We start from the raw sequence: 115,343 nt of genomic DNA, 5'->3' as shown, positions 1-115,343 counted from the left end.
AAAATCATCCATTAAGCGTTCCTTTTGAGCATCTAAGGATACAAAGCTAAAAACAGTAATACTTGGCTCTACTTTATTTTTATCTATAATAGCAACGTACTTAGAAATAAAACCATTCTGCTCTAATCTTCTTATACGATCATACACAGGGGTTTTGGTCATTTGCAACCGTTCTGCTATTTCTTTAGCATTAGTTTTTGCATCTTTCTCTAATATCTGCAATATTTTTCTATCTATACTATCTATTTTTTGTTCCATAAATTTTCCTGTTTCAACACCATAAAATTCAACTCAAAAGTACATATTACCATATTATTTAAAAATAAAGGAATTTTTACTAATAATCACACATTGCACACTACTAAATAATCAAATATGTACCTTTAATAGTAATTACACATCTTTATATTTATGTATAATATGCAAAACAACTACCAAAGCAATCCAATTTTAGATAAATTACCCGAACACCTAAGGCAATTTATAAAACCACAAAACTATGAGGATTACTCTGCTATAGATCAAGCGGTTTGGAGATACGTTATGCGTAAAAATGTAGATTATTTAGGAAAAGTTGCACACGCATCTTACTTAGATGGCCTACAAAAAACAGGAATATCCATAAATAACATTCCAAACATGTACGGCATGAACCGTATTTTAGAAGAAATTGGGTGGGCAGCAGTTGCAGTAGATGGTTTTATACCTCCTTCCGCTTTTATGGAGTTCCAAGCATACAATGTTCTTGTAATAGCATCCGACATAAGGCAATTAGAAAATATAGAGTACACTCCTGCTCCAGATATTATTCACGAAGGTGCTGGGCATGCCCCCATTATTGCCAATCCTGAATACGCAGAATATTTAAGACGTTTTGGAGAAATAGGATGCAAAGCTATTTCTAGTAAAAAAGATTATGAATTATATGAAGCCGTTAGGCATTTATCTATTATAAAAGAAGCCCCAAACACGCCAGAAGACGAAATTAAAAAAGCCGAAAACCTAATAGAAAATCTTCAGAAAAATATGGGAGAGCCTAGCGAAATGGCTCTTATTAGAAACCTGCATTGGTGGACTGTAGAATACGGTTTAATTGGTACGGTTGAAAATCCTAAAATATATGGTGCTGGCCTTTTATCTTCTATTGGCGAAAGTGCTTGGTGTATGACCAATGAAGTAAAAAAAATACCATACTCTAAGATTGCCGCACATACTTCTTTTGATATTACCAAACCCCAACCGCAATTGTTTGTAACTCCCGATTTTTCTTTTCTAAGTCAGGTCTTAGAAGAATTTGCAAATACTATGGCCTTAAGAACTGGAGGACTAATTGGCGTTCAAAAATTAATAGATGCTGCAGAAATAGGCACTATAGAACTAAGTACAGGTTTACAAATTTCTGGTAATTATATTTCGGTTCTTGAAAATAATGGTACTCCAATATTTTTTCAGACTGCAGGACCTACTGCGCTTTCTTACCGTAATCAGGAACTAATTGGACAAGGAATTAACCAACATCTGCATGGTTTTGGTTCTCCGATTGGAAAATTAAAAGGCATTAATATTGCTATTGAAGACATGAGCCCCAGAGACCTTAAGGCTTATAATATTTTTGAAGGCGAAATAATTTCTCTTGAATTTGAAGGAGACATTACTGTAAAAGGAAAAATTATTACTGGAACACGAAACCTACAAGGCGAAATTATTTTAATTACCCTAAAAAATTGCATTGTGACGCATTTAGGAAAGGTATTATTTAATTCGGAAGAGGAACTTTATAATATGGCAATAGGAGAAAAAATTGTTTCTGCTTTTAATGGCCCTGCAGATTTATCTAGTTTTGATAGAATAACACATGAAGTAAAAACAACAACCCATAAAATTAAAAAAACTGCTAAACAATTAAAACTAGAAGATTTATACCAACAAATTAGAGACTTTAGAGAAGGAAAAAATAAAACCGTTTCTAGAAATAAAGTATTTAAAGAAATACAAGAAAACTACCCTAAAGATTGGCTTCTTCCTCTAGAAATTTATGAACTGGCAATTAAAAGTAATACTATAGAATTTGCAGCATCTATTGCTGCTCACTTAGAAAATATAAAACTAGATAATCCTAGAATTGGACATCTTATAGACAATGGTATAACCCTAGTACAAGACCAAACAAAAAGCAAAAAAGCTTAATCCTTAATAAATTGCTCTAAACTATTTTCTTGAATAAGTTGTTCGTTATACTCTAACGTCCATCCCATACTTTTGGTAAGTACATAAAATTTAGAAAGCTCGCTTAATAATCTATTTTTGGCATTACTTTTTAAAGTAGAAGCTTCTACTTTTTTTAATAAGGAAGCGTGTATGTTTTTCTTTATAGTGTTATAATCTTCTGCTTTAAAAGGGTTTAAATAATCTGCAGTAACATCATAATACTCAAAATCTGGGTTTATTTTAATTTCGGGTTCTGGAATCTCTTTTATATATAAGACTTTTGCTTTATCATCTACTTTAAAAGTTAATTTGCTTAAATCATAACCAACAGTAACTTCGGCATTAACTACCACTAAAGCTTTTTTATCTGCTGTAATTAACGGACCAAAAAGTTCTTGAGAATCCTTATAATTATATACCTCTGCAAAATGACCTTCCGTTACTACTAATTTGGAAACATTTTTAATTTGTTCCTGAATAAGCATTGAGTTTTCCTCGAGAATTGCTTTTTCTTTATTGCTATTCATACAAGAACGAAAAACAAAAACCATGGACAATGTAACCAACGCACCTATTAAAACTTTTTTCATAACGTAAATTTCATAAAAGAATACGCTTCTTGAAGATACGTTTTTTTCTTTTCAAGCGCTTTTAAAAACTCTTTATGCTTTAGAGATTTTTCATTAAAAGGCCTATGTGCCAGTCCTTTTTGAACCACAGAAACCTTATCCATTACTTTTTGCGCCTCCTCATTAATCCAACTTAAAGTAAACTTTTCCCATATATAATTTACAGCAGTTGCATTAGGGTGCACCATATCTTCTTTATAAAAACGATAATCGCGCAATTCATCCATCATGATTTCATAAGACGGAAAATAAGTGACATTACTTTTTTTAATTACCTCATGTATGGCAGTAATAAGATGTGCTTTACTTTGTTGATTTTCTACAAATCCGTCTTTTATATGACGTACAGGAGAAACTGTAAATATTAGAGTTGCTTCTTTATTTATTTTTTTAATTTGATATTTTATATGCTCTAAACTATCTTGAATTTCATTTACCGACAATATTTTTTTAGAAAATTGCTTTTGCGGAACTTTATGACAATTGGCTACTACTTTTTTTTCCTCTATAAAAGAATATACCCAAGCTGTTCCTAAGGTAATTACAATGTGTGATGCTTCTTTTATTTGCTCTTTAGTAGTCCGTAATCCACTATTTAGCTTCTCTAACAGTTCCTCAGGAGTATTAGAACTTAACTCGGAATGCGCATCATAACAATGCCAACGTTCTTCATTTAAAAAAATAGATTCTTTTGTGTATTCTTTTAATGCTATAGCTCTGGACACCAAGTTTTCAATAGCCAAAGGGTGAAATAAAATTCCAAACGGATTTTGAACCGTTTGGAATTTATAATATTTTAATTTTTCCCCAATATTCTCTACAAAACAAGAACCCAACAACAGCAATTTGCTGCTATAATTTATCTGGTTCTTTTCCTTTTGTAAAGGAATTTTGGTTTGTAGTTTCATTATTAGTATTATGAAATATACTCTTTTGCTTTACTTAAAGCTTCTTCTATACCTGCTGGGTTTTTACCTCCTGCTGTAGCAAAAAATGGTTGACCACCGCCGCCACCTTGTATAAACTTACCAAGCTCCCGCACAATGGTTCCTGCATTTAAGTTTTTAGACGCAGCTAATTCTTTAGATATATAACAAGAAAGTAATGCTTTTCCTTTTTGCTCTGTTCCAAAAAGTAAGAACAAATTATCTTTATTTTGTCCCATTTCAAAAGAAAGGTCTTTTATCCCTGCAGCATCTAAATCTACCTTTTTAGCTAAAAACTGAACTCCGTTAATTTCTTCTAAACTCCCTAATAAATCTCCTTTAAGGTTTTTCGCTTTATCTTTTAAAAGTTCTGCTATTTGCTTTTTGTAACTACTATTTTCTTCTTGTAAAGCAACTACGGCTTTTACAGGGTCTTTTGCATTATTTAATACATCTTTAATTTCAAACAACGTTCTGTTGTTTTCAAAATAAAACTCTTTAACGCCATCAAAAGTTATGGCTTCTATTCTACGAATTCCAGAAGCAACAGCACCTTCGCTCTTAATTTTAAAATGCCAAATATCGGCTGTGTTTTTTACATGTGTTCCTCCACACAACTCTATAGACTTTCCAAAACGAATAGTACGCACTGCATCGCCATATTTTTCTCCAAATAATGCCATAGCGCCCTCTTCTATTGCCTGTTTCATTGGAACCGACTTATTTTCCTGTAATTCCAACTTACCCTCAATCCTAGCATTTACAAAATCTTCTACTTCCCGTAATTCTTCTGTTGTGACTTTAGCAAAATGAGAAAAGTCAAAACGTAAATATTTAGAGTGTACGGCAGATCCTTTTTGCTCTACATGAGTTCCTAAAACCTCTCTTAAAGCTTGGTGTAATAAGTGCGTAGCAGTATGGTTTGCTTCTGTTCTTTGTCTTTGTTTTTTATCTACTACCGCTTTTAATACCTCCTCTAACTTTTTAGGCAAGTTCTTTGAAAAATGTACTATCTCATTATTCTCTCTTTTAGTATCAATAATATATATAACATCTCCGTTAGATGCTTCTAAATATCCTTTATCACCAACCTGGCCACCACCTTCTGCATAAAACGGAGTTAAATTAAATACTAATTGATATTGTTGCCCGTCTTTTTTAGAAGTGATTTTTCTAAATTTCACCAGTTTTACGTCCGCCTCTAATCTATCATAACCAATAAACTCTTGCTCTTGGTCATTTACCAAAATAGTCCAATCTTCCTTAGAAGTTTCAGACGCAGATTTAGAACGGTTTTTTTGTTCTTGCATGGCTTTTTCAAAACCTGCTTCATCTAAACTAAACCCTTTTTCACTTAAAATTAAAGCCGTAAGATCTATAGGGAAACCATAGGTGTCATAAAGCTCAAAAGCTTTTGCCCCGTTAACTTCTTTTCCTTTTGTATTACTAATTATAGTATCTAACAAAACTAACCCCTGATCTAATGTCTTTAAAAAAGAATGCTCTTCTTCTTTAATTACATTTTCTATTAACTGGTATTGTTCTTTTAGTTCTGGATAGGCATCTCCCATTATATTATTTAGCACTCCTACCAAACGATACATAAAAGGTTCTTTAGTTTCTAAAAAAGTAAAACCATAACGTACTGCCCTTCTTAAAATTCTTCTTATAACATAACCAGCACCAGTATTACTAGGTAATTGCCCATCTGCAATAGAGAAAGACACCGCTCTAATATGATCTGCAATTACACGTATAGCAATATCTGTTTCTTCGTTCTTTCCGTATTTAGAATTGGTTATGGTTTCTATTTCTCTAATAATTGGTGTAAAAACATCGGTATCATAATTAGATTTTACATTTTGCAAAACCATACACAAACGTTCAAACCCCATTCCCGTATCTACATGTTTTGCTGGCAAAGGCTCTAATTGTCCACTTGCTTTACGGTTATACTGCATAAATACAAGATTCCATATTTCTACAACCTGCGGGTGATCTTCATTTACCAAACTTGCCCCAGAAACTTTAGCTTTTTCTTCTGCAGAACGTATATCTACATGTATTTCTGAACATGGTCCGCAAGGTCCTTGCTCTCCCATTTCCCAAAAGTTATCTTTTTTATTTCCTTTTATAATTCGGTCTTCTGGTACAATAGCCTTCCATAAATTGTAAGCTTCCATATCCATCTCTAAATTATCTGCATCTGAGCTTCCTTCAAAAACAGAAACGTAAAGACTATCCTTATCTACTTTTAAAACATCGGTAAGTAATTCCCAAGCCCATTCTATAGCTTCTTTTTTAAAGTAGTCTCCAAAACTCCAATTTCCAAGCATTTCGAACATAGTATGGTGGTACGTATCTTTACCAACCTCTTCTAAATCATTATGCTTACCGCTTACCCTTAAACATTTTTGCGTATCCGAAACTCTAGAACTTTTAGGAACACTATTCCCTAAAAAATACTCCTTAAACTGGTTCATACCAGCATTTGTAAATAATAAAGTAGGGTCATCTTTAATAACCATTGGGGCAGATGCGACTATCTTGTGGTTTTTCTCTTTAAAAAAATTTAAAAACTGACTTCTAATTTCCTTGGAATTCATCTAAAATGGTAAGGTTTCTTAAAAAATAATGGTTTCTGCAAAACAATTTTTATATTTGTTTATTGCGCTATATTTAAAGCACAAAAATAGGATAAAATCTATTCATGTCTAAAGTAAAATATTATTACGATCCAGATACGTTATCTTACCGTAAGATTGAACCAAAAAAATCTAAACGGTATAGAAACATAAGTTTCTTTTTTTTAGGGTCATTTCTATTTGGTTTACTAGGATTAATTTTCCTTTTAAACACTAATTTAATTAACACTCCCAAAGAACTATCCTTACAAAGAGAAGTAAAAAACTATGAGCTTCAGTTTGAGTTATTAGACAAAAAAATGGAGCAAATTGAAGACGTTCTTGCTAATATTGAGGATAGAGATAATAATATTTACAGACTATATTTTGAAGCAAACCCTATTCCTGAAGAGCAAAGAAGAGCTGGCTTTGGTGGTATAAATAGATACAAATCTCTAGAAGGCTTTAATAATTCTGATATGGTAATTGCTACTACCAAACGTTTAGATGTTATTAAAAAACAAATGGCTATACAATCTAAGTCTTTAGATGAAATTACCATCCTTGCCGAAGAAAAAGAAAAATTACTTGCTGCAATACCAGCCATACAACCAATAAATAATGAAGATTTAACTAGAATGGCTTCTGGCTACGGCTGGCGCTCTGACCCTTTTACAAAGGCTAGAAAAATGCATTATGGAATGGATTTTACAGCTCCTAAAGGAACCCCTATTTACGCTTCTGGAGACGGTAAAATAGTTAGAGCAGATAATAATTCTTCTGGTTATGGCAAACATATACGAATAGACCATGGATATGGCTACCTTAGTTTATATGCGCACTTAAGTCAATACAATGTAAAAAAAGGACAAAAAGTTAAACGTGGAGACCTTATTGGTTTTGTTGGCAGTACAGGACGTTCCGAAGCTCCGCATTTGCATTATGAAGTTTGGAAAGAAAAGGATCGTATAAACCCAATTAATTTTTATTATGGTAGTTTATCTCCTATAGAATTTGAAAATATGCTAAAGTTTGCTAATCAGGAAAATCAATCACTAGATTAATGCATATAGAACTACCAGAAAAAAGATATTACGGCATTGGCGAAGTTGCCAAAGCTTTTAATGTAAACACTTCTCTAATTCGTTTTTGGGAAAAAGAATTTGATGTTCTAAAACCAAAAAAAAACGCTAAAGGCAATCGTAAATTTACCCCACAAGACATTACCAATTTAAAGTTAATATACCACCTTGTTAAAGAAAGAGGGTTTACTTTAGAAGGAGCAAAAACTCATTTAAAAGAAGAGCGACACAAAACTTTATCTAATTTTGATATTATACAAAAATTAGAAAAAGTAAAAATGGAACTTATAAAAATAAAGAACAACCTATAAACACTAAATAAATACTATTATGAAAAAAGGATTAATTGCTTTACTAGTACTTGGGGTATTAGCATTTGGAATTTACCAATGGGCAGTAGGCTTTAACAATACAGCCGTACAACTAAAAGAAACCTCTACCAAAACATGGGCAAATGTAGAAAGTGCTTACCAAAGAAGGAATGACCTTATTGGTAATTTAGTAAAAACAGTACAAGGCGCTGCAGATTTTGAACGTGGCACGCTAAAAGATGTTATAGAAGCTAGAGCAAAAGCCACATCTGTATCTATAGACCCAACTAATATAACACCAGAACAACTTGCCCAATTTAATAAAGTTCAAGGCGGACTAAGTGGTGCTCTAAAGAGCCTTTTAGTTACGGTAGAACGTTACCCCGACTTAAAGGCAAATCAAAACTTTTTAGAATTACAATCGCAATTAGAAGGTACAGAAAATAGAATTAATGTAGCAAGAGACCGTTTTAATGCCACTGTAGAACCATACAATGTCTTAATTAAAAAATTTCCTGGCTCTATTTTAGCAGGTATATTTAATTTTGATGAGTTAGCCTATTTTAAAGCCGAAGCTGGTTCTGAAGATGCTCCAGATGTTAATTTTGATTTTAAATAATAATCAATGTCTAGAGTAGAGGATTTTTTAACAACAGAGGAAGAGCAAGAAATTGTTGATGCTATAGTTACAGCAGAAAAAAACACTTCTGGTGAAATTCGTGTGCATATTGAAGCACATACTCGATTAGATTTATTAGACAGAGCTAAAGAAGTTTTTCATTTTCTTAAAATGGATAATACAAAAGAAGAAAATGGAGTACTTCTTTATATTGCTGTTAATGACCAAAAATTTGCAATTTACGGAGATAAAGGTATAGATAAAGTTGTACCCGCTAATTTTTGGGACACCACTAAAGAAGGTATTCAAAAAGACTTTGTTGCTGGCAATTTTAAAGAAGGAATTATTAATGGTGTTCTAAAAGCAGGTAAAGAGCTAGAAGAACATTTTCCGTGGATGCATGGAGATACAAACGAACTTAGCAATGAAATATCTAAAGGATAGCCTTCTTTTACTTTTTTTATGCTTTTGGACCGTTTCTCAAGCGCAATTTAATATCCCAGAAAAACCTGGAAAGCAAAACCAAACTAGTGTTTATGATTATATTGGTTTACTATCTAAATCTCAAAACCAAACACTTACCAGAAAACTTACCCAATATGCAGATAGCACCTCCACACAAATAGTAGTTGCTATAATTAGTTCTACCAAAGGTGAAAACATAACCTACCTAGGAGCAAATTGGGGACAAAAATGGGGTATAGGTCAAAAAGGTAAAGATAATGGTGTATTAGTACTACTTGCTAAAGACGACCGTAAAATTGCGATAAATACAGGATATGGTGTAGAAGGCTCTTTAACCGATGCTATGTCTCGTAGAATTATAGAAACTGTTATTATCCCTAGTTTTAAACAAAACGATTACTATGGTGGACTAAATAAAGGAACTAATGCTATTATTAAGGTTTTAAACGGTGAATTTACCGAAGACCGTTCTTTTAATGAAGGGATACCTTTTGAAGCTTTTTTACCTTTCATTATCTTCTTTATTATTCTTATAATTTTATGGAATAGAAAAGGAAATAACCGTAATAATAGAGGCGGAAAACGAGGTTCTGGATTAGACTTTAGAGATATTATTATTCTAAGTAATATGGGACGTGGCAGCTCTTCTAGTGGCGGTTTTGGAAGCGGTGGCTTCGGAGGCGGTGGCGGTTTTAGTGGTGGCTTCGGAGGCGGTGGCTTTGGCGGCGGCGGTGCTTCTGGCGGATGGTAATTTTTTTATTAAGGCAACGCTATCTCAATATCTTTTATAGACACTCCTAAAACACTTATCGAGATTTTATTTAGCTCCTTTTTAGAACCTTTAAAATGATACACTTCTTGAAAATGACTTACACTCTCTCCTACTTTTAATTCTTTTGCAGGAGAAGATGTCTCTAATTCATAAAAAGGACCAAAAGGACCAACTTCTCCCCATTTGCCATCATTAAAAACATTAATTACATCTCCCCTATATTGATTTTCTACATTCACTGGATGTGCATTTACATACTCTTTATCTAAAGAATTAAAACTAAATTTTACAATGGTTAAAGAATTTAATTCCGGACTGTAACTACCAAAATAAGGTAATGTATACTCTGGTAGCGTTCCAATTTTATTTAAATAATTCGCATCTGCCTTATAATAGAGAACTTTATCTTTTACAACAATACGTGTACTATCTATCTCTGTAAAATAAACGGTTGCATTATCTACATTTTCTTTTAAGGGTATTATTACTGTTGTTTTTGGTGTTGGATGGTAACACCCTAAATCCCATAAAGATAGAAGACCCGTTTCCTTAGACCAATCTTGCTCACCAACATTTGTCATTTTTGTGTTGGTTTTATAAGCTACATAAGACAAATTATTAGAGAAAGAATTACTTAAAAAATTAGAAACATAATCTTCTTTAAGTAGTTCTATTTTTCTTTCTACTTCTATATTGAAATGAAATCCTTTTAAATTTTCAATATGTAGTTTATTTCCTAATTTTACCGATCCAGAAGACTGTGCTAGAATATTAAATGAAAGGGTATTTAAATCTTTTGGAGCAGCATGTAACTTCTCTCCTGTTTTTTCATCAATCTTAAAAAAAATAGTATTTGGCCCTTGGTCTGGACCAAACCAAATACGACCTTCTCCTCCTATTTTACTTCTATTTACAAGAACACTATCACTAAGTAAAATATTTTTATTGAACCATCCGTAACTCGTTCCTCCTAAACCCTGTGATGTACTCGTAAATATTCTTCCCTGAAACTCACTTGAAACAACTATTTGCCTTTCTCTATCTTTTAAGATAACAGGAGAAATAACCGAGTTTATAACTTCTAAATCTTCACCAAAAGTAGATATTGGATAAACATCAGAATTATTACATGCGCTAATAGTAATAAAAAGAATTACACATAAAAGACGCTTTAGAAGTCTGCACATATCTAGAAATTAATTGAATCCGTAATTAACACTTAAATGTAAAACAATTACGGGTTATTCGTTAACTTCTGTATTAAATAATTTTTATTTATCCCTCAAGGCCTACTAAGCCTCAAGGGGATGTTTTTCCAAAATTGTTAGTCCGCAAAAAATACTAAGTATACTCCCCATAAAATACAAAAAGCACAATACGAATACACTAGGTAATCATTAAAAGTAGATTTATCTTCCATAATACTTGGGTTTATTAGTAAAACGAGAAGCATGGAATATTTGGAATTAAGATTCGAGCAACGTATAAAATATTCGATGGATTATAAAATATCCGCTAAGCTGTATTTTTTCTTCCACGTACAGAAACATCTAAGTTTTCATATATCCCTACAAAACAACACTTTACCGATAATCAAATAAAAAAAATACCACAAAAGTGACTTAAAAAATCATGCTTATTTATTTCTTACGCATAAATACGCTAATAGGAACTCCAGAAAAATTAAAATTTTCTCTTAATTTATTCTCTAAATAACGCTTATATGGCTCACGTACATATTGCGGTAAATTACAGAAGAATGCAAATTGCGGATATGGTGTTGGTAGTTGCATACAGAATTTAATCTTCACAAACTTACCTTTATATGCTGGCGGCGGGTAGTTTTCTATAATAGGTAACATAGTGTCATTAAACTTACGTGTAGGAATTTTAATATTTCTATTATTATACACCTCAACAGCAGTTTCTATAGCTTTAAAAATACGCTGTTTAGTTAATACCGATATAAATAGAATAGGAACATCCGTAAATGGCTCTATTGCTTTTTTAATTTTATCGGTGTAGTGTTTTATAGTATTTGTCTCCTTGTCTTCTACTAAATCCCATTTATTTACCAAGATTACAATACCCTTATTATTTCTTTGCGCTAGCCAGAAAATATTTTCTACTTGTCCATCAAAACCACGAGTGGCATCTAACAACAACAAACAAACATCACTATGTTCTATAGCTCTTACAGAACGCATAACCGAATAAAATTCTAAATCTTCTTTAACTTTTGCTTTGCGGCGAATACCTGCTGTATCAACCAAGTTAAACTCAAACCCAAAGCGATTATATTTTGTATCTATACTATCTCTAGTTGTACCTGCAATATCAGTCACTATATAACGGTCTTCTCCGATTAATGCATTAATAAAAGAAGATTTTCCTGCATTTGGTCTACCAACAACTGCAAATCTAGGAAGGTTACTTTCCTCCTCTTCTACTTCTGGTAAGACTTTTACAATGGCATCTAATAATTCTCCAGAACCACTACCATTTATACTAGAAAGTGTATAAAAGTCTCCTAAACCAAGGTTATAAAATTCCACAGCGTCTTCTGCACGCATAGCATTATCTACCTTATTGACTGCTAAAAAAACTGGCTTATTTACTCTTCTAAGTAGTTTAGAAACATCCTCATCCATACCTGTTACACCAGACTCCACATCTACCATAAAAATTATAGCGTCGGCTTCTTCTATGGCAAGTTCTACTTGTTTATCTATTTCTTGTTCAAAAATATCATCACTACCAACAACATAACCACCAGTATCTATTAAAGAAAATTCTTTTCCATTCCAGTCGCTCTTTCCATAATGACGGTCTCTTGTAACACCACTAACAGCATCTACAATAGCCTCTCTTCTTTGAATTAAACGATTAAAAAATGTAGATTTTCCAACATTTGGCCTCCCTACAATAGCAACAATAGCACTCATAATATAAAATTAAGCCACAAAGGTAGTGCTAATACTTAAATAATAAAGTGATTTAAACTTTCTCTTTATGAAAACTCTTCTTGATAACGATATTGTATTAATGCCTCGTTTTCAATTATATATAAATGAATCTAAAAAATAACTAATTTTAGCTTTTATCACGAAGTTTACAACTTCATTTTTAAGAAACTAACTAGAAGTTAATATCTTTATTAAATTTAATAAAGAAGAAATGCATGTACTATGTTCAATTTACACATTAAACTTTATAAAAAAAATCTTCTAGCCTACTTTTAACAGTAAACTAGAAGATTTAAAAAAATATTAATCTATTTATTTAATTTCGTAGATAGTAATTGTATTAGAAACTTCATTAGTTACTACTAATAAATTTTCTTTAGTTGGACTATCCTTACTCGGAATTACTATTAATCCTTCTGGAGCAATATCTTCTGCGTTATATAACCAGTTTACAAAAACTGGCGCAGTTGGCGTTGTTATATCGTAAACCATAACACCTCCTGTTCTTTCTAATCCTACAAAAAGTAACGTGCTATTTCCAATTTTTAAAGTAGTAACAGATTCTGGCTCCGCTCCTTTATCATCACTACGATCATCTACTTCCCCTTCATCATTATTAAAAAGTTCTGGATTTAATTCAAATGTTTTCTTTCCTATATGGTCTCCACTATCATATATTTTTGACCCTGCAGTATCCCATATTGTAAAAGAACGGGCACCGTAACCATAAATTTGGTCAAAATCTCCATCACCATCCGTATCTCCATTGGCAGTTGTAATTTTTAAACGACCCAAATTTTCGTCTAATTGTAATTCTTCAGCATTAGGGTAAGCAGTTTCATCTAAAGTTAAATCTTTAACTCTTTCTTCCTCAGAATACCCATCATAATCTCTAGCATCTCCTTCATTTGCTGTAATTAAATACTCGGACCCACCAATTTTAGAAAAAGTCATAGCGTCTGGCATGTAATAACTTAATACAGGCCAGTTTTTAAAATTACCAACAATATCATCTTTATTACTAGCATCCATTGTATTTTCTGGTAAAGAAAAATCTTTAGTACCTAAACCATAAACATTTGTAATTGTCATGCTGCCTAAATCTACTACTGCAATACCGTTATTCTCTTGTAAAGTAACGTATGCATACTTACTATCTTCTGATACAGCAACGTATTCTGGCTCTACATCTTCGCTTAAAGAAGCTCCAGGGCCAAAAACACGAAAATCATTACCAATAGTTTGCCCATTATAAGCACCAAAGAACAATGTGTTTATTTCATTCTCCTTAATATTAACTACAGAAATAGAACCTTCTGGATCTACCGTATAATCATCATTTGGTTCTCCCTCATTTGCAGATATAATATATTTTCCATCTGGACTAAAGGTTACCATATCTGGTAAAGCTCCTGCATTATAAGTATTTACTTGAACTTGTGTTTCTGTATTAAAAGTAACTATTTGTCCATCTAATTGTTTTGGATCACTTTCTACAGCTACTGCTAATAAGCCATCTTGTGCAGCAACACTGTTTGGTGTTCCTGGTAATGCGATAGATGTTAATTTTATTGTTGCTGATGGATTAGATATATCCCATACAGATATTTCCTGCTCATTTGGATTTACTACAAATAGTTTTCCAGTTTTTGCATCAAAAGCACTGATTTCTGCAAATCCTTCATCTCCAGAACCATTAACAGAAGTGCTTAATTTTGTGAAAGTTAATGCAGATACATCTATATCTTTATCGCCATCAAAGTCTGTATTATCATCATTAATACAGGAACTAAAAATTAGGGCCATTGAAGCCGCTAGAATAAGTGATTTTTTCATTTTGGTGTTTCGTTGATTATTATAAGTCAACAAAAATGAACATCTTACTTAATTCTAAAGTAAAGAAAAGTATATCCTAAGGTTACTAATTACTTCTTATTGTAACCAAAACGTTTCAGCTGGCGAGAATCGCTACGCCAATTCTTATTTACTTTTACATATAACTCTAAATGCACTTGCTTACCAAAGAATTTTTCTAAGTCTTTTCTAGACTCTACTCCTACACGTTTTAACGCACTCCCTTTATGACCAATAATGATTCCTTTTTGAGAATCTCTCTCTACCATAATTACAGCACGCATGCGAATAATATCTTCATCCTCAAAAAATTCCTCAGTTTCTATTTCTACAGAATACGGAATCTCTTTTTTGTAGTGTATTAATATTTTTTCGCGAATAGTTTCATTTACAAAAAAGCGTTCTGGCTTATCTGTTAACTGATCTTTAGGATAATACGCTGGTGAAGCTGGCAATAATTCTATTATACGTTCAAAAACACCTGTAACATTAAAATTCTGAAGTGCCGATATTAAATGTATTTCTACAGTTGGTAATTGAGCTTGCCAATACTGCACCTGTTCTTCTATTATTTCTTGTTCTGTAACATCAATCTTATTTAACAACAACAAAACAGGAATTTTAGAACTTTTTATTTTATCAAAAAACTTTTCATCTTTAAGTGCCTTTTCTCCAATTTCTACCATGTAGAGTAAGACATCGGCATCCTCAAAAGCAGATTTTACAAAGTCCATCATAGAAGTTTGTAACTCGTAGGCTGGTTTAATTATCCCTGGAGTATCTGATAAAATCATCTGAAAATCATCTCCATTTACTATTCCCAAGATACGGTGTCTTGTAGTTTGGGCTTTAGAAGTAATAATAGATAACTTTTCCCCTACAAAAGCATTCATTAATGTAGACTTCCCTACATTAGGATTACCAATAATATTTACAAATCCGGCTTTATGCTCTGTCATTCTTTAACTTTTTAAAATATGCTTTTGCAGCTTCATTTACTTTTGGTGCTAATAATAATACTGCTATCATATTAGGTATTACCATTAAAGCGTAAGAAAGGTCTATTAAATTTTTGACTAAATCTAAAGAAGCTACTGCGGCAAAAATAATCATTATAACAAAGTAGACATTATATAATTTACCTATTCGTGCGTTTGTTAAGAAAGAAAGTGATTTTACACCATAATAAGAATAGGTAAAAAGGGTAGAAAGAGCAAAAGCAGATACGATAATCATTAACAGATCATCTCCATATCCAAAAAGAGTACGCCTAAATGCCTCTAAGGTCATAACAATTCCGCTCATATCTTCTAAATAAGCACCACTTAGTATAATCACAATAGCTGTAAATGTACATACCAAAATAGTATCTATAAATGGCCCTAACATAGCTACTAATCCTTCTTTAATAGGACTATCTGTTTTAGATTGCCCATGATACATTGGTGCACTACCTAAACCAGCTTCATTAGAAAACATTGCTCTACGAACTCCAATTATTACCAAACCCCAAAAGCCTCCTGTAACGACTGTTTTAAAGTTCCAAGCCTCTGTAAAAATCAATTTTAAAGATGGTATTATTTGGCTAGAATTTAGTGTCATAACTACAATTACAGCAACCAGATAAACAAATACCATAAATGGAACAATAGCAGACGCCACCTTTGCAATTTTTGTAAGTCCGCCAAAAATTACAAAAGAAGTAATTACTGCTAAAAAGATACCTATGGTCCATTTCCAACTCTCATCTCCCATGGCATACAAGGTTTCAGATGGCTCAATTACACTCATAAATGTCTCTGTAAATTGATTAGCTGTAAACACCCCCAAGAAACCAAACAATCCACAAACAGCAAAAAAGATTGCCAACGGTTTTGCTTTTTTTCCAAGGCCTTGCGTTATATAATACATAGGGCCGCCTTGCATTTTACCTTCGGAATCTTTACCTCTAAACATTATAGATAAACTACAGGAATAAAACTTTATTCCCATACCCAGAATTGCAGTAATCCATATCCAGAAAACTACCCCAGGGCCCCCATCATGAATAGCAATTGCAACTCCCGATATATTTCCTAAACCAACCGTAGCAGCTACCGCAGCAGACAATGCTTGAAAACTACTTACATCTCCTTTTGCATTTTTATCATCATATTTCCCTGCAGTTATTGCAATAGCATGCCCAAAAAAACGAAAAGGAACAAACTTAGAATAAAAAAATAAAAATAGACCTCCGCCTATTAAAAGAATAAACATGGGCCATTCTGTATATGGTAAGACGGAAGACAATAAATTGTTTAAATAATCCATAAATAACTATAATCTTAAAGATTGGGTAATTTAGGAATTTTAAAACGGATAGGCTTAAAATAAATATGTGTTTTTATTTTGATTGTATAGAAAAAGCATTGTATATTTGCAGTCCAAAATAAATCAGTCAGCATTATGAACTGAGTGCTTTTAAGCAAAGTTGATAGTTTTGGAAACCCATATCGCGGGATAGAGCAGTAGGTAGCTCGTCGGGCTCATAACCCGAAGGTCACAGGTTCGAGTCCTGTTCCCGCTACTACCAAAAAGCCCTTCAGTTTCCTGAAGGGCTTTTTTAATTTATTATCTTACCTACCTATCTTAAAGTAGTTACTTAATATATTAATCTATAGCATTATTCCTTAATTTTAAGTTTATTTAAATAACTTTTAAAAACTATAATTAAATTTCTAAAAAATATTACTGCCTACCTATTTTTGACGACACCTTAGAAATTACAAAAAAATACACGTAAACTTCTGAAAACAAAGTGATTACATTGTTTCTAAAAAAAAATCAACATTTTAACACGACATTATATTAGGAAAGAGCAAAAAATTACAACAAGTATTATTCTATTCTTATAATTAAGCTTTTTTATTATTGAATAAACACAAACATTTATCTGTTTGTTTTATAACTTCATAAGCATCAAAGAACAATGATTATGGAAAAGAATTTACCTATATTTTCTTCGTATACTTTTGATGATAAATTATTAGATGAAGTTTTTGATAAAAATAAAAATGTTAAAGAAATATATCAAACATTATTTGACATATACAACAAACATTCTATTTCTGATTTTGAAGCATTAAACGAATATGCCAAAACATCTTTTTTTAATCAAGGCATAACTTTTCAGGTATACGGAAATAATGAAACTAAAGAGAAAATTTTTCCTTTTGATTTGTTTCCACGAATAATAGACAAAAAAGAATGGGATCATATTGAAAGTGGGGTTTTACAAAGAAGTAAAGCTTTAAATTTATTTTTAAGAGACCTATATCATGACCAAAATATAATAAAGGATGGCATTATTCCTAAAGAGCTAATAGAGTCCTCTGAAAATTATTTAAAACAAATGAAGGGGTTTGATCCTCCAGGTGGAGTTTACAATCATATATCAGGAACAGATTTAATAAAACATTCTGATGGAAAATACTATGTATTAGAAGATAATATTAGAACTCCTTCCGGGGTTAGCTACGTTATATGCAATAGAACTGCACTTAAAAGAGCTTTATTTGGTGTCTTTGATAAGTATAAAATACATACGGTAACAGATTATTCTCAAAACCTTCTTGAGATAATGGAAACCGTAAAACCTAACGGAGTAGACAAACCAACATGTGTAGTACTTACTCCAGGTATTTTTAATTCTGCATATTATGAGCATTCTTATTTAGCTAAAGGCATGGGTGTAGAGTTAGTAGAAGGAAGAGACCTTTTTGTGAAAAATTCATTCGTTTATATGAAAACTATTAACGGGCCAAAAAAGGTTGATGTAATTTACAAGAGAATAGATGATGCTTTTATTGACCCTGAAACTTTTAATCCAGAATCTGTTTTAGGAGTTCCAGGACTATTCTCTGCATATAAAGAAGGTAATGTGTGCCTAGTTAATGCCCCAGGAACAGGTGTTGCTGATGATAAAGCTATTTATGCCTATATGCCAAAAATTATTAAATATTATTTAGATGAAAAACCAATTCTAAATAATGTACATACCTACCATTGTAGTATACCTGAAGATTTAAAATATGTTTTAAAAAACATTCCAAAACTAGTTGTAAAACCTGTTGATGAAGCGGGAGGATATGGAATTTCTATTGGTAGTAAGTTATCTAAAAAAGAAATAGAGGAAGTTAAAGAAACAATACGTAAAAGCCCTAGAAAATATATAGCGCAACCTATAATGTCACTATCGGTTCACTCAACCTACATAGAGGATAAAAAATCTTTTGAGCCTAGACATGTAGATTTACGAACATTTACATTATTAGGTAAGGATAAAAATTATGTACTTAAAAGTGGTTTAACAAGAGTGGCGCTAAAAAAAGGAAATTTAATTGTTAACTCCTCTCAAGGTGGTGGATCAAAAGATACTTGGGTATTAAAAAACTAAAAAAATATGTTAGCAAGAGTAGCAAATAATTTATTTTGGATGGGAAGGTATATTGAACGCTCTGAGCATGTAGCTAGGTATTTATGCGTTAATTACTTTTCATCTTTAGATGCTCCAAACGAGTTGTCTCAATCTCGTCAATTTGTATTAAAATCAATGCTTTTTATGGTTGGCGATCCACATAATGATGAATCTGACCTAAAAGAGTCAGATGTATTATTTAATATAGGTTTAAATGCAGATAAACCATACTCAATTATTAACTGTGTAAAATTAGCTCGTGAAAATGCTAATAGTGCTAGAGATTTAATTTCTACCGAATTATACGAAGCCATTAACAAATTTTATCATTATGTACTAAATTACTCTGCAGATTTTTTTGTAGCAAAAGGCCTTTATGAATTTACAACACATGTAATGGAATTTACCGCCGTTTTAAAAGCTAAAATTACAAGTACTTTACTCTATGATGATGCTTATTCTATTATCCGTCTGGGAATTAGTATGGATAGAGCTACGCAAGTTATTAGAATAATAAACTCAAAATACAACGACATTCAACTTATAGAAGCTAAAAAAGAAAAAAGCACTTTACCTTCTTCTAGCTTGGAATGGTGTACGCTATTAAGGTGTATAGAATCTTATGATATGATGAAGCGCTATGATAAAGATGCGCCAAAAAGTATAAATACATTAGATTTTTTAATTCTAAATCCTAAATGCCCAAAGTCCGTAATTAATAGTTTGGCAAAAATAGTGGATCATATTCAGGTATTATCAAATGATAGAAAGCCAGCTAAAGACTCAACAATTTTTTTAGTAAATAAAATATATAACGATTATAAATACAAATACATTGAAGAAATTGAAATAGATTTTAAAATTTTTATTGAAAAAATACTTACAGATTTAGTTACGATTAGTAAAAAAATGGAAAAAGAATTTTTCTACATTTAATTACTTTAAGTGCTAAAACATACTTAAAAAAATATGCAAGAAGCTATACAGCAAATACAAAAAGTTACGGATGAAGAACAAAATTTAATTAACCAGCAACAACAACAATTGCAACAATAATAACAACTTAATTAAATTATGTTCTATTGTGATTGGGATTGATTCATTGCTATAGTAGGTTCATGATACTGCCTAATATCAACAGAAACTTTAAGCTTACTACTTCCAGAACTATAAATTACCCCTTTTAAAGGAGGAACATCATAATAATCGCGCCCCCAGCCAACAACTATATGTTGGTTTTCTGGGATTTTATTATTGGTAGGGTCAAAATCTACCCAACCAAAACCTGGGATAAATACTGCAAACCAAGCGTGCGAAGCATCAACACCAACTAATTTAGGTTTTCCTGGGGGTGGTAAAGTTTCAATATACCCGCTAATATACCTTGCCGGCAACCCCACACTACGTATACAGGCTATAGCAATTTGCGCAAAATCTTGACACACTCCCTTTTTTTCATCCATTACCACATCTAGAGGAGTAGATACATTGGTAAATCCAGAAACAAAATCAAAATCGGTAAAAATACGTTGCATTAACTCATTAGTAGCTTCAAAAACAGAACGATTTGGTTTAAAAGAAACCAACGCATATTCTTTAATGTTTGCTTTGCTATTACGTATTAAAATAGAATCTAAAATAAACTGTTTTGCCTCAAAATTATTAGGATTGTTAGTTTTTAAACTCAATAAAGCATCTTCTAAAGTAACTTTTACGCAATCATCAGAATTGAAACTTTCTTTAATAGATGTATAATCTCTAGCTATTTTACATTTGGAAGTTACGGAAAGTTTTTTATGTTCTTCTTGGATAGAAAAACGAGTTATATTATTTCCGAAAAAATCTATTCTTTCAGAAAATTCGCTAGGGTTAGGACTAATATCTATATTGTAATCCAAAAGTTTTTGACCAACAGAAACTCTGGGTTTTATCGTTGCTATATTATGACAAAAAACTACCTCTTCATTATAGCTATACTCTGTAATATGTGTTATTAAAAAATTCATTTGTACTAGCTAAAGTTTTGTGAAGTAAGTTGGCTTTGATTTTTAATGTGATTAAAATAGGTGTCACTGATACCTTTAGAAGTATCATAAAACAACTCACTTAATTCAGATAACAATTGTTTTAAATTTTCTCTAACAAAATTATTCTCATACGAAACTAATGCTAAATTACTTGCTGTAGAAGAATTTAATTTAGTGTAGGCTTCAAATATAGATTTTTCATATCCTTGTAATACTTGTTCTATATTAGAATTTGGCAAACGTTGCACATCTTTTTTAGTCCTGCCCACTAGATAAGTTATTGATCTTGCATATTTTGAATCTAATAAGATTAAAGATAATACGCTTTCTATAGTAATATGTGAGCGATAGCTGTAACGATAAATATTTAAACTTTCATGGCTCTGCAATATGGCTTCTAAAATTTCATATTGAATATAATCATCAGAAGTTACGGTTAACATACTTTGACAATTAGTAACATGTAACATGGCTCCTTCTAAATTTAACCCAATAAAATAAAGCAATAGCCCCTGATCCACCAATATACTTTCTTCTATTAACCCCATAAAAGCAATTAAACGAGTTATTAGTTGATCTAATGTTTTAATAAGCCTTTTGTATGTAATTATTTCAAAATCTTCATTTTGAATAGTACTCCAAAGCTTATGAATACTATCAAAAACGCGCCACATATCTGTAGACCATAAGTTTCTAATAGTATAATAAGAATTATTAAACATAGAAAGCGTATATGCCAAACTTCCACTTTTTTCTTTATCAAGTACTACAGCTATGAGTTCTTTTCTTACATCCTTCACTGGCCCTTCTGAACTATTACCAACAAAACCAGGAAATGTATTTGTTAATTGTGTAACTGACTGCAATAAAACACTAATCTTAGGATTATCATAAGGGTTTATATTGTCATCCATATTCATCATTTGCTTTAATACCATTCGCAAATGCCTACTAGTAACTAAAGCCCTATTTATGTAACGCCCTGCCCAATATAAGTTTTCTGCAGTAAGACTTGGTAAATCATTTAAACCTGTTAAAACAGGAGTGTTTTTAACATTGTAAAATGCATTTTTTACTTTCTTCGCATTTTCATCGATAATACAAAAGTCCTTACTAGTACCTCCTCTTTGATTACTTACGCGTAAATTTTCTGTTGTTGAAGAAACTCTTACTAGCCCTCCCGTCATTACCTTGTAAGTATCGTTTTTTGCTATTGTAAATGCTCTGCACACCATATTTCTAGGCTCTAATTTTCCTTTTGAAAAATTAGGTACTGTAGAAAATTTTATTTTTTCTTGAGCAACATAAAGGTGTGGCTGACTTTTTATTTTATTTTTTAATACTTCCAGCTCTTTGTTGTCTAAAAATTCTGCAAAAACAATACTTTCTCTATTAGAACGGTCAATACGTTTAATTACTAGATTAGAAATATTAGATAACACTACATCTAGCTCCTTTTCCTGACCACACCACCACGTTGCTATCTGAGGTAAAACTAATTTTTCATCTAAAAAATACTTTGCAATTGCAGGCATAAAAGGGATTAAGCCTGAGTTTTCAATAATACCAACACCTATAGGATTAATAACACTTACATTTTTATTTCTAATGACATTTAATAAACCTGCTACCCCTAAATAAGAATCTTCACGTAGCTCTAGTGGGTCTACAAAAATATCATCTACCCTTCTATATATAACATCTATTTGTTTTAACTCTTTCAAGGATTTCATCCAAAGTTTTCCTTCACGTACAACTAAATCACTTCCACGTACTAAAGGATATCCATAATACGAGGCTAAATAGGCATGTTCAAAATAAGTTTCATTATGTGGCCCTGGAGTAAGTACTACAATAGTTGGGTTTTGCTTTTTCTCAGGAGCTGCATTAACTAATAATTGGTCAAAATCATCAAAAAACCAATCCTCTACTCCAACATGAATATTTTTATACAAATCTGGAATTACCCGTTTTGCAATGGTTCTATTTTCTAAAGCATATCCCATTCCAGAAGGCGCTTGCGTACGATCATTAACCACCCACATTCTTCCATCGGGGCCTCTAGATAAATCTGCTCCATAAAGAGATAAATATTTTTCTGTATTTAGCTCTATTCCATCACATTGCCTAAGAAAACCTCTATGTCCAAAAATTACTTCATGCGGTATAATTCCTTTTTTAAGCAATTCTCTTTTTCCGTAAATATCTTTTACTACAAGGTCTAATAAATGGGCTCGTTGTTTTAATCCTCTTTCAACTTCTTGCCATTCATTTTTATGCATGATAAATGGTACAATATTTAAATTCCAAGGACGATTTAGTCCATTAGGGTCATTATAAATATTATAGGTAATTCCGTTTTCAGATAAATTCCAATCAATTTCTTTTTGGCGAGATATTAATTCCTCACGCCCTAATGATTTTAGATTATCATATATTTTTATCCAAGTTTCCTTAATTTCAGTTTCAGATTGAAACATTTCATCATACGAGACATTATCAAAATAATTTTCAATTAATGATTGGGACACTATTTTCATTAGATTTTTATTTCTTACGCAAATCTAAGGTATTTGGAAATTCTGCATCTACAGGAATGGTTTTATATCTAAACTTTCTTTGACTTCCTTGCTCCTGAACAGTTCTTGAAGGGGCTGCAATATCACTTGCGGTTATTTCTTCAATTATATCTACTTCAGTCTGGGTTTCTCCAATATCCCAAAAACGGTTTATTCTTCTAGATTCTGCTTCAAAACTATTAACAGGGAATGTATCATAAGACCTTCCACCAGGGTGGGAAACAAAATATTTGCATCCTCCTATAGATTTTCTATTCCAAGTATCTACAATATCAAACGCCAATGGTGTATCTACACCAATAGTGGGGTGCAACGCAGAATAAGGATCCCAGGCTTTGTATTTAACACCTGCCACATATTCACCTTTTACAGAAGTTGGTTGTAATTGTACCTTTACCCCATTGCAAGTTAAAACATAACGCTCACTTGTAAAATTAGAAACCTTTACCTGTAGCCTTTCTAAAGAAGAATCTACATACCGAGCTGTTCCGCCCACACTCATCTCTTCTCCTAATACATTCCAAGGTTCTATTGCTGCTCTTAATTCTAAATGTATATTATTTATTTCTACAGTTCCATGTAGTGGAAACCTAAACTCAAAGAAAGGATCAAACCAATCTTCTTGAAACTTATAGCCTGCTCTATTTAATTGTTTTACAATATCCTTAATATCTTCACGCACATAATGCTCTATTAAAAACTTATCATGTAACTCTGTTCCCCACCTTACCAATTCATGCTCATATGGTTTTTTCCAAAACCAAGCTACTAATGCTCGTACTAGTAGCATTTGTACTAAACTCATTTTTGGATGCGGAGGCATATCAAAACCCCTTAGCTCTAAAATACCCAATCTTCCTGAAGAAGAATCTGGAGAATATAATTTATCTATACAAAACTCAGCACGGTGAGTATTTCCAGTTAAGTCTGTTAAAAGATGCCTAAACAACCTATCTGTTAACCAAAAAGGAACCTCGCCATCTTTTGGTATTTGACTAAAAGCAATTTCTAATTCGTATAAATTCTCCATTCGGGCTTCATCTATACGAGGAGCTTGACTAGTTGCGCCTACGAAAGCACCAGAAAATAAATACGAAAGACCTGGATGGTGTTGCCAAAAAGTTAATAAGCTTCTTAATAAACTAGGTTTACGCAAAAGAGGACTGTCTGCAGGAGTAATTCCTCCTAGGGTTACATGGTTACCTCCACCAGTACCAGTGTGCTTACCATCTAGCATAAATTTTTCTGTCCCTAAACGTGATTTTTTTGCTTCATCATAAATAGTAAGTGTATTTTCTACTAATGCATCCCAATTATCTATTGGGTGTACATTTACTTCAATCACCCCAGGATCTGGAGTAATTTTCATGGATTCTACTCTATTATCATGTGGCGGGTTGTACCCTTCTAAAATCACAGGGATATTTAGCTCCTTGGCAGTAGCCTCAATGGAAGCAATTAAATCTAAAAAGGCATCTATAGAATCTAAAGGTGGCAAAAACAAATACAATTTACCTTCTCTAATTTCTACACTTATAGCTGTTCTGACAAAATACTTTGGTTTATTAGTATCTAATCCATTACTTAAAAAATCTTTATGGCGAATATTAACTAACCTTTTAAAACTTGGAAGAGGTTTTCTTTTTTTGAATAAATCTGGTTCATATACTGGAAAAACACCGTATTCTGGTTTTGTTTCTAAAGAACTTAATGGAAGCCTTAACCCTAAAGGTGATGTGCCAGGTGTTAAATACAAATGATTTCTTCTAAATAACCAAGCGCTAGTAAACCATTGCTCACCAGATTTATTTAATGGTAATACATAACCAGCGGCTTTGTTAGTTCCTCTTTCTAGAATTTCTGCTAACCGTTTTCTAATTAAATCTTCGCTATCCTCTTTGGTAATATCTATATCTGTAGGCAAATTACCTTGTTCCCACAACATATAAAAAGCATCTTCATAGGCAGGTATTATATGCTCATCTGAAACATTTAAATAAGTACTTAAGGTTTTTAAAAACAGACTATCACTTCCTTCTGGCACTATTGGGTTTGGAGAAAAACAGGATAATAAATGCTGATTGTGCCAAATTACTTTACCATCTTTTCTCCAATACATCTGAATTTCCCATCGTGGCAAAGGCTCTCCAGGATACCATTTTCCCTGAGCATGGTGTAGCATTCCTCCTTTTCCTATTTTTTCTAATAACCTTTTCGTTAAATCATTTGCTAATCTTTGCTTATTAGGTCCATCAGCATCTGTATTCCATTCTGCAGATTCCATATCGTCTATAGAGACAAAAGTGGGTTCTCCTCCCATAGTTAATCTAACATCGCCCTTTTGCAAATCTCTCTCTACCTTTTTTCCTACCCTTTCAATAGCTTTCCATTGTTCTTCAGTATAAGGTTTTGTTACTCTAGGAGATTCTAATATTCTAGTTACAGAGTTACTAAATTCAAATTCTGTTTCACATGGGTCTGACATTCCTGTAACAGCTGCCGCACTTTCGTAATGAGGAGTGCAAGACAAAGGAATATGCCCCTCACTAGCTAACAATCCAGAAGTAGAATCAAAGCCAATCCAACCTGCACCTGGTAAATAAATTTCTGTCCAAGCATGTAAATCTGTAAAATCTTCTGCTGGACCAGAAGGCCCATCTAAGGAAGGCTCATCAGATTTTAATTGAACAATATACCCGGAAACAAAACGAGCTCCAAAGCCTAAGTGCCTCATTACTTGTACAAATAACCAAGCATAATCTCTACAAGATCCTGTTTTACTCTTTATGGTTTCTTCTGACGTTTGTACTCCAGGCTGCAGTCTTATATTGTATTTTAAATATTCATATATTTTTCTATTTAGATCTATTAAAAAATAAATAGTTTTTCTCGGTGTATAATCAATAGTTTTGATGAATTCATCTAATAATGCTCCCCTATCTACTATCTCTAAATATGGAGCTAATTCTTTTTTAACTCCTTCTGCATATTTAAAAGGATATTCCTCTGCACTTTCTTCTACAAAAAAATCAAATGGATTAATGGTTTTTAAATCCGCAATTATCTCAACATCTATAGATAATTCTTTTGTTTTTTCAGGAAAAATCACTCTTGCTTGGTAGTTACCAAAAGGATCTTGCTGCCAATTAAAAAAGTGGTCTTCGGGCTTTATTTTTAAAGAATACGCCTCTATTGGAGTTCTACTGTGTGGAGCAGGCCTTAACCTAAAAATATGGGGAGATAAATTTACATTCCGGTCATATTTATAAACAGTCTTATGAGAAATTACTACTTTTAATGCCATACTACAATTGAAGTTTAAGAGAACTTAAAGTTATTTTTTAATTTCTTAGCAAACGATTTTTAGGGAGGAATTATATCATAAAATTATCCTGTTTTTTTTTAATAATTCTTATAAATGGGTTCTTATTTTACGCATTTTTTAAAAAAAATTATGATTAAATCACATATTAATTATTTAAAACTAGCTTTAATTTATCGGGTTCTTAATATACTCTTTTACAAATAACAATTATTATATCCTTATTCCCTTATATAAAACAATAGTTTGTTTTCACATTTATATCGTATTTTAGATTTTTATATTACTAATTATGCATTTTAAGACCCTATTCTATAGCCTTTTTTTTAGCCTAATCTTTTTTTCTTGCCAAGAAAAGAAAAAAGAAACCGCAGAACATAAATTCACGAACTCTTTAATAGAAGAAACAAGCCCATATTTATTACAACATGCACATAACCCTGTTAACTGGAGGGCTTGGAGTAATACTGCTCTTGAAAATGCTAAAAAAGAAGACAAACTAGTTCTTGTTAGTATTGGCTACTCTTCTTGTCATTGGTGCCATGTCATGGAAAAAGAGTCTTTTGAAGACGAGGAAGTTGCTAAAATAATGAATGATAACTTTATTAATATTAAAGTTGACAGAGAAGAAAGACCAGATGTAGACCAGGTTTACATGACCGCTTTACAACTAATAAAAGGTAGCGGAGGCTGGCCTTTAAACGTTATTACCTTACCTAACGGAAAACCTATTTATGGCGGTACATACCATACCAAAGAAGAATGGTCTCAGGTTTTGGAAAAAGTAAGCTCTTTATATAAAAACGACCCTAAAAAAGCAAATGAATATGCCGATATGGTTGCGCAAGGCATTCAAGAAGCAAACCTAATAACACCCACTAACAATTACGAAAAACTTACTAAAGCAGTTGTTACAGAAAGTGTGCAAAGTTGGAAAAACTCATGGGATATAGAAAAAGGAGGAGACCAATTACAACAAAAATTTATGCTACCAAGTAATCTTAACTTTTTATTAGATTACGCAATTTTAACTGGTGACAAAGAAGCTAAAAATCATATAAAAAACACTTTAAATAAGATTGCTTTTGGTGGTATTTACGATTTTGTAGGGGGCGGATTTTATAGGTATAGTACCGACCCAGATTGGAAAGTTCCTCATTTTGAAAAAATGCTTTATGACAATGCGCAATTAATAAGTGTTTTTTCTAAGGCTTATAGTATTTTTAAAGAGCCTATTTACAAAGAGGTTGTATATAATACTATAGCTTTTCTAGAGCGAGATATGAAAAACCCTAATGGAGGTTATTATGCTGCTATAGATGCCGATAGTGAAGGGGAAGAAGGCAAATATTATGTGTGGACAGAAGAGGAATTAAAGCAAGTTTTAGGTAATAATTTTGAATTATTTAAAAATTACTTTTCTATAGAACCCAAAAATATTTGGGAACACAAAAATTATGTTTTACATAGAAATAGTACAGATGCTGAATTTTGTTCCAAAAACAAACTAGTAAATAGCTCATTACAAGAATCTAAAGAACAATGGAAAACACTTCTTTTAAAAGAAAGAACAAAAAGAATAGCTCCAAGGTTAGATGATAAAATTATTACCTCATGGAATGCCTTACTAATTTCAGGTTTTGTTGATGCTTATAAAGCGTTTGGTGATACTTCTTTTTTAGATCAAGCCAAAAAAACTTTAATATCTGTCAAAAAATTTAGCCTTACAACTAATGAATTAAGACATTCTTATAAAGAAAACTCAAAACAATCTAAAGGGTTCTTAGAAGATTATTCTTTTACGGTAGATGCTTTAATAAATTTATACAGCGCTTCTTTAGATACTAAACATCTAGACCTAGCAAATAGTCTTAATACAAAGGCAATGACAAGTTTTAATGATACTGCTTCTGGAATGTATCGCTATAATGAAAACAAAGATTTAATTGCGCAAATCATTAAAACTAATGATGGAGTAATACCATCTCCAAATGCTATAATGGCTCAAAATCTTTTAAGATTAGGACATATAAATTATGATAAAACTTTTATAGAAAAATCTAAATCTATGGTAGCGGCAATGATACCAATGATTACTCCCAATGCCTCTAGTTATGCTAGGTGGAATTCTGTTTTATTAAATACTACTTATACTTATTATGAGATAGCTGTAGTAGGGACAAATGCAAAAACTTTATCTAAAAAAATACACAGCAAATATATTCCTAACACTCTTCTTGTAGGAAGTACTGAGGACAGCAAACTCCCTTTATTTGAAGGACGTTATACCACAGATGGCACTTATATTTATGTATGTAGAGATAATTCCTGTAAACTCCCTGTTGCAACAGCAGACGAAGCTATAAAACAACTAAATGGTTTTTAAAAAAGCTCTACTATTCCTAAAACTCCATTATAAGAAACAACACAAGCAAAAATAAGTGCAAGCCATAAGCCTACTTTTATCCAAATACTAGTCTTATGTCCTTTCATAATTGTCCTATTGTTTAGGATTAACAATATTCCTATAATTACCATTGGTAACACAAACACATTAAACACTTGAGATAATATTTGCATTTGTATTGGATTAGCTCCAAAAACAGGCACTATTAAAGCAAATAAACATGCTACAGCGGTAATAATTTTAAATTGCTTAGACTTGGTATCTAATTCTCCAGATTGATAGTCTGCCAATAGTATTGGCGCTATTAAAAGACATGGAAAAATAGAAGAAAGCCCCGCACTTAAAGTTCCAAAAAAGAAAAGAGTAAGTGCAAATTTACCTGCAACTGGCTCCAGAGTATTTACCATATCTAAAACCTCAACTACTGGTTTACCTTCATGAAACAAAGCTCCGCTAGCTACTGCCATTACAGCTCCACTAATAAGAAACACTAATATTGCAGCGGTTATTGCATCTTTCGTTTGCTGCCCTCTATTTTTAATTGTCCATCCTTTTCCTTTTATAAATAATGGCCTTGATAAAAACGTTGCTGCAGCCATAGTGGTACCTACAAACGCTGCAACCATCATTTTACCTCCCTCAACCCGTGGTATAGAAGGAACAAGTCCCTGAACAACCTCTATTGGTAATGGATAAACCATAAATAAAGAAACTAAAAAAGAAAGCCCCATTATGGTAACAAAAATTACAAGAATTTTCTCAAAAAAAGTGTACTTACCTACTAACAAAAGAGCATACATAATACCAATTACAACTACTGCTATAGCCAATACGCTTTCATATTTATACCCTTCTATTTGTGGAAAATAAATATAAAATATTTCATAAATAATATTTGCAGATATACCTAGAATACCCATTAAAGAGTTCCATTGACCAAAGCTTATTCCAAGAATAATAAATATGGCAATAAACTTACCTCCTTTAATATGTTTTTTAAAACTGTATAAGGCAGTTTCTCCTGAGATTAAGGCATAATTGCCATAAGCATACATTAACAAACCAGAAAAAACACAACTAAGTAAAAGCACCCATAAAAGCTGCATACCATAGGTACTTCCTGCAACAATCATAGAAGTTACACTACCTGTGCCTATAGTATAACCAATAGCAAATATTCCAGGTCCAAAAGCTAAAATAAATCCTAGTATTTTCTTTAAAAGCGAATTTTTAGTTGCAGAGTTATCCATAATTTGTTTTTAAATTATTATAAAAAATTTAGCCTATAGTCACTATTTTATTAAAATCATACGCAGAAGGATTTTTTACATATTTTAATGCTGATGTATAATCTTCTTCTGTTATATAATCTAAATTTTGAAAGCAAAGATTTGCAAATTCAGATTTTACATCAACCAATCTTGGTTCAATTTTCCCTTCACCGTTTTGTATATCTGTAAGGTAAAGAGGCGCTATTTCTCCTCTAGAGTTTGCCGTTACCATGCAACCGCTTATCCCTTCATCAAACAACTTTTTAACCCCTAAACCTAAGAGCGTACAAAGGGTTAAATCAAAACCAATAGGCCTACAGCAGCGAAGCTCATAACCCAATTCTACAGGTCTTGTTTTTACTTCTAATTGAAGTTCTTCTAATTTTTTTTGAAGCAACATATTAAAGATATGTGACTTACTAACATTACCTAATTCTGGATGCCCGTGATCATCATATGTAAACGCAATCCCTATTTTATCTAATTCTGTTTTTGGCATGTTATGAAAAACTCCTTCACTAATCATTGCCACTCCGTAATTTATATTTTTAGATTTCCGTTTTACAATCGTTGATACTAATAGGTTAACTACTTTTTCTAAAGTAATTTGCCCTTCTTTAAACATTTCTGGTATTATTAACATTGGAAAATGGCAACTTGTAGCTATCCCAAAAGCCAAATGACCGGCAGACCTTCCCATAGCACACATTACAAACCAGTTTTGACTTGTTCTTGCATCTTCATATGTTGTATTACCTATACGAACACCTTCATCTTTAGCAGAGTGAAACCCAAAAGTTGGATTCCTATCTGGTAAAGGCAAATCATTATCAATTGTTTTAGGTACATGTATGTTAGAAATAGAAATATTTTCTTTTTCTAAAAAAGATACTATTCTATTTGCTGTAGAAGCTGTATCATCGCCTCCTATACTAACCAACAATTTTACATTATTCTGTAAAAATAATTGTGTATTTAGTTTTTCATTCTTAGGCTTAAACCTACTCATAATTAAGGTTGACCCTCCTCTGCTAAAAATTCTATCGGCATGATCAAAATCAAACTCTTTAATTTTTGGATTTTCACTAAAAAGCCCTTTAAAACCTTCATGTAATCCTAAAACTCTATACCCATCTTTTAAGAATGCTTTAGCAACTGTACTAATTACAGAATTAATTCCTGGTGCGGGACCACCTCCGCAAATAATAATGATGGATTTTTTATTGTTTGCCATTTTGACTATTAATTATCCTATTTAAAAGAATTGGCAATACGAAATGTCGCATTGCCAATTACGTAACAATTAAAATTTTAAAACCAATTATTAACTAAAGACTAAGCTTCTATTACTATTTACATTATTTCCTGCCATAAATAAAAACTTATCACTAGCTAAGTATGTACCTAAATTGACAACTACTACTACAGAACCTTAACAGTATAATAATTAAGCGTTTTCTGTAGCTATACATAAACGCTTAACTATAGGTATAATCGGGGGAATTATTTACTATTATATTCCTAAAGCCTGACCTCCACCAATTTGGATAGTCTCTGCGGTTATAAAAGATGCATCTTTACTTGCTAAGAAAGAAATAACACCAGCTACATCTTCTGGTTGCCCTAATCTTCCTAGCATAATGTTATTTGCCCAAGAAGCAAAAACCTCTGGTTTTGTAGCTTTAATTTGTGCATGGAAAGGAGTATCTATTGTACCCGGAGATACTGCATTTACTCTTATACCATATTCTGCTAAATCTTTAGCTAATGCTCTAGTTATTGCATGTACGCCAGCTTTAGATGTTCCATAAATTCCTGCTCCTGGGCCACCTGCTGTCCATCCTGCATTAGAGGTATAGTTAATTATAGATGGGTGCTCTCCTTTTTTAAGAAAAGGGATTGCTGCTCTAGATGCAAAGAACACAGAATCTAAGTTTAATGCCATTACAAATCTGTAAAAATCTGTTGTCATTTCTTCAAATCTAGATCTACCTCCTAGTCCTCCTGCATTATTAACAAGAACATCTATTCTTCCATATTTTTCACCTATTGCGGTAATGTTTTTAGTTACAGCTTCATCACTGGTAACATCAAATCCAAAATACTCTGCAGTAATACCTTCTGCTGTAAGTTGCTCTACTCTTTTTGCTCCTTCTTCATCTTGTATACCATTTAGAACAACTATATATCCGTCTTTTCCTAACCTTTTAGCCACTTCAAATCCAATACCTCCTGTAGCACCTGTAACCACTGCAACTTTTCCTTTTGTACTCATCTTTATTCTTTTTTAATCTGTTTATTCTAATTTTTAACTTCTTCTACTTTCCTAACTGGCCCAATATTCTTTATTAATATGAAAATGGATAAAACTCCTAATATAACCGCTACACATATTGCTATAAATGCTGGTGTATAGGAGCTTGCCGTTATTTGTCCAATAAACCAATTCATAATCATTGGCGACACTGCTGCAACTGTTCCTGCAAGACCTGCCAATGTTCCTACAGAAGGTCCTCTAAATAAATCGCTTGAAATTGTTTGTATATTTCCAATAGCAAATTGAAATCCAAATAATGCTAGGCCTGCAAAGTAGATAAACTTCATAAAGTCATCTTGCCTTACTAATGTAATTATACATACAAAGCCTATTACTATTAAAAGCCCTCCTAATGCTATGGTTAATTTTCTTGAAAAATCTACAGAACTACTCTTCATTATTTCTTTTGTAAATATGCCTCCTACAATACTACCTGCTGCAGCCATTAAGTAAGAAATCCACATTGTAGCAGCAATTTCTTCAATACTTAAACCAAACTTATCATTTAAATAAATTGGCATCCAAGCTGCAAAAAACCACCAAATTGGCTCTATAAAAAATCTGCATAATAATACTCCCCAAGACTGTTTATAACTTAATATTGCACCTACACTTAAACTTTTTGCTTTAGTTAAACTATCTTCCTCTGGTTGTTTATCTATTCTACTATTAAGAATTAAGTTTCTTTCTTCTTGTGTAACCCAAGGATGTTTTTCTGGTGTAGATTTATTTAAAAACAACCATGGAATAACCCATAACATACCTACAAAACCTAGAATGATATACGTTGTTTTCCACCCAAACTGGGTGTATAAAAATATAATTACAAATGGTGCTATTACATTTCCTATAGAGGCTCCTGCATTAAATATACCTTGTGCAATGGCTCTTTCTTTAACCGGAAACCATTCTCCATTACTTTTTACAGCCCCTGGCCAATTACCTGCTTCTCCTAAACCTAATAAACCTCTAAAAATAGATAAGGAAACTAGTCCGCCTGCAAAGGCATGTAAAACAGAAGCAACAGACCAAACAATAATGGACACTGTAAAACCTAAACGTGTTCCTATTTCATCGTATAATTTACCTGATGCGAATTTACCTATAGCATAGGCTGCTAAAAATATATTGAACATAAAAGCATAGTCTGACTTATCCATGCCTAAATCTTCGCCCATTTCTGGCCACAATAATGCAAAGGCTGTTCTATCTATGTAATTTATAACTGTGGCAAGAAATATTAGTACTATTATCCACCATCTTAACCCTTTTATTTTCATGCTTTTTTATTTAATTCTTAGCAATATAAAACCACAACCAAACCACCCAATAAAGGGTCTTGATTAAATTAATTTCTTAAGATAAATGATACTATAAGCTATAAACTATGAAAAGTGTTCTATGTAAAAAAGCATAGAAAATTTAATAGTATAAGTCTTAAGTAACTATCCCTCCTTTGTAATTATATAAGAATATAAAAGCGTGCAATTTTATACTCCTAGTTTTTAAATTTACTCGATAATCGAGATTTAAATGCTCCGAGACTTATCCCGAATTTTATATGTTATTTACTATAACAGTATTGGTATAATGTTTTAAAATGTATTTTCATTTTTTCTTTTGCTAATTGAGGATTCTGGTCTCTAATAGCATCATAAATATCTTGGTGTTCTTGAATACCCATAAAAGATTGGTTTTCATTACATACATGATACTTTTCAAAATTTGTAATTATCTCTGGTGTTATTATTAACATTAAAGTATTCATGGTACCATTTCCGCTTGCTTTGGCAATAGCTAAATGAAAAAGTAAATCTTCTTGAACAGCATCTTCTCCATTTAATGTTTTATCACTATATGCTTCTAAAGCTGCTTTTAATCGTATTAAATCTTCTTCTGTTCTTCTACTAGCCGCTAACCTTACCGTTTTTAATTCTAATAAAATTCTTGTTTCTACTAAAGATTTAAAATCTGGCTCTTCTAATTCTAAAATATCTTCTAGCATTCCATTCATAGCAACAACACCTATGTCTGCTACAAAAGTTCCACTTTGAGGCTTAGAATGTAATATGCCATAGAATTCTAATTTTTGAATTGCTTCTCTTATATTACTCCTACTTACACCAAACTTCTCAGACAGCATTCTTTCTGAAGGCAACTTATCTCCAGGTTCCAAGTTTTTATAGTTAATTAACTCTCGGATACTCGAAATAATTTTACTTTGAATTTCTTTATTATCGCTTTTAGTATGTAGTTCTAATTTCATATATAAATAAGTAATCTAAAATTGGTTAACCAGATTGGTTTGTTAAATTTATGAAAATATTTATAGTTACAAAAGTATTCTATACAATTAATATTTTTTTTATAGCATATTAAATTTACACGATACTTTTTTAAGATGTACCAACCTAAAAATTAGGTTGATACACTTTAAAAAACTAACTCAACAATATATTACTTATTCTAATATTAATACCCAGGGTTTTGAGTAATTACCCCATTAGTTGCTAAAACTTCTGATACTGGAATTGGGAATAAATAATAATTAGTATTAACTGCTTCTCCCATTTCTACATCAACAGCACCTGCTCTAATTAAATCAAACCATCTATGTCCTTCCAAAGCTAACTCTAGTCTTCTTTCGTCTAAAATTACTTGTCTAACCTCAGCTTGTGTTGTTGCAGTTCCTGTTAAGCTTGCTAAACCTGCTCTAGTTCTAATATCATCTAATAAAGGTAAAACTGTGGAAGCAGGAGAACCTGTTTCATTTAAAGCTTCTGCGTATAATAATATAACATCTGCTAACCTTAATTCTATCCAGTCATGATCATCTGCTCCATCAATAGGGAATTTTATTGCCCTAGTACCCACAGCGTCTAGAGTTACTGCTTTTCTAGTAACATCTCCAGCAGCATCAAACGCAGCAATTAAGTCTGCATCTATTGGAAAGTCAGATTTTGAATCGTTTCCTGAAAACCATCCTGAAAAATCTGTAGCAAAATTATATTCATCTGCTATAGAAGCAGACTTTTGTGTTGCAAAAATAATTTCGGTATTACCTACTTCATTTGCCACACCAAAAATTTCGCTAAAGTTTGGTTCTAAAACAATTCCTGCACCTGCTGCACCATTAACAACATCGGCTAAATGTGGAACAGCATTAGAATACTCCCCCATAGTGGCATATACTTTACCCAATATTCCTTGTGCAGCATATTTAGATGCTCTACCATCTACAATTTCTGTACTTAAAACAGCCATTGCATCTGTTAAATCTGGAATAATAACATTAGAGTATATACTTGCCTTAGGTTGTCTTGCTAACGACTCCGTATCTGTTAAACTAGGCGAAGCACTCAAATTTACAGGAACATCACCAAAAGCTGTAACGAGTTTAAAATAAGATAAACCTCTCAAGAATTTTGCTTCCGCTACATCTGTCTCATTAGTAGAATTTTCAATTACAATATTAGCACTTAGTATAGACTTATATAAAGCAGTATAAAAAGGTCCAAAAAATTGATCTTCTTGCGATGGTAAAGCATTATTAAAAACATCAATATCTGCATTAGGCGATTCTAGCATTAATGCATTATCTGCTCTAAAGTCTCCCATTAAAGCCATTGGCGCAGAGGTAGACAATTGATAGTAATAGGCTGCATTTAAAACCCCTGTAAAATCTGTTAAAGAGTCTGCGCTGGCAATATTAGATGGGGATTGGTCCAAATCTGTTGAACATGCTGTCATAAAAAACAGCGATCCCAATAGTATATATATTTTTTTCATTTTTTTTTATTAAAAGTTAACATTTAAACCTAAAGTAAAGCTTTTTACAACTGGACTAGCACCTACTTGCGCACCATATGTTGTTGGCCCTAAATAATCACTACCTGAAGTTTTTACACCTTCTGGGTTGTAAGAGGTATAATTGCTTGCCATAAAGTATAATAAATTAGATGCAGCTCCATATATTCTTACAGAATTTAAACCAATTTTATCTGTTAAATCAGATTGAAAAGTATACCCAAGAGTTAAGTTTCTTAAGGCAATAAAAGAAGCATCTTGTATCATAGCGTCTGTTCTATTTCTAGTTAATGTATAATGCTCTCCATTATGATCCGCAATACCATCACTATTAGCATCAAAAACACTATAAGGCAACCTTCTTCCCCACTGCGAATTGTAATAAAGTGGGTCTATATTATAAAGTTCTGCTCCATGAGATCCTTGAAATTGGAACGAAAGATCAAAATCTTTGTAGTTAAAGTTTTGCGTCATACCCCAGTAAAAATCTGGTGTAGCTTGTCCTATTTTAACTAAATCTCCTCCATCTTCAACAGTTCTTGTAAAATCAATTTCGCCAAATCCATCTTCTCCTGGTGATTGTTGATCTACAACATATTGCTCTCCACTATTAATTCCTATGTTTAAAGTAGGATCTGCAACGTGTATCATTTCCACTTCTCCAATAGTTTCTAACCCCCACATTTCACCAATTTCACCACCAACATAGTTTCTAAATACTGGCCCTCTTCCACTTTGTCCATAAACTGCTTGAGGCAATTCATCTAAACCACCTAAGTCTGTAATTTCAGTCTCTACAGTAGATAAGTTAGCTCCCATACTCCATCTAAAGTTTTCGCTATTAACGATACTTGCATTTAGCTCAATCTCTAAACCAGAGCTTCTTACATCTCCTGAGTTAAGTACTATAGAAGGTGTACCTAACACTTCTGAAACACTTTGATTAATTAAAATATCTTCAATATCTGATGTATAGTAATCTACACCTATTCTTAAACGATTATTAAAAAATCCTAAATCTACACCGTAGTTAGTCTCTGTGTTCGTTTGCCATGTTAAATCATCATTTTGTACGTTATCAGGTATTAAAAAACCTGTACCAAATGCTGTTGGTGCAGCTTGTAAAAGACTTTGAGAATCATACGATCCTAAAAAAGAAGCTGTCCCTAAAGAACCTGTACTAAATCTTAATTTTAATTGGCTTAACGTTTCATTGTCTTCTAAAAACGATTCATTATGTACATTCCAACCTAAAGAAATGGCAGGGAATGTTTCATATCTTTTATTAGCTCCAAAACGAGAATCACCATCTCTTCTTAATGATGCAGATATTAAATAACGATCATCATAAGCATAATTAACTCTTCCGAAGATACTTTCTCTTGCTCTAGTCTCATCTCTCTCTGTAACAACAATATCTGCAGGTGCTAAAAGATTAAAATTTTGAATAGCCGTATCTGGCACATTTGATCCTGCCAAAGCTGTTCCTCTTATTGAAGTAGATTGGTATTCTATACCAGCAACTGCAGATATATCATGATTACCTATCACTTTAGCATAACTTAATGTAGTTTCACTTAATACTGTAGATACTTTAAGGTCTGTTTGATTCATATATGTTTGAGAATCTCTAGCTCTAGAATCAAACCCAAGTAATCTATGAGAATATGCTTGTGTATCTCTTAAATCTCCTCCTAAAACAGTTTTTAAATTTAAACCATCTATAATGCTGTATTGTAAATACCCGCTAACATTACCAAAAAATGTTTTTTCCCAAGCATCTGTATTATCTAGCTTAGCTGCAGGACCTGCATCACCAGAACCACCAATACCATTAGCATCCCTTCTACCTAAACCATCATTACCTCCATTTTGCGCTCTACCATAATGCCAATCTTGTGCTGCCATACCTGGCTCTAATTCATAAATACTACTAGCCTCATAACCAGAACCTCTATAACCTGCATCCATTCCTGCAAGTCCAAGCGCTTGTGCATCACGGTCTAATTGTTGTACAAAGGCAATAGACTCTGCTGTATGATAAACAGGGTGAACACCATAAGCTCTTAGTAAATCTCTCATGTCATGACCCAAGATGTCTCTCTTAGAAGTAAACCCATTAAAACTTACTCCACTTTTAAACTTCTCCCCTAATTTAGCGTCTACATTTAAACGAGCATTTAATCTCTCATACCCTTGCGTTCTTACAACACCTTCTGCATTTTGGTATCCCATTGAGGCAAAATAATTAACATCGTCATTACCTCCACTCATACTAAAATCATGACTTGTAGAACTACCATTTTGAAAAAGCCACTCTTCTGGGCTTATAGCTCCAGGTGAATTTTTAAGAGCATTTAATCTATAATCATACATACCTGGGTATGTATTATCTACATTAGATATGTCAAAAGTACCGTTAGCTACGTTTGTTTCTATAGTATTAGCCCACTCACTAGCATTCATAAGTATATTATCTGCATACTTACTTGATGTACTTGTGTAAGCATTATAGCTAAATTTAGCTTTACCAGATTTCCCTTTTTTAGTAGTAACTAAAACAACACCATTTGCACCTCTAGAACCATAAATAGCAGCAGAAGCAGCATCTTTTAAAACTTCTAAACTTTGAATATCATTTGGGTTAACGGTGTCTAAACCTCCAGAAATTGGATATCCATCTACAACTATTAAAGGATTAGATGCACTTGAAATAGAGGAAGCTGCTCTAATTTGAATTTTTGGAGCTGCACCTGGAGAACCGTCTTGATTTTGAATTAAAACCCCGGGCAATTTACCTGCCAATGCATCATCTACACGAGCAGTCTGCACTGCAGCAACATCATCACCACCTATTTTTGCTACCGCTCCTGTTAAATGTGATTTTTTACGAGTACCATAACCAACAACAACAACCTCCTCTAACTGGGCAGCATCCTCTGCCAAAATCATATTTAAACTTTCTTGGCCGGTTACTGAAACGCTTTTTGTTACATACCCAATATAAGAGAACTGAAGTTCATCCCCACTTTTTACTGTAATTTGAAAATTACCATCAAAGTCTGTTGCCGTACCTGTTGTAGTACCCAAAATAATAACGTTTGCACCTGGAATTGGCACATTGTCCGCATCTGAAACCGTACCAGATAGTACGTAGCCGTCTTGTGCAAATAATGTTATGTTAAATAACAAGATTGCAATTAAACTTAGTTTAGTTTTTAAATTCATTTTTGATTTTATTATATTAATAATGTTAAACTAAAATGCTAATGAGAGCATTTATTTATGAGAACAGAAGTCTCATTACCCACTATTTATGATAGAACAATGCTTTTCAACTTAATCAAATGAATTTTTATTAATTTAGCAGAAATTCATGTTTACCTAATAGTTTACATGTTTTAAGTATTACTTCCCTCCGACAAGAGGTAATGTTCTAAAAGGATAGGCGTGCACCTATCCTTTTTTTTATTTTAAAAAGAGAATAGCTTTCATAGTTTTTTGAGTTTTTGTTAGATTTAATAAGTTAGTATTTTTTGGTAAACCAAATTGGTTTCCCAAATTGGTTTACCAAATATATGTTATTTTTTTGTTAACAAAAAATATATTCCAAATATTTACATTGTATTTTTATAAAAACCGCAATATTATAAGTGAATTATGTTAATTGTATAATTCAAAAAGATGTTTTTTACCAAATCTAATACAAAAACACTAAATAACTACTTTTATTGTAGTAATTAACTTACATTTTTTATTACTGCGTCTGAACCATTTTTTTTTAGTTGCCCAGTTGAAAACACTTCTCTTATAATCAATACATTAAGGCTTTTTTGATTTTCTATAAGTATGTTTTTTTCGCTACTGATTTAAAAATTAAAGGGCATCTGCAATCTTTACAGAAATCTGACAGCTTACCTAAAAATCTGTTACTGTTACAGTACCATGTTCGTAAAGGGACATAGTTTACATAAGTTAAAGATTAGGGGGTTTACTTTAAATTAGTTTCTAACCTTGTGGAATGTTGTTTGTTACTAAGATGTTTTAAAAAAACAAATCCCAATTAGTAATACTGTGTTTCTTACACAAATTTTAATAATTGGGACTAATGATCTTAATTTAAAAAAACGAGAGTTCTATTTCATAAATTTATCACTTATAAGGAAATTGGTTTTATTATTTAGAGACTATTTTTTATCTCCAAAATAAGATGGTCCATCACCAGTTAAGAAATCTTCTCTTACAGGACTAAATGTATCAATCAACTGTCCTTCTTCCAAGCAAACTGCACTATGTAATAAATTGGGTTCAATATATACCCCATCTCCTGCTTCTACAATTTGTTTTACTCCATCTATTTCAAATTCAAATTTACCTGAAACACAATAAGTAGCTTGTGTATGAAAATGTTGATGCGGAGCACCTAATGCTCCTTTGTCAAATTTTACGCTTACCATCATGATTTGATTATCGTACCCTAAGAATTTCCTTGATACTCCTCCTCCAAGTTCTTCCCATTGCATTTCTTTTGCAATTACATATTTTTCACTAAATCGTTTCATTTTTTTTTGCTTAATTAATTATAATAATAAGTTCCCAACCAAGTATAATTCTTGTTGTTAATTTTTAAACTATGGTTTGCCTCTTTTGAAGCATTTGTATTTGCCATGATAAACAGCTTAGTACCACCATTTATAGTAGTTACAGAAATAGCTGTGTAATCTGCTGTATTTAAAACTACTTTTATTTCTTTAATAGTACTATATGCATTTACTGCAAATTCTGAAACGGGACTATAATTACCATGTGGCTCTATTGCCGAAACAAAAAGTGTATTTTGTGTATTTGTCCTACGAATTAGGAATCCAGCATCTCTTCTTAAATTAAATTCTGGATCATTAGCGCCTAATCTAGAGAATATTAATTCATCTGTATCTTCTGTTATTGTAGTAAGCGAATAAAACTTACCGTTATTTAGCCACATTAGTTTACTATTGTTTTCGCTAGGGACACCTTCTGCTTCTTTCCATAAATGTTGGTAACCATTATCTACTCCTAATGGATTTAGTGTAGGGAAAGAGGAATACTTAAAATTTGTTTTCATTACTTGTCCCATATAATAAAAAGGCAAATCGTATTGATTTTTTTGAGCCGATTTAACTTTTAGAATATCTAGTAGTATTGGTTTTTCATAATCCTCACTTTTTAGCATTACTAAAGTTCTATGCATTTGTGTACCTGGATATGCATTATTTTCTTTAGCACTAACAATTTGTAATTCTGGGTTATCTTCATTAAAAAAGTACAATTCTGAATGATGTTTACTACCAATTTCATATTTTCCAGAAAAATGAGATGTTTCATTCTGTACCAATGTATTATGCGCAATTGTTTGCTTTGCCCAGGTAGTATTTTCTTTTAAATAATTACCACCACCTTTATGCTCTATATTTACAAACCTTGCTAAACCATAATCTTGGAGAACCTCATCTCCTTTTTCATATAAAGAATAAGAAAGTTTATCATAATGGCCATGACTAAGGCCTTGTGCCGCATATTTAAATACAGCCGTTAATTCCTCATTTCCATATCTTAAAATACCAACACCACCTTGCTTTCCTTGGGCGCCATCTCTAAGATTAATAGATTTTTTAATAAATGGTTTTACTTTTCCTTCTTTTATACCAAGAGCTATATCTAAACCAGAATCATCTAAAACTACTCTATTTTGCTTTTCTGCCACACTAAGTAATTCTGGATTATTACCTCCAAAGTGATACGCAATATCTACAGCAGTAACTAATTCTCTTGAATAATAAGACATACCTTTTTGCCCATCATTTAAAGGAAAAAACTCTCCGTCTGCATCTGTTAAATTAAGTAAGGTTGTAACTGATTTTAATAAGACGCTATCCTTATGCTCAAAGATTTTTAACTCTGGTTTTACATTATGCAATCCTTGTGCAAAAATTAAAAATGGATACATTGCATATCTCTGGTAATAAGGACCTTCTGTGTAGTAGCCTTCTGGAGAAAAAGGTTCTTCTAAGTTTGCTAAAAAACCTGCTTTTCCTGCAGTATATAAAAAACCTCCATCATTATCTTTAGCATTCATATCTATATTAGACTCACTTATACCATATAAAGCTCTTTTTATTAAATCATCATCATTCATTACAAGGCCAATCATCCCAACAGCAGCATTACCCCATGTACTATGGTTGTGTACTCTATTATAAAACTGTGGATTACCAACAGAAATAAAATCTGCAAATGGCCTAAATAAGTTTTTTTCTAATTTTTTTCTTTCCTTTTTACTAAGCCAATCATATATGCAATCATAAGCCTGACTAACATAAACCAACCAATTAGAATCATTTAAACACTGCCAAAATAATTTTCCTCTTGCATATGACCTTTCTTGAGGGTGAATTGGTAAACTTTTATACATTTCTTCATACTGGAACAACATATTTTTAATGTATATAGCATACTTCTCATCTTCTGTAATTTGAAAAAGCACTCCTGCTTTCTGTGCTATTAAAAAATTTCGCTTATGTCTTTCGTGTGTATAACCTCCAGAAAAATCTTTTGGAGTTGGTGTAAAAATTCCTAATGCAATTTCTGCATCTACTTCTTTTTGTACTGTTTGTAAAGTGGCATCAAAAATTGGAATAGTACCCAGTTCTTTCTTAATTAATGCTACCCCTTTTTTTGTTAAAATTAAATTAGGGTGCTCCACTTTATCCTGAGCATTACAAAATATAATTGTAATAAAGAATAGTAAAGCCAAAACTGGTTTTACTATTCTTATATTTTTTTTGAACTTTAAACTCATATAATAAAATCTAAAATTATTTATATTTTGCTAGGTAAAATCCCTAAATTAGAGGCATTGGTTCCCTTTTTTATTAGTGGAGAATCTTCTTCTAAAGTATATTCTCCTTCTTTAAAACCTGGTTTTAATTTCCAATTATTTTCTAAAGTATATTTTTGGTCTCCCGTAACTTCTATTCCAATAGATTTATAAAAATTATTGTTTCTAACAGATACAAGAGGCTCCCCAACTACAAGGTGCATATTAAGAACTTTACTGTTCTTAAAAATATTATTCTTTATGTCTGTTTCTTGTACTCCATACAATGATATTGCAGCATTATATTTATTGCGTTTCCCTTGTCCTACATTATCAAAAACACAATGATCTATTTCTAAAAATGGTCCAAAAGTACTTTCATCTTTTCCTCCTCTATGCAACCTTAATGCTGCTCCTTTTACATCTGTAAATGTGTTATTCTTAAGTATTACATATTCTACATTATAAATACCAATATCATCAGTCTCTTTATCTAATGCCATAACAGAACCAGATATAGTCTTAAATTTTGAGTTTTTAATACTTATAGTATCTGCAAACGTATTTTTATATACACGAATAGCATCAAAAGAATGATTAACATCTAGGTTAACAAAATCACAACTCTCTACAAAAAGTTTGTAATTATCTGTCATAGAATATTTACTTGTAGCTATTACAGAGTTACCTGTTCTATCTGGAGATGAGGCACCATCAAAAACTACATTTTCTACCTTTAAACTTCCTCCATTTTTAATTTCAAATAAATTTTTCTTTTCAAATAGAATAATGGGTTTATTTGTAGATTTTCCTCTTATAGTTAATGGCTTATCTATTGCAACCGTTTTAGTAACTGCATAAGGACCTTCTGTGTTTAATTCTATAATATCTCCTGCTTTTGCATTTTTAACAGCCTCATACAAGGCATTTAACTCCTTAGAAACCTCAATAGTTTTTCCAGAAGATAACGCTACCTTTTTATCTTCCTTAGAATACCATGCTACTCCAGTATTTTCTTTAGTAGCTATAGTTTCTCTTAATTTTGCCCCAACATTTTTTGGCGCATTTACTGGCATTAATAACCCTGCATTATTTTTTTCTAATTGTAGAGAAACACTTTCAAAACCTTCTTTTGCTATAGTCTTAACATTAGGGCTTATTATATTATCCTTAAAAGTAATTCCACTTATATCATCATAAACGGTGAATAAATTATCTTTCTTTTCATTATAAAAAATATTATTATTCACTATTGAGTTAATAGGAGCTGCACTACGCTCTGCATCACTACCAGCACATAATTGTACATGATCGCAATTAATAAATGTATTGTTAGATACTTTTGCATCTTCTACTTGAAAATATCTATTTATAGGAGAATTTGGGACTCCGTTCATTATAACAAAAGCACCTCTAAAACGGTAACCAGTTAATCCTACTCCATAATTATTAACAACAGTTTGCTGCCCATTAATAACGCGCACACCACCTGTACTTGGCTTATTGTTTCCTATAAATACATTCCCATCTACTAATGTTTCATTTCCATGACGCATGGTTAATGTACCTGTACACTCATAAAAAACATTATCCTTATAGGTGTTTTGATTAGATTTATTAGATATAATTTCATGTTCGCCATTACATCTATCAAAGTAGTTAGCCTCTACTAAGGTTTTAGAATTAATCATAGAATAATGACTAGTTCCTATTCTTAAAGTCTCCCCCCCATTAGACCCTAAATTAGGTCTTGGACCAAAATAATTATGATCTATTTTATTGTTATTTTCTTGACTTTCTTTAGAGTTTAAACGAACAATCATAGTAACTCCTCTGTTAGATTTACCCTCTAAATGATTGTGATCTACTCTATTATTTTTGCCATAAATTGCTACCCAAGTGTCTGGCTCATGACGCTCTGGGTTAGTAAAGTTATCTATAACGCATTCTGTTAGTCTACAATTACTAGATAGGGTGTTGTTATCTTTTTTAAATGAGATAACTTCAGTTGTTGGTGTATATCCATTTTTAAAAACCAAACCGCTTACCACTAAGTGTTCTCCAGCAATTCTTAAATTAGACTCCCCTTCTAAAATAACTTTTCCTTTTTCTTCTACAGTTAAAATAATTGGTTTTTCTGCTGTTCCTTTTGCTTCAAATAATAGTTCTGTATTTTTCCAAACTCCATTTGCTAATGTAATTACATCACCAGGTTTAGCTTCTTTTACAAGCGTATTAAAATCCTCTATAGTATGCACTAAAGATTTTCCTTCTTTTTTCTTTGAGCAAGAAGAAGTTAAGACTCCTAAAAATAATACGGATAAAATGAGAATTTGTTTCATATTTATAAATTGGTTTACCAAATTGGTTTACCAAATATATAGTTATTTATTGATTAAGCAAAAAATATGCTTGAAAATTACTTATTTTATAAAGTCAACAAGCATATTATAGTATATATTAATACATCGTAGTAATTGTATTATAATATTCTTTTCCAGTCACGATTGAAAATTAATTTTTAAATTCTTAATAATCTTATCTGTAAGAGGCTTAGCTATAAAACCCTCTACCAAAGAATATTGTTTAGCACGTTCTATATCTCTAGAATCTATAGAAGAACTTAGAATATAGATTTTTGTATTTACATCTTTATAAGATTCATTAAATGCATCTAAAAACCCCCAGCCATCTAAAACAGGCATATTTAAGTCTAAGAAAATTAATTCTGGAAGTTTATTTTTTTCTTTTAAAAAAGATTCTAAACACTCTACCCCTTCTTGCCCATTATTGCTAACTAATATTGTATCGCAAAATTCATTGTTATTTAATAAAATCTTGGTTCCAAAAATAAAAATTGGATCATCATCTATTATACAAATGGTTTCTATACTCATCCTATTTTAAAATATGTTGTAAACTTGGTTCCTATATGCTCTTTACTTTCTACTTTAATTTTTCCTCCCATTGCCTCTAGTTGGTTCTTAACAAGAAATAACCCAATTCCTTTGGCATCTTTATGAGCATGAAAAACTTTATATAATCCAAACAGTTTATCACCATGCTTATTTAAATTTATTCCTAAGCCATTGTCTTCTATACTAAAAATTACATTGTCCCACTCTATCTTTGCGTTAATATATATTTTTAACCGGCGATCTGGCATTCTATACTTCACCGCATTTGTAATTAAATTAAGTACAATACTTTCTAAATAAGCCTGTATTGCCAATACAGATACGTCTTTGGGAACATCTATAACTATTTTTGCATTTGCTTCTTTTATTAATGAATTAATATTTTGAATGGATTTGTTTACAAAATCTATAAGTTTATAAGAAGACAAACTTGCACTAATGTTAGATTTTATTTCTACAATTTTATTTAGATCATAAATAGTATCATTCATATTATCGGATACTATTTTTATATTTTTAAGAAAATCGTTCTCCATTAACTTAGGATAATCCTTGCTAGTTAAATCTAAAAGCATAGATATATTACTAGCGTGCGACCGCAAATTATGAGAAACAATATGTGCAAAATTTACTAGACGATTATTATGTTCTTTTAAATTTTCTGTTAGGGATTTTGTTTTTGTTACATCTTGAATTTGCAATAACATATGTAACAACTCTCCTCTATCATTCTTTACGGCAGAAATTACAATAGTAACCCAAACTATATGTCCTTTTTTATGAATAGCTCTAATTTCTCCTTTTACTGCATCTTGTTTTTTTAATAAAATTTCATCTAATAATAATTTAGTTTTGGATTTGTCTTCTGGGTGAGCTAATGCTCCATAAGAAAAATTATACATTTCTTCTTTTGAATACCCAAAGATTTTAATTAGCGAGGTATTTACTTTTAGCACTTTACTATCTGGTCCAATAAATGCCATTCCTATATATGCTTGATTAAAAGTGTTACGAAGTTCTTCTTCTTTTATTGAAAGTTCTTTAGAGTTTTTAGTTTCAGTATCTACATCTTGAAAAAAACCATATAAACGGTTACAGCTCCCATTTTTAAATTCTACTATTCCTGTGGTACGAGTCCATAAATATTCATTTCGGGATACATTTTTAGCCTCTAAAACCACATTAAAACCCTTCCCTATATTCATTGCATTATTTAACACCTCTCTAAAGGTTTCCCTGGAATAACCCTCTTTATAAAAATTTATATCCTTTTGAATACTTGCCATATAATTCAATGGCACACCTAATATTTTTTTTATAGTATCATCCCAAAAAATTTCATGTGTTTTTAAATCTATTTCCCAAATCCCTATTTTAGCTGTTATATTTATTCTAGACATAAGGTTAGAAAAATCTGCTAACTTTAAAGCTGTTTCTTTTTTCTCTGTTATGTCTTGATTTTGGGTAAAAAAATGTATTATTTCTCCTTCATCATTTTTAATAGAAGAAGCAATAATGTTTAACCATATAATATGTCCTTTTTTATGAACACATCTAATCTCTTCTTGAACAGAATTAAGCGCCCCACTTGAAACCCTCTTGAACATTAATTTAGCTTTTTCCTTATCCTTTGGATGTGCTAGGGATCCAAAAGAAAACTTATTGTAAAAATCTTTTTCTGAAAAACCTGTAATATTAAGCAAAGCTTTATTTACTCTTTCTGGCTTTCCCTCTAAATTTATAAAAGCCATTCCCATTGCAGATTGGTCAAAATTGTGTCTTAGCTCTTTTTCTTTTAGAGCTAATTCTTTGGAAACTCTAGTCTCTTTATCTACATCTTGGAAAAAACCATATAAACGAGTACAAACGCCATTAGTAAATTCTACAATACCTGTGGTTCTTGTCCATATGTACTTATTTCTTGATTTAGAAAAGACTTCTAAGAAAACATCAAAACCTGCTCCATTTTCTAAAGCATTTTTAACCGCAAGTGCAATTGTATCTCTAGAATACCCTTCTTTAAAATAAGATATATCATCCTCTAATGTTGCGGTATAATCTGCTGGCACCCCAAGCATTTTTTTTATGTTAGTATCCCAATAAACTTCATTATTTTCTAAATTTAACTCCCATATACCTATTTTAGCAGCAGTATTTATACGTTTCATTAAATTAGAGTAATCGGCTAATTTAATTTCTGTTTCCTTTTTTTCTGTTACATCTAACATTTGGATTAATAAATGTATAAGTTCTCCTTTGTCATTCTTTATTGCCGACAAATTCATAAACACCCATATTTCTTTTCCAAATTTGGTAACCCCTCTTACCTCTCTAGAGAAAAAATTTCGCCTTCCTTGTATTACTTCCTGAATCAATGGCATTGTAATATTATAATCCTCAGGATGTATTATATTCTCATAAGGTACTTTATAAGCCTCTTCTTTAGTATACTCAAATATATTAACAAGACTATTATTGGCTTCTTTTAAATTATTTTCTAAATCTACAACCCCCATTCCTATGGCAGCCTGATCAAAGGTTTGCCTAATCTCTTCTTCTTTAAATGCTAAGGTTTGAGATAATCTTGTTTCCTTATCAACATCTAATAAAAAACCAAATAAACGGTTACATTTCCCATTTTCATATTCAGATATCCCTATTACCCTAACCCATTTTGTTTTCTTCGTTACTCTTGTTACTATTGGGTAAATAACATCATAGTCCTCGCCATATTTAATTGCTCTCTCAATAACAGCCTTATGCTCCTTTTTGTTTTCTTTTCCTTTTATTAAATTTATAGCTTTACTAAGCGTTGGATGAAAATCTTTTGGAATCTCTGTTAGTTTTTTAAAACTCTCGTCTATAGATATGGAAGATTCAAGTATTTTATTATAATTAATATTTACCTCCCATATTCCAATTTTTGCAACATGATTTATTCTTTTAATAATATTAGAATAATCTAAAAGAAGTAATTCGCCTTTTTTCTTAGAAGTAATATCATATAAAAAGCCAGATGCTAATTTTCCTGACCCATCCTGATTAATGTCTGTTAACTTTCCAGAACTTAAAACCCAAACCCAATGTCCTTTTTTATGTTTTAGTCTAAATTCAATCTCAAAAGAACCTTTATCTTCTAATACGGAAAAATAAGTTTTATCAATAAGGCTTTTATCATCAGGGTGTACCAGATTTACCCAAAAACCTTTTGTTAAAGGTTGTAATTCAGAAACAGAATAACCAATTATTTCGGAATATCTTTCATTAATTTCTACTAAACCAGTATTAAAGTTAAGTTCCCAAATTGCAACCTTACCTCCTCCAATAACATTTTTATAATACTGTACTTTACGCTCTAGGATTTGCGTTTTTTCTTTAATATCACTTACAGAAATTGCAGAACCTACTATTTTACAATTCCCTTCTTCTTGATTTATTATTTTCCCTCTCAACTTCATCCAAATAATTCCGCTTTTGGCATAAAATCTTACAGTGCAATTAAGAGCATTAGAATTATTTTTAATATTATTACAAGCAGAAATAAAATATTCTATATCTTCCTTATGAAGGATAGAATGTAAGGTTTTTTTAGTAGTAAATACTTCTTCTGATGTATACTCTAAAGTGTTCCAAAATTTTTGACTAAACCAAAAATCTTCTGAAACGGCAAGATTTATTCCCCAAAGACCATCAAAAAAAAATTCATCTATTGTAGCACCTCCATCAAGATTTCCTAACCAATTTGAAATATTGCTCTTTGTTTGAATCATACTTACCTTTTAAAGCGAAACACGCCTAGTAAATGTAAGAAAATTATGCTATTAAATTTATGAGTTGTAGAGCAAAACCTCCGAAAAGGATATGATAAGAGGGTAAAACCATTAAAAAAGAAATAGAAGACCCCTTTTAATGTTAATTTTAACTCTAAAATGCCTTTTATAAAACTATAATATTTGTACTCTTTATTATTAGAAAAATAAAATCTAATTATAGACAAATGTATTTTCCACAAGTAAAAGTGTTTAATTTTCTAATTATCAAATACTTAAGGTTTTTTAAAGTTTATTAACACATAACTTAAAAAAAAGGACAAATTATTTAATAAATTTTCTTTTAAAAATCTATATTTTTATTACCTTCGCCGCACCATTTAAAGCATGGTGGCATAGCTCAGCTGGATAGAGCACCTGCCTTCTAAGCAGGCGGTCGAAGGTTCGAATCCTTCTGCCATCACAAATAATTGGAAAAGCCTCAGAAATTATATACTTCTGGGGCTTATTTTTTATAACATGTTTTTTAAAAATTTGTTAATATTCCCACATAAATTAAATCTACTTTAATAAATTGTAAATTTGGTATTCTACTTCTTTTATAGAGCGCTTGTAAATATTGGAACACAATTTGCAATTACTCACTATTAAGAACCTAAATGAAGAATAAAATGAAAAATATTTTAAGCCTATTTTTAATTACACTTATTACTTTTACAGTTACTGCTCAAAGAAAAAATACCAAAGATTTAAAAAAGTTTACCCAACTAAAAGTTTATGATCGCATAATTGTAACTCTAGTAAAAAGCAATGAAAATAAAATAGTAATTACTGGTGATGATAAAGATGAAGTAAGCATATCTAACAAAGATGGATTATTAAAAGTGCGTATGGAATTTGATAATTTTCTTGATGGCGGGGAAGCAAAAGCAACTTTATACTACACTGAAAGCCTTAGTTTAATAGATGCTAATGAGAATGCTAAAGTTACTTCTGAGGAGACTTTTAAAGGGAATTATGCCCAAATAAAAGGCCAAGAAGGAGGGAAGGTAGATTTAAAAGTAAACTTGGAAAGTGTGTATATAAAATCTATCTCTGGCAGTGAAATTACACTTTCTGGAAATGCTAACAAACAAGAAATTACTGTAAACACAGGTGGCAAAGCATTTAACAAAAACTTAGACACAAAAGACACTAATGTAGTTGTTATGGCAGGCGGAAGAGCAGATGTTAAAGCTAGTAACAATGTAGAAGCAAAAGTAAAAGCTGGAGGCTATATTTATATTTATGGTAACCCTAAAAACATTGAAAAAAACAAAATGTTTGGTGGTAAAATAAAAATAATGGATTAAAAATATTTGTTTACTCGATAATAGAGATTTAAATGCTCCGAGGCTTGCCTCGAAATTAAAATTTGTTTCCAAATAAATGCCTCGTGGGCTTGCCCCGAGGTAGTTTACTGCTCTATACTATTTGCAATAAAGCCTTGTAGTTCTTTATTTAAAAATAGAGGTTTTATTTCAATAGGGTTACAACACACTTCACAATCTTCTACATATGTTTGGCTGCTTATAGATGAATCTAATAGCATGGAAATCTCTTCCCAGCAATGCGGGCATTGAAAAAAATGCTCTAACATAATGTATAATTAAAAAGGAACATTTAAAAGCTGTCCTGTTAATTGTAGTAATTGTAATTCAGATAATTTTGCATCATACTTTGCTAAATTTTTATTGGTCTGCGCATTTAATAAATTAATCTGTGCTTGTCTAAATTCTATAGATGTTATTCTTCCTAATTGAAATTGTTCTTTAGAGCGCTCAAAATTATTTTGATTTGTAATTACATTTTGTTCTTGAATTTTAAATATTCGCAGTCGGTTTTCATAAATTCCTAGTGCATTTTCAATATCTCTATTAACTTCTAAAGTTATTTGTTTTTCTAAAAGTGCTTGATTTTGCTGTGCTATTTTAGCATTTTTAACTCTAACCGTAGTTCCTCCACCATCAAAAAGATTCCAAGATAAACTTGCTCCTAATGCTATATTATCTGAAGTCCTATTGGTTCCTGGAAATACTTGTCCTGGAATAAATGAAGAAGGTGCACTTTGATTTAAATTCCACCCGTAAGAACCTGTTAAACCTACGGTTGGTAAATATCCAGATTTATTAACCTTAATATCATAGTCATTAATTTTTAGCCCTTTATTTACAATTAATAAGTTAATATTATTTTCCTGAGCCTTTTTTATATATTCTTCTAATTGCAGCTTAGGTAAAAATTGGATTAAAGTGTCTACCATATAAAAAGCGTTTAGATCTTGATTAAGAACTACATTTAAATCTCTCTTTGCATTGTACAAAGATTGTTTTGTAGTCATTACATTTATACTATCATTGGTAACATCTACTTGCGCATTTAATACATCTAACTTAGTACTTTGCCCATATTCAAAACCGTATTCTTCTCTTGTAATTCTTTGCTTAGAAATTTTTAGCGCTTGTTCTAAAACTTTTTTATTTTCTTCTAACCTTGCTACCTCATAATACACACTAAACAATTGTATTACTGTGTTTTCTATAGTTTCTCTTGCCTGTAATTCACTTAAGGCGTGTTGCTCTTTTAATCTCTTATAATTGTAAAAACGACCTAAACCATCAAAAAGAGTGTAATTAATTGCTATACCTGCATTATAGGTCTGAGATTCTGCATCTCTAATTACAATATCTGCCCTTGGTGTTCCGTCGGTTTCAAACTGACCAGGGTATTCTGTGGTACTATTTATTAAATCATTATAATTAGCTCCAGCATTTCCTGTAAGTGTTGGTAAATATCCTGAATTAAGAACGCTTTTGTTATTCTTAGCAATTTCGGCTCTGTTTTTTGCCATTTTAATACCATAGTTATTTTCTAGGGCTATAGAAACTGCATCTTCTTTTGCTAATATATTTTCTTGTCCTATTATTTCTAAAGGAAAATATACACTAAGAATAATAAAAATTATACTTACTTTTTTCATCTTTTTAATATCATCTAAATACAAAAACATACACTACGTTAAGAATTATGTTCTTGCTCTTTTTGTTCTTTTATTGTACTCTCTACTTCTTCTTTAGAGACTTTATTACCTGTTGCTAACCATTTAGTGCTAACTTTTAATTTATTACTAAAGGATAAGAATATTGGTAACATTACAAGGGTTAATACGGTTGCAAATCCAATACCATAAGCTATAGAAATTGCCATTGGCTTTAAGAATTGTGCTTGCCTACTAGTTTCTAACATTAAAGGTGCTAGACCAGCAATTGTAGTAACCGATGTTAAAAATATGGCTCTAAAACGAGATTTTCCAGCATCAAACAAAGCATCGTCAAAAGCCATTCCTTCTCTAAGGTTACTATTAAATTTACCTATTAACACTAAGCCATCATTCACCATAATACCTATTAAAGCAATAATACCCAACATAGATAAAATGTTTACAGGAAAATCATGAATCCAATGTCCCCAAGCTACAGCTGTTAAACTAAAAGGAACTAGAAGTAATAACATTAAAGGCTGACTAAAGCTCCTAAAGGTAAAAGCTATTGTTATATATATTAAAACTAACACCGTAATGCCTACTGATGTTAAAGAATCTAACATTTTACCAGCTTCTCTATTTTGCCCTTCGTATAATGGGGAGACCGTAGGGTATTTAGAAACAATATCTGGCATAATATTCTTTTGAATATCTTCCATAATATCTGTACCACTAGTTTCTTTTTCATTAACTAAATCTGCAGACACTTGTATTTCTCTACGACCTTCTAACCTATTAATTGCCACATCGCCACGTTCTATAACATAGTTTGCAATTTCTTTTAAAGGAACACGACTACCACTAGGTGTAACAATTCGCATTTCATCTAGGTTTGTTATTGATGATCTATTATCCCTATCATACCTAACCCAAACACGAATTTCATCTTGCCCTCTTTGAAAACGCTGTGCTTGTACGCCAAAAAAACCAGCTCTTACCTGAGACATAATATCTCTTAGATTTAACCCTAATAAATACGCATTTTCTTTAAGCTCTAATCGTATTTCTTTTATTCCTTCTGGGTCATTATCTGCAATATCTTTTAGATTGGCATTATTTATAAGTGCGTCCTTTAATTCCTTTTTAGCAGCTTTTAATTCTTTTATATTATTACTTAAAAGCGATACTGCTACAGGAGAACCTCCAAAATTACCTCCAGAACCATATACTAAACTTTCTACTCCTATTACTGGCCCTACAAGCTTTCTTAAGTTTCCGGTCACCATATCTGCTCGTATTGCATCTGGCCTTTCTTCTCCTGGAAGCAGATTAATTGTTAAGGTTGCAGAGGAAGACCCTGGCCCTAACCTTTTAATCATATTCTCGAAAAGCATTTTATCTTGCCCGTTAAGGTATTCTTCTGATAAATTCTTATTTACAATTGCAGCTTTTTCTTCTATTAGAGAAATTATAGAATCGGTAACTTTTTCATTTGTCCCGTTTGGCATTAACAACTTTACGTCTATTCTATCACTAGCAATTCTAGGGAAGAAAGCAGTTCTAATTGTTCCACCACCAACAGAACCCAAAGTTAAAATTAGGGTTGCTGCAAAGATTGCAAAGGTTAATAATTTATATTCCATTGAAAACTTAAGCAAAGGACTGTACATGTTGTCTCGCATCCATTTCATGAAACGATCTCCCATCTCATTAATAACCCTTAACCTTGCAAATGCTTGCCCAATCCGCGTTTTTGGCTTTTTAGCCATGGGCTTTAACGCTTTAGAATGGGCTAAATGGGCGGGCAATATAATTAAAGCTTCTACTAAAGAAACTACAAGGGTAAGTATTACAATAACAGATACTTCTCCAAAAAACTCTCCTATTCTACCATCTAAAAAAAGAAAAATAGAAAACGCCAAAATAGTAGTAATAATTGCAGATACTATAGGAGGAATTACTTCTAAAGTACCATCTATTGCTGCTTGTACTGGAGATTTTCCTTTTTCATAATGTTGGTAAATATTTTCCGCTATTACAATACCGTCATCTACTAAAATACCAATAACAATAATCATCCCAAAAAGAGACAACACGTTTATTGTAACATCAAAAAAGCCTGCAAAAACAAACATTCCTAAAAAAGAAATTGGTAAACCAAATGCTACCCAAAATGCCAATCTAGTATTTAAGAATAGGGATAAAAAAATGAGTACCAATAGCATTCCCATTACTGCATTTTCTGTAAGTAACTCTGTTCTTTGCGTTAACGTTTTAGATTGATCGCTTACAACGTTTAATTGTATGTTATTGTGCTTCTGGTTAAAGGTTTCTATATACACTTTAACTTTTTCGGCAGAGTCTATTAAATCTTCCGTATTTGTACTTGTTATACTAATATTTACTGCTAAATTTCCATTAAAATAAGACCCATTTGGAGTTTCTGCAAAACGATCTCTTAGTATAGCTACATCTTTTAATCTAATTGTTCTCCCAAAAGCATCTGCCTTTACAATTAAATTAGAAAGTTCATCTCCATAATATGCTCTATTATTAGCTCGTATTAAGTATTCTTCCGCATCTGTTTTTATATTTCCTCCAGTAACAAGAATGTTGGCATTACTAACAGCTTGCGCAACCTCGGAAAAAGAGATGCTATATGCCAGCAAACTATTTTCATCTACAGCAATTTCTATTTCTTCATCCGGATAACCTGTAATAGTTATTTGTGATATACCATCAATTGCTCTAATATCATTTTCTATTTCTCTTCCTATTTGTTTTAAAGTAGCCAAAGGGACTTTGTCTCCGCTTACTGCAAAACCAATAGTTTGTCTTATAGCTTCTAATTTAGATACAATTAAAGGTTCCATACCTGTTGGAAAGGTTGGCACACGATCTACAGCATTTTTTACTTCTAAGAGCATAAAATCTATATCTCTACCTTTTTCTATTTCTACATTTATATTTCCACTATTTTCCTTAGAGGTTGATGTTACACGATCCACCCCTTCTAAACCTTTTAGATTATCTTCAATTTTTAAGACAATACCCTCTTCTATCTCTTGCGGAGATGCTCCAGGGTAGGTTATATTAATAGATATGTTTTTAGAATCTGTTAATGGAAAAAAAGAAGACTTTAAAGTAATTGCTCCTGCAATACCAAAAACAGTTACCGCAATAATTAACACACTTACGGCAACATGGTATTTTATAAAATACTCAATTATTTTACGCATTATTCCTTAGATTTAGCTTGCTTCTTTTTATAAACTTTAACCGCCATTCCTGCATAAGAACCTACTACAGGTTTTGCTAAAATTACTGCTTCATCTGGAACTTGTTTTAGTACTACTTTCTTATCAGAAAAATATATAGGATTTACATCTATAACATCTAAAATTGAATCTTTTACAATGTATATTTTGTCTCCTTCTAAAAGTAAACTTCGGTCTATTTCTATAGCATTTTCTTCTGCTTTTGCATTAAGATTAGCCTCTAAGTACATACCTTCTTTTAAGCTGCTATCTTTTATTTCTATAAAAGCTTTTATGGTTTGCGAAGCTACATCTACCCTACCATTAACTCTTACTACTTTTCCTATATACGTTTGTGTTTTATCTAAATTACTAAGTGTTACTTTTTCGTTTATATTTAGTAAATCACTATATTCTTTACTAATAGAAACTTCTAACTCATAAACATCTGTATTAATAAATTCTCCTAATTTTTGCCCAGATCTAACTAAAGTTCCTTCGGTTACTAAAGCTTCTGTTACTACTCCTTTAAAAGGAGCTACTATTCTATATTTAGACAATCTTTGCTCTAAATTTTTGACATTATAATAACTCGTTAAAACACCTCTCCCAGAAATAAAAAACTTCTCTTTTTCGGAATTCATTTCTGGCAATTTTGGTGTAGTTTTATCTATATCAAAACTCGCTAAGTAAGATTGCCATTTAGGATAAATTTCTGGATAATCTAAACGAAGATCTGGCATTATAGAAGTAATTTGGTTATACAAATTACTTTTAGCAGATTTTACAGAAGCAATATATTCCGCGTTATCTATGTTTATAATAGTTTCTCCATTACGGTATACAGTTCCTGCTTTAAAAAGTTTGTTTCCAGTTTTAAAAACGCCTTGAACTTCTGCATAAATATCTACCCTCCTTTTTGCTATTAAATTTCCATTAGCAGGTATTATAATTGGTATTGTTTTATTCTTTGCTTTTTGTACAAAAACAGTTTTTACTACCTTTTCTACTTTAGGCTTAGGTTTTGTTTTGTTCGCTATAAGCGTTTGCGCAAGAAAAAATGCACCAACAATTAGCAGAACTCCTATTACAGATAAAATTATTTTTCTCATAGTTGGTTGTTATAAAGGCTCCTTTTGTAATGTAATATTATATTGAATTTTCTTTAAAATTTTAATAGCAATTTGTTTTTCCTCTGCAGAAATACCGTTTTCTAAAAATGAAATACAATTTTTTAAAACAGGGATTGTTTTTTTATAAACTGCTCTACCTTCATCAGTTAAAAAAACATGGCTTATTCTCTTATCCTCGTTACTCCTTTTTCTCTTTATATAATTTTTTGCTTCCATTTTAGAAAGCAATCTCGTTAAGGTAGATTTATTTCTGAGGGTTAAAAAAGCTAACTCATTTTGATTTAACCCGTTTTTTTGATGCAGTTTTTTTAAAACAATCACTTGTTCTTTACTTAAATCTAAATTGTGTTTTTTTAAATCTTCCTGGAAATAGTAATCAACAATCTTAGCTGTTTTTCCTAACCATGGAATTATCGCGTTTTCAAAATCCACAAAATCTTCTGAAAATTTCATGCTACGAAACTAACACAAAACTATTTAGTTGCATACACAACTAATGTTAAAAAAATCCTAAGACATTTTAGAAAACAGAAAAGGGATGCTAATTAGCATCCCTTTTCTAACTCTTTATTAATTAAAAATTATTCTTTAATTCTTTTGTCTTCGTATTTAGTATCTGCTAAACGAGAAAATGAAAATCTTGGGTTATTATATTTAAGGTTTAAAGCATCATTATCACTATCAAAAGTTAATAGTGTTTCACTTTGCATATGATTTAAGCCTCTAAAAGAACTAAAATTATTTCCTTGAATTTGAACAAATTTTAATTTTGTTAAATCTTTTAAACTTTCTGGAGCTACACCATCAAAATTATTATACGCTAAAACTAACGATGTTAAAACAGATAATTTTCCTAAATCTATACTTATTTGTCCAGAAAATTTATTTCCAAAAAGTTCTAACTGTTCTAATTTTGTAAGAGACTCTATTGCTTTTGGTAAATTTCCTGTAAGATAGTTACTAGATAAATTAAGTAATTCTAAATTTACTAAAGCTCCTATTCCACTTGGAATTTTGCCTTCTAATTTATTATTAAAAAGGGTTAATTCTTTTAATTTATTCCATTTAGAATAGTCTTTAGGTAAATTCCCTTTTAAACTATTCATTTCAAGTTTTAGGATTTTAAGATTTTCTAAATCTGTTATTTCATTTGGTATTGTTCCATGTAAATTATTAAAAGCTAAATTTAATTTTTCTATGTGCTTTAATCCTTTAATGCCTTTTGGAAGTTTACCATCTAAATTATTTCTATGTAGATTTATAGAAATAACGTGGTTATTTTCTACTTGCACTCCATACCATGTAATAACTTGGTCATTTAAATTCCAAGTATTTGTCCAACCTTCACCGTTTGTAGCATTATATAAACTTAGTAATGCGGCTTTTTCTGCTTTTGGAATCTGAGCATATATAGCACTCGTAAAAAATAAAAATAAAAGAACCTTTATCGGGGAAAAAATTCGTTTCATAATATAGACTATTAGTAGGTTGGTTTAAATATAGAATGAAAAATTGCAAATCTGTTTTTAGGATAGGGCAATTACTAAACTACATTAATATACTACTAACGTAAAATATATAGTTTTCTGATAAATTTTACATTATTTTTATTGATTTAACAATACTAAATAAAAAAAGGGGTGCACCACACACCCCCACCATTAACCAAACTAACTAAAATTATTTTTAATCCTCATCATTAAACTTTGTATCTGCCATTCTAGACTTACTAAAGTTTAAATCTTTAAATTCTAAATTTTCTTCATCTTTATCATAGTCAAAAACCAAAAACTGTTTACTATCCATCATTTGTAAATTCTTAAAAGAATTAAATTCATTATTCTGGATTTGCAGTACTTCTAAACTTGCTAATTGACCAAATTCTTCTGGTATAGCCCCATTTAATTGGTTATTTGCTAAAACTAATTCTTTAAGTTTACTTAAGTTCCCCATTTCATTTGGGATAGAACCATATAAAGAGTTTTCAAAAAGACCTAAAACTTCTAAGTCTTCTAAACTTCCTAATGAATTTGGAATTTCTCCTCTTAAATTATTACTAGATAAGTTTAATACTTTTAAACTTGCCATTTGTCCAATACTCTCTGGAATTTTACCACTAATAAAATTATTAAACATTGTTAATTCCTGTAAACCTGCTAAATTTCCTAATTGCTTAGGTAAATCTCCTTTTATACGGTTCATCTCTAATTTTAATGTCTCTAAATTTTCTAAAAACACTATTTCTTTTGGAATTTCTCCTGTAATAGAATTAAAAGCAAGATTTAATTTTGTTAAAAAAGTTAGCTTACCAATACTCGTTGGAAGATGCCCCATTAGATTATTCCTAAATAAACTAATTTCTACTACATGATTACCTTCTACAGTAACTCCATACCATGAAGATACCGGTGCATTTAAATCCCATTTTTTAATCCAATGCGCTCCGTTTGTACTTTCATACAAATCTAATAACGCCTTTTTTTCTTTTTTAGAAACTTTAGCTAACATTAAATTTGAAGTTATAAATGCCAGAAATAAAATATATAATCCTTTTTTCATATCTATTTTTTTTCGCTTCTTGTAAATCTAAACAATAATTAAATACTGATGATTAAGAATTGCCTTACAAATATGAAGTATTAACAGCTAAAAATCAAAAAAAATCGGTGAACTACTGTATTTTGTTGTGTAGACTCGTTTTTTTGTGGTGTAGGAATTTTACTACCTTTGTATTTTATTATGTTTAGCTTATTTCTTCTAACTCTGTGGTTAAATTTTCCCAGTTCTGCATTAAATCTTCTAAAGATTTTTTCTTTTTTTCATACCCATCAAAAAAATTAGGCTTTGCTATAGTTTCATCATAATTCATTAATAAGGAATGGTCAATTTCTGCAATCTCCTTTTCTAAACTAGCTATTTTACTTTCTACAGAACTTAATTTGTTCTTTAATGATTTAACTTTTTTCTGATATTGAAAGTCATTTGTATTCTTAGAAACCACTTCTTTTTTCTTAGGGTTGGTTTCTTTTTTTTCTATATTTCTAAAATTCTCTTCTTTACGCTGCTCTAGATAATAGTCTACATCTCCAAGATACTCTCTTATACGCTTATCCTTAAACTCATATACACTATTGGTTAAGCCTTGTAGAAAATCTCTATCGTGAGATACTAATATTAAAGTACCTTCAAAATTTTGTAACGCTTGTTTTAATACATTTTTAGATTTAATGTCTAAGTGGTTTGTTGGTTCATCCATCACCAAAACATTAAACGGTTGCAATAACATTTTTGCCAATGCTAACCTGTTACGCTCGCCCCCAGAAAGTACTTTCACATATTTTTCCACATCGTCTCCACGAAAAAGAAAAGAACCCAAAATATCTCGAACTTTACTTCTATTCTTTTCATTGGCGGCATCTATCATAGTATCTAATATGGTTTTATTACCATCTAAATACTCCGCTTGGTTTTGCGCAAAATATCCTATTTGCACATTATGCCCTAGTTTTAAATGCCCATCATACGTAATATCGCCAACCATTATTTTTGCTAAAGTAGATTTTCCTTGGCCGTTTTGCCCAACAAAAGCGGTCTTGCTATTTCTTTCTATTAGCAAGTTTATATTTTCTAAAACTTGTTTTTCTCCATAGCTTTTTGCCAAATCTTCTATCTCTACTACAACTTTCCCTGGAGTTATAGATATAGGAAAACGTAAATTCATAACACTATTATCATCCTCATCTACCTCTATACGGTCCATTTTATCTAACTTCTTCATTAGGGACTGTGCCATGGATGCTTTTGTAGATTTTGCTCTAAACTTTTCTATAAGCCTTTCCGCTTGCTGTATTTCTTTATCCTGGTTTTTCTGAATACTTAATTGCTGATCTCTAATTTCTTGTCTTAAGACTAAATACTCTGTATACGGTTTATTATAATCATATATTCTACCTAAAGAAATTTCTATAGTCCTATTCGTTACATTATCTAAAAACATTTTATCGTGCGAAACTATAACTACGGCCCCTGAGTAATTATTTAAAAATTGCTCCAACCATATAATAGATTCAATATCTAAGTGGTTGGTAGGCTCATCTAGTAACAACACATCATTACTTTGCAGTAATAACTTGGCAAGTTCAATACGCATACGCCAACCTCCAGAGAATGTTTCTGTTTTTTTATCAAAATCTTCACGTTTAAAACCTAAACCTTGTAGAATTTTTTCGGTTTCTCCCTGGTAATTATAACCTCCTAATATCTCATAATGATGTGTAGCATCACTTAAATCTACTATAAGTTGGTTATAGCTTTCGCTTTCATAATCTGTACGTTCTGCTAATTGGTGGTTTATTTCATCTAACTTAAGCTCTAATGCTTTTATTTCTTCAAATGCTTGGTAAGACTCTTCTAATACCGTTCTACCCAATACAAAATCTATATCCTGTCTTAAAAAACCTATTTTAATATCTTTCTCTATTGCAATAGTACCAGAGTCTATTGGCATATCTTTAGAGAGTAATTTAAGTAAGGTAGATTTTCCTGCCCCATTTTTTCCTACTAACCCAACTCGGTTACCTCCATTTAATCTAAAAGATATTTCTTGAAATAAATATTCGCCTCCAAAAGAAACAGAAAGGTTATGGATATTAAGCATTTTTTATAATTGATTTATATATTAAATAGTACACATTCTTGTACTTTTGTAAAAACATTTTGCAAATGTTAAAAAAAGGAAACAAACTCTACAGTATTTTAACAGGAACTTGTCCTAAATGTCATGAAGAAAGCATGTATTTAGACAAAAACCCTTTCCATTTAGGTAATGTTTTAAAAATGCAGGAATGTTGCTCGCATTGTAACACCAAATATAAAATAGAACCTTCCTTTTTTTATGGCGCTATGTATGTAAGTTATGGTGTTGGTATTGCCTTTGCTGTAGCAGCTTTTATTATCTCTAGATTTTTTATCCAAACTACACTTTTAAACAGCTTTTTTATTATAATGGGTACTTTGGTTGTTTTTATGCCAATTATAATGCGCCTGTCTAGAAATATATGGATTAATCTTTTTATAAAATATGATGCAACTGCAAAGAAAAAAATAAGCTAAAGTGGTTTATAGTATTTTTTTGTAAATCTAGAAATATCAATTTCGGCTGGTAATGCCTTATTACTTTCTATATATTCCAATAATAAGTTTGATGCATAAGGAGAAATCATTACTCCTCTAGAACCAAATCCATTTAAAACATACATATTAGCATGTTCTGGATGCCTTCCTAATAAAGGTCTCCTATCTGCAACGGTTGGCCTAATGCCCGCAACATGATTTACAACCTCATAATCGCATTTTAAAAAAGTATCTAGTTTTTGTAATAACTCTTCTTTTGCCTCCTCAGTTGGAGTATTGGTCTTATCTTTCCACTTATAGGTTGCCCCTACACGGTATAAATCTTTTCCTAAAGGAATAATAAATACCGATGATTTTATTACGTTACTTTCCTTTAACTCTGGCGCTTTTATAGTTAAAAGCTCTCCTTTTGTTCCATTTAGTGGCAAATAATTAAAATATGGATTACTTTTTAAACCATAGCCAGTGGCAAAAACTATTTTTTTAGCTTTTATAGTTTTATAAAAAACATGGTTTTCCTTTAAAATAAGCGCATCATAATTAAATGTCTCTTCTTGTAAAATTTCTTTCCTTCTCAAGTAAGATTTGTATGCCTTTAATAACGCTTTAGTATCTATTCTCCCTGTACCTAATACCTCTCCATAACCAAAAGGAGCATCAATTGCAGTATTTGTATTCGTTTTTATTTGGGTTGATAAAAAGGGCTGTAAAGTACTTTTATCGGCAGCTTCAAACCACATATTTTGTTCTTCTATAGATGCAAATCTTCTATATACCGGAACTTTACTGTCTAATTTAATTTTTAGCTTCTGTTCTAAATTTTGATAAAAAGGTTTTGTTAATTCTAATTGATGTTTTGCATTCCAAGCTAAAGTAAATCTCTTTAAAATTACTGGATTATATAAGCCACCAGCTACTATAGATGATGTTTGAGAAGTATCGCTAATTACTTTAAACGTTTTATTATTTTTTTCTAATTGTTCGCAAAAAGAAATACCTGCCAGCCCTAAACCTATTACTAAATAATCTACCATACTACAAAGATATTATATCTTTAAACTAAATACCTGACCTATTTTAAAATAAAAAAATCCTCAGCTTTCACTGAGGATTTTCATCATATTATATTGAATTGGAATATTCCGTGGTTAATATGCCCACATATCTTGTTCCCTGTCTCGGATAACCTCTTTTATACGTTTAGCTTCCAATAATTGAAACAATGCATTATCTGCGATATAATCGCTAACCTTACGGTCTCCATGCACATTATCTTCTCTATAAATTACGGCATTAAACCTTCTAGCATTAAGTAACATATCAAAAGATATTGGTTGCGCGGAATTACGTTGGTTAAAAACTTTTGCTTCGTGCAAAATTTGTCTTGCACTTGGGTACCATACCCAAAAAAGTTCCACTTTAGCATCTCCTGGATCCATAGATTCATCATCTATAAAGTTAACATCTGGTGCAACTGGAGCAATACCTAGTAATCTGTATTTTAATTCTCCTTGTCTTTTGTCAAAATACCAGATTCCTTTAATACGGTACTCTTCAATATCTGCAGCAGTTAAATCTCTTCTGTTAATATATTCCTGAGATATTTCTTCTCCTGCATTTAATTGCTCGTAACCGTAATCTGTTGTATCTACTTTTTGTAATGTAGCTTCTAAATCGCTAAATTTTCTTTTCTCGGTAAAATAAGAATCCACATATACATCTTCTAGTTTCCCGTTTTTAATGTTTTTAATTAAAACATCGTATAACGATCTTCTATCTGCACCTATATCAATTGTATCTATTGGGTAGTATAATGGGAAATTTACACGCTCATCTAAATCTACTGTCTCCCATATGGTTTTAGACCAAAGAATATCTCTGTCATCTACGTAACCATATTTTAATGGAGCATCATTATCTAAAGCTTTTTGCTCTGTTGTTCTAATCCCAATATCCTGCGGCTTTTTAGCATTTAAAATGTTCGCTTGGGCCATCATAGATAAGGGCATAAAACTAACAGCTCCGATTAATAAAACTTTTTTCCAATTCATTTGTAACTATTTATTGTTTTTACTCGATAATCGAGATTTATATGCTCCGAGGGTTTTCTATAATTCAAAAGATTATTTTCTTATGAATATCTCATGGGCTTATCCCGAAATTATTTATTTAAATGTGATGAGCCAACTTTTGGTTTTTAACAAACCATTTTTTAAGGTGGCTCATTACATTTATGAGTTATTAATTATTAGTTAGTAATCTCAACAACTACTGGAGATACTTTCTTTAATTTATAACCTTTATTGTTTGTGATATATGCGTTAATATCAAATATTTGAACTGCATCACCTCTTTTAGCTCTCTTCAGCGCAGATTTAGCTCTTGAGTCTAATCTACTACCTTTAACGCTAACTGTTGGTTGTCCAGGAACTTTAAATTTAAATCCGCTTACTTTAAGATTTAAATCAAAATCAAAGTCTTCTAATAATGCACCAACTGTAGACATTTCTAAGTTTTTTCTTGGCATTTTAGCAGAACCAGATTCTCCTCTAATAGCTCCAGATGGTCTTGGAATATCTTTAATTCTAAATTCAGATTTAGAAGATACTCTTTGTCCGTCAGGTAATGTACCAGAAGCAACAATACTTACTGTTCTTCCTTTTCCTGGTGTCATAATATACTTGCTACCAGAGCTTTTTCTAAGACCAGCTGCAGATGCACTAACTTTATTGTTAGGTATACCAGGTATAGAGATAGACATTGGGTTAGGAACACCACGATAAACAACGTTCATCTTATCTGCTGCAATTAATGCTGCATTAGGCTTAGATATTGTAGCAAATGTTGAAGATACAGGTACTTCTGTACGCTCACCATCTTGCATAAATACTAGATTACCTTCAATTTTGTGATCTCCAGGAGCACCAGCACTAACTAATAACTTTACCTGACCATCTTTAATCTCGTAATCTTTTCCTTCTACTAATTTTCTACCGTCTAACTTTAAGTTAACCTCATTTGGCTTAGTAGTAGCATCTTTACGACCTAATACTACACTTCCTGAAAACTTTTCTCCAGAATAGAATGCAGATTTCTCTTGCTCTAATAAAGTAGTATAGTTTGTCATAGAAACTTCGCTACTTAATTGTCCTTGTAACATAGATTTTAAAGCATCTTCTTCTGTTGCCTTAATATCAGACTGTAAAGCTGTGATTTTAGCTAAAGAAGCAATTAATGGAAAACCTTCATAATGATAGTTAATCCAATCTTGCTTAGTACCATCTCTCTTTTCAACTTTACCATTAGCATCACCAGTTTCAAATCTAGTAACAACAGATGATTTAACATCTTTCATACTTTCTGGTAAAACAGCTGATACTTGTGTGCGGTAATCGTTAATTCTTTTTAAGAACTCTTGGCCACCTTCGGCAAGATTTTCTCCTTGAAAGAATTTTTGATCTAAGAAATCTGATTTATCCATTACTGCATAATCTGTTGGATCTTCTACGCCTGTCATCATTTCTGACTTAAGACCTTCCAAATAATCATAGTAATCTTTAGATAATTCTTTTATCTTCTTTGCATCCTTATATAAAGGACCAAATTTTTCAGCATTTTCTGATGCTTTTGTTTCTAAACCTGTTAAGAAAGCTAGGTTACTTTCTGTGGTTTTTGCATTAGAAGCTTCCATTTTTACATTCATAATACCGAATGCCGCTAGAACTTCTTTACTCATATTTAAGGCCAGCATACAAATGAAAACCAAATACATTAGGTTTACCATTTTCTGACGTGGTGACTGTTTTCCTCCTGCCATGTTTTTCTAATTAGATTTTGTTATTAATTTGGGGTTATTTACTAATCTCTAATTAGTTTTTGCTCATTGCAGATAACATTCCACCATATACTCCATTTAATGAAGATAAGTTTGTAGATAAAGAGGCCATTTGCTCTTTTAATGCACTTGCATTTTGCACTACTTCTTCATTTACAGAAGCTTGCTTACTTGCACTCTCTAACTGTACTTTATAAAGACTGTTTAAAGATTCCATTTGAGCGGCAGCATGTACCATTTCTTCAGAATACTTTTTAGTAGACTCCATTGCATCTACAGTAGGTGCAATTCCTTTTGCAGCTCCTTCAAAGTTTTTAATACTAGAACCTAAGCTCTCCATTAAGTTAGCATCTACACCTGCTTCTTGTAATAAGTTATCTAATTTTTTAGATAAAGATGCTTCTGCTTCTTTAACTTCAGCAGCTTCACTTGCAGCTCTTGGAGAACCTTCTCCACCTGCTAATTCTGGATATACTAAAGACCAATCGTACTCGTCTTCTATTGGTTCGAATGCACTAATAGCAAAAATTGCTGCCTCTGTAATAAGACCTATCGCTAAAAGAACGCCACCATTTAATGGTCCTAATTCCCAGTGAAGGATTTTAAATAATGCTCCGATAATTACAATAGATGCCCCAAGACCGTAGGCCATATTAAATAATTTCTTTGTTGATTTTGACTGTGCCATAATTTAATTTAATTTAAGGTTTAATAAATAATAAAGATTTGGTTAAAATTTGATACTTGTGTTTAATTATTATTGTTTAAAATAATTCTTATCTAGTTGAATCTTCTTCTCCCATGTAATCTTGTACGGTTCTAAAACCAACATAACTACGTGCAGAATCTGCGTATTCATAATCTCTTGTACTTACTTGTAGGAAATAAGCAACATCTTTCCAAGAACCACCTCTAATAACTTTTCTTTCGTTACTACCATCGCCACCATTAGGGTTCATAGTAGACACATATTCGTAAGAGTTTGGATCATAGCTAGAATTTGTCCATTCCGAAACATTACCTGCCATGTTATACAAGTTAAAATCGTTAGGTTCGTAAGATTTAGCTTCTACAGTATATAGTGCTTGATCGGCTGCATAATCTCCACGTTGTGGTTTAAAATTTGCCATAAAACATCCTGTATCACTAATTACATAAGGACCACCCCATGGGTACGTTCCTCCTTCAATACCACCTCTTGCTGCATATTCCCATTCTGCTTCTGTAGGTAGTCTAAATTTATTTACAAATTGTTTTCCTTTACTTTTTTGGTCATCATTTTTGTGTTTAGTTCTCCAGTTACAAAAAGCTTGTGCTTGCTTCCAAGAGATACCAACTACAGGGTATTCACTATATGCATCATGCCAAAAATAATCATTGTGCATTGGCTCATTATAAGAATACTCAAAATCGCGAATCCATACCGTTGTATCTGGATAAATTTCTAACTCTTCATGACGAATAAAGTCTTTTCTACTCTTATTTTCTTTTCTAGAAGAACGTGCAGCAGCTTCAATATCCATCCAACTATACTTATATTTAAGTTTAGTAACGTCTATTGTTCTTTGCCCATTGTATGATTCTTCTTCAGGAATATAAAGAGAGTCCATTACTTCGGTATAATATTCATCTGGATATTCTGAAACGTCCCAAATAAGATTTTCATCTTTATTAAGCGCTCTTCCTTCAAAACCAGTTTCGCCCATACCAGAATAATTGTCTAACATATACTTATCGTATACAGAAGCTTTTGTAGTATCTGCATCTTTAAATACAAAATCTCCAATTCCCCCTTCTTCTGGACCTATACCTAATTCATCAGCAAGAATAGCTAATTTTGTTCTGGTAATAGAATCTTTTACCCACTCTACAAACTGGCGATATTCGCTATTTGTAATTTCAGTATCATCCATATAAAAAGAACGAACGGTTACTGTTTTGGTTGGTGCGTTAAGAACTTTAGCTTGGTCTTCCTCACTTTTACCCATAATGAAAGATCCTCTTGGGATTAATTCCATTCCGTAGGGTTTTTCCGGATACCATTTCTTTCCTTGGACTCCGACTAGCTCTCCTTTAGTTTTAGACCCACAACTCGTGAGTAAAAAAACAAACGCTATAGATGATAACAATAGCTTCTTCATACTTTAGGTTAAATTTCGATTATGGTTAAAAATTGCAAACACAATTGTTTATTCTACTCTCTAAAACTACGTTTTGAGCAAATTATTGTATTGTACTTGTAATCCTTTTAAAAAAATTTTATGTTAATTAAAGCCTTTCTTATATGCTTTAAACCACCTTTCCGGAATATTTTGATTACATGCATCTAAATAGTCCTTTTCTGTGCATGGTAATAACGCAGGTGAATTTGTTTTAGTATGTGAAGATATTATTGATGGTACTTCTACCCACCATCTTTCTGTTAACAAGCTCTTATGAAAAATAAGTTCTTCGGTCTCATTAGGTACTATATACTTATTAAAGTCTGTATTTGAGTATGGAGATTCTTCTATTCTAAAGTTAAAACCTTCTACAAAATACCACATCATTTGTGCAATTAATTGGCTAGACTGCACTGTATTTTCCATTTCATAAATACCAAATACGCTAACTTTATCACTAATACCAGCGTATCTTGCAATGGCACAAATTTCTGGCCCACTAAATCCGTTTGGAGAAAAATTAGCAGATAAGCAAATTTCACTAGCTCTTATTGCTCTTGTATCTAAGCTTACCATATGTGCGTTTCTTAGCACAGGTTCTGCCAGAGTAATGTCGTTAACCATTTCTCCTAACCTATAGGAATCAAAAAAAAGACGCTCCATAAGGTCTAATTCTTCTTGCGCATTAAAATAACTTTGGTATCCTATGTTAGAGAAGTTAAATAAGTTATTGGGCTTATCTGTAATAATTTTACTCATATAAGAATGAGAAGAAATAAGTTCATCTTCCATTCCAAAATCAAAGCGGCTATCTACAGCCACTAAATTAATCATGTCTTTTATACCATCAAAAGCTCTGTAAGCTGCATAGGTAATATCTTGTGTTGCTCCTAAAATAATAGGAACTATATTTTCTTCTAGTAATCCTGCAACAATTTCTTTTACTACAAAGTATGTATCTTCAACAGATTCTCCTTCTTCAATGTCTCCCATATCTACAATGGTAGAATTCCAATTGCCAGACATTAATTTGTAAAACTGTATCCTTATAGCAGAAACATCTAACTTTTCTGTTTTTTTTTCAAAAGCATTTCTAGACTCTTTTACACCTAAAAGGGCTATGGATGCATTTGCCAAGACCGGTAAACCATCTCTTTCTGTGTGCGCATAAATATTTTTCCCTAAAGATTGTTCTGGTAACAACTCGCAATGTGCCATTACTTTATCTTCTACAGGCACTAAAAAATCATACGCCATATTTATTTCTTAGCTTTTGGTTTTGCTTTTGCTTTTGGCTTTGCCTTTGCTTTTTTCTTAGGTGTTTTTGCCTCTATTAAAGCTTTTGCTTCTTCTAAAGTCATAGCTGCAGCATCTACAGTTTTTGCGAGTTCTACTTTAATTTTTCCTTTTAGAACATTATGCCTTCCCCATCTTGCCTTTTCTACACGTATGCCTTCTTCTTCCCAATTATGAACAACTTTATCTATTTCTTTTTGCTTTTTAGTTTCAATAAGTTCTTCAATATCTGCTTGAGAAAGATTATCAAAATCGTATTTCTTGTTTACGTTAATAAACATTCCATCCCATTTAATAAAAGGTCCAAAACGACCCACTCCTTTCTGCACATCCTTATTTTCATAAGTTGCAATAGGAGCATCTGCTTTTTGCTTTTCAATAATAAGTTCTATGGCTCTTTCCATAGTAACATTCATAGCACTTTCGTCTTTTGGAAGAGAAATAAATTTCTTTCCAAAACGAACGTATGGCCCAAATCTACCAACATTTGCAGCAACTTCTTCTCCTTCATAAACTCCTAATTCTCTAGGTAATTTAAAAAGTTCCATTGCTTCTTCATAGGTAATACTTCCTAAATTTTGTTCTGGAAGTAAACTAGCAAATAATGGTTTCTCTTCTTCTTCTGCGGTACCAATTTGTACCATAGGTCCAAATCTTCCTAAACGTACAGAAACCTGTCTGCCAGATTTTGGGTCTTTTCCTAAAATACGTTCTCCACTTGCTCGCTCTGCATTTGCTTCTACATCTAAAACTGTTGGATGAAAATCTTTGTAAAAAGTTTTCATTACTTTTTTCCAGTCTTCTTCGCCTGTTGCTATTTCATCAAAATCTTCTTCTACTTTTGCTGTGAAATTATAATCTAAAATGTTAGCAAAATTACTTACTAAGAAATCGGTAACAATCATTCCAATATCTGTAGGTACCATTTTACCTTTATCTGACCCTACAGTTTCCGTAAGGTTCTTTTCCTTTACAGTATTTGCCTCTAAAACTAACTGGGTGTATTTTCTTTCTACACCTTCTATAGTTCCTTTCTCAATATATCCCCTATTTTGAACTGTAGAAATAGTTGGGGCGTAAGTAGATGGTCTTCCTATTCCTAATTCTTCTAATTTCTTAACCAAAGAAGCTTCTGTAAATCTATATGGTGCTCTAGAAAAACGCTCTGTAGCTGTAATATATTTGTTGCTTAAAGCTTCCCCAACTTGCATTGCAGGCAACATACCTTCTTGCTCTTCTGCTTGATCCTCATCATCAGAACTTTCTAAATACACTTTTAAGAAACCATCAAATTTTATAACCTCTCCATTTGCTGTAAACTCTTCAGAATGGGTATTGGTTTTTATTTTAACATTGGTACGTTCTAACTGAGCATCACTCATTTGAGATGCTATAGTACGCTTCCAAATAAGTTCATATAATTTAGACTGATCACGTTCTAAAGAAACAGAAGACTTTAACATATCTGTAGGTCTTACTGCTTCATGCGCTTCTTGTGCCCCTTTAGTTTTCCCTGTAAAATTACGTACTGTACTATAGGATTCTCCATAGTTTTGTATAATAGCATCTTTTGCAGCAGTAATAGCTTCACTAGAAAGATTTACACTATCCGTTCTCATGTATGTAATAAGACCTGCTTCATATAATCGTTGTGCCACTTGCATGGTTCTACCTACCGAAAAATATAATTTCCTAGATGCTTCTTGCTGTAATGTAGATGTTGTAAATGGTGCTGATGGCGACTTCTTAGCCGGTTTTTTATCTAAGTTTCCTACTGAAAAATTAGCATCTATATTCTTATCTAAAAACGCTTGTGCATCTTCTTTAGAAGCAAATGTTTTATTAAGTTTAGCAGTAAACACACTACCTTCTTTGGTAACAAATTGCGCTGCTATTCTATAGGAAGCTACTGGCGTAAACGCTTCAATACTACGTTCCCTTTCTACAATTAGACGTACTGCTACAGATTGCACTCTACCTGCAGAAAGTCCTGGCTTAATTTTTTTCCAAAGTACTGGTGATAACTGGTACCCTACCAAACGGTCTAACACCCTTCTGGCTTGTTGGGCATTTACCAAATTATAATTTATTTCTCTTGGATTTTCAATTGCTTTCTGAATTGCCGATTTAGTAATAGAGTTAAAAACAATTCTTTTTGTTTTATCTTTATCCAATTTTAGTTCCTCTGCTAAATGCCAAGAAATAGCTTCTCCCTCACGATCTTCATCACTCGCTAGCCATATAGTATCTGCTTTCTTTGCTAAATCCCTTAGTTTTTTAACTAAGGCTTTCTTATCCTTATCTACTATATATTTAGGTTCAAAATCTTTATCGACATCTACACCTAATTCTTTAGAAGGTAAATCTGCAATATGCCCAAAACTAGACTCTACTTTAAAATCTTTACCTAAAAACTTCTCTATGGTTTTTGCCTTTGCTGGCGACTCTACTATTACTAAATTCTTAGCCATTCATTCCTTTTTGAAGCAACAAAAGTAGTCGAAATTTTTAATAAAATGTTATACCTAATATATATGTATAAAAAAAAGCTCCTTAAAAAGGAGCTTTTTACTAGGTATTACTGCACTCTAATTTAACTCTAAAGTGCTTATTAACTTTATGTTATTATTTAAATACTCGTATTGATATAAGATTTCATCGCCTACCATTAATAATTGGTTTTCTAACGGAATTACATCAAAAGTATCTATATCTTTAAAATGATTTAACTCTTTTAAATTTTCAATATTAGTCTTATCGTATACTTTTAATCCTGCTTCACCATCACAAATAAATAATTTTTCATCTTTTATCCCCAGGCCATAAGGTCCCTCAAGAGGATAATTTTCCACTAAAACAGGATTAGAAATCACAGAAATATCTACAATAAATAAACCGCTCTCTGTTGCACCACAAGCATTGCCTCCTCTTAAAGTAACATACGCATAATCGCCATCTACTACAACAGGATCACATGCGGTACCATGCTGAAATTCTGAAACAAAAGTAGGAGTAGCTGGTGTAGTAATATCATAGATATACATACCGCGCATGCTTCCTAAAAAAAGATGATTCCCTCTATTAAAAATAGTTTCTATATCAAAACCTGCGAATACATCTTCTAAATCTTTTGGCGCACTTAAATCCTCAATATTAAAAACATTTATAGTATGACTATCTACCGCATATAAATAATCTTCCACAATCTTAAAACGTGCTAAAGACCCTCCTTGCCCTACGGTACGAGCATTTGCATCTTCAAAAAGAGCAATATCTGGCCCTCCAAAACGCTTTTCGTACTCTTCTACCAAACGTCTTTCTGTTACTGTTTCCCATCCAATTATAATCTCATTTTCAATATCTACCTCTCCATATTCATAAAAATCTGCTACTGGCCACACCACATTATCTCTTAAAACATTCTTTAAGCGATTTACAATTTTAATAGTATTTATATCGGATATATCTAACACCATTAAATCTGTAATACTATCTGCATATAAATAATCATCTTTTATAGATATATCTACATTACCTGCGATTTTAATAAAGGCTATTTTCTTTGGAGAAGCCGGATTAGTATTATCTATTACATGAACCCCTTTGTACTTGTCATTTATAAAAATATACTCTTTATATGCATATATTTTACCAGACTCATCTATTGGCATAGGAGCAATAATATCTACGCCATTATTAAATTCTGTTTTAGATATTTTTAAAGGTCTTGCTACTAAATAATCGGCATACTTACCATCTTCCTCTTTTTCACAAGAAAAAAAACTAAAGGTTAGAGCAACTATCATTAAAGCAAATCTAATTTTCATAACTATTTATTTTTAAGTGGTTATAAATTAGATGCATTACTTAGAAATTGGTTGCAACATTTTTTTATTTGTCCTTAAAAATTCTGATACAAATTGGTGAAAATTGCACTTTTACTATCGTATGAGGAGGTTGTTAAATTTTTAATTAATTTGGTTTTTGCTAAAAAAGGAGGTTGTAAAATATCTACCCCACTATTCTTTTTTAATCGTATTCCTTGACCAGATATAATGTCTTTATTTGGAACAAAACTATCTAAAGGCAAGTGCTCTGTAATTATAAGATATTTGTAATTCTTTAGCTTTTTAAGAAGACTTAAAATTTCTGCATTACTTATGTGTTGCATTACCTGCCTAACAATTGCACAATCTGCATTTGGTAATTTATCTTTACTAATATCTAAACATAGAAACTCTAAATTTTCTTCTTTAAAAAGGCTTTTATTTCTTTCTATAAGATTAGGAACAATATCTACAGCAATATATTTTTTAGATAGCAGCACTAATTGTTTTCCAACATTAAAATCTCCGCAACCTAAATCACAAACCTCCAAACGTGTACTAAAAGAATTTAAAAAAAGAGAAACCTCTCTTATATAAGGACCAACAATTTCTGGAGAATGAGAACCCAGTCCTGAATAAAAATCCACAGCTCCACCCCACATCTTTTTTTCATAAATCTGATGCATTACTGCCTTTGTAGGCCATGGCTCTTTTTTACGTTTTATTGTCATAAACAGATTTAATCTTACATATTTTTAAGTAAACTACCTGGCGGCAAGCCCACGAGGCATTTATTAGGAAACTAATTTTGATTTCGAGGCAAGCCTCGGAGAATTTAAATCTCGATTATTGAGTAAAAGTATCTTTTATTTTATAGATAATTCTTTATACATCGCAACATTTAAGAAACTCTCATCTATTTTTATAAAAACTTTACAACTGTCAATTTGTCATAATTTTGATTTTAGCGTTATCTTTGCAATTCTTTTAATCTAAAACGAAGCCTAGTAATTATATGGAAAAAACCATAGACGAATCTATACAAGGAACCACAATTTCTTTAGATAACGCCGACACTAATAGTCGTAAACTATATTTAGAAAGTTATGGCTGTGCTATGAATTTTGCCGATAGTGAAGTTGTAGCTTCTATTTTAACTAAGGAAGGTTTTAGTACTACTCAAAAACTAGAAGATGCAGATTTAGTTTTAGTTAATACTTGTTCTATTCGTGATAAAGCAGAACAAACGGTTCGTAAACGTTTACAAAAATTTAACGCCGTAAAAAAGGACAGACCACATTTAAAAGTTGGGGTTTTGGGCTGCATGGCAGAAAGACTAAAAAGTAAATTTCTTGAAGAAGAAAAAATAGTAGATATGGTGGTTGGCCCAGACGCTTATAAAGACCTCCCTAACCTTATCCAAGAAATTGATGATGGTAAAAATGCAGTAAACGTAATTTTATCTAAAGAAGAAACTTATGGAGATATTGCTCCAATACGTTTACACACCAATGGTGTAAATGCTTTTGTGTCTATTACACGTGGTTGCGATAATATGTGCACCTTTTGTGTAGTTCCTTTTACTAGAGGAAGAGAACGCAGTAGAGAACCACAATCTATTTTAGAAGAAGTAAACAATTTATGGAGTAAAGGATATAAAGAAATTACCCTTCTTGGTCAGAATGTAGATAGTTACTTATGGTATGGTGGCGGATTACGAAAAGATTTTGAAAATGCTTCTGAAATGCAAAAAGCTACCGCTGTTAACTTTGCTAATTTATTAGCAACAGTTGCAGAAGCACAACCCAAAATGCGAATTCGTTTTTCTACTTCTAATCCGCAGGATATGACTTTAGATGTTATAAAAACTGTGGCTAAATATAAAAATATTTGCAACCATATTCATTTACCTCTACAGAGTGGAAGTAATAGAATTCTTCGGGAAATGAATAGATTACATACTATAGAAGAGTATTTTAAATTAATAGATAATATTCGTGAAATTCTTCCTGATTGTTCTATTTCTCAAGATATGATTATTGGCTTTCCAACGGAAACAGAGGAAGACCACAAAGATACGCTTAAGGCCTTAGAATATGTAAAATATAATTTTGGATATATGTATGCCTATTCCGAAAGACCAGGAACTATGGCAGCAAGAAAATTAGAAGACGATATTCCGCAAGAAATAAAACAAAGAAGACTTGCAGAAGTAATTGCCTTGCAAAGAGAGCATTGTCATTATAGAACGCAAACACATTTAGGAAAAGTAGAAGAAGTTCTTATAGAGGGTTCTTCTAAAAAATCGGACAAACATTGGATGGGAAGAAACTCGCAAAGTACCGTAGTTGTTTTCCCAAAAGAAAATTACAAAATAGGAGATTTTGTAAATGTAAAAATTGAAGATTGCACTTCGGCAACTCTTAAAGGAACTGCTGTAGGGTATTCTGAAAATAATTAAAATACATGGAAAATATTCAAGCCATAAAACAGCGATTTGAAATTATTGGTAATGACCCAAAACTAAATCGTGCTTTAGAAAAAGCAATACAAGTTGCCCCTACAGATATTTCTGTTTTGGTTACAGGAGAAAGTGGTGTTGGTAAAGAATCTATTCCAAAAATTATACACTCTTTATCGCACAGAAAGCACGCAAAATATATTGCAGTAAACTGTGGAGCCATACCAGAAGGAACTATAGACAGTGAACTTTTTGGACATGAAAAAGGTGCCTTTACTGGAGCTACATCTACTCGAAGTGGGTATTTTGAAGTTGCTGATGGCGGTACCATTTTTTTAGATGAAGTTGGCGAATTACCCCTTACCACACAGGTACGTTTATTACGTGTTTTAGAAAATGGCGAATTTTTAAAAGTAGGCTCCTCCCAAGTGCAAAAAACAGATGTTCGTATTGTTGCCGCAACAAACGTGAATATGTTTGAAGCCATTAAAAAAGAAAAATTTAGAGAAGATTTATATTATAGACTAAGCACGGTAGAATTAAATATTCCGCCTCTTAGAGAAAGAGAAGGTGATATTCATTTACTATTTAGAAAATTTGCTTCAGATTTTGGTCAAAAGTATAAAATGCCAACTATTAGGCTAGATGATAATGCAATACAATTATTGTTAAAATATAGATGGCCAGGAAATATACGTCAACTACGTAATATTGCAGAACAAGTTTCTGTACTTGAAGAAAAAAGAAATATCACTTTAGAAACACTTAACGGATACCTTCCTAATGCTAGCAAAAACAATTTGCCGGCTGTAATTGGGCAAGATAAAAAAGAAAGTGATTTTAGTAACGAGCGTGAAATTCTTTACAAGGTTTTGTTTGATATGAAAGGGGATCTAAATGATCTTAAAAAACTAACCATGGAGTTATTAAAAAACAACGACACCCAAAAAGTACAAGAAGAAAACGAGCACCTTATTCAAAAAATATACGGTGATGCTAACGCTAATGACAACGAGGATTCACAAACAGAAGATTCTATTTTACCTATTTTACAATTGCCAGAACCAACTACTGAGAAAGCAAATGTAGCAAGACCCCTACCAACTATAGATGACAAATACCATTTTGCAGAAGAAATTGAAGAAGAAGAAACCCTATCTTTACAAGAAAAAGAAATAGAATTAATTAAAAAATCTTTAGAACGTAATAGAGGAAAACGCAAAGCTGCCGCATCTGAATTAGGGATATCTGAAAGAACATTGTACCGAAAAATTAAACAATACGATTTATAAAAAATGAAAGTATTACTTAAAACAAAAAATAGCGTATTACTTATTTTCATTGCCTTACTCTTAAATGGCTGCGGTGTTTATAATTTTACAGGTGGTAATCCTGGTACTGCAAAAACGTTTCAAGTAAACTATTTTCAAAACTATGCTTCTCAAAGTCCAGGCTCTACTTTTGAACCAGGTATGGATCGTGATTTTACATTAGCATTACAAGACCGTATTTTAAACCAATCTAATTTAGATTTAGTAAATAATGGTAACGCAGATTTATTATATGAAGGCGAAATAACCGAATACCGTATCTCTCCTATGACTGCTACAGCAGAACAAACAGCAGCACAAAATCGCTTAACTGTTCGTGTAAAATGCCGTTTTTTTAATAACACTAAAGAAGATGTAGATTTTGAACAAAATTTTTCTTTCTTTTATGATTTTGATGCCAACTTACAGTTAATTAATGTAAAAAGTACTGCGCATGAAGTTATTTTTGAACGTATAACTCAAGATATTTTTAATGCCTCCTTAGCAGATTGGTAATTTTATGAATGTAGAAGATTTCACATATTTATTAAAAAATCCGAATAAGGTTGTTACCCCTATTCAAACAAATCAATTAGAAGAAATTCTTGAAGAGTATCCGTATTTTCAAGCTGCAAGAGCATTACACTTAAAAGGACTAAAAAATTTAAATAGCTATAAATATAATAATGCATTAAAAATTACTGCTGCCTACACTACAGATAGAGACGTTCTTTTTAATTTTATAACGAGTAAAAACTTTTTACAAAGAACAAAAGAATCTAACGCTCCTGTTAAAGAAGTAGAAATAGCCGATTTAAACGTTAGTGCCGAAGAAATAAAAATCCCTGAGAAAAAAGAAAAACTTCTTATAGAAAAATCTGAAGACAAACCACTACCGCAAGACAAAGAGGACGCTAACAAAATATTAGACCCAAAGCTTTTTAAAAGTAAAGAAACGCCAAACAGCTCTACTACTGAAAAAGAAAATACAGACCCTATACAATCCTCCAAAGACCAATTAGAAATTGGAACTCCACTACCTTTTAATAAAAAGGAAAAGCATTCTTTTGCACAATGGCTTCAATTAGCATCTTTCAAAGAGATTAATAGAACAGAAGACACCCCAAAACAAAAAGAAACAAAAGAAGCACCTAATAAGGAGACCGAAAAAAAGACTCCAAAAAACAATAAATTTGACCGTATAGATACATTTATTGCTAAAAGTCCTAAAATAGTTCCGCAAAAAAACAGCACCAAAAAAATAGATATAAAAGCCTCTACAACCATTAATCAAAATGAATTAATGACACAAACCTTAGCCAAGGTTTACCTAGAGCAAAAAAAGTACAAAAAAGCAATACAGGCCTATAAAATATTAAGTTTGAAATATCCAGAAAAAAGTAGTTTCTTTGCAGACCGAATTAAAGCGGTAGAAAAATTACAACAGGATAATAATTAAGCACAATGAGCACCTTTTCCATTTTTTTGATTCTTATAATCATCGTATGTTTCTTACTAATATTAGTAATAATGGTACAAAACCCTAAAGGAGGTGGACTTTCTTCTTCTTTTGGTGGCGGTAGCACACAAGTAGTAGGTGGTGTTAAAAAAACTGGTGACTTTTTAGACAAAAGTACATGGACTCTAGCTGCTCTTTTAGTTGTTTTAATACTAGCGTCTAACATTGCTTTAAAAGGAAACTTTGGCGATGCAGATTCTAAATTATTACAAGGAGATGATATAGAAACTGTTGTTCCTGAAGAAACAGCACCTATAGAAACAACCACTCCTGCTCCAGCAACACAAGAGACTACTCCAGCAGAGTAACAACATAAAATATAATTTTAAAAAATGCCAGCTTTTATGACAAGCTGGCATTTTTTATTTAAATATGGCAGAAAAATAGCAATGGCATAATTACTGCCTAAATAAATCTAGAATTTAATAAACCAATTTAAAAATTTATATAATGGCAAAAGTAAAAATTCAACCATTAGCAGATAGAGTTCTTATAGAGCCAATGGCTGCTGAGACTAAAACCGCTTCTGGAATTTATATCCCAGACACTGCAAAAGAAAAACCTCAAAAAGGAAAAGTTGTTGCAGTTGGCCCAGGCACTAAAGATGAAGCTGTAACTGTAAAAGTTGGAGACTCTGTTCTTTATGGAAAATATGCTGGAACAGAATTAAAATTAGAAGGTACAGATTACCTAATGATGCGCGAAAGTGACATTTTAGCTATTGTTTAATTACAATTAGCTAGTAACTATATTCTAAACAAAATTTAACATTAAGCCAACAGCAAAATGCTAGAGGCAAAAAGCATAAATAAAAATGGCAAAAGACATAAAATTTGATATTGACGCAAGAGACGGACTTAAAAGAGGTGTTGATGCTCTAGCAAATGCAGTAAAAGTTACCTTAGGACCTAAAGGTAGAAATGTAATTATTAGCAAATCTTTTGGTGCTCCTGCAGTTACTAAAGATGGTGTTACTGTTGCAAAAGAAATAGAATTAGCAGATGCTCTTGAGAACATGGGAGCTCAAATGGTTAAAGAAGTTGCATCTAAAACTAATGATTTAGCTGGTGATGGTACTACTACAGCAACTGTTCTTGCACAAGCAATTGTAAAAGAAGGGTTAAAAAATGTAGCAGCTGGCGCAAATCCTATGGATTTAAAAAGAGGTATAGACAAAGCCGTGGAAGCTATTGTTGCAGACCTTGCTAAGCAATCTAAAAAAGTAGGTGATTCTTCAGAAAAAATTAAGCAAGTTGCTTCTATTTCTGCTAACAATGACGAAACTATTGGCGATTTAATTGCTAAAGCTTTTGGAAAAGTTGGTAAAGAAGGTGTAATTACTGTTGAAGAAGCTAAAGGAACAGATACGTATGTAGATGTTGTAGAAGGTATGCAGTTTGATAGAGGATACCTATCTCCATATTTTGTTACAGATTCTGAAAAAATGATAGCAGATTTAGAAAATCCTTACATCTTATTATTTGATAAGAAAATATCTGCAATGAAAGATTTACTTCCTGTGTTAGAGCCAGTTGCTCAATCTGGAAAACCTCTTTTAATAATTGCTGAAGATGTAGATGGTGAAGCTCTTGCAACTCTAGTTGTAAATAAATTAAGAGGTTCTCTTAAAATTGCTGCTGTAAAAGCTCCAGGTTTTGGAGACAGAAGAAAAGCAATGTTAGAAGATATTGCAATCTTAACTGGAGGTACTGTTATTTCAGAAGAAAGAGGTTTTTCTCTAGATAATACTACATTAGAGATGCTTGGTACTTGTGAAAAAGTTGCTATAGATAAAGACAACACTACAATTGTTAATGGTGGTGGCGATGCTAAAGTAATTAAAACTAGAGTTAACCAAATTAAAGCTCAGATAGAAACAACAACATCGGATTACGATAAAGAAAAATTACAAGAGCGTTTAGCTAAATTAGCTGGTGGTGTAGCTGTTCTTTATGTTGGTGCTGCTTCTGAAGTAGAAATGAAAGAGAAAAAAGATAGAGTTGATGATGCATTACACGCAACTAGAGCTGCTGTAGAAGAAGGTATTGTTGCTGGTGGTGGTGTTGCTTTAGTAAGAGCTAAATCTGTTTTAAGCAAGCTAAAAGCAGAAAATGCAGATGAAGAAACTGGTTTACAAATTGTTGCTAGAGCTATAGAAGCTCCTTTAAGAACTATTGTAGAAAATGCTGGTGGAGAAGGTTCTGTTGTTGTTTCTAAAGTATTAGAAGGAAAAGGAGATTATGGATACGATGCTAAATCTGAAAAGTATGTAGAAATGATGAAAGCAGGTATTATTGACCCTAAAAAAGTAACACGTGTTGCTTTAGAAAATGCTGCTTCTGTTTCTGGAATGATACTTACTACAGAATGTGCTTTAACAGATATTAAAGAAGATGCTCCTGCTGCTATGCCTCCAATGGGTGGTGGCGGAATGCCAGGAATGATGTAAAACATTTTCCTAAGAAGCACTAAAAACCCGCTTAATAGAGTCTATTAAGCGGGTTTTTCATTAAAAAAGCGTATTTTTTTAAAGATATAACCCAAAGATAACATTAGAGCCCATTTAAAAGTGCTTTTTTTGCAAAACCAAACTAAAAATACAGTAAATGGATTTTTCTCTTGTTGTTATATATTTAGGGTTTACCCTAGCAGCTTACTCTGTAGTTGGAAATGACACCATACAAACACTTGGAACATTCTTAAGTTCTAATGAAAGAAAAAAATGGTGGGTACTATGGTTATTTGCAGGCGGTATACTAAGCGCTACTCTTATTTATGGGTATATTACACATGCTGGTGATGTCTCCTACGGACGTTTAGAAAAATACCCAATGCCAGACCCTTTTGCATGGTATTATATACTCCCTCCAATAATCTTAATGCTCTTAACAAGAACCGGTATCCCAGTTAGCACCTCTTTTATGGTACTAACTTTCTTTAATCAGAAAAATTTAAATGACATGGTCATTAAATCCATTTCTGGGTATGCCGTTGCTTTTGTTGCTGCAATTATTTTATATGCTATTGTAGCTAATTTATTAGAAAAGAAATTTATTGAAAACCCAATAACTCCTAAACAAAGAAAAATATGGACAACACTACAATGGTGTTCTACAGGTTTTTTATGGTCACAATGGTTAATTCAGGATTTTGCCAACATATATGTGTATTTACCAAGAGAATTAAAAGTATGGCAGCTACTATTTTCTTTAGTTATTATTCTAGGAATGTTAGCATTTATTATAGCCGAAAAAGGTGGAGAAATTCAAAAAATTGTAAAATCTAAAACTAACACTGTAGATATTCGTTCTGCAACATTAATAGATTTATCCTACGGTATTATTCTTTTCTATTTTAAAGAGTTAAACAATGTTCCTATGAGTACTACATGGGTTTTTATAGGTATTCTAGCAGGTAGAGAAATAGCATTGAACTTTATGCTCAGAAAAAAAGAAAACCGAAAAAAAATGTTCAAAAATTTAGGAATGGATTTATTAAAAGTTTTTATTGGTTTAATAGTAAGTATTGTTCTTGTATACGTAGTTAAATATTTAGCTACCCTATAATTAGAAGCACTATATATTTTATTAAAAAGAAAAAAGATGAAAAGCATATTATTCCCTACCGATTTTACAGAGCTATCCTTAAATGCTTTTACTTACGCAATGGAATACGCTCAAAAATCTAACTCAAAACTTATTGTTTACCATACGTATTCTGAAGATAGTGATATCCCGGAAGAAGCACAACAAGTTTACGATAAAGTAGATATACAAAATTTTAGAAACAAAAAAGATAAATTCCCTCCCTTTGAAAAATTAATTAAAGAAAGTAAAGCTGGTAATTTAAAGGTAAAATATGTTGTTGATGAAGGTAATTTTATTGATTCTTTAAAGAAATACATTACTCGCAAAGAAGATAAAATAGATTTAATTATAATGGGTACCCAAAACAAAGAAAATAGTTTGTTTAATATTTTCATGGAAACCAATACAATTAAAATACTTCAAGAAATAAATAAGCCAGTTATTGCCATTCCTGAAAAAGCTACTTTTGATGGCTCTCTAAATAATATTGCTTTTTTAATAGATTATCGTGAGGACGAAAAAGAACCTTTAGAACAAGTAATTTTAAAAACTCAAGAATTTAATTCTACATTACATGTTATACATTTTGATTTAGCTCATGGTGAATCTATATCTCCTTTAATGAGCTCTTTTAAAGATTCATTGCAATTAGAAGATTTAAATAACACCAAGTTTATATCCATTGACACTATTAATCTAAAAAAATCATTATCAGAATACTGTGTTACTAATACTATTGATATGATTTGCCTAATTAACCACAAACGTAATTTTTACCAACGGTTATTTTCTCTTAGTTTAGCGGAAGATATTTTAAATCACTTAGACATCCCAGTAATGGCTATCTATAGTGAATAAATAAAATCCACATTCATACATGTATGAATGTAGATTTTATTTAATAATACAAATTAATGTGCCGCACCATCATCTGTGTTATCTTCTCTATATTTACAACATGGATGAACACCGTTATAAGCTTGTTCTGTAGCTTTTAGCTCTTTTGTATCATGCCCAACCCCAACAATTGCCGTTTTAATTTTCATGGCATCTGTTTTACGCTCATCCATAATAATAGATAATTGATGCGATGGAATATCCCAATTTGCATACTTTACCCCTTTTACATTCAACGCTGCTTTTTCTATACGCTCTTTACACATACCACACTTTCCATTTACATCAAAAGTCATTTTTTTATTTTTCTCCTGCGCAAAACTTATTATAGTAAACAAAGCCATTGTTAGGGTTAAAATTGTTGTTTTCATTTTTTCTATTATTAATTGTTAGTATTAAATTTTAAATCTAAATCCGCCATAAAACATTCTACCCATTATTGGTGCATATACAATAGTAGTATCAAAATTAGAGCCAAAAGGATTATCTGCTCCTAAAACAGGACTAGCTTGTTGTACATTAGAAAGGTTTTCCCCTCCCAAATACACTTCAAATGTATTAGAGAACACTTTTGTTATTTGCGCATTCATATGATTATAGGGCAATGAATACTCTCCTAATTGGTACTTTTCAGGATTACTACTGGTATCTGGCAACCTTTTTTTTCCCATACTATGAAGCGTATAGTCAAATTTCCACTGCGTGCCATTCTCTTTCGCTTCTGTTTCATATCCTAAATTAACAAAGAAGCGATGTTGCGCTAATAAAGGTTTTTGGAGATTACCATTCTCATAATCGGTAGAAACATCATAAAACTTATAGGATGTTCTTAAGTTTAAACGAGATAGCAATTCATAATTTACCTCCACCTGAAAACTCTTAGCGCTACTCTTTCCATCTAAATTATAAAAGGAAACCTCCTGCGGATTTTCCCAATCTACTACTATTTGATTTTTAAAATCTGTAATGTAATAATCTAACGAAATATCCCCTTTTTTATTTAGGAAATTAAATCCTTGTAAAAAGCTTAGTCCATAGTTCCATGCATCCTCAGGCTCTAAACCATAAACACTACCACCGGTATCTGCTATATTAATGGTTCTAGCGGATCCAAATAACTGCTGATTCTCTGCAAAAATATTGGCCGCCCTTTTTCCTCTACCAAAAGAACCTCGCAAGCTTCCTTTTTCCCATGGTGTATATCTAATATGAAATCTTGGCGTTACAAAGGTTCCTAATCTATTATGATTATCTACACGTAACCCCGCAGTAAGACTCACTTTCTCCAAATTCTCATAGCTATATTCTAAAAAGGCTCCTACAGAATTATCTACTCTGGAGTAATCTGCTGTACTTACCATTTCATCATATCCATCATACGCAAAAGTGATTCCTGTTTTAAACTTGTTTCTAGTATCCCCAATAATGGAATTAAATAGCAGATTACTATACAAACTTTCATGTTTAATATCATAGGTTCTAAATCCAAAATAAGAGTTTTGTTTATGCAAGCTATAGGAGGTTTGAAACCCAAAACTTTGAAATGGAAGCTCTGGAAAAACATAGCCTAATTTTACAGAGGTATCAAAACGGCGGGTATCTATCTCACTTCCCCACACTTCGGCTCCGCTCAGTGCAGGATCTTCCGCATTATACATATTGGTGGCTGAGCGTAGTCGAAGCCACTCTTCCGGGTTAAAATCCACTTGCCCAACTTGTTTTTCATCGTTTAGAAAACGAATATTAAAAAAACTTACCCATCCTTTTTCTACGTCTTGATATTGCCAACGGTTCATTACATTTATTTGATTTGCCAAAGGCGCATCTAAAAATCCGTCCTTATTATCATCTTCCTTTTGGGTTCGCTTGTTGCCATGTATGTATAAACCTGAACTTAACTTATTACTAAGTTTTTTATTGAAATGGGTGTTGAGCTCATAACGCCCATTTTGATTGGCATAACCATTCACAAAAACAGCATTATTCGTTAGTGGTTTTACCAACTCTGTGTTTATTTGCCCAGATATACTCTCGTAACCATTAACCACACTACCAGCACCTTTGGTAATCTGAATACTTTCTATCCAAGTACCTGGTGTAAATGTTAATCCGTATGCTTGTGATGCGCCACGAACCATAGGAATATTTTCTTGGGTAATTAGTAAATATGGACTAGTTAAGCCCAGCATTTCAATTTGTTTTGTACCAGTTAATCCGTCTGAGATATTTACATCAATTGCCGGGTTCGTTTCAAAACTTTCGGCCAAATTACAACAAGCAGCTTTTAACAGCTCCGCACTATTTACCGTAACCACATTTTCTGGACTAAAATAGGTTTTCTGAATAGCATCCCGTTCTTGTTGTACTACCACCTCATCTAATTCGTTTGATGGCTTTAAACTTACGCGGATAGCTTTGGGTTCATTAATAGTCAGTGTATCCGTCTTAAACCCCACATAACTAATTATTAATTTATTAAAATCCTTCTTATAAGGAATTGAAAATTCACCTTCAAAATTAGTTACTACTCCTATTTGGGAATCCTGCCAATACACATTTGCACCAGATAAACGTAAAGCATTTTCTTCTTTAGAATCTAACACCACCCCTTTTACTTTCTCCTGAGAAAAACAAAATAAAGGAGCTATTATTACTAGTATAAACACTCTTTTCATAATTTCTAAATCCAAGTGTTTAGTAACATTATAATTGCCATAACAATCATAATAGCATTCTCTATAAAAGTAGCTTGGGTCATTGGTAATTTAAGAACAGTACCCAAACATGCGCATTGTATAGTTTGCTTATTTAATAACGATTTAGTTACGCCTACAGTAGTTATGCCTAATATTAAAATTGTCACTATTAAAGCTGTAGTTATCTGGAATCGCATTAAAAAACAAAGCCCTAGAACCACTTCTATAAAAGGATAAATTTTACCATACGCAGGAATTGCTTTTGCAATAGGGTCATACATTTTAAAACTCTCGGGAAACCCTTTTAAATCTAGCATCTTAAAAAAGCTAAATACAATATAAAATATCCCCATAAAATCTAACATAAAACTAGTAGTGCTCCACGCTTTTATGTTTACTAATATTGCTGTAACAAGTAAATAAAGAAAAATAAGTAACAGTGGTTTTAACTGCTGAATTTTAGATTTTTTACTTATTAAATTTTGAGCATTAAAATCACCTTTAGCCTGTTCCCATTTTTCAGAAATAGTGTATTTATTTCCTAGTGTAGATTGAAGTATTTTAGTTTCTAAAGGACTTTCTAAATGCATTGTAGCTTCCGAGGTTTCTAAAGAAACGGTTGCGGAAACAACACCCTCTATCTCTTGAAGCTTTTTCGTAACGGATGCCACACAACCACCACACGTCATTCCATTAATAATATATATTTTTTTCATCTTTTTCTTTTTATTGATTTATTATTTGTTTCCTAAAAAAAGGAAACAACAAAACATACTTACGCTATCTTACAATTAAGAAAATAACGGTATTGTTTAAAATCAAATTAAGAAAACAGCATCAAGCAACTGAATGTTCTTGACAATTTTGGGAGGTATATATTTTACATAGGATTGCCTTTTTTCCGAAGAAGGAACAAACAAACCTATGTAGGATTGAATATAGGTAATTAAAAATCTTTGATGCTCTAAATCAAAATCATTAAAAGAAGGCTTAACATTGTTTTGCCCCTCAAAAGCTATTAATTCCTCATCACAACAAGATTTTTTTTCAACCTTAGCTATTTCTTTAGAATTAGAAGACATATCCATTCCGCAATCTTGAGCATCCACAAAAAAGGCAACATCTACCAAATGCCCCATACAATAATGCTTTTCCACTTTCCATGAAGTAGTTGAAAACAAAATAATAACAGCCATAAGGCAAGAAAAATAACTATGTAGTTTCTCTTTCATTACTACAAAGGTACTAAATAACAATATTCAAAATAAATTTTAGCATTCTGTTAACTAATTATTACTTAACAAATTCAAAAACAACACCTTATACAATCTTTATAAAAAAGTAATAAAAAAACCATCCCACCAATATACTTTAAACCTAACATTAAAGTTAATAAGGCTATATACATATAACCGCATTTTAAAACTATAAACACATAAGTATGAGAAAGAGTATGAAATTATTTTCAAAAGTAAGTTTAGCTAGTATTGTTTTTAGCTTATTTCTAGTAAGTTGTAGCAGTGACGATAGTACAGTTTTTGACTCTCCAAAAGACGATAATGATGACGTTGCAACGTTGATTATAAACCAAGGAGATCCTTCAAAGGACATTTTTACCGCGAAAGCCAATGGCGAAGTTGGTACTTCTGTTCCTGGTAGAGTTATCTACACTTCTACAGATATTACACAACGTAGATTATATATTACGCAAAACATTTCTGGAGCAGGAGATATGCCTTTTAATGATTTTGCACTAACCAGTAAAGATTTAAAAAAAGCATTAAAAGCAGATGGTTCTATTGATTTAGATGGCGCTACCAAAAAAGAAATAGATTTTACTTTTGACCTACCTGTACCAAATATAGATAATGGATCTATAGTTTATAGCTTTTGGACAACTACAGGAAAAGGAGATTTTAGAGACCCAAATAAAAGAAAAGCACTTGGTGTTGGTACTATAACAGTAACAGTTGGTACCGGTACTAACCCTAAAGCAGAAGTACATTCCTATACTGGTATCAAACTATTTGCTCCAGATTCTGAAGGAAAGACCGAAACTTTTTTCTCTCTTTTAAATGAGACCGTTTATAAAATTAATGTAGGCTCAGAATTTAGAGCATTTTGGGATTTTGGTTACTACTATGGTGTATCTAGCCCTTCTGATGGTCATTTTGCCTCTTTTTGTTCTACAGCTACCTATGACGCTACTTTTGGCTTTCCTGTAGAAGGACTTAAACCTAGTGATAGTGAAGACGCAGACGAAACGTTAAACGAAATGTTCTTTGGATCATCTAACTTTGATGTTACTGCCTTTGATAATGTTGCACTTTCTGGAGATTTAGATTTTATAGTTAAGACAAACAATCAAAACATAACAAACTTAGAAGTTGGTGACATTGTGGAATTTGTAGACAATTACGGTAAAAAAGGCCTTATAAAAGTAACCTTTATAAAAGCTGGTTATGGTAATGAAGACTATATTGAGTTTGATGTTAAAGTACAGCCGTAACAAAACAAAAGACTATTTTAAAATAATAAAAAGAGGGTATCTATATAAAAGTAGATACCCTCTTTTTCTTTAAAAAAAATTAAGTACAGCCTTAAAAATTAGCCTTAATAAGGTAAAGAGAACTAGCGTCTACCTCTTCAGTTCCTGGAAGTATTTTCTGGTCAATAGTACCATCACCATCTATATCCGAAACAGCAAAATCATCATCATTAATACATCCTAAAGTATTAGAATCTATTAACCAAATTCCTTCAAGTTTATCATGTGGGTAGCCAGCTACTTGTACTAAGTCTACAACCAATGTTTTAGAAACAGGTTTTATTCCTTCTGCTGTTAATTCTTCCCAAGAAGACTCTTCAATTATTTTATCCCCTATCATTCTACCAAATTCTGCTTTAGGGTCATCACTACTAACATCTGTAGCGTCAGAAATGTTTATTTTGTAAATATGTTTTTGCGCTTCTCCTGCACCAGAAAATTTACCATCTCTTTCTACTACTAAAAACTCTGTATTAGATAATGCCACAATTTCAGAATTAGATAAATTATCTTTTTCTTGCTTATACAAATATTCCTTTGTTTTACCTGTTTCTAAATTAAAAGCAACTATTCTTGTTATATTATTTTTAATATTTACCGGATTATACATGGTAGATTGCATAATACCATATAATACTTTTTCGTCTGGAGTAATTGCCAAACCTTCCATTCCTCTATTAGCTCTTCTTTTTGCATATACCGCAGGTAATTTTCTTCCTCCATTACCATCATTTACTCCTATTGGAGAAATACGTTCTATTTGTACTCCATTAACAGAATAATGTACTATATGTGGGCCATATTCATCCGAAACCCAAAAAGTTCCATCTTTTAAAGCTACTAATCCTTCAGAATCTAATCCAAAATCATCAAAATTCAATTTATTTCCAGATGCATCATAAGGAATTTCTCCTGTAGCTCCTTTACCTTCTGGATTTGGCAAACCAGAAATTAATTTTCCAGTAGGGTCTTTTAAAAGAATGGTTTTTAATAATACAACCTCTCCTTTTTTTGTTACTTTAAAATGACCAATACGAGGTGTATATTCCGAAACAGGAAACTTTTTCCCTTCTAAAAAACCTGTATTAGGTCCACGATCCGTTATTGCATAAAATTCTGCTTCATTAGTAGGGTGCGCTGTTGCGGCAGAACCGTAACCGCCATTCCTAACCTCTACATTTTGATTTATTACTTTTAATGTTTCATAAGGCAATTCATATTGCTTATTTGGTTCTAAAACCTCAGCAGGAGATACTTGCTCTTGATTACCATCTCCTGAACCAGTAAAATCGTCTAAATGTTGGCAAGATGTAATAGTTATTAAAACTAAACCTAGTAATAATAATTTTTTTAAATTTTTCATTTTAAATATTATAGTGATTATTATTATTACAAAACAAAAACACTCCTATTAGTAAGCAGTTATTTAAATCTAATATTTTAGTGAAACAATTGTTAATTAATTGAGGAGGAAAGAAAAGTTAACTTTAAAAGATTGTAAATTTGCGCTTTATTTTTACACGCTTATAATGTTCAAGAAATTAAAAAATCAAGTTGCCACTATTACAAACTCCTCTGAGAAATCTATAGACGAAAAATTAAAAGAAATCTGTGAACTCTTAAAAGAATCTATTAGATATTATGACTGGGTAGGGTTTTATTTTAAAAATGGAGATAAAAATGAACTTAAATTAGGCCCTTATGCTGGTGCCCCTACAGATCATACTATTATTCCTTTTGGCAAAGGTATTTGCGGACAAGTAGCAGAGAGTAATGAAAATTTTGTTGTTCCGGATGTGCAAGCACAGGATAATTATATTGCTTGCAGTATTACTGTAAAAGCAGAAATAGTTATACCACTCTTTAAAAACGGAGAAAACATAGGGCAAATTGATATAGACTCTAACACACCAAACCCGTTTTCTGAAGAAGATGAGCGCTTTTTAGAATACGTAAATGAAAAAGTATCACAAATTCTTTAAAACTTTAGGTTTATTGTTAATAAACTACCTCTTTTTTTAGTTTCAAAAAAATTACTTTTGCAAGCTTAGAACTTTAATTTTAAGCAAAGTAAAAATGAGTACCAAAAAAGCAACATCAGCCTTAATATCTGTATTCCATAAAGACGGATTAGAACCAATTGTAAAAAAGTTTAATGAACTTGGAATTACTATATACTCCACAGGCGGAACAGAAAAATTTATTAAGGACTTAGGAATAGATGTTGTACCTGTAGAAGACGTTACAAGCTACCCATCTATCTTAGGTGGTAGAGTAAAAACACTACACCCAAAAGTTTTTGGAGGAATTTTAAACAGGCAAGACCATGACGGCGATGTTGCGCAATTAAAAGAGTTTGATATTCCACAGATAGATATCGTAATTGTAGATCTTTATCCTTTTGAAAAAACAGTTGCAAGTGGTGCTCCAGAACAAGATATTATAGAAAAGATAGACATAGGTGGTATTTCATTAATACGTGCTGCTGCTAAAAACTTTAAAGACGTTCTTTGTGTTTCTTCTATGGAAGATTACAGTGAGGTTTTAGAACTAATAACAGAGGGTAACGGAACTACGACTTTAGAAGATCGCAAGCGCTTTGCAGGAAAGTCTTTTAATGTTTCTTCGCACTATGACAGCGCTATTTTTAACTACTTTAACAAAAATCATGAAGAGGCTGCTTTAAAAATTAGCGAAACAAAAGGGAAAGTATTACGTTATGGAGAAAACCCACACCAAAAAGGATTTTTCTTTGGCGATTTTGATGCTATTTTCAATAAACTTCACGGTAAAGAATTATCATACAACAATTTGTTAGATGTAGATGCCGCTGTAAATTTAATGAACGAATTTAAGAATGATGCCCCTACATTCGCAATTTTAAAACACAATAACGCTTGTGGTTTAGCGCAACGCGACACATTACACCAAGCATATGTAGATGCCTTAGCTGGTGATCCTGTTTCTGCTTTTGGAGGAGTTCTTATAAGTAACAAAGAAATAGATAAAGCTACTGCCGAGGAAATTCACAAACTTTTCTCTGAAGTTGTAATTGCTCCTAGCTATGCTCCAGATGCTTTAGAAATTTTAAAAGGTAAAAAGAACCGCATTATCTTAATACTAAATGATATTGAGTTACCAGCAAACAATGTACGCACATGTTTAAATGGGATTTTATTACAAGAAAAAGATGCTAAAACAGATGCTCTTGAAGATTTAAAAACCGTTACAACTCTAACACCTTCTAAAGAAGATTTAGACGATTTAATTTTTGCTTCTAAACTTTGTAAGCACACAAAAAGTAACACCATTGTTTTAGCAAAAAACAAGCAATTGTGTGCTAGCGGTACTGGACAAACCTCTAGAGTAGATGCCTTAAACCAAGCAATACATAAAGCAAAATCTTTTAATTTTGATTTACAAGGTGCTGTAATGGCAAGTGATGCTTTTTTCCCATTCCCTGATTGTGTAGAAATTGCAGGAAACAGTGGTATAAAAAGCGTGATACAACCTGGAGGGTCTATAAAAGACCAATTAAGTATTGATTATTGTAATGAAAATGAAATTGCAATGGTTATGACAGGCACACGTCATTTTAAGCATTAATTTTAGTACCTTTATCGACGAAATGCACTTTTAATCGAAACCAAACTTTAAACTATGGGATTTTTTGATTTCTTGACAGAAGAAATAGCAATTGATTTAGGTACTGCCAACACCCTTATTATACATATGGATAAGGTTGTTGTAGATAGTCCATCTATTGTAGCACGTGATAGAATTTCTGGAAAAATTATTGCCGTTGGTAAAGAAGCCAACATGATGCAAGGTAAAACCCATGAAAACATAAAAACTATACGTCCTCTAAAAGATGGTGTAATTGCAGATTTTGATGCTTCTGAAAAGATGATTAATATGTTCATTAAGAACATTCCTGCATTAAAGAAAAAATGGTTCCCGCCAGCTTTACGAATGGTTATTTGTATTCCTTCAGGAATTACCGAGGTAGAGATGCGTGCCGTAAAAGAATCTGCAGAGCGTGTAAATGGTAAAGAAGTTTACTTAATTCATGAACCAATGGCCGCAGCTATTGGTATTGGTTTAGATATTATGCAGCCTAAAGGAAACATGATTGTAGATATAGGTGGTGGTACTACCGAGATTGCAGTAATTGCTCTAGGGGGTATTGTTTGTGACAAGTCTGTGAAAATTGCAGGGGATGTTTTTACCAATGATATTATTTATTATATGCGTACGCAACATAATTTATATGTTGGAGAAACAACTGCTGAAGCAATAAAAATTGAAATTGGTTCTGCCACAGAAGATTTACAAACACCTCCAGATGAAAAATCTGTACAAGGAAGAGATTTACTTACCGGTAAACCAAAACAAGTACAAATTTCTTATAGAGAAATAGCAAAAGCATTAGACAAATCTATTTTACGTGTAGAAGATGCGGTTATGGAAACACTATCTCAAACGCCTCCAGAACTAGCTGCCGATATTTATAATACTGGTATTTATTTAGCTGGTGGTGGTTCTATGTTACGTGGGTTGGATCGTAGATTATCACAAAAAACAGATTTACCTGTTTATATAGCAGAAGACCCGTTAAGAGCAGTTGTAAGAGGAACAGGTATTGCACTTAAAAACTTAGAGCGTTATAAGAGTATATTAATTAAATAAACTTTAAGTATATTCTTTTGTTTTTTGTTATCAATTTCCCCAAATTGAAACATACTATTTTTGATAGTATATAATTTTGAACTGAATGCGGCAGATAATAAATTTTTTAATTCGATATAAAACTTTTTTGCTTTATATCTTTTTCATGATTATTTCATTGTCTTTCACTATTCAATCGCATTCTTTTCATCAATCAAAATTTTTTAATTCTTCTAATTGGGTAACGGGGGGAATTTTTCAAACCTCCTATAATATTACTTCTTATTTTGATTTAAAAAGTGAAAACCAAAAATTAGTAAACGATAATAAAAGGTTACGTCATATATTATATAACAGCAAGATAAAAGACACCGTTCGTATAGATTCTTCCAATATAAATTATACTGTAATTTCTGGACAAGTAATAAAAAATAATTATGCCGATCAGCGCAATTATATTACTATAAATAAAGGTAAAAAAGATAGCATAAAACAAGATATGGGTGTTATAACCGATAAAGGTATATTGGGTATTGTAGAAAACACTTCTAATAAATATGCATCTGTACAAAGTGTTTTAAATGAACACTCCAATATAAATGCTAAAATTAAAAATACGGACCACTTTGGCTCTCTAATATGGAATACAGAACACTATAACACGGTACAATTAATAGATATTCCTAGATTGGTACCTATTACTATTGGAGACACTATAGTAACTGGAGCCATGAGTAGTATTTTTCCTGAAAATATTCCCATAGGAACCATAAAAAAGTTTGACCTAGATGACTCTAAAAGTTTTTACTATATAAATGTTTCGTTATTTAATGACATGACTAACATTAAAAACGTTTATATAATTAATAACCCTAATAGAGAAGAAATACTAAAATTAGAACAAGAGACCATTTCCAATGATCAATACTAATTTTTTTATAAATATTTTACGTTTTACACTATTAGTCTTAGTGCAGGTTTTGGTGTTTAATAGACTCAACTTTTTTGGGTTTATTAATCCAATGGTATATATCTTATTTTTATACTGGTATCCTATAAAGGAAAATAGAGCAACCTTTATTGGGTTAAGTTTTTTACTTGGTCTATTTATAGACTTTTTTTCAGACACTATGGCCATAAATGCAGCAGCAACAGTTACTATAGCATATTTAAGACCTGTTATTATGAATTTTGTATTTGGGGTAAATTTAGAATTTCAAAGTTTTAAACTTGGAAACACAACTAAAGTACAACAAATCACCTTTTTAGCGTTATTAATAGTAGTGCATCATTTCGTATTTTTTACATTAGAAATTTTCAGTTTTACTAATCTATTATTAATACTTAAAAAGGCATTAGCCATAGGCCTAGCTACTTTAATACTTTGCTTACTATTTAGCACTTTATTTAGCGTTAAAAAAGAATGAAAAGACTATTATTATCCTCTTTAGTTATACTTATAGGAATTACCTTTTTGGGTAGGCTTTCTTATTTGCAAATATTTAGCTTTTCGCCAGACCAAATAGCAGAAGATCCTGCAATAAAAACAATCTATGATTACCCAGAACGCGGTTATATATATGATCGAAATGGAAAACTATTAGTTGGTAATGACCCTGCTTATGATGTAATGGTAATCCCTAGAGAAGTAAAACCTCTAGATACATTAGAATTTTGTAGTTTATTAAATTTAGAGAAAGAAAAATTTATAAAACAACTTAGAAAGGCAAGAATATATTCTCCACGTTTACCATCTGTATTAGTACATCAGCTTTCTAAAGAAGACTATGGCAGACTCCAAGAGAAAATGAGAAAGTACAAAGGGTTTTATATTCAAAAACGTTCTCTAAGATATTATGACACCAATAGTGGAGCAAATGTATTAGGGTATATTAGTGAAGTTAATGAAAGAGATTTAGCCAAAAACAAATACTACGTACAGGGAGAATTAACTGGCCGTACAGGAGTAGAAAAACAGTACGAAGAAATTTTAAGAGGTCGTAAGGGAGTACAATACATTCAAAAAGACCGTTTTAATAGAGATATAGGCCCGTATAAAAGTGGTTCTCTAGATACCATTCCTGAGCAAGGAAAACAAATTAGCCTTACTATAGATAAAGTTCTCCAAGAATATGGAGAGCAGCTAATGATTGGTAAACGCGGCGGTATAGTTGCTTTAGAACCTTCCTCTGGCGAAATATTGTCTATGATTTCTGGACCAACCTATGACCCCGCTTTATTAGTTGGCAGAAAACGTTCTAGAAATTACACCAAACTTTATAATGATACTATTGCAAACCCAACATGGGATAGATCCATCCTAGCACAACAACCGCCAGGATCCCCATTTAAAACCCTAAATGCTCTTATTGCATTGCAAGAAGATGTAATAGAAGAAAACACAACCATACGTTGTTACAATGGTTTTTATGTGGGGCGCTCCAAAAAAGGATGCCACTGTGGGGGTGGTTTACGAAATGTAAATTCTGGAATCTACAAATCTTGTAACGCTTATTTTGCTGGAACGTTCAGAAAAATATACGAAAAATTTGAAACTACCGATGAAGGCATGGATGTTTGGGAAAAACACATGAAGAGTTTTGGTTTAGGAAATTACCTAGGATATGATTTACCGTATGGTCAAAAAGGAAGAATCCCTAGTAAAGAATACTATGATAAATGGTATGGAGATAATAGATGGAGCTCTTCCTATATAATATCTAACTCTATTGGCCAGGGAGAAGTATTGGCTACGCCAGTACAACTAGCAAATATGACCGCAGCAATTGCTAATAGAGGACATTACTTTACACCTCATATTTTAAAGAAAATTGAAGGAGAGGCCATTTCTAACCCAAGATTCACAGAACCTAAACATACTACAATTGATCGTAAACACTTTGAACCTGTAATACAGGGTATGGCCGATGTATATAGAAAAGGTACCGCAAGATGGGTACAAATACCAGATATAGAAATTGCAGGAAAAACAGGAACAGCAGAAAATTTTACTAAAATTGATGGCGTAAGAACCCAACTAACAGATCATTCTGTTTTTGTTGCTTTTGCCCCTGTAAATAAGCCTAAAATTGCAATTGCTGTGTATATAGAAAATGGGTATTATGGGTCGCGTTACGCAGGACACATAGCTTCTTTAATGATAGAAAAATACATTAAAGGGAACGTAACTAGGAAAGACTTAGAAAAAAGAATGTTAGAAAAAACTTTGGAGCGCGAATATGCTAAACCATATAGTGGCGAAGAGTTTAAGATTAATGAGTATGTCTGGTAATAGTGTTCTAAAACGTATAGACTGGCTAAGCGTATTATTCTACTTTACTTTAGTGCTCATTGGTTGGTTAAATATTTATTCTAGTACGGTTACAGAAGCAGAACCACAAATATTTAATTTTAACGCATTACATGGCAAACAGCTTTTTTTTGCAGGTGCTAGTATAATTGCTATTATGTTAGTTCTAGCATTAGAAGTAAATTTCTATGAGCGCTTCTCTAGTCTTTTTTACCTTATTGCCATGGTAATTCTCCTTGGCTTATACCCTTTTGGCAAAACTATTGCCGGGGCAACCTCATGGTACGACTTAGGTTTTTTTAACCTACAACCCTCAGAGCTTGCCAAAGTAGCAACCGCACTGGCCTTGGCTAAATACTTAAGTGATATACAAACAGATATAAAACGTAGAAAAGACCAGCTATACGCCATTTTAATACTCTTAATACCCGCTATTCTAATTATACCGCAACCAGACCCCGGTAGTGCTTTAGTATTTTTTGCATTAATTTTTGTAATATTTAGAGAAGGTTTACCACTATATTATTTAGGGATTTTATTTTTAGTTATTCTCATATTTGTAGCTACCTTAAAGTTTGGCACTTTATGGCTTACCATTTCCTTAGCTTTATTTACTACCATTTTCTTTTTAATAAAAAGAAAAAAATTTAAAGTACCTATTATACCTTTTGCTTCTGCATTAGTAGCTATTGTGTTATTTTCTCTATCGGTAAATTTTGTTTTTAATAATGTTTTTGAACAAAGGCACAGAGACCGTTTTAGTCTTTGGCTACGTTTAGAAAAAGACCCTAAAAAATTAGAGCAAATACGAAAAACTATTGGCTACAATACCTACCAGTCTGAAAAGGCTATTGAATCTGGCGGACTAATAGGAAAAGGGTTTTTAGAAGGTACACGTACCAAAGGAGATTTTGTACCAGAACAACATTCTGATTATATATTTAGTACTATTGGCGAAGAATGGGGCTTTTTAGGAACCTCTTTAGTAGTACTCACATTTACCTTTCTTTTTTTAAGATTAATACACTTGGCAGAACGTCAAAAAAATCCGTTTTCAAGAATGTATGGCTATGGGGTAGTTTCTATCCTTTTTATACATTTTTTAATTAATGTAGGTATGGTAATAGGTATATTACCAACTATTGGTATTCCTTTGCCATTTATGAGTTATGGTGGTTCTGGTCTACTATTTTTCACCATATTACTTTTTATTTTTTTACGATTAGATGCTAATAGACTAAAAGAAAGTTTTTAAAATTTCCAACCACTAGAAGTAACTTTCCGCTCTATTTTATCCTGTTTTTCTTTAGAAAGTGCTGCAAAAAAATCTATTCCAGTACGTTTTTCAATAACATCTACTGGCACTAAAAATTGTTTTATAGAAGAAGAGCTCTCTTTATTTTTCATTAAAAAAGCTACTACACTTAAATTATCTTTTTCTCCTTTTGCAATAATTTTATAAAAATAATCTGGCACAGCAACATCTTCCTCCCCTATTTCCTCTAAACCATTTTCCAAAACCCCACCAGTTATTACAAATATACTCCCGTACTTTTTTGCCCAGTATCTTGTTTTCATTTCTAATTTATTCCAAATACCAGCATTAAATTCTCTGTCTTGCGGACTTATATTACTGGTATAAAACGTTTCGTCATAGGCTTGTTTAGAAAATCTGCGATCCCCAGCAGGACACAAATGGCCACGATCATAACCAGAGCCTTTGTAATTTCGCCAATCAGCCGATTTTGTTTTTACCATTGGGTCCTCAATAAAATAAGGCCTCTTTCTATCCTCATACGTTAAATCCTTTTTATCCAGTTTATAAGCTACCCACTCTGCTTGTTCATACGCTTCATTATACGATAAAGAATAATACGAATGTTCTACAATACTTCCTGTGGTAGAAGTTGGCATTAAATATTTAGAAACTTCTTTTTTTAAACCTTCAGAATTTTTATCGGAATAGGTAGCTGGGGTATAAAAATTTTCAAACAACCAAAAACCAACCACACAAATAAGCATTAAAACAGAATATATAGTTTTATTAGAATAGCTTTTTCTCATATTTCAAATTTAACCTAAATTAGTGGTTTATATAACCCAAAATATAGTAAGGTTTATATCTTATTTAAGACTACTATAATAGTCAAATATTCAGTATTAAAACAGAAAGGAAATATACCATGCTAACCTGGAAAGATGTAATTAATTATAGCGTTAAAGGAAACCCTACTCCAGATAAAAGAGTAGAAAAGTCTGATGCAGAGTGGCAACAACTTTTAACCCCTGAACAATATAAAATCACAAGACAAAAAGGAACTGAAGCCCCACATACTGGAGCACTCTGTAGTGCGCACGAGGCTGGTGAGTACAATTGTATTTGTTGTAACACCCCTTTATTTAACTCTACCATTAAATTTGAATCTGGTACTGGGTGGCCTAGCTTTACACAACCTGTTAAGGATAACGCTATTAAATATAAAAAAGATACCACTTATGGTATGATTAGGGTAGAAGTTATGTGTAACACTTGTGATTCCCATTTAGGACATATTTTTCCAGACGGACCAGAACCTAGTGGCTTGCGCTATTGTGTAAATTCTGAATCTTTAAAATTAAACAAACAATTAAATGAGTAATTCTAATATACAAACAGCTACCGTTGGTGGTGGTTGCTTTTGGTGTGTTGAAGCCGTTTTTAACGAAATAAAAGGAGTACATAAAATTGTGTCTGGCTATAGCGGAGGTACTGCTCCAGGAAAACCAACTTATAGAGAGGTTTGTTCTGGACTTACTGGTCATGCAGAAGTAATACAAGTTACTTTTGATGCTACTAAAATTTCTTATAAAGATTTATTGGTAATTTTTATGACTAGCCATGACCCCACCACTTTAAATAGACAAGGTGGCGATGTTGGTACGCAATACCGTTCTGTAATATACTATCATACTGCAGAACAGGAAAAAACGGCACTAGAAGTTATTAAAGAAGTAAGCCCTTATTACGAAGACCCAATAGTAACCGAAGTGAGTGAGTTGCCTATTTTTTATGAAGCAGAAGACTACCACCAAGATTATTATAGAAACAATACAGAACAAAGTTTTTGTAGCGCTGTTATAACCCCTAAGCTTGCAAAACTTAGAAAAATGCATGCAGATAAGTTAAAATAAAGCGGTTTACCACTGGCCTACACTAAATAGTAATTGGGCGATATACCCTAAGTAAATGAGGTTTAAGAAAGTACTTTAGTACAACAATCTTAAACCCCATTACTATGAATACTACAAAAACATACTACCGTATAGCAATTACATTATTTTCTATAGCAATACTATATGCTGTAGCAAATTCTTTTATAAACTATGATGCTATAGCACTTAAGTTTCAAAAACTAGGGTACCCTACCTATTTAATATCTGTTATTGGTGGCGCGCAATTACTTGGCCTAACCATTATTTTATTAAATAAAGGAAAATGGCTAATAGAGTGGGCGTACGCAGGTTTTTTTATGAATTTTTTATTTGGCATTATTGCGCACTTGTTAGCCAAAGATGGTAATGGTGCAGCTGCAGTGGTTTGCTTAGTACTTGTTTGGACTACCTATATTCAGAATAAAAAAATGAAATACCATAAAGAAACTACTACCACTAAAAACAAAGAACCAAAATCTTATATAAAAGTAGCATAAGTAAGATTTATACTTTTATAACAGAAGCCTGCTTTGTAAAAAAGTAGGCTTTTTACTTTATTAATCGTTGCGAATTACTTTATTTATAAATTTGTTATAATTTTTTATAGCTATACACCGATCGCTACGCTCGGTCAGTTCTTATCTTTATAGGGTAATTCACAGTGTAAGAAAAATAACCACAAAAAAAAGCCGTTTAAATTTTATTTAACCGGCTTTCTAAATATTTTGGAAAAACTACTTTAATCTTTTACACTTGCTAATTTTGCATGCTTAATATTATTTAGTTTAAGGTCTTGCAAGACATTAACAGCTTCTTCTACATACACATCTTTTGCAAGATTTTTATGCCAGCGGTTTCTTTTTTCTCTTAATAAAGAATCTTTAGTAAATAAGCTTTCTTCATATTTTAAAGAGGTAAAAGTTAAATGCGAGTCATAGTCTGATAAGTTTTTAAAATAATCGGACTTTTCTTTGTCTTTAGACTCTTCTGCTTTATACACCTCATAATTTAAAGAAATCTCGGTTTCTCCTTGTTCCGCTTTAAGCCACTTTGCATTTTCCTCAATTAACTTAATCTGAGGGTGAGCAGCCATACGCTTAGTACTACTTTCTACTGTTTTGTCATAATCTATATACCCATCCCAAATTTGGTAGTCTGCAGGTGTAATTTTATCCCACTTTAATGGGTTACTCTGATCTCTTTCTCCTAAATCTATATAGCTATACTTGTCTGGCACAACCACATCACTCTTTACACCTTCTAATTGTGTAGAGCCACCATTAATTCTATAAAATTTTTGCGTGGTTAATTTTATAGCTCCTAAATCTCCATGCTCATTACTACGAACTATATTATCTAAAGGTATTACGTTTTGTACGGTTCCTTTACCAAAAGTTTGCTTACTACCAATTACAATAGCTCTTTTATAATCTTGCATTGCTGCTGCCAATATTTCGGATGCCGATGCAGATAATTCATTTACTAAAATTACTAGTGGCCCATCCCATTGTATTCTTTCATCTTTATCATCATACACATCTTTTCCTTTTCCGCTAGAACGTACTTGTACAATAGGGCCTTCTTTAATAAATAAACCAGCCATTTCTACTACTGTTTTTAAAGAACCGCCACCATTATCTCTAAGGTCTAAAATTAAGCCCTCGGCACCTTCTTCTTTTAAACGCTCTACTTCTTTTGCTACATCTGATGCTGCATTTCTATTACTATAATCTTCAAAATCTACATAAAATTTTGGCAGATTTATAAGTCCAAATTTTTGGTCTTCTTTAATAATATTAGCAGATTTTGCGTAAGACTCTTCTAATTCTACCACATCTCTAGTAATAGAAATAACTTCTATAGAACCGTCTACTTTACGTACGGTTAAATCTACCACAGTCCCTTTTGCTCCTTTTATTAGTTTTATAGAATCGTCTAAACGCATTCCAGAAATATCTATAGGGTCTTCGCCATCTTGTCCTACTTTTGTAATTTCATCACCAACTTCAATACGTTGGTCTCTCCATACTGGGCCACCTGAAATAACTTCTACAATTTTGGCGCCCTCTGGCTTTTTTTGCAAACGTGCCCCAATACCTTCAAACTTACCAGACATACTGGTATCAAACTTTTCCTTTTCTTCTGGTGCAAAATAAAAAGTATGTGGATCAAACTCATCTACAATACTATTTATATACTGTACAAACCAGTCTTTACGCTCTAAATCGTCTACAAAATCAAAAAACTCATCTAATGTGTTCTCTGTTGTTTTTCTAGCATCTTTTTCTGCTTCTTCCGGAGTTCTTTTTTCTCCTTCTTTTTCTCTAGTAAGTTTAGAATCATATGTTCCTAAAGTTGCATATTTTAATTGTTTTCTCCACCTTTCTTGTAATTCTTTTTTAGAATCGGCAAAATACTCTTCATCATACTTAATATTTATAGTTTCGTTCTCCGTATAATCAAAAGGAGTTTTTAGTATGGTTTTATATATACCCTTTGCATCTTTCATACGAACCATTAAACGTTCATAAACTGCATTAAAAAAAGTAATGTCTGTATTTTTTATTTGATCATCTATCTGAAACTTATACTGTTCAAAATCTTCAATATCGCTTGCTAAAAAATAACGTTTTGTTGGATCCAAAATATCTATAAAATCTTCAAAGACTTCAACAGAAAAATCATCATCAATAGATTTAGGTTCATAATGCCCTTTTTCTAAAACATAGGTAATTAAATCTAATAACAATTTATCTTTATCATCATTCTCAAAAGTCCTGTTTGTAAAACTACAGGAAGCTACAGCTATCATTAAAACTGTTAACACATAGACTAAATTCCTTTTCATAAATTCAATAATTTTATTTTTGCATTTTGTACGGCAATAAAAAACACCTGGTTTTTGTACCAAAATACATACAATTCTCTAAGATACTGAAAAAACCATGCCAGCAATATGCTTCTTAGTTATTTTTTTGTTAATCGAGGTGGGTGCCATATCTTTTTTAAAAACGTATTTTTACTCTATAAAGTATAACCTATGAAAAAACCTCTAATTCTTGTTACTAATGATGACGGTATTACTGCGCCTGGTTTACGTAATTTGGTAAACTTTATGGCAGAAATAGGAGATGTTGTTGTAGTTGCTCCAGATAGTCCGCAATCTGGAATGGGACATGCCATTACTATAGATAATACGCTGTATGTTAAACAAATGAAGATAAATTCGTTACCCAATTTACAGCAAGAATATAGCTGTAGTGGTACTCCTGCAGATTGCGTAAAATTGGCTTTGCAAGAAATTTTAGATCGCAAACCAGATATTTGTGTTAGCGGTATAAACCATGGATCCAATTCTTCTATAAATGTTATTTACTCTGGAACTATGAGTGCTGCTATTGAAGCTGGCATAGAAGGGGTTCCTGCAATTGGATTTTCTCTATGCGATTTTTCTTGGGAAGCCAATTTTAAAGCCGCAAAAAAACATATTATAACAATTGTTTCCGAAGCCCTTACCAATGGTATTCCAAAAGGCGTTGTTCTTAATGTGAATATTCCTAAACTAGAAGAAAAAGAAATTAAAGGAGTTAAAATTTGCAGACAAGCAAGAGCAAATTGGAAAGAAAAATTTGATAAACGCACCAACCCAATGGGGAAAGATTACTATTGGTTAACAGGAGAGTTTGAATTATTAGATAAAGGGGAAGATACCGATGAGTGGGCTCTTTCTCAAGGGTATATTTCTGTGGTTCCTACCCAATTTGATTTAACTGCCCACCATGCTATTCACCATATAAATAACTGGAATTTAAATGAACACTAAAAAAGAAATTTTAATAGGATTTATTGTTGGTATTATTGCGAATACTATAGGCACTATTTTATATATACTTATTTTTTCGGATTTTGGAATTGTAGAAACTTATAATGCAGCTGTTACGCAAGGGCATGTAGGTAGTTTACTTGCTTTAGGAGCTATTCTAAACTTAATAGCATTCTTTGGGTTTTTAAAAATAAAGAGAGACCAAAGAGCACGTGGTGTATTATTAGCAACCTTAATTACTGCCTTAGCTATTTTATATTATAAGCTTTTTTAGTGGTTGATGGTTAGAAAAAGGAGTTAAGAGTTAATCTAAGAGAAAAGAGAATGGACTCAAAAACCAAGACTAATTACTTTGTACTTAGAACAAAAAAAACAAAAGCCAATAGCTAAACTTTAAAAAATGAAATATTACATAATTGCTGGGGAAGCTTCTGGAGATTTACATGGCTCTAACTTAATTAAAGCATTACGTAGTAAAGACCCAAATGCTAGTATTAGGTGTTGGGGAGGAGATTTAATGCAACAAGCTGGTGGCACTTTGGCAAAGCATTATAAAGAGCTTGCTTTTATGGGGTTTTTAGAGGTGTTTACTAACTTAAATAAAATCTTTAAAAATATTGCTTTCTGTAAAGAGGATATTACAAACTTTAATCCCGATGTATTAATTTTTATAGACTATTCCGGTTTTAATTTAAGAATTGCTAAATGGGCAAAAGGCCATAATTTTAAAACCAATTATTATATTTCTCCGCAAATATGGGCCTCTAGAGAAGGACGTATTGAAAAGATAAAAAGAGATATAGATAATATGTTTGTTATACTCCCTTTTGAAAAAGAGTTTTACGAGGATAAACATAATTTTCCGGTGCATTTTGTTGGTCACCCACTATTAGATGCTATAGAAAATAGAACAAAAACAGAAGCATCTGTATTTAGAAAAGAAAATAAATTAGACCCTAAAAAACCAATAATAGCTTTATTACCAGGTAGCAGAAAACAAGAGGTTCAAAAAATGCTAAACGTTATGCTTTCGCTCACGCCTTCTTTTAAAGACTACCAATTTGTAATTGCTGGAGCTCCTAGTTTAGAGTTCAATTTTTATAAACCTTACCTAAATACCAACGTTGCTTTTGTAAGCAATAAAACATACGATTTACTCTCGCATGCAACTGCAGCTTTAGTTACTAGTGGCACTGCAACTCTAGAAACCGCATTATTTAAAGTACCACAAGTAGTTTGCTATAAAGCAAACTGGATATCTTACCAAATTGCAAAACGTATTATTACTTTAGAATATATTTCTTTAGTAAATTTAATTATGAAAAAAGAAGTGGTTAAAGAACTTATTCAAGACAATTTAACTACTAAAAATTTAAAAGAAGAATTACACAAAATTCTAAAAGGAAACTTCAGAGAAGAACAAATTAGTGCTTACCAACAATTAGAAAAAATGCTTGGCGGTGGTGGTGCTAGTGTAAAAGCTGCTACATTACTAATAGAAAATAACTAACTTTATACAACTATTACCTAATTCATGTATCGCAAAATCTACTTTATTTTTATATTACTATTGCTAGGAAGTTGCGGTGCTTCTAAAAAGAAAACAACTACTAAAAGTAAAACCTATAAAGTGTCTGTTGCTGGAGACCCAGAACCAACTACTCCCACACCTAAAAAAAATACCCCTAGAATAGTAGAAGAAACAAATTCCAAAGCAGATGCTATAATAAATACCGCTCTTACTTTCTCTGGTGTACGTTATAAATATGGTGGCACCACTAAAAAAGGAATGGATTGCTCTGGCTTACTTTATGTTTCTTTTGCAGAACATGATATTGCTATACCTAGAGTTTCTTATGCTATGGCTAACGAAGGCAAGCGCGTTAAAATTAAAGATGTTGTTAAGGGCGATTTACTTTTTTTTAAAACCAGTAGAAAAGGTAAAAGAATAAACCATGTAGGTATGGTGGTTTCTACAGATAATGATGAAATAAAATTTATACACGCCTCTAGCTCCAGAGGAGTTACTGTTTCTTCTTTAAGAGAAGGTTTCTGGAATTATTCTTTTGTAAAAGCCACCAGAATATTATAATGTGTATTGATGGATTTCCCCTCGTTTTAATAGCTATTACATAAGATACGTGTAAAATAAAGTATTTTAGAAGGATACATTTTCCTTTATGCCGCTTTTAAAATTTGCCTCTATAAAACTCACCTTATTATTAGTTGTGGGTATTCTTATTGGAACTCATACAAAAATTACTATTCACGGCGCTTTTCTTTATACTGGTATTTCTTTAACTCTATTAGGAATTTGCTTTTTTGCCATAAAAAAAGACATAAAGCACTTTCTTTTTACTGTTTTTATGGTTTGTACCACCATAAGTTTAGGAGTGCTAACAACAACACTTAATAACCCTTTAAATTACTCCTCGCACTACAGCCATAACAAAACTTCTTCCTCAAAAACATACACATTAAAAATTACGGAAGTTTTAAAACCCAATACCTATTACAAAAAATACATTGCCGAAGTACAAGCAATAGAAAACAAAAAATCTTCTGGTAAAATTTTAGTAAATATTAGTAAAGATTCGCTCTATTTTCCTTTACATGTTGATGATGAAATTAAAACTGTTGCCTCTCTTAAAGGAATTAGTGCCCCATTAAATCCATATCAGTTTAATTTTAGAAAATACATGGAAATATCAGGAATTTACCACCAAATAAGCCTGAAACAAGAAGATGTAATTCGCAATAAAAAAAATAGGAGCACACTTTATGGTTTTTCTTCCAAAATAAGAAATCATATAATTAAAAAACTAAAACAAGCCCCTTTTGGCTCGCAAGAATTAGCAGTTATAGAAGCTCTTTTATTAGGGCAACGCCAAGATTTATCGGACACTACTTATGATAATTACAAAAAAGCAGGAGCGGTTCATATTCTAGCGGTTTCTGGTTTACATATTGGTATTTTATTACTCATTCTAGAGTTTCTTTTGCAACCCTTAACCTATTTACCGTATGGCAGAAAAATAAAATTAGTAGCATTAGTTTTTCTCTTATGGTCTTTTGCTTTACTAGCAGGTTTTAGCGCATCAATAATAAGAGCAACTACTATGTTCACTTTTGTGGGGTATGCATTATACTTAAATAGACCCAGTAACACCTTTAATATTTTGGCCTTGTCTATGGGCTTTATATTATTGGTTATTAACCCCAACTTAATTTTCCAGGTAGGGTTCCAAATGAGTTATGCTGCTGTTTTTACTATTGCTTGGATATTTCCTATGCTTCAGCGTTTTTGGTTTCCTAAAAACATAGTACTAAATAAAGTTTGGCAACTCTTATCGGTTAGTATTGCTGCACAAGTGGGCGTGCTACCCATCTCACTCTTTTATTTTCATCAATTTCCCAGTTTGTTCTTTATTTCTAACATTCTTATTATTCCTTTTTTAGGAGTTATTTTGGGGCTTGGAATCCTAGTAATTTTACTAGCAGTTGCTAATTGCCTACCAAATAGTATTGTTCTTGTTTACAATACTATAATTTATTGGATGAATAGTATAGTTGGTTGGGTTGCAAAACAAGAAGCATTTTTATTTTCCAATATATCTTTTAATCAATTACAACTTGTTCTTAGCTACGGAATTTTGATTTTATTGGTTACTATGCTAAGCAATACTACTTTTAAAAAAGTAGGTTATTTTTTAGCTAGTATACTGCTTTGGCAACTACTACATATTTATCAAAATAATAATTTACAAAAGGAACAACAGTTATGGGTTTTACATGAAAATAGAAACTCCGTTATATACCATCAAAATGGAACTAGTTTAACTATTATTGCGTCCAAAGAAAAGGTAAATTCATCTACCTTAAATAATTATAAAATTGAAAAAGGAATAGACTCTGTAACCTACAAGACTTTATTAAATTCTTATGTATATAATTCATTGGCTCTTAAAATAATTGATTCTACTGGTATTTACATACCTAGAAAAGAATCTGCTATTTACCTATTATCCAACTCACCTAAAATAAATTTAGATAGATTTATAGATACCGTACAACCTGTAAAAATCATAGCCGACGGGAGTAATTACAAAAGTTATATTACGAGATGGAGAGCCACATGTAAAAAAAGAAAATTCCCTTTTCATTATACTGGTGAAAAGGGAGCTTATTATTTAGAATGATTTTTTTAATGAATATTACCCATTAACTTTTTAATAATTGGTGAAGTTATTAAAACCAATATACCTGCTCCTATAGAATATTTAGCTATTAACAAAAAACCATCTGTATAAACAGCTAATGTTTCAAAACCTCCTACATTTTTATCTGTACTCTCAATAGCCAATTGCTTACCAATAAAACCTACAATTTGGAATGCAAAAGCAGAAGATAAAAACCAAACTCCCATAATAAATGCAATTAAACGCAATGGAGCTAAATCGGTCATTTTTGATAACCCAACAGGAGACATAAACAACTCTCCTACTGATAGTAAAAAATACATTAATAATAAATAAGCAAAGGGTACTAATCCACCTTCATTAGCACTAGCACCACTTATTGCCAGAACATAAAAACTTATACCTGCAAAAAGTAAGCCTAGACCAAATTTATAAGGTGTTCTTGGGTTTTTATTACTCTTACTTAACCAAGTCCACATCATTGAGATGGGAATAGCCAAAATGATTATAAACATAGAATTTAATGAGTTTGTTTGCGCTGCAGACATAATAGACAATTCTACATTACGAGCTGCAAACAAAGTAATTACACTACCTGAAAGCTCATGAAAACCCCAAAAAATTGTCATAAAAAAAGTCAATAAAACAGCTACAAATAGTTTTTTACGCTCATCTGCAGTTGCTTTAAACATTTCATAAGCCAAATAAAGCAAAACTAGTAACCCAATAGCTTGAAAAATGATATTTACAATATTCTTATCTGCAAAAAAACCATCTGTAGCTACAGATTTGTAAGAGGATAAGAGGAATGCAATTAATGGCGCTGTTAAAACCGCTATAACAGGAATCATAACACCTTGCTTAACACCTAAAATTTTCTTATTCATTACCTCTTCATTTGGAGGCAAACCTCTATTCCCAAAAACGTTCTTTTTAATTCCGCTCCAGAAAAAGATTAAACCAGCTAACATTCCTATACCTGCCAGTCCAAAACCATAATGCCAACCATATTTATAGGCAAGCCAACCACAAAGTAGAGGAGCTATCCATCCTCCAATATTAATACCCATATAAAATATGGTAAAACCAGAATCTTTTTTAGGGTCTCCTTTTTCATAAAGTGTACCCACAAAAGTGGAAATATTAGGTTTAAAAAAGCCATTCCCTACAATTATTAGGGATAGTGCTAAGAAAAAAGCTATGTTATTTTCTATAGCGAGCACAAAGTGCCCTATAGACATAAGAATACCTCCTAAGAAAATAGAATTACGCATTCCTAAAATTTTGTCCGAAATTTTTCCGCCAATAACAGTAGATGCATAAACTAAGGAACCATAAGAAGCATATACTGCTGCAGTAGCAAAATCTCTTTCTACCAAAGCTGCAAAAATAACCTCCACCATATAAAGTGTAAGTAATGCTCGCATTCCATAGAAACTAAAACGCTCCCATAATTCAGCAAAAAATAAATAAAAAAGCCCTTGTGGATGCCCAAAAAGTTCTTTCTGTGGTGTTACCTCATTTATATTTGACATATTCTAATTAGTTAGTTTTTTTATTATTTATTAAGGATTGTTTATAGTCTACCCTTTTACTTTAGTCGAAGTTTTAATAGACTTTTCTTTTGTGCTAGTTCTTGGCTTATCTCTTAAGTTTTTATTCCAAAAATTAGTCATCTTATTGTATAAATGAATTCTTGTATTACCGCCATATATACCATGGTTTTTATCTGGATACACAGACCACTCAAACTGCTTATTTGCTTGTATTAATGCTTCTGCCATACGCATGGTATTTTGCACATGTACATTATCATCTCCAGTACCATGGAGCAACAAATAATCACCCTTTAAACGTTCTGGATAATTTAATGGTGAATTTTCATCATAACCACTGGCATTTTCTTGTGGAGTTTGCATATACCTTTCTGTATAAATAGTATCATAAAAACGCCAAGAAGTAACTGGTGCAACAGCAATTGCAGTTTCAAAAACGTCATTACCTTTTAAAAGACAGTTGGTAGACATAAATCCGCCATAGCTCCACCCCCAAATTCCTGTTCTATTTGCATCTATATAAGGTAATTCGCTTAATTTTTCTGCTGCTGCAATTTGGTCTTGCACCTCATACTTACCTAATTCTTTTTGAGTTACTTTTTTAAAGTCCCTGCCTTTATAACCAGTACCTCTACCATCTACACAAACAACTATATACCCTTCTGAAACTAGCATTTGATGCCAATAATCATTTGCTCCTAACCAACTATTAGACACATTTTGAGAACCAGGTCCACTATATTGATACATTATCATTGGATACTCTTTAGATGCATCAAAATCTAGTGGTTTAATCATATACATATTAAGGTCATTCCCGTTAACAGATAAAGTAGAGAATTCTTTTTTACTTATTTTATATTCCTTTAAAGTAGTTAAAAGAGCACTGTTGTCTTTTATATCTTTTACTTTTTTACCACTCAAAGCAGTATGTAGTGTATATTTTGAAGGCGTTGTTGCGCTAGAATATGTATTAATGTAGTAGGTAAAATCTGCACTAAAATCTGCAGAATTATGCCCTTCTACAATAGATAATTCTTTTTTGTTTTTACCATTGCTCTCTGTACTATAAACACCACGATTTATAGAACCATTTTCGGTAGATTGGTAATATACTTTATCTTCATTTTGGTCATACCCATAATAACTAGTTACTTCCCAATCTCCTTTTGTAATTTGATTTACCAATTCTCCTGAATCGTTATAAAGGTAAATATGATTCCAACCATCTTTTTCGCTAGTCCAAATAAAGCTATCGTTTTCTAAAAAAGTTAAGTCATCTGTAATATCTACATAAGCAGCATCTTTTTCTTCTAATAACACAGATACCTTATTATTTTTAGCATTAACAGATAGCAACTGTAAATTATTTTGATGACGATTTAAGGTCTGTACACTTAAATAATTAGCATTATGCATCCACTTAATACGTGGTATGTAATAAGGATTGTTAAGATTTACTGCTGCTGTTTTTCCAGATGTAACATCAAACATATGTAAAGTTACTTTAGCATTTTCTTCTCCTGCTTTTGGGTATTTAAATACTTCTTGTGTTTGGTACAACGCTGCACCATACACATCCATAGAAAATTCTGGAACGTTTGCTTCATCAAAACGTAAAAAGGCAATTTTTGTGCCGTTAGAATTCCACTCAAAAGCCCTTACAAAAGCAAATTCTTCTTCATAAACCCAATCTGTAATACCATTAATAACTTCATTTTTCTTACCATCTGTTGTTATTTGCTTAGTGGTATTTGTGGCAATATTAAATAAGAAAATATTATTATTTTTTACATAAGCTACCTGCTTACCATCTGGAGATAATGACGGTTCTTGAATTTTATCTTCTGCTATTTTTACAATTTGCTTACTTGCAACATCATATATAAAATAAATTCCTAAAGTAGAATGTCTGTAAATAGATTCTAAATCTGTAGCTAAAATAATCTTTGATTCATCTTTACTAAATTCATAAGACGAAAAATAATTTACGTCTTTTAAATCTGATGAAGAAACAATAGTTTCTACCTTCTTTAAGGTGCTATAATTATACGTATCAATAGATGTTGTTCTTGTATTTCTATCAAAATTAAGAACCGTATACTGCTTTCCATTTTTTAAAGAACGTAATACATCCATCCCTTCTGTTCTAAAAGCACCTTGATAAATTTCTTCTACTGTTATTGTTTTGTCCTGCGAAAATGCGATTTGTAAAAAACCAACTACAAAAAGAACAAAAATGTAATTTTTTCTCATAAATGTTTTAAATTTTAATAAATCCATCAAGAATACTAATAATTTTACTAAAAAGAGCATTTTACAAGAAAAATATAACAAAGAAATGTGTTAAATAGATTTTTCCGAATCTATTCCCTTTATCCTTATATTTACGCCTATTTTAATAGTTTTTTACATCTAGATGTAAATTAAAATAAATACACCTATGACCAAGCCTATTACAGGTTTTTCTAAACTTACCAAAGCAGAAAAAATAGATTGGATTGCTAACGAATACACCAAGCATCCAGAAGCCACTAAAAAAATACTTTCTGATTATTGGAATACAGACGCCCAATTACAAAAACTGCATGATGAGTTTATAGAAAATACTATTTCTAACTTTTATTTACCGCTAGGCATTGCTCCAAATTTTTTAATAAATGGAAAATTACTTTCTATACCAATGGTTATAGAAGAAAGTTCTGTTGTAGCAGCAGCCAGTAAAGCAGCAAAATTTTGGTTAGAACGTGGTGGTTTTAAAACTACCATTATTGGTACTGAGAAAATTGGGCAAGTACATTTTATGTATTCGGGAGACCTTCCTAAATTACAAGGTTTTTTTAAAACAGTACACTCTAAACTTATTAATGAGGCTTCTTCCATAACAAAGAATATGGAAAAAAGAGGAGGTGGCATCACTAAAATTGAATTAAGAGACAAAACAGATAAATTAAAAAATTACTACCAGTTACATTGCACTTTTGAAACCATGGATGCTATGGGTGCTAATTTTATTAATAGCTGCTTAGAGCAATTTGCTACTACTTTTAAGAAGGAAGCTCAAAACTATGCGTTGTTTAGCGACAAGGAAAAAAATATAGAGGTAGTAATGAGTATCCTCTCTAACTACACTCCTAATTGCTTAGTAAAAGCAGAAGTTAGCTGCCCCATAGAAGATTTAAACTTACATAATAAAGTATCCCCAAAAGAGTTTGCTCAAAAAATGGTTAGAGCCATTGCTATTGCAAAATCAGAACCGCATAGAGCTGTTACACACAACAAAGGTATTATGAATGGTGTAGATGCTGTAGTGTTAGCAACTGGTAATGATTTTAGAGCTATAGAGGCTGGCGTACATGCCTATGCATCAAAAGATGGTTCTTATAGCAGTTTAACACATGCTACCTTAGAAAATGGTGTTTTTAAATTTTGGATAGAAATACCCCTTGCATTAGGAACTATTGGTGGCTTAACTAATTTACACCCCTTAGTAAAACTAGCTTTTGAAATTTTACAAAAACCATCTGCCAAAGAACTTATGCAAATTGTTGCAGTAGCTGGTTTGGCTCAAAATTTTGGCGCTGTTAGCTCTTTAGTTACTACTGGTATTCAAGAAGGACATATGAAAATGCATCTTCTTAATATTCTTAACCAATTAGGAGCCACAGAAAAAGAAAAAGAGGCTATAATTAATCATTTTAAAAATAATACCGTTTCCCATAGTGCTGTTTTAGAAGCTTATGAGAATCTTAAAAAATAAGAAATGAACTCCACTTTCTATAGCAATGGTAAATTACTATTAACGGGTGAATATGCTGTTCTAGATGGAGCTTTAAGTTTAGCTATACCAACTAAATATGGGCAATTATTAACGATTAAAAAAAATGATACTCCAAAAATTATATGGACTAGTTTAGATGAAAAAGGAGACACATGGTTTAAAGCAACTTTACTTATAAAATCTGATGATTCTACAAATTCCATACGCTTAGAGGTTGAAAATAAAAATAATTTAGATATTGATGCATTATCTACTGCAAAAACTTTAATTAACATTCTAACAGAAGCACAGAAGCTCAACCCATTTTTATCTACGACAAGTGGTCATTTTGTTGAAACCAAATTAACATTTCCAAGAAATTGGGGACTTGGGTCCTCTTCTACTCTAATTAATAATATTGCTAGTTGGGCTAAAGTAGACGCCTACAAATTATTATGGAATGCGTTTTCTGGAAGTGCGTATGATATAGCGTGCGCGCAACACAATTACCCTATAACTTATAAATTAAACCAAGGAAAACCTGAAGTTAGCAAAACAGATTTTAATCCTCCATTTATAGATAATCTCTATTTTGTTTATTTAAATAAGAAGCAAAACAGTAGAAAGGGTATTGCTAATTATAAATCTATAGCTAAAGATAAAACTAACTTAATTGCAAAAATTTCTGAGCTTACACAACAAATGCTCACGACTGAAAGCCTAACTGACTTTAACTCTTTAATTTTAACTCATGAAAAACTTCTTTCTAGCTTTCTACAAACACCCACGCAAAAAGAAGCTTTATTCTCAGATTTTGAAGGACACATTAAAAGCTTAGGAGCTTGGGGAGGCGATTTTGTTTTAGCAACTGGAACTCCAAGACAAATGCGTTATTTTAAAAGAAAAGGATATTTAACACTAATACCTTATAAAGAAATGGTACTATAAAAAAAGCCTTCCAATTTGGAAGGCTTTTTTTTATATATCTTGTGTGATATCTTTTATTAATAAAAAGTAGCTCTATTATCTTTAATATCTGCACCTTCTTTTAATGCATTATAAACTTCCGTAGTAACTTTTGTACCATTAGAGTTTTTTAAAGAATTTGCATACGTACTATAGTTATCTAATTTAATAGCATCTGTCTTTTTAGTAACCGTAACCATAAAAACACCTGTATTACCTTCTATTAATTTAGAAGTTTCATTTTCTGCTAAACCAAAAGCATTACCAACAACTACAGGCTCATTACCAGCCCCAGGAATTGTAGGAGATTTTACTGTTAAAGCAGATGCTGTAGAAACAGAAATATTATTATCCTTTGCAAAAGCATCTAAAGCTTTACCACTGTTTGCACTAATAATTTGTGCTGCTTTTCTTTGTTTACGTAATATTGGCAACACAGAAGCAGAAGCATCTTCTGGAGACATAAGTCCCTTTTTATACTTTGCAGTTAATTGTGCTATAACATAGCCATTATTAACGTTAAACCTTTTAATACTCCCATTATCCGTATCTTCATTAAATGCCCATTGCACTATACTACGTTGTGTTCCTAAGCCAGGTAAATTTTCATCCATAGCTTTTATTTTATTTACAGGACGCACACTATATTCATTTTCCTTAGCCAAATCTAAAAATGCTTTAGACCCCTCTATAGATTCCATTTCAAATTTAGTAGCATCTGTAAATAACGTATTAATAGTTTCTTCTGATGGTAAAATTTCTCTGGTAATAGTTGCTATTTGGTAAATATCTTGTTTATCATCTATTTTAATTACATGAAAACCAAAGTCTGTTTCTACTAATCCAATAGCACCTACTTTATTGCCAAAAGCAAAATCATTAAATTTTGGCACCATAGTACCTCTTTGGAAATATCCTAAATCTCCACCGTTAGCAGCAGATGGTCCGTCTGAATTATCTCTTGCCAATTCTACAAAAACAGTTCCTGTCTTTTTAGCGT

Annotated in this window: 89 protein-coding genes and 2 tRNA genes (2 of these 91 only partly in view); 40 read left to right on the top strand and 51 right to left on the bottom strand. The window is 31.8% G+C overall.

The genetic code is table 11. The annotated features are described in order from the left end of the window. Nucleotides 1–258: the 5' portion of an Lrp/AsnC family transcriptional regulator gene (locus CLV91_RS07145; protein ID WP_121065398.1), read on the bottom strand. The gene continues 210 nt to the left of window position 1, outside the view; the window shows 258 of its 468 coding nt (coding positions 1–258); it begins with the start codon at nucleotides 256–258; its stop codon lies beyond the left edge, outside the window. A gap of 162 nt (nucleotides 259–420) precedes the next feature. On the opposite strand from CLV91_RS07145, the gene CLV91_RS07140 reads away from it, so the two are divergent. Beyond that, a complete protein-coding gene (locus tag CLV91_RS07140; RefSeq protein WP_121065804.1) occupies nucleotides 421–2,187 on the top strand; it encodes an aromatic amino acid hydroxylase in 1,767 nt (588 codons plus the stop codon). Here CLV91_RS07140 and CLV91_RS07135 read toward each other — a convergent pair. The 3 genes from CLV91_RS07135 to alaS are packed head-to-tail and all read right to left on the bottom strand — an operon-like array spanning nucleotide 2,184 to nucleotide 6,369. After that, nucleotides 2,184–2,798: a DUF4230 domain-containing protein gene (locus CLV91_RS07135; protein WP_121065395.1), complete on the bottom strand. Its 615-nt coding sequence runs from the start codon at nucleotides 2,796–2,798 to the stop codon at nucleotides 2,184–2,186. The genes CLV91_RS07140 and CLV91_RS07135 overlap by 4 nt on opposite strands. Further along, complete coding sequence (locus tag CLV91_RS07130) at nucleotides 2,795–3,745, bottom strand: GSCFA domain-containing protein (RefSeq protein WP_121065391.1); 951 nt, start codon at nucleotides 3,743–3,745, stop codon at nucleotides 2,795–2,797. The genes CLV91_RS07135 and CLV91_RS07130 overlap by 4 nt, the downstream gene beginning before the upstream one ends. Before the next feature lie 8 nt (nucleotides 3,746–3,753). After that, a complete protein-coding gene (alaS, locus tag CLV91_RS07125; RefSeq protein WP_121065389.1) occupies nucleotides 3,754–6,369 on the bottom strand; it encodes an alanine--tRNA ligase in 2,616 nt (871 codons plus the stop codon). Nucleotides 6,370–6,473: 104 nt separating this feature from the next. On the opposite strand from alaS, the gene CLV91_RS07120 reads away from it, so the two are divergent. Genes CLV91_RS07120 through CLV91_RS07100 form a run of 5 tightly spaced genes read left to right on the top strand, consistent with a single transcriptional unit; the run spans nucleotide 6,474 to nucleotide 9,615 of the window. Then, on the top strand, nucleotides 6,474–7,451 hold the full coding sequence (locus tag CLV91_RS07120) for a M23 family metallopeptidase (RefSeq protein WP_121065386.1): 978 nt from the start codon (nucleotides 6,474–6,476) through the stop codon (nucleotides 7,449–7,451). After that, a complete protein-coding gene (locus CLV91_RS07115; RefSeq protein WP_121065383.1) occupies nucleotides 7,451–7,780 on the top strand; it encodes a MerR family transcriptional regulator in 330 nt (109 codons plus the stop codon). The genes CLV91_RS07120 and CLV91_RS07115 overlap by 1 nt, the downstream gene beginning before the upstream one ends. Before the next feature lie 19 nt (nucleotides 7,781–7,799). Next, nucleotides 7,800–8,399 (top strand): LemA family protein, encoded by a 600-nt coding sequence (locus tag CLV91_RS07110; protein ID WP_121065380.1) that lies wholly within the window; start codon nucleotides 7,800–7,802, stop codon nucleotides 8,397–8,399. Nucleotides 8,400–8,405: 6 nt separating this feature from the next. Further along, nucleotides 8,406–8,843 (top strand): TPM domain-containing protein, encoded by a 438-nt coding sequence (locus CLV91_RS07105; protein ID WP_121065377.1) that lies wholly within the window; start codon nucleotides 8,406–8,408, stop codon nucleotides 8,841–8,843. Beyond that, nucleotides 8,824–9,615, top strand: coding sequence for a TPM domain-containing protein (locus CLV91_RS07100; protein WP_121065374.1), 792 nt, complete (start codon nucleotides 8,824–8,826; stop codon nucleotides 9,613–9,615). Before CLV91_RS07105 ends, CLV91_RS07100 begins: the two co-directional genes overlap by 20 nt. An 8-nt stretch (nucleotides 9,616–9,623) precedes the next feature. On the opposite strand, the gene CLV91_RS07095 is transcribed toward CLV91_RS07100, so the two are convergent. From CLV91_RS07095 to CLV91_RS07075, 5 genes are all read right to left on the bottom strand, one after another. Continuing rightward, nucleotides 9,624–10,823, bottom strand: coding sequence for a DUF6786 family protein (locus CLV91_RS07095; protein ID WP_121065371.1), 1,200 nt, complete (start codon nucleotides 10,821–10,823; stop codon nucleotides 9,624–9,626). A gap of 453 nt (nucleotides 10,824–11,276) precedes the next feature. Next, complete coding sequence (der, locus tag CLV91_RS07090; protein WP_121065368.1) at nucleotides 11,277–12,581, bottom strand: ribosome biogenesis GTPase Der; 1,305 nt, start codon at nucleotides 12,579–12,581, stop codon at nucleotides 11,277–11,279. Nucleotides 12,582–12,914: 333 nt separating this feature from the next. Continuing rightward, nucleotides 12,915–14,438: a choice-of-anchor I family protein gene (locus tag CLV91_RS07085; protein ID WP_121065366.1), complete on the bottom strand. Its 1,524-nt coding sequence runs from the start codon at nucleotides 14,436–14,438 to the stop codon at nucleotides 12,915–12,917. A gap of 89 nt (nucleotides 14,439–14,527) precedes the next feature. Then, nucleotides 14,528–15,415, bottom strand: coding sequence for a GTPase Era (gene era, locus CLV91_RS07080; RefSeq protein WP_121065363.1), 888 nt, complete (start codon nucleotides 15,413–15,415; stop codon nucleotides 14,528–14,530). Then, nucleotides 15,402–16,766 (bottom strand): alanine/glycine:cation symporter family protein, encoded by a 1,365-nt coding sequence (locus tag CLV91_RS07075; protein WP_121065360.1) that lies wholly within the window; start codon nucleotides 16,764–16,766, stop codon nucleotides 15,402–15,404. The genes era and CLV91_RS07075 overlap by 14 nt, the downstream gene beginning before the upstream one ends. Nucleotides 16,767–16,949: 183 nt before the next feature. On the opposite strand from CLV91_RS07075, the gene CLV91_RS07070 reads away from it, so the two are divergent. From CLV91_RS07070 to CLV91_RS07060, 3 genes are all read left to right on the top strand, one after another. Continuing rightward, nucleotides 16,950–17,022 (top strand) — tRNA-Met (locus CLV91_RS07070). A gap of 408 nt (nucleotides 17,023–17,430) precedes the next feature. Continuing rightward, on the top strand, nucleotides 17,431–18,891 hold the full coding sequence (locus tag CLV91_RS07065; protein ID WP_394340485.1) for a circularly permuted type 2 ATP-grasp protein: 1,461 nt from the start codon (nucleotides 17,431–17,433) through the stop codon (nucleotides 18,889–18,891). 6 nt (nucleotides 18,892–18,897) lie between these two features. After that, entirely contained in the window at nucleotides 18,898–19,848 is a 951-nt protein-coding gene (locus CLV91_RS07060) for an alpha-E domain-containing protein (RefSeq protein WP_121065354.1), read from the top strand. Nucleotides 19,849–19,991: 143 nt separating this feature from the next. On the opposite strand, the gene CLV91_RS07055 is transcribed toward CLV91_RS07060, so the two are convergent. Genes CLV91_RS07055 through CLV91_RS07045 form a run of 3 tightly spaced genes read right to left on the bottom strand, consistent with a single transcriptional unit; the run spans nucleotide 19,992 to nucleotide 26,822 of the window. Beyond that, nucleotides 19,992–20,918: a transglutaminase family protein gene (locus tag CLV91_RS07055; RefSeq protein ID WP_121065351.1), complete on the bottom strand. Its 927-nt coding sequence runs from the start codon at nucleotides 20,916–20,918 to the stop codon at nucleotides 19,992–19,994. Between the two features lie 5 nt (nucleotides 20,919–20,923). Next, nucleotides 20,924–23,479 (bottom strand): circularly permuted type 2 ATP-grasp protein, encoded by a 2,556-nt coding sequence (locus CLV91_RS07050; RefSeq protein WP_121065348.1) that lies wholly within the window; start codon nucleotides 23,477–23,479, stop codon nucleotides 20,924–20,926. 7 nt (nucleotides 23,480–23,486) lie between these two features. Continuing rightward, entirely contained in the window at nucleotides 23,487–26,822 is a 3,336-nt protein-coding gene (locus CLV91_RS07045) for a transglutaminase family protein (RefSeq protein WP_121065345.1), read from the bottom strand. Nucleotides 26,823–27,132: 310 nt separating this feature from the next. On the opposite strand from CLV91_RS07045, the gene CLV91_RS07040 reads away from it, so the two are divergent. Next, nucleotides 27,133–29,226 carry a thioredoxin domain-containing protein gene (locus tag CLV91_RS07040; RefSeq protein WP_121065342.1) on the top strand — a complete coding sequence of 698 codons (2,094 nt, stop codon included), beginning with the start codon at nucleotides 27,133–27,135 and terminating at the stop codon, nucleotides 29,224–29,226. Here the strand turns inward: CLV91_RS07040 and CLV91_RS07035 are convergent. From CLV91_RS07035 to CLV91_RS06980, 12 genes are all read right to left on the bottom strand, one after another. Continuing rightward, nucleotides 29,223–30,497, bottom strand: a complete 1,275-nt coding sequence (locus tag CLV91_RS07035; protein WP_121065340.1) for an Nramp family divalent metal transporter — start codon at nucleotides 30,495–30,497, stop codon at nucleotides 29,223–29,225. The genes CLV91_RS07040 and CLV91_RS07035 overlap by 4 nt on opposite strands. A 28-nt stretch (nucleotides 30,498–30,525) precedes the next feature. Next, nucleotides 30,526–31,752: a 6-phosphofructokinase gene (locus tag CLV91_RS07030; protein ID WP_121065338.1), complete on the bottom strand. Its 1,227-nt coding sequence runs from the start codon at nucleotides 31,750–31,752 to the stop codon at nucleotides 30,526–30,528. A 279-nt stretch (nucleotides 31,753–32,031) separates the two neighbouring features. Beyond that, nucleotides 32,032–32,793, bottom strand: coding sequence for an SDR family NAD(P)-dependent oxidoreductase (locus CLV91_RS07025; protein ID WP_121065336.1), 762 nt, complete (start codon nucleotides 32,791–32,793; stop codon nucleotides 32,032–32,034). Nucleotides 32,794–32,819: 26 nt separating this feature from the next. Beyond that, on the bottom strand, nucleotides 32,820–34,115 hold the full coding sequence (locus CLV91_RS07020) for an MFS transporter (RefSeq protein ID WP_121065334.1): 1,296 nt from the start codon (nucleotides 34,113–34,115) through the stop codon (nucleotides 32,820–32,822). Between the two features lie 284 nt (nucleotides 34,116–34,399). Beyond that, nucleotides 34,400–35,101 carry a FadR/GntR family transcriptional regulator gene (locus tag CLV91_RS07015; protein WP_121065332.1) on the bottom strand — a complete coding sequence of 234 codons (702 nt, stop codon included), beginning with the start codon at nucleotides 35,099–35,101 and terminating at the stop codon, nucleotides 34,400–34,402. Nucleotides 35,102–35,307: 206 nt separating this feature from the next. Beyond that, the gene (locus CLV91_RS07010; protein ID WP_121065330.1) at nucleotides 35,308–36,624 is read right to left on the bottom strand and encodes a RagB/SusD family nutrient uptake outer membrane protein; all 1,317 of its coding nucleotides are present in this window, start codon (nucleotides 36,622–36,624) and stop codon (nucleotides 35,308–35,310) included. A 9-nt stretch (nucleotides 36,625–36,633) separates the two neighbouring features. After that, nucleotides 36,634–39,870: a SusC/RagA family TonB-linked outer membrane protein gene (locus CLV91_RS07005; RefSeq protein ID WP_121065329.1), complete on the bottom strand. Its 3,237-nt coding sequence runs from the start codon at nucleotides 39,868–39,870 to the stop codon at nucleotides 36,634–36,636. Nucleotides 39,871–40,829: 959 nt separating this feature from the next. Further along, nucleotides 40,830–41,204, bottom strand: coding sequence for a cupin domain-containing protein (locus CLV91_RS07000; RefSeq protein WP_121065327.1), 375 nt, complete (start codon nucleotides 41,202–41,204; stop codon nucleotides 40,830–40,832). 14 nt (nucleotides 41,205–41,218) lie between these two features. Then, the gene (locus tag CLV91_RS06995; protein ID WP_121065325.1) at nucleotides 41,219–43,480 is read right to left on the bottom strand and encodes an alginate lyase family protein; all 2,262 of its coding nucleotides are present in this window, start codon (nucleotides 43,478–43,480) and stop codon (nucleotides 41,219–41,221) included. Nucleotides 43,481–43,500: 20 nt separating this feature from the next. Next, nucleotides 43,501–45,840 carry a chondroitinase-B domain-containing protein gene (locus CLV91_RS06990; RefSeq protein WP_121065323.1) on the bottom strand — a complete coding sequence of 780 codons (2,340 nt, stop codon included), beginning with the start codon at nucleotides 45,838–45,840 and terminating at the stop codon, nucleotides 43,501–43,503. A 159-nt stretch (nucleotides 45,841–45,999) separates the two neighbouring features. Continuing rightward, nucleotides 46,000–46,395 carry a response regulator gene (locus CLV91_RS06985; RefSeq protein WP_121065321.1) on the bottom strand — a complete coding sequence of 132 codons (396 nt, stop codon included), beginning with the start codon at nucleotides 46,393–46,395 and terminating at the stop codon, nucleotides 46,000–46,002. Beyond that, nucleotides 46,392–50,186, bottom strand: a complete 3,795-nt coding sequence (locus tag CLV91_RS06980) for a PAS domain-containing protein (protein WP_121065319.1) — start codon at nucleotides 50,184–50,186, stop codon at nucleotides 46,392–46,394. Before CLV91_RS06980 ends, CLV91_RS06985 begins: the two co-directional genes overlap by 4 nt. A gap of 389 nt (nucleotides 50,187–50,575) precedes the next feature. Here CLV91_RS06980 and CLV91_RS06975 point away from each other — a divergent pair. Then, nucleotides 50,576–50,649: transfer RNA gene (locus CLV91_RS06975), tRNA-Arg, on the top strand. A gap of 208 nt (nucleotides 50,650–50,857) precedes the next feature. Further along, on the top strand, nucleotides 50,858–51,538 hold the full coding sequence (locus CLV91_RS06970; RefSeq protein ID WP_170146708.1) for a head GIN domain-containing protein: 681 nt from the start codon (nucleotides 50,858–50,860) through the stop codon (nucleotides 51,536–51,538). Between the two features lie 104 nt (nucleotides 51,539–51,642). On the opposite strand, the gene CLV91_RS06965 is transcribed toward CLV91_RS06970, so the two are convergent. The 8 genes from CLV91_RS06965 to CLV91_RS06930 all read right to left on the bottom strand — a co-directional run bounded on the left by CLV91_RS06965 (nucleotide 51,643) and on the right by CLV91_RS06930 (nucleotide 62,255). After that, the gene (locus CLV91_RS06965) at nucleotides 51,643–51,825 is read right to left on the bottom strand and encodes a CPXCG motif-containing cysteine-rich protein (RefSeq protein ID WP_121065315.1); all 183 of its coding nucleotides are present in this window, start codon (nucleotides 51,823–51,825) and stop codon (nucleotides 51,643–51,645) included. A 9-nt stretch (nucleotides 51,826–51,834) separates the two neighbouring features. Continuing rightward, nucleotides 51,835–53,205 (bottom strand): TolC family protein, encoded by a 1,371-nt coding sequence (locus CLV91_RS06960; protein WP_121065313.1) that lies wholly within the window; start codon nucleotides 53,203–53,205, stop codon nucleotides 51,835–51,837. 38 nt (nucleotides 53,206–53,243) lie between these two features. Next, on the bottom strand, nucleotides 53,244–56,447 hold the full coding sequence (locus tag CLV91_RS06955; RefSeq protein WP_121065311.1) for an efflux RND transporter permease subunit: 3,204 nt from the start codon (nucleotides 56,445–56,447) through the stop codon (nucleotides 53,244–53,246). Continuing rightward, nucleotides 56,447–57,577 carry an efflux RND transporter periplasmic adaptor subunit gene (locus CLV91_RS06950; protein WP_121065309.1) on the bottom strand — a complete coding sequence of 377 codons (1,131 nt, stop codon included), beginning with the start codon at nucleotides 57,575–57,577 and terminating at the stop codon, nucleotides 56,447–56,449. Before CLV91_RS06950 ends, CLV91_RS06955 begins: the two co-directional genes overlap by 1 nt. Nucleotides 57,578–57,586: 9 nt before the next feature. After that, nucleotides 57,587–58,051: a MarR family winged helix-turn-helix transcriptional regulator gene (locus tag CLV91_RS06945; RefSeq protein ID WP_121065307.1), complete on the bottom strand. Its 465-nt coding sequence runs from the start codon at nucleotides 58,049–58,051 to the stop codon at nucleotides 57,587–57,589. A 128-nt stretch (nucleotides 58,052–58,179) separates the two neighbouring features. After that, the gene (locus CLV91_RS06940) at nucleotides 58,180–59,067 is read right to left on the bottom strand and encodes a hypothetical protein (protein WP_121065305.1); all 888 of its coding nucleotides are present in this window, start codon (nucleotides 59,065–59,067) and stop codon (nucleotides 58,180–58,182) included. Between the two features lie 217 nt (nucleotides 59,068–59,284). Further along, nucleotides 59,285–60,157, bottom strand: a complete 873-nt coding sequence (locus CLV91_RS06935) for a leucine-rich repeat domain-containing protein (protein ID WP_121065303.1) — start codon at nucleotides 60,155–60,157, stop codon at nucleotides 59,285–59,287. A 184-nt stretch (nucleotides 60,158–60,341) separates the two neighbouring features. Beyond that, nucleotides 60,342–62,255: an ABC-F family ATP-binding cassette domain-containing protein gene (locus tag CLV91_RS06930; protein WP_121065301.1), complete on the bottom strand. Its 1,914-nt coding sequence runs from the start codon at nucleotides 62,253–62,255 to the stop codon at nucleotides 60,342–60,344. A gap of 65 nt (nucleotides 62,256–62,320) precedes the next feature. Between CLV91_RS06930 and CLV91_RS06925 the strand changes: the two genes are divergently transcribed. After that, nucleotides 62,321–62,710: a DUF983 domain-containing protein gene (locus CLV91_RS06925; protein ID WP_121065299.1), complete on the top strand. Its 390-nt coding sequence runs from the start codon at nucleotides 62,321–62,323 to the stop codon at nucleotides 62,708–62,710. On the opposite strand, the gene CLV91_RS06920 is transcribed toward CLV91_RS06925, so the two are convergent. From CLV91_RS06920 to CLV91_RS06880, 9 genes are all read right to left on the bottom strand, one after another. Then, nucleotides 62,707–63,765: an NAD(P)/FAD-dependent oxidoreductase gene (locus CLV91_RS06920; RefSeq protein WP_121065297.1), complete on the bottom strand. Its 1,059-nt coding sequence runs from the start codon at nucleotides 63,763–63,765 to the stop codon at nucleotides 62,707–62,709. The two genes, CLV91_RS06925 and CLV91_RS06920, sit on opposite strands and share 4 nt — an antisense overlap. 114 nt (nucleotides 63,766–63,879) lie before the next feature. Beyond that, nucleotides 63,880–64,782, bottom strand: a complete 903-nt coding sequence (gene porN / locus CLV91_RS06915) for a type IX secretion system ring subunit PorN/GldN (RefSeq protein ID WP_121065295.1) — start codon at nucleotides 64,780–64,782, stop codon at nucleotides 63,880–63,882. Nucleotides 64,783–64,979: 197 nt separating this feature from the next. Then, entirely contained in the window at nucleotides 64,980–66,548 is a 1,569-nt protein-coding gene (gene porM, locus CLV91_RS06910; protein WP_121065293.1) for a type IX secretion system motor protein PorM/GldM, read from the bottom strand. Nucleotides 66,549–66,600: 52 nt separating this feature from the next. Next, the gene (porL, locus tag CLV91_RS06905; RefSeq protein ID WP_121065291.1) at nucleotides 66,601–67,254 is read right to left on the bottom strand and encodes a type IX secretion system motor protein PorL/GldL; all 654 of its coding nucleotides are present in this window, start codon (nucleotides 67,252–67,254) and stop codon (nucleotides 66,601–66,603) included. Nucleotides 67,255–67,342: 88 nt separating this feature from the next. Next, nucleotides 67,343–68,707 carry a T9SS ring complex lipoprotein PorK/GldK gene (gene porK / locus CLV91_RS06900; RefSeq protein WP_121065290.1) on the bottom strand — a complete coding sequence of 455 codons (1,365 nt, stop codon included), beginning with the start codon at nucleotides 68,705–68,707 and terminating at the stop codon, nucleotides 67,343–67,345. Nucleotides 68,708–68,830: 123 nt separating this feature from the next. Continuing rightward, nucleotides 68,831–69,985: a formimidoylglutamase gene (locus CLV91_RS06895; protein WP_121065288.1), complete on the bottom strand. Its 1,155-nt coding sequence runs from the start codon at nucleotides 69,983–69,985 to the stop codon at nucleotides 68,831–68,833. Between the two features lie 2 nt (nucleotides 69,986–69,987). Further along, nucleotides 69,988–72,495 carry a type I DNA topoisomerase gene (gene topA / locus CLV91_RS06890; protein WP_121065286.1) on the bottom strand — a complete coding sequence of 836 codons (2,508 nt, stop codon included), beginning with the start codon at nucleotides 72,493–72,495 and terminating at the stop codon, nucleotides 69,988–69,990. A gap of 117 nt (nucleotides 72,496–72,612) precedes the next feature. Further along, nucleotides 72,613–73,851 carry an LVIVD repeat-containing protein gene (locus tag CLV91_RS06885; protein WP_121065284.1) on the bottom strand — a complete coding sequence of 413 codons (1,239 nt, stop codon included), beginning with the start codon at nucleotides 73,849–73,851 and terminating at the stop codon, nucleotides 72,613–72,615. Nucleotides 73,852–73,925: 74 nt separating this feature from the next. After that, complete coding sequence (locus tag CLV91_RS06880; protein WP_121065282.1) at nucleotides 73,926–74,582, bottom strand: class I SAM-dependent methyltransferase; 657 nt, start codon at nucleotides 74,580–74,582, stop codon at nucleotides 73,926–73,928. A gap of 284 nt (nucleotides 74,583–74,866) precedes the next feature. On the opposite strand from CLV91_RS06880, the gene miaB reads away from it, so the two are divergent. The 9 genes from miaB (at nucleotide 74,867) to CLV91_RS06835 (ending at nucleotide 83,586) form a co-directional block, all read left to right on the top strand. Further along, nucleotides 74,867–76,312: a tRNA (N6-isopentenyl adenosine(37)-C2)-methylthiotransferase MiaB gene (miaB, locus tag CLV91_RS06875; protein WP_121065280.1), complete on the top strand. Its 1,446-nt coding sequence runs from the start codon at nucleotides 74,867–74,869 to the stop codon at nucleotides 76,310–76,312. Between the two features lie 5 nt (nucleotides 76,313–76,317). Further along, nucleotides 76,318–77,604, top strand: a complete 1,287-nt coding sequence (locus CLV91_RS06870) for a sigma-54 interaction domain-containing protein (RefSeq protein ID WP_121065277.1) — start codon at nucleotides 76,318–76,320, stop codon at nucleotides 77,602–77,604. Nucleotides 77,605–77,607: 3 nt separating this feature from the next. Next, the gene (locus tag CLV91_RS06865; protein WP_121065275.1) at nucleotides 77,608–78,138 is read left to right on the top strand and encodes an LptE family protein; all 531 of its coding nucleotides are present in this window, start codon (nucleotides 77,608–77,610) and stop codon (nucleotides 78,136–78,138) included. A gap of 4 nt (nucleotides 78,139–78,142) precedes the next feature. Next, nucleotides 78,143–79,081: a hypothetical protein gene (locus CLV91_RS06860; protein WP_121065273.1), complete on the top strand. Its 939-nt coding sequence runs from the start codon at nucleotides 78,143–78,145 to the stop codon at nucleotides 79,079–79,081. Between the two features lie 5 nt (nucleotides 79,082–79,086). Next, nucleotides 79,087–79,449: a preprotein translocase subunit SecG gene (gene secG, locus CLV91_RS06855; RefSeq protein WP_121065270.1), complete on the top strand. Its 363-nt coding sequence runs from the start codon at nucleotides 79,087–79,089 to the stop codon at nucleotides 79,447–79,449. A 142-nt stretch (nucleotides 79,450–79,591) separates the two neighbouring features. Further along, on the top strand, nucleotides 79,592–79,870 hold the full coding sequence (locus CLV91_RS06850; RefSeq protein WP_121065268.1) for a co-chaperone GroES: 279 nt from the start codon (nucleotides 79,592–79,594) through the stop codon (nucleotides 79,868–79,870). 85 nt (nucleotides 79,871–79,955) lie between these two features. Then, nucleotides 79,956–81,590, top strand: coding sequence for a chaperonin GroEL (gene groL, locus CLV91_RS06845; protein WP_121065266.1), 1,635 nt, complete (start codon nucleotides 79,956–79,958; stop codon nucleotides 81,588–81,590). A gap of 157 nt (nucleotides 81,591–81,747) precedes the next feature. Beyond that, the gene (locus CLV91_RS06840) at nucleotides 81,748–82,707 is read left to right on the top strand and encodes a hypothetical protein (protein ID WP_121065264.1); all 960 of its coding nucleotides are present in this window, start codon (nucleotides 81,748–81,750) and stop codon (nucleotides 82,705–82,707) included. A 36-nt stretch (nucleotides 82,708–82,743) separates the two neighbouring features. Then, nucleotides 82,744–83,586 carry a universal stress protein gene (locus CLV91_RS06835; RefSeq protein WP_121065262.1) on the top strand — a complete coding sequence of 281 codons (843 nt, stop codon included), beginning with the start codon at nucleotides 82,744–82,746 and terminating at the stop codon, nucleotides 83,584–83,586. 53 nt (nucleotides 83,587–83,639) lie between these two features. Here the strand turns inward: CLV91_RS06835 and CLV91_RS06830 are convergent, their stop codons facing one another. The 4 genes from CLV91_RS06830 to CLV91_RS06810 all read right to left on the bottom strand — a co-directional run bounded on the left by CLV91_RS06830 (nucleotide 83,640) and on the right by CLV91_RS06810 (nucleotide 87,553). Then, a complete protein-coding gene (locus tag CLV91_RS06830) occupies nucleotides 83,640–83,996 on the bottom strand; it encodes a heavy-metal-associated domain-containing protein (RefSeq protein WP_121065261.1) in 357 nt (118 codons plus the stop codon). Nucleotides 83,997–84,020: 24 nt separating this feature from the next. Beyond that, nucleotides 84,021–86,300: a TonB-dependent receptor gene (locus CLV91_RS06825; protein WP_121065801.1), complete on the bottom strand. Its 2,280-nt coding sequence runs from the start codon at nucleotides 86,298–86,300 to the stop codon at nucleotides 84,021–84,023. Nucleotides 86,301–86,305: 5 nt separating this feature from the next. Next, nucleotides 86,306–87,037: a heavy-metal-associated domain-containing protein gene (locus CLV91_RS06820; protein WP_121065260.1), complete on the bottom strand. Its 732-nt coding sequence runs from the start codon at nucleotides 87,035–87,037 to the stop codon at nucleotides 86,306–86,308. A gap of 102 nt (nucleotides 87,038–87,139) precedes the next feature. After that, nucleotides 87,140–87,553, bottom strand: a complete 414-nt coding sequence (locus tag CLV91_RS06810) for an HYC_CC_PP family protein (protein ID WP_121065257.1) — start codon at nucleotides 87,551–87,553, stop codon at nucleotides 87,140–87,142. 209 nt (nucleotides 87,554–87,762) lie between these two features. Here CLV91_RS06810 and CLV91_RS06805 point away from each other — a divergent pair, with 209 nt between their 5' ends. After that, a complete protein-coding gene (locus tag CLV91_RS06805; protein ID WP_245987151.1) occupies nucleotides 87,763–88,830 on the top strand; it encodes a hypothetical protein in 1,068 nt (355 codons plus the stop codon). 91 nt (nucleotides 88,831–88,921) lie between these two features. On the opposite strand, the gene CLV91_RS06800 is transcribed toward CLV91_RS06805, so the two are convergent. Then, on the bottom strand, nucleotides 88,922–90,232 hold the full coding sequence (locus CLV91_RS06800; RefSeq protein ID WP_121065253.1) for an esterase-like activity of phytase family protein: 1,311 nt from the start codon (nucleotides 90,230–90,232) through the stop codon (nucleotides 88,922–88,924). A 166-nt stretch (nucleotides 90,233–90,398) separates the two neighbouring features. Between CLV91_RS06800 and CLV91_RS06795 the strand changes: the two genes are divergently transcribed. The 7 genes from CLV91_RS06795 to rodA all read left to right on the top strand — a co-directional run bounded on the left by CLV91_RS06795 (nucleotide 90,399) and on the right by rodA (nucleotide 98,102). Continuing rightward, a complete protein-coding gene (locus CLV91_RS06795; RefSeq protein ID WP_121065251.1) occupies nucleotides 90,399–90,851 on the top strand; it encodes a GAF domain-containing protein in 453 nt (150 codons plus the stop codon). A gap of 94 nt (nucleotides 90,852–90,945) precedes the next feature. Beyond that, complete coding sequence (purH, locus tag CLV91_RS06790) at nucleotides 90,946–92,475, top strand: bifunctional phosphoribosylaminoimidazolecarboxamide formyltransferase/IMP cyclohydrolase (RefSeq protein WP_121065249.1); 1,530 nt, start codon at nucleotides 90,946–90,948, stop codon at nucleotides 92,473–92,475. A gap of 54 nt (nucleotides 92,476–92,529) precedes the next feature. Further along, a complete protein-coding gene (locus CLV91_RS06785) occupies nucleotides 92,530–93,558 on the top strand; it encodes a rod shape-determining protein (RefSeq protein ID WP_121065246.1) in 1,029 nt (342 codons plus the stop codon). A gap of 85 nt (nucleotides 93,559–93,643) precedes the next feature. After that, the gene (mreC, locus tag CLV91_RS06780) at nucleotides 93,644–94,468 is read left to right on the top strand and encodes a rod shape-determining protein MreC (protein WP_121065244.1); all 825 of its coding nucleotides are present in this window, start codon (nucleotides 93,644–93,646) and stop codon (nucleotides 94,466–94,468) included. Between the two features lie 91 nt (nucleotides 94,469–94,559). Beyond that, complete coding sequence (locus CLV91_RS06775) at nucleotides 94,560–94,964, top strand: rod shape-determining protein MreD (RefSeq protein WP_317124769.1); 405 nt, start codon at nucleotides 94,560–94,562, stop codon at nucleotides 94,962–94,964. Further along, nucleotides 94,961–96,829 (top strand): penicillin-binding protein 2, encoded by a 1,869-nt coding sequence (mrdA, locus tag CLV91_RS06770; RefSeq protein ID WP_121065240.1) that lies wholly within the window; start codon nucleotides 94,961–94,963, stop codon nucleotides 96,827–96,829. Before CLV91_RS06775 ends, mrdA begins: the two co-directional genes overlap by 4 nt. Beyond that, nucleotides 96,819–98,102, top strand: a complete 1,284-nt coding sequence (rodA, locus tag CLV91_RS06765) for a rod shape-determining protein RodA (RefSeq protein WP_121065238.1) — start codon at nucleotides 96,819–96,821, stop codon at nucleotides 98,100–98,102. Before mrdA ends, rodA begins: the two co-directional genes overlap by 11 nt. Here rodA and CLV91_RS06760 read toward each other — a convergent pair. Next, nucleotides 98,099–98,911 (bottom strand): DNA/RNA non-specific endonuclease, encoded by an 813-nt coding sequence (locus CLV91_RS06760; protein ID WP_121065236.1) that lies wholly within the window; start codon nucleotides 98,909–98,911, stop codon nucleotides 98,099–98,101. The genes rodA and CLV91_RS06760 overlap by 4 nt on opposite strands. 119 nt (nucleotides 98,912–99,030) lie before the next feature. Here CLV91_RS06760 and msrB point away from each other — a divergent pair, with 119 nt between their 5' ends. The 3 genes from msrB (at nucleotide 99,031) to CLV91_RS06745 (ending at nucleotide 100,536) form a co-directional block, all read left to right on the top strand. After that, nucleotides 99,031–99,486 carry a peptide-methionine (R)-S-oxide reductase MsrB gene (gene msrB / locus CLV91_RS06755; protein WP_121065234.1) on the top strand — a complete coding sequence of 152 codons (456 nt, stop codon included), beginning with the start codon at nucleotides 99,031–99,033 and terminating at the stop codon, nucleotides 99,484–99,486. Next, nucleotides 99,479–100,018 carry a peptide-methionine (S)-S-oxide reductase MsrA gene (gene msrA / locus CLV91_RS06750; protein ID WP_121065232.1) on the top strand — a complete coding sequence of 180 codons (540 nt, stop codon included), beginning with the start codon at nucleotides 99,479–99,481 and terminating at the stop codon, nucleotides 100,016–100,018. The genes msrB and msrA overlap by 8 nt, the downstream gene beginning before the upstream one ends. 104 nt (nucleotides 100,019–100,122) lie before the next feature. After that, the gene (locus CLV91_RS06745; RefSeq protein WP_121065230.1) at nucleotides 100,123–100,536 is read left to right on the top strand and encodes a DoxX family protein; all 414 of its coding nucleotides are present in this window, start codon (nucleotides 100,123–100,125) and stop codon (nucleotides 100,534–100,536) included. Between the two features lie 242 nt (nucleotides 100,537–100,778). On the opposite strand, the gene CLV91_RS06740 is transcribed toward CLV91_RS06745, so the two are convergent. Beyond that, nucleotides 100,779–102,887, bottom strand: a complete 2,109-nt coding sequence (locus CLV91_RS06740) for a carboxy terminal-processing peptidase (protein WP_121065795.1) — start codon at nucleotides 102,885–102,887, stop codon at nucleotides 100,779–100,781. Between the two features lie 192 nt (nucleotides 102,888–103,079). Between CLV91_RS06740 and surE the strand changes: the two genes are divergently transcribed. The 5 genes from surE (at nucleotide 103,080) to CLV91_RS06715 (ending at nucleotide 108,061) form a co-directional block, all read left to right on the top strand. After that, on the top strand, nucleotides 103,080–103,862 hold the full coding sequence (gene surE, locus CLV91_RS06735) for a 5'/3'-nucleotidase SurE (RefSeq protein ID WP_121065228.1): 783 nt from the start codon (nucleotides 103,080–103,082) through the stop codon (nucleotides 103,860–103,862). Further along, complete coding sequence (locus CLV91_RS06730) at nucleotides 103,852–104,136, top strand: hypothetical protein (RefSeq protein WP_121065226.1); 285 nt, start codon at nucleotides 103,852–103,854, stop codon at nucleotides 104,134–104,136. Before surE ends, CLV91_RS06730 begins: the two co-directional genes overlap by 11 nt. Nucleotides 104,137–104,262: 126 nt before the next feature. Next, nucleotides 104,263–105,372 (top strand): lipid-A-disaccharide synthase, encoded by a 1,110-nt coding sequence (gene lpxB, locus CLV91_RS06725; protein ID WP_121065224.1) that lies wholly within the window; start codon nucleotides 104,263–104,265, stop codon nucleotides 105,370–105,372. A 24-nt stretch (nucleotides 105,373–105,396) separates the two neighbouring features. Then, the gene (locus CLV91_RS06720; protein WP_121065222.1) at nucleotides 105,397–105,954 is read left to right on the top strand and encodes a C40 family peptidase; all 558 of its coding nucleotides are present in this window, start codon (nucleotides 105,397–105,399) and stop codon (nucleotides 105,952–105,954) included. An 88-nt stretch (nucleotides 105,955–106,042) separates the two neighbouring features. Beyond that, complete coding sequence (locus CLV91_RS06715) at nucleotides 106,043–108,061, top strand: ComEC/Rec2 family competence protein (RefSeq protein ID WP_121065220.1); 2,019 nt, start codon at nucleotides 106,043–106,045, stop codon at nucleotides 108,059–108,061. A 5-nt stretch (nucleotides 108,062–108,066) separates the two neighbouring features. On the opposite strand, the gene CLV91_RS06710 is transcribed toward CLV91_RS06715, so the two are convergent. Together CLV91_RS06710 and CLV91_RS06705 are read right to left on the bottom strand one after the other, a co-directional pair. Beyond that, on the bottom strand, nucleotides 108,067–109,596 hold the full coding sequence (locus CLV91_RS06710; RefSeq protein ID WP_121065218.1) for a peptide MFS transporter: 1,530 nt from the start codon (nucleotides 109,594–109,596) through the stop codon (nucleotides 108,067–108,069). Between the two features lie 48 nt (nucleotides 109,597–109,644). Beyond that, a complete protein-coding gene (locus tag CLV91_RS06705) occupies nucleotides 109,645–111,873 on the bottom strand; it encodes a S9 family peptidase (protein ID WP_121065792.1) in 2,229 nt (742 codons plus the stop codon). Nucleotides 111,874–112,060: 187 nt separating this feature from the next. Between CLV91_RS06705 and CLV91_RS06700 the strand changes: the two genes are divergently transcribed. Together CLV91_RS06700 and CLV91_RS06695 are read left to right on the top strand one after the other, a co-directional pair. Beyond that, the gene (locus tag CLV91_RS06700; RefSeq protein WP_121065215.1) at nucleotides 112,061–113,377 is read left to right on the top strand and encodes a hydroxymethylglutaryl-CoA reductase, degradative; all 1,317 of its coding nucleotides are present in this window, start codon (nucleotides 112,061–112,063) and stop codon (nucleotides 113,375–113,377) included. Between the two features lie 3 nt (nucleotides 113,378–113,380). Next, nucleotides 113,381–114,325 (top strand): GYDIA family GHMP kinase, encoded by a 945-nt coding sequence (locus tag CLV91_RS06695; RefSeq protein ID WP_121065213.1) that lies wholly within the window; start codon nucleotides 113,381–113,383, stop codon nucleotides 114,323–114,325. A 56-nt stretch (nucleotides 114,326–114,381) separates the two neighbouring features. Here CLV91_RS06695 and CLV91_RS06690 read toward each other — a convergent pair whose 3' ends face one another. Further along, a protein-coding gene (locus tag CLV91_RS06690; protein WP_121065211.1) for a peptidylprolyl isomerase crosses the window boundary here: on the bottom strand, nucleotides 114,382–115,343 show its 3' end. The gene runs 1,156 nt beyond the window's last position; 962 of the gene's 2,118 nt are visible here — the last part of the coding sequence; its start codon lies beyond the right edge, outside the window; its stop codon occupies nucleotides 114,382–114,384.

The organism is Maribacter vaceletii (assembly GCF_003634105.1).
GTDB lineage: Bacteria > Bacteroidota > Bacteroidia > Flavobacteriales > Flavobacteriaceae > Maribacter_B > Maribacter_B vaceletii.
The sequence above is the reverse complement of the archived record's forward strand: the minus strand, read 5'-3'. Positions and strand labels throughout refer to the sequence as shown.

What these genes read in the sequence shown, in the direction of transcription:
- CLV91_RS07140 (WP_121065804.1), top strand. Translation starts at nt 421, where the DNA reads ATGCAAAACAACTACCAAAGCAATCCAATTTTAGATAAATTACCCGAA.
- CLV91_RS07135 (WP_121065395.1), bottom strand. Translation starts at nt 2,798, where the DNA reads ATGAAAAAAGTTTTAATAGGTGCGTTGGTTACATTGTCCATGGTTTTT.
- CLV91_RS07130 (WP_121065391.1), bottom strand. Translation starts at nt 3,745, where the DNA reads ATGAAACTACAAACCAAAATTCCTTTACAAAAGGAAAAGAACCAGATA.
- alaS (WP_121065389.1), bottom strand. Translation starts at nt 6,369, where the DNA reads ATGAATTCCAAGGAAATTAGAAGTCAGTTTTTAAATTTTTTTAAAGAG.
- CLV91_RS07120 (WP_121065386.1), top strand. Translation starts at nt 6,474, where the DNA reads ATGTCTAAAGTAAAATATTATTACGATCCAGATACGTTATCTTACCGT.
- CLV91_RS07115 (WP_121065383.1), top strand. Translation starts at nt 7,451, where the DNA reads ATGCATATAGAACTACCAGAAAAAAGATATTACGGCATTGGCGAAGTT.
- CLV91_RS07110 (WP_121065380.1), top strand. Translation starts at nt 7,800, where the DNA reads ATGAAAAAAGGATTAATTGCTTTACTAGTACTTGGGGTATTAGCATTT.
- CLV91_RS07105 (WP_121065377.1), top strand. Translation starts at nt 8,406, where the DNA reads ATGTCTAGAGTAGAGGATTTTTTAACAACAGAGGAAGAGCAAGAAATT.
- CLV91_RS07100 (WP_121065374.1), top strand. Translation starts at nt 8,824, where the DNA reads ATGAAATATCTAAAGGATAGCCTTCTTTTACTTTTTTTATGCTTTTGG.
- CLV91_RS07095 (WP_121065371.1), bottom strand. Translation starts at nt 10,823, where the DNA reads ATGTGCAGACTTCTAAAGCGTCTTTTATGTGTAATTCTTTTTATTACT.
- der (WP_121065368.1), bottom strand. Translation starts at nt 12,581, where the DNA reads ATGAGTGCTATTGTTGCTATTGTAGGGAGGCCAAATGTTGGAAAATCT.
- CLV91_RS07085 (WP_121065366.1), bottom strand. Translation starts at nt 14,438, where the DNA reads ATGAAAAAATCACTTATTCTAGCGGCTTCAATGGCCCTAATTTTTAGT.
- era (WP_121065363.1), bottom strand. Translation starts at nt 15,415, where the DNA reads ATGACAGAGCATAAAGCCGGATTTGTAAATATTATTGGTAATCCTAAT.
- CLV91_RS07075 (WP_121065360.1), bottom strand. Translation starts at nt 16,766, where the DNA reads ATGGATTATTTAAACAATTTATTGTCTTCCGTCTTACCATATACAGAA.
- CLV91_RS07065 (WP_394340485.1), top strand. Translation starts at nt 17,431, where the DNA reads ATGGAAAAGAATTTACCTATATTTTCTTCGTATACTTTTGATGATAAA.
- CLV91_RS07060 (WP_121065354.1), top strand. Translation starts at nt 18,898, where the DNA reads ATGTTAGCAAGAGTAGCAAATAATTTATTTTGGATGGGAAGGTATATT.
- CLV91_RS07055 (WP_121065351.1), bottom strand. Translation starts at nt 20,918, where the DNA reads ATGAATTTTTTAATAACACATATTACAGAGTATAGCTATAATGAAGAG.
- CLV91_RS07050 (WP_121065348.1), bottom strand. Translation starts at nt 23,479, where the DNA reads ATGAAAATAGTGTCCCAATCATTAATTGAAAATTATTTTGATAATGTC.
- CLV91_RS07045 (WP_121065345.1), bottom strand. Translation starts at nt 26,822, where the DNA reads ATGGCATTAAAAGTAGTAATTTCTCATAAGACTGTTTATAAATATGAC.
- CLV91_RS07040 (WP_121065342.1), top strand. Translation starts at nt 27,133, where the DNA reads ATGCATTTTAAGACCCTATTCTATAGCCTTTTTTTTAGCCTAATCTTT.
- CLV91_RS07035 (WP_121065340.1), bottom strand. Translation starts at nt 30,497, where the DNA reads ATGGATAACTCTGCAACTAAAAATTCGCTTTTAAAGAAAATACTAGGA.
- CLV91_RS07030 (WP_121065338.1), bottom strand. Translation starts at nt 31,752, where the DNA reads ATGGCAAACAATAAAAAATCCATCATTATTATTTGCGGAGGTGGTCCC.
- CLV91_RS07025 (WP_121065336.1), bottom strand. Translation starts at nt 32,793, where the DNA reads ATGAGTACAAAAGGAAAAGTTGCAGTGGTTACAGGTGCTACAGGAGGT.
- CLV91_RS07020 (WP_121065334.1), bottom strand. Translation starts at nt 34,115, where the DNA reads ATGAAAATAAAAGGGTTAAGATGGTGGATAATAGTACTAATATTTCTT.
- CLV91_RS07015 (WP_121065332.1), bottom strand. Translation starts at nt 35,101, where the DNA reads ATGAAATTAGAACTACATACTAAAAGCGATAATAAAGAAATTCAAAGT.
- CLV91_RS07010 (WP_121065330.1), bottom strand. Translation starts at nt 36,624, where the DNA reads ATGAAAAAAATATATATACTATTGGGATCGCTGTTTTTTATGACAGCA.
- CLV91_RS07005 (WP_121065329.1), bottom strand. Translation starts at nt 39,870, where the DNA reads ATGAATTTAAAAACTAAACTAAGTTTAATTGCAATCTTGTTATTTAAC.
- CLV91_RS07000 (WP_121065327.1), bottom strand. Translation starts at nt 41,204, where the DNA reads ATGAAACGATTTAGTGAAAAATATGTAATTGCAAAAGAAATGCAATGG.
- CLV91_RS06995 (WP_121065325.1), bottom strand. Translation starts at nt 43,480, where the DNA reads ATGAGTTTAAAGTTCAAAAAAAATATAAGAATAGTAAAACCAGTTTTG.
- CLV91_RS06990 (WP_121065323.1), bottom strand. Translation starts at nt 45,840, where the DNA reads ATGAAACAAATTCTCATTTTATCCGTATTATTTTTAGGAGTCTTAACT.
- CLV91_RS06985 (WP_121065321.1), bottom strand. Translation starts at nt 46,395, where the DNA reads ATGAGTATAGAAACCATTTGTATAATAGATGATGATCCAATTTTTATT.
- CLV91_RS06980 (WP_121065319.1), bottom strand. Translation starts at nt 50,186, where the DNA reads ATGATTCAAACAAAGAGCAATATTTCAAATTGGTTAGGAAATCTTGAT.
- CLV91_RS06970 (WP_170146708.1), top strand. Translation starts at nt 50,858, where the DNA reads ATGAAAAATATTTTAAGCCTATTTTTAATTACACTTATTACTTTTACA.
- CLV91_RS06965 (WP_121065315.1), bottom strand. Translation starts at nt 51,825, where the DNA reads ATGTTAGAGCATTTTTTTCAATGCCCGCATTGCTGGGAAGAGATTTCC.
- CLV91_RS06960 (WP_121065313.1), bottom strand. Translation starts at nt 53,205, where the DNA reads ATGAAAAAAGTAAGTATAATTTTTATTATTCTTAGTGTATATTTTCCT.
- CLV91_RS06955 (WP_121065311.1), bottom strand. Translation starts at nt 56,447, where the DNA reads ATGCGTAAAATAATTGAGTATTTTATAAAATACCATGTTGCCGTAAGT.
- CLV91_RS06950 (WP_121065309.1), bottom strand. Translation starts at nt 57,577, where the DNA reads ATGAGAAAAATAATTTTATCTGTAATAGGAGTTCTGCTAATTGTTGGT.
- CLV91_RS06945 (WP_121065307.1), bottom strand. Translation starts at nt 58,051, where the DNA reads ATGAAATTTTCAGAAGATTTTGTGGATTTTGAAAACGCGATAATTCCA.
- CLV91_RS06940 (WP_121065305.1), bottom strand. Translation starts at nt 59,067, where the DNA reads ATGAAACGAATTTTTTCCCCGATAAAGGTTCTTTTATTTTTATTTTTT.
- CLV91_RS06935 (WP_121065303.1), bottom strand. Translation starts at nt 60,157, where the DNA reads ATGAAAAAAGGATTATATATTTTATTTCTGGCATTTATAACTTCAAAT.
- CLV91_RS06930 (WP_121065301.1), bottom strand. Translation starts at nt 62,255, where the DNA reads ATGCTTAATATCCATAACCTTTCTGTTTCTTTTGGAGGCGAATATTTA.
- CLV91_RS06925 (WP_121065299.1), top strand. Translation starts at nt 62,321, where the DNA reads ATGTTAAAAAAAGGAAACAAACTCTACAGTATTTTAACAGGAACTTGT.
- CLV91_RS06920 (WP_121065297.1), bottom strand. Translation starts at nt 63,765, where the DNA reads ATGGTAGATTATTTAGTAATAGGTTTAGGGCTGGCAGGTATTTCTTTT.
- porN (WP_121065295.1), bottom strand. Translation starts at nt 64,782, where the DNA reads ATGAATTGGAAAAAAGTTTTATTAATCGGAGCTGTTAGTTTTATGCCC.
- porM (WP_121065293.1), bottom strand. Translation starts at nt 66,548, where the DNA reads ATGGCAGGAGGAAAACAGTCACCACGTCAGAAAATGGTAAACCTAATG.
- porL (WP_121065291.1), bottom strand. Translation starts at nt 67,254, where the DNA reads ATGGCACAGTCAAAATCAACAAAGAAATTATTTAATATGGCCTACGGT.
- porK (WP_121065290.1), bottom strand. Translation starts at nt 68,707, where the DNA reads ATGAAGAAGCTATTGTTATCATCTATAGCGTTTGTTTTTTTACTCACG.
- CLV91_RS06895 (WP_121065288.1), bottom strand. Translation starts at nt 69,985, where the DNA reads ATGGCGTATGATTTTTTAGTGCCTGTAGAAGATAAAGTAATGGCACAT.
- topA (WP_121065286.1), bottom strand. Translation starts at nt 72,495, where the DNA reads ATGGCTAAGAATTTAGTAATAGTAGAGTCGCCAGCAAAGGCAAAAACC.
- CLV91_RS06885 (WP_121065284.1), bottom strand. Translation starts at nt 73,851, where the DNA reads ATGAAAATTAGATTTGCTTTAATGATAGTTGCTCTAACCTTTAGTTTT.
- CLV91_RS06880 (WP_121065282.1), bottom strand. Translation starts at nt 74,582, where the DNA reads ATGACAATAAAACGTAAAAAAGAGCCATGGCCTACAAAGGCAGTAATG.
- miaB (WP_121065280.1), top strand. Translation starts at nt 74,867, where the DNA reads ATGGAAAAAACCATAGACGAATCTATACAAGGAACCACAATTTCTTTA.
- CLV91_RS06870 (WP_121065277.1), top strand. Translation starts at nt 76,318, where the DNA reads ATGGAAAATATTCAAGCCATAAAACAGCGATTTGAAATTATTGGTAAT.
- CLV91_RS06865 (WP_121065275.1), top strand. Translation starts at nt 77,608, where the DNA reads ATGAAAGTATTACTTAAAACAAAAAATAGCGTATTACTTATTTTCATT.
- CLV91_RS06860 (WP_121065273.1), top strand. Translation starts at nt 78,143, where the DNA reads ATGAATGTAGAAGATTTCACATATTTATTAAAAAATCCGAATAAGGTT.
- secG (WP_121065270.1), top strand. Translation starts at nt 79,087, where the DNA reads ATGAGCACCTTTTCCATTTTTTTGATTCTTATAATCATCGTATGTTTC.
- CLV91_RS06850 (WP_121065268.1), top strand. Translation starts at nt 79,592, where the DNA reads ATGGCAAAAGTAAAAATTCAACCATTAGCAGATAGAGTTCTTATAGAG.
- groL (WP_121065266.1), top strand. Translation starts at nt 79,956, where the DNA reads ATGGCAAAAGACATAAAATTTGATATTGACGCAAGAGACGGACTTAAA.
- CLV91_RS06840 (WP_121065264.1), top strand. Translation starts at nt 81,748, where the DNA reads ATGGATTTTTCTCTTGTTGTTATATATTTAGGGTTTACCCTAGCAGCT.
- CLV91_RS06835 (WP_121065262.1), top strand. Translation starts at nt 82,744, where the DNA reads ATGAAAAGCATATTATTCCCTACCGATTTTACAGAGCTATCCTTAAAT.
- CLV91_RS06830 (WP_121065261.1), bottom strand. Translation starts at nt 83,996, where the DNA reads ATGAAAACAACAATTTTAACCCTAACAATGGCTTTGTTTACTATAATA.
- CLV91_RS06825 (WP_121065801.1), bottom strand. Translation starts at nt 86,300, where the DNA reads ATGAAAAGAGTGTTTATACTAGTAATAATAGCTCCTTTATTTTGTTTT.
- CLV91_RS06820 (WP_121065260.1), bottom strand. Translation starts at nt 87,037, where the DNA reads ATGAAAAAAATATATATTATTAATGGAATGACGTGTGGTGGTTGTGTG.
- CLV91_RS06810 (WP_121065257.1), bottom strand. Translation starts at nt 87,553, where the DNA reads ATGAAAGAGAAACTACATAGTTATTTTTCTTGCCTTATGGCTGTTATT.
- CLV91_RS06805 (WP_245987151.1), top strand. Translation starts at nt 87,763, where the DNA reads ATGAGAAAGAGTATGAAATTATTTTCAAAAGTAAGTTTAGCTAGTATT.
- CLV91_RS06800 (WP_121065253.1), bottom strand. Translation starts at nt 90,232, where the DNA reads ATGAAAAATTTAAAAAAATTATTATTACTAGGTTTAGTTTTAATAACT.
- CLV91_RS06795 (WP_121065251.1), top strand. Translation starts at nt 90,399, where the DNA reads ATGTTCAAGAAATTAAAAAATCAAGTTGCCACTATTACAAACTCCTCT.
- purH (WP_121065249.1), top strand. Translation starts at nt 90,946, where the DNA reads ATGAGTACCAAAAAAGCAACATCAGCCTTAATATCTGTATTCCATAAA.
- CLV91_RS06785 (WP_121065246.1), top strand. Translation starts at nt 92,530, where the DNA reads ATGGGATTTTTTGATTTCTTGACAGAAGAAATAGCAATTGATTTAGGT.
- mreC (WP_121065244.1), top strand. Translation starts at nt 93,644, where the DNA reads ATGCGGCAGATAATAAATTTTTTAATTCGATATAAAACTTTTTTGCTT.
- CLV91_RS06775 (WP_317124769.1), top strand. Translation starts at nt 94,560, where the DNA reads ATGGTATATATCTTATTTTTATACTGGTATCCTATAAAGGAAAATAGA.
- mrdA (WP_121065240.1), top strand. Translation starts at nt 94,961, where the DNA reads ATGAAAAGACTATTATTATCCTCTTTAGTTATACTTATAGGAATTACC.
- rodA (WP_121065238.1), top strand. Translation starts at nt 96,819, where the DNA reads ATGTCTGGTAATAGTGTTCTAAAACGTATAGACTGGCTAAGCGTATTA.
- CLV91_RS06760 (WP_121065236.1), bottom strand. Translation starts at nt 98,911, where the DNA reads ATGAGAAAAAGCTATTCTAATAAAACTATATATTCTGTTTTAATGCTT.
- msrB (WP_121065234.1), top strand. Translation starts at nt 99,031, where the DNA reads ATGCTAACCTGGAAAGATGTAATTAATTATAGCGTTAAAGGAAACCCT.
- msrA (WP_121065232.1), top strand. Translation starts at nt 99,479, where the DNA reads ATGAGTAATTCTAATATACAAACAGCTACCGTTGGTGGTGGTTGCTTT.
- CLV91_RS06745 (WP_121065230.1), top strand. Translation starts at nt 100,123, where the DNA reads ATGAATACTACAAAAACATACTACCGTATAGCAATTACATTATTTTCT.
- CLV91_RS06740 (WP_121065795.1), bottom strand. Translation starts at nt 102,887, where the DNA reads ATGAAAAGGAATTTAGTCTATGTGTTAACAGTTTTAATGATAGCTGTA.
- surE (WP_121065228.1), top strand. Translation starts at nt 103,080, where the DNA reads ATGAAAAAACCTCTAATTCTTGTTACTAATGATGACGGTATTACTGCG.
- CLV91_RS06730 (WP_121065226.1), top strand. Translation starts at nt 103,852, where the DNA reads ATGAACACTAAAAAAGAAATTTTAATAGGATTTATTGTTGGTATTATT.
- lpxB (WP_121065224.1), top strand. Translation starts at nt 104,263, where the DNA reads ATGAAATATTACATAATTGCTGGGGAAGCTTCTGGAGATTTACATGGC.
- CLV91_RS06720 (WP_121065222.1), top strand. Translation starts at nt 105,397, where the DNA reads ATGTATCGCAAAATCTACTTTATTTTTATATTACTATTGCTAGGAAGT.
- CLV91_RS06715 (WP_121065220.1), top strand. Translation starts at nt 106,043, where the DNA reads ATGCCGCTTTTAAAATTTGCCTCTATAAAACTCACCTTATTATTAGTT.
- CLV91_RS06710 (WP_121065218.1), bottom strand. Translation starts at nt 109,596, where the DNA reads ATGTCAAATATAAATGAGGTAACACCACAGAAAGAACTTTTTGGGCAT.
- CLV91_RS06705 (WP_121065792.1), bottom strand. Translation starts at nt 111,873, where the DNA reads ATGAGAAAAAATTACATTTTTGTTCTTTTTGTAGTTGGTTTTTTACAA.
- CLV91_RS06700 (WP_121065215.1), top strand. Translation starts at nt 112,061, where the DNA reads ATGACCAAGCCTATTACAGGTTTTTCTAAACTTACCAAAGCAGAAAAA.
- CLV91_RS06695 (WP_121065213.1), top strand. Translation starts at nt 113,381, where the DNA reads ATGAACTCCACTTTCTATAGCAATGGTAAATTACTATTAACGGGTGAA.